This is a genomic window from Polaromonas sp. DSP2-3-2b2 (assembly GCF_049895905.1).
Lineage (GTDB): Bacteria > Pseudomonadota > Gammaproteobacteria > Burkholderiales > Burkholderiaceae_C > Polaromonas.
Genome location: NZ_JAFCTH010000004.1, coordinates 1 through 115,343, shown reverse-complemented (window position 1 = coordinate 115,343; position 115,343 = coordinate 1). Strand labels below are relative to the sequence as shown.

The window sequence follows — 115,343 nt, the reverse complement described above, 5'->3', positions numbered from 1 at the left end:
GAGCGGCGCGACACGCGCAGGCCGTGCTGCGCGGCGAGCGCGGCCACTTCGTCAAAGCGCTGCGGGTGGCGCGGAACGATCAGGGCCTTGAAACCAGCGGAGAGCTTATTTGCTACTGAATTCATAGCTGCTTGCGCAGGTGGGACGTGCGCAAAAGCCTTTATTTGCTTAAAAAGCTGGTCTTCCTCGCCTTCACGCGAGCTGGCGAACATCAACACCGGCTGCGCCAGCGACTGGCCCCAAGCCTGCCCTTTGGCCAGTTGGACGGCGTCCGGCGTGGCGTCGAACTTCAGATTGCCAAACACGCCGGCGACCGGCGCGCCCAGCTGGCGAAAATGCTCGGCGTCGCCTTCGGTTTGCGCGAACACCGCCGACAGCGCGCCATAAGCGGGCAGCGACAAGGGCGCCAGGCCCTGCGCCTGCTTGAGCGACTTTTCAGACAGCCGGCCATTGACCAGCACCAGCGGCATGCCACGCGCCCGGGCTTGGGCAACGAGGTTGGGCCAGATTTCAGTTTCCATCAGCAGGCCCAGGCGCGGCTTGAAGTGGCTGAAAAAGCGCTTCACCGCCGCCGGGCTGTCCCACGGCTGCCAGACCTGAATGTCCCCGGGCCGGCCCATGGACTTGAGCAGCACCCGCCCCTCTTCGCGGCCGGTGGCAGTGCCGTGGGTGAGCAGCAGCCGCAGCGCCGGATGCTGCGCGCGCAGCGCCTTGAGCAGCATGGCGGCGGTGCGGGTTTCGCCCAGCGACACGGCATGCACCCAGACCAGTTCCGCTTGCGTTTCAGGCGGCTGGCTGTAGTGGCCGAAGCGTTCGCCCACGGCTTCGAGGTAGCCGGGTTCCTGCCGCCCGCGCCGCGCCAGCTTGCGCCGCAGCAGCGGCTGGCCGAGCGTCATGAGCGCCGAATACAGCGCGCGCGCCCAGCCGCTCATTCGCCATCAGCCCCGGACGCCGACCATTCCAGGGCTTTGGAAGTCCGCTTCGGCGGCTCCTGCACGGTTTCCAGGCAACCGAGCCAAGCCTGCCAGACATCATCCACGCCAGGCTCGGGCGCGCCGTACACGCTGACCTGCCGCCCGCTGGCCGCGTCGGGGCCGGTGCGCCAGGCGGTATCGAAGTTGTAGAGCTGCACATGCGGCAGGTCCAGCGCCACGGCAATGTGGCTGACGCCGCTGTCCACGCCGATGACGCCGGCGCACTGGGCCAGCTCGTGCGTCAGCGCATCGAGCGGCAGCAGCGGCCAGACGATGGCATGGCCGGGCGCGCTTTCATTCAGCGCGCTGGCAATCGCCTGGCTTTTGCGCTGTTCTTTTTCATTGCCGTGGGGCAGCACGACCTGGTAGCCGGCGGCATTCAGGCGATGGCCCAGGGCCGTCCAGTGCGCGAGCGGCCATTCCTTGTCGGAGCGCGACGTACCATGCACGAAAGCCACCCTGTTTGCTATTATTTCAGGAGCATATACCTCCCGTCCTGCCTGGACAAAATGCCTTTTCAGCCCAAAGTCCGGGCTGGGCGCGAGGGAATAGCCCAGCGCCCGGGCCGCCAGTTCGCGCGAGCGCTGCACGGCGTGGATGTGCGGTGTGATGCGTATCGCCACGTCGGCCACCCAGCGCGTGGGGGCTTCGTAGCCGGAGCCGTCGGTCTGGTTGCCCAGCGCGTAACGCTTGCCGCCGGGCGCCAGCCGCGCCAGCCGCGCCACCACGGCGGATTTGGTCAGGCCCTGCAGATCGATGACCGCGTCGTAGTCGGTTTGTCGAAGGTCAGCCTTGAAGGCGTTCCACTGCTGGCGCGTGACCGCCGACAGCGGCGACTTGCTCCAGCGCCGGATTTCGCACGGAATGACACGGTGCAGCCCATGGTTCAGCGCCAGCACGGGGGCAAACGATTTCTCAACCACCCAGTCGATGCGCGCGCCAGGCAAGGCCGCGAGGATGTCCTGCACCACCGGCAGGGCATGCACCACATCGCCCAGGGACGAGAGCTTGACCAAAAGAATGTTCACGCGGGTTTGCTGACTTCCTCCTTCCCGCCTTTGGGGGAAGGTTGGGATGGGGGCTCCTGGCCGCGCTCGCCCAGGCACGTAGCCCAGCGACTCTTCTCAGAGCCAGCCATGGCACCAGGCAGCGATTTTCGTGCGGCCTCCGCGAACCCCCATCCCGGCCTTCCCCCAGCGGGGGAAGGAGCAAAACCAGGCACCATCAATGCGCAGGCGCGGCGAACACCGCATCGGGCTTCACGCTGCGCAGCAGCACCAGCATGGCGGCCTGGATGCGGTCCAGCGCCGCCTGCGTCTGGCCTTCAAAGCGCAGCACCAGCACCGGCGTGGTGTTCGACGCGCGGATCAGGCCAAAGCCGTCGGGCCAGTCCACGCGCACGCCGTCGATGGTCGAAATCTTGGCGGGCGCGTCGAAATGCGCGGCCTTGATCAGCGCGGCCACCGCCGTGTGCTGCTCGCCTTCGGCGCAGGGCACGTTGATCTCGGGCGTGCTGAAGCTGGTCGGCAGGCTGTTGAGCAGCACGCCGGCATCGGGCGCCTTGCTGACGATTTCGAGCAGCCGGCAGCCGGCATAGGTGCCGTCATCAAAACCGAACCAGCGTTCCTTGAAGAAGATGTGGCCGCTCATCTCGCCGCCCAGCGGGGAGTTGACTTCCTTCATCTTGGCCTTGATCAGCGAATGGCCGGTCTTGAACATCAGCGGCACGCCGCCGGCGGCTTCGATGTCGGGCGCCAGGCGCTGCGAGCATTTCACGTCATAGACGATGGTGCCGCCCGGCACGCGGCTCAGCACGTCGCGCGCGAACAGCATCATCTGGCGGTCGGGGTAGATGTTCTGGCCGTCCTTGGTGACGATGCCCAGGCGGTCGCCGTCGCCGTCGAAGGCCAGACCGAGTTCGGCGTCGCCGGCCTGCAGGGCCTTGATCAGGTCCTGCAGGTTCTCGGGCTTGCTTGGGTCGGGATGGTGGTTGGGAAAGTTGCCGTCGACCTCGCTGAACAGCTCGGTGACTTCGCAGCCGATGGCCCGGAAAATGTCGGGCGCGGTTGCGCCGGCCACGCCGTTGCCGCAATCGACGACGATCTTCATGGGCCGGGACAGCTTGATGTCGGACACGATGCGTGCCTGGTAGGCGGCCGTCACATCCTCCTGGCGCACCGAGCCGCCGGCCTTCAGGCGCCAGGTTTCTTCTTCCATCATGGCGCGAATGGCCTGGATGTCGTCGCCATAGATGGCACGCCCGGCCATGACCATCTTGAAGCCGTTGTAGTCCTTGGGGTTGTGGCTGCCGGTGACCTGGATGCCGCTGTTGCACAGGGTGTTGGCCGCGAAATACAGCATCGGCGTGGTGACCATGCCGACATCGATCACCTCGATGCCAACCGCCACCAGGCCGCGCACCAGCGCGGCGCTGAGCGCCGGGCCGCTGAGCCGGCCGTCGCGGCCGACCGCCACTGCCGTTTCGCCCTGCGCCAGCGCAATGGAGCCAAAGGCCTTGCCGATGGCCTCGGCAACCGCTTCGGTCACCGTGCTGGGGACAACGCCCCGGATGTCATAGGCCTTGAAGATCGAAGCGGCTACTTGCATGGTGAGGCTCTTTTCAAAGGGGTGATGGCGCTACAGGGCCGGAGTACAGGAAAGAAAAAAACAACGACCGGGAATTCTATACAGCGCCTGTAACCGCGAGGAAACATGAGGCGACCCGGCTAAACGGGCCTTGTTCATACACGCGCCTCAAGCTGCTGCCCTGGCGCTCTGGTACAGCGTCATGTACTGCGCGGCGGCCGCTTCCCATGAGAAATTCTGCGCCATGCCGCGCAGCATCATCTGGCGCCAGAGCGCGGGCTGGTCGTGGGCAGCAACCGCCTGGCGCAGCGCCTGCGCCAGCGCGGCGGGCGTGGCCGGGCCGAAACTGAAACCGGTGGCCGAGTCGTTCAGCACGGCGGCCTGCGTGGCGCCGACCACTGTGTCGGCCAGGCCGCCAACATGCCGCACCACCGGCACCGTGCCGTAGCGCAGGGCGTAAAGCTGGGTCAGGCCGCAGGGTTCGAAGCGCGACGGCACGAGCATTGCGTCGGCACCAGCGATCATGCGGTGCGCCAGCGCCTCGTCATACACCAGCCGCACCGCGACACGGCCCGGATGCACGGCCGCCGCCTGGGAAAAGGCGGCTTCGAGCGCCGGGTCGCCATTGCCCTGAACGGCCAGCTGGGGGCCGCCCGCCGCCGGAAAATCGAGCAGCGCGGGCAAGGCGTCAAGCAACAGGTCCAGTCCCTTTTGCGACGTCAGCCGGCTGACGACGCAAAACAGCGGCGCGCCGGCATCGACGTTCAAGCCCAATTCGCGCTGCAGGGCCGCCTTGCACAGCGCCTTGCCGTCCAGCCTGTCGGCCGAATACGGCGCGGCGATCAAGATGTCGGTGGCCGGGTTCCAGACGGCGCCGTCCACCCCGTTCAGGATGCCGGACACGTCCGCGCCCCGGGCACGAATCACGCCGTCCAGGCCGCAGCCAAACGCGTCGGTGGCAATTTCATGCGCATAGGTCGGGCTCACCGTGGTGATGCGCTGGGCATATTTCAAGCCGGCTTTCATGAAGGACAGCTGGCCATGGAATTCGAGCCCGACCGGCACCATCAGGCGCGACGGCAGGCCGAGCAGGTGAAAGTCGCCCTCGTCGAACAGGCCCTGGTAGGCCAGGTTGTGGATCGTGAACACCGTGGCCGCGCGGGTGCCGGGATGGCAGGCGGCATAGGCGCAGGCCATGGCCGCGTGCCAGTCGTGGGCATGCAGCACGTCGGGCGTCCAGTCGGGGTCCAACTCGCCGGCGGCCAGGTGCGCAGCCACCCAGCCGAGCAGTCCAAAGCGCTGCAGGTTATCCAGCCACTCGCTGCCGTCGGGCGCCAGGTAAGGGTTACCCGGTCGCTGGTAAAGATAAGGCGCGTCGATCACATAGGCGGCGACGCCGTTGTGTGCCAGCCGGCCCAGGCGCAGGGTGACGCGGCCGGCGCCAAACATGGCGCCCAGTTCGCAGATCGCCTGCTGGTCGGGCACGCCCGCCAGAATGGCCGGCAGGCCGGGCAGCACCAGCCGGACATCGGCGCCTTGCGCCATCAGTGCCTCGGGCAGCGCGCCAACCACGTCGGCCAGCCCGCCGGTCTTGATGAGCGGAAACACCTCGGCGGCAGCATGCAGGATTTTCATATTGCAATCTTCTCCAGCATGCTCCGGGTGACCAGCGTGATGCCGTTCGGGCTGCGGTGAAACCGCTGGCTGTCAAGTTCAGCGTTTTCGCCAATCACCATGCCGTCGGGAATGGTGCAGCCCCGGTCCACCACCACGCGGTTCAGGCTGGCGCCTTGCCCCACCTGAACGCCGGGCAGCAGCACCGACCACTGGACCCTGGCGTGGGAGTGAACCCGCACGCTGGAGAACAGCACCGAGCGAAACACATAGCCCGACACGATGCAGCCGCCCGACACGGTCGATTCGATCGCCATGCCGCGCCTGTCCTCCTGGTTATGCACGAACTTGGCCGGCGGCAGCTGTGCCTGGTAGGTCCAGATCGGCCAGTGCTGGTCGTACAGGTTGAGTTCGGGGTCGGTGGCGGTCAGGTCGATGTTCGCCTCCCAGTAGGCGTCTATGGTTCCGACATCGCGCCAGTAGGGCTCTGCCACGTCGCTGGACGGCACGCAGCTCAGCGCGAACGGATGCGCCGCCACCTCGCCGTTCTTCACCGCGCGGGGAATGATGTCCTTGCCAAAGTCATGGCTCGAATCCGCATCAGCCATGTCGCGCGCCAGTTCCTTGTAGAGGTACCCGGCGTTGAAGATGTAGATGCCCATGCTGGCCAGCGCCATGTCAGGGCGGCCCGGCATGCCCGGCGGGTCGGCGGGTTTTTCGAGGAATTCAGTGACCATGCTGTGCTCGTCGACCGCCATTACGCCAAAGGCGCTGGCTTCCATGCGCGGCACGGCGATGCAGCCGACAGTGCAGTCACGGCCCTTGGCTACATGGTCGGCGAGCATCAGCGCGTAGTTCATCTTGTAGATGTGGTCGCCGGCCAGCACCACGATGTAGTCGGCGCCGTAGCTTTCCAGGATGTCGTGGTTCTGCTGCACCGCGTCGGCCGTTCCCCGGTACCAGTGTTCGTTGTCGTTGCGCTGCTGGGCCGGCAGCAGATCGACGAACTCGTTCATCTCGGTCTTCAGGAAGGCCCAGCCGCGCTGCAGGTGCCGCAGCAGGCTGTGGCTCTTGTACTGGGTGATGACGCCAATGCGCCGTATGCCCGAATTGAGGCAGTTCGACAGCGCGAAATCAACGATCCGGAACTTGCCGCCGAAATAGACTGCCGGCTTGGCCCGGCTGTCGGTCAGGTTCATCAGGCGGCTGCCGCGTCCGCCGGCCAGCACCAGGGCAATGGCGCGTTTAGGCAAGTCAAGGCTTTGTGCAAGTTCGTTGGGTTTCATTTTGTCCTTGACACAGAGGTGGTTTGGAAAGGGCTTCGCCATCTTAATACCGGGCCTTCAAAGGAACGCCGGTCAGCGTTTGCCGCATGCGAGAATCAGCGGAATTTGACGGCTGGCCCACTCCTTGCAGGTAGCCTGCCTGTCTGCCGCACCTCAAAGGATACCGCCGTGAACTCACTCCCACCGATCGCCAAACATGCCCTGGCGGCGCAAATCGAAGATCATTTGCTGTGCACTGTCGGCGTGGCCTCCGAAGACGCCAGCCGCACCGACCTGATGCAGGCCGTGGCCCAAGTGGCGCGCCAGCAACTGTCCCGGCGCTGGGTCGAAACCCAGTCGCACCAGCACGCGGCCAAGGCGCGCCGGGTGGTCTACCTGTCGATGGAATTCCTGATGGGCCGCACGCTGTCGAACGCGCTGGCCGCGCTTAACCTGACCAGCGGCGCGGCTCAGGGCTTGATCCAGCATGCCCAGACCCTGGAAGACGTGGCCGACCGCGAGGCCGACGCAGCCCTGGGCAACGGCGGCCTGGGCCGGCTGGCGGCATGCTTTCTCGACTCGATGGCGACGCTCGGCCTGCCCTCGTTCGGCTACGGCATCCGCTATGAATACGGCATGTTCGCGCAGGAAATCCAGGATGGTTCGCAGGTCGAATACCCCGACCCGTGGCTGCAGGACGGCACGCCGTGGGAATTTCCGCGCGCCGGCATCAGCTACCCGGTGCGTTTTGGCGGCTGGGTCGAGCACCTGAACGGTACGCCCGTCTGGCGCCACGCCGGCGAAGTCGCCGCCAAGGCCTACGACATGGTCGTGCCCGGCCACGGCACGCCGCTGGTCAGCACATTGCGCCTGTGGAAGGCCGTGGCGCCGGCGCACATCGACCTGAACGCCTTCAACACCGGCGACTATGCCCGGGCGGCGACGGCCAAGAACGAGTTCGAGAACATCTCCTGGGTGCTTTACCCCAACGACAGCACGCCGGCCGGACGCGAGCTTCGCCTGAAGCAGGAATATTTTTTCGTCGCCGCGTCAATACAAGATTTGGTCAAGCGCCACCTGGACGAGCACCCGACCCTTGGCAACCTGGCCGAACAGGTCGCGATTCACCTGAACGACACGCATCCGGCCATCGGTGTGGCCGAACTCATGCGGCTGCTGTGCGACGAACACAAGATGCCGTGGGCTGACGCCTGGGCGCTGTGCGGCAAGACCTTCTCGTACACCAACCACACCCTGATGCCCGAGGCGCTGGAAACCTGGCCGGTCGCCTTGATACAGCATGTGCTGCCGCGCCACCTGGAAATCATTTTCCGCATCAACAAGGAATTCCTGGAAATGGCCGCGCGCCACCGCCCGGGCGACAACGCATTTTTGGCGCGGCTGTCGCTGATCGACGAGCACGGCGAGCGCCGCGTGCGCATGGCGCATCTGTCGGTGGTCGGCAGCCACAAGGTCAACGGCGTGTCGGCGCTGCATTCGGATTTGCTGGTGCAGACCATCTTTGCCGACTTTGCCGACCTCTGGCCCGAGCGCTTCACCAACATGACCAACGGCGTCACGCCCCGGCGCTGGCTGGCGCAGGCCAACCCGGGCCTGTCTGCATTGCTGGACAGCACGCTGGGCAGGCAATGGCGGCTGGACCTGGACCAGCTCAAGCGGCTGGGCGAACACCGCAGCGATACCGAATTCCAGGGCAAGTTCATGGCCATCAAGCGTGCCAACAAGGCCCGGCTGGCGGCCTACATCGAAAAAACGACAGGCATCGCCGTCAGCCCCGACACTTTGTTCGACGTGCAGGTCAAGCGCATCCACGAATACAAGCGCCAGCTGCTCAACCTGCTGCATGTGGTGACGCGCTACCAGGCCATCCTGGCCAACCCGAATGCCGACTGGGTGCCGCGCACGGTGATTTTTGCCGGCAAGGCGGCATCGAGCTACCACACGGCCAAGTCCATCATCCGGCTGATCCACGATGTCGGCAGCGTCATCAACCAGGACAAGCGCATCGGCGGCAAGCTCAAGCTGGTGTTCGTGCCGAATTACGGTGTGTCGGTCGCCGAGGTCATCATGCCGGGCGCTGATTTGTCCGAGCAGATTTCCACCGCCGGCACCGAAGCCTCGGGCACCGGCAACATGAAGCTGGCCCTGAACGGCGCGCTGACCATAGGCACCGACGACGGCGCCAACATCGAAATCCGGCAGAACGTGGGAGATGACAACATCTTCATCTTTGGCTTGACCACGCCCGAGGTGCATGCGCTGCGGCAAAACGGCTACCAGCCGATGCGCTATTACGAAAGCCTGCCTGCGCTTAAAAGCGTGCTGGACGCGATTGCCGGCGGCCAGTTCTCGCCTGGCGAGCCGGGGCGCTACCGCGCGCTCGTCGATTCGCTGCTGTGGGGCGGCGACCATTACCTGCTGCTGGCCGATTACGAGGCGTATGTGGCTACCCAGCTGCGCGTGGACGCGCTCTACCGCCAGCCCGCGCAGTGGTGCGAGCGGGCGATTGCCAACGTGGCGGGCATGGGCGTGTTTTCATCGGACCGGACGATCCGCGACTACGCCCGCCAGATCTGGAACATCGAACCCGCTGCGCACTGAGCGCGCTTTTTTGACCGCACCCGAGGACAGTTCCATGCTGAACCCGCAAGAGATAGAACTGATTTGCAATGCCCGCCACGGCGACCCGTTCTCGGTGCTGGGGCCGCATGCGGACGATGGCGGCGTGTCGATCCGCGCTTTTTTGCCCAGCGCCCGGCGGGTCGAGGTGCTCGATGCCGATTCAGGCCACCCGATCGGCACGCTGGAACAGCAGCATCCCGACGGATTTTTCGAAAGCCTGCTGGCGCTGCCGACCCTAGGCGCCTACTGCCTGCAGGTGCAGTGGGACAACTACCAGACCGCCGTGATCGAAGACCCCTACCGCTTCGGGCCGGTGCTGGGCGAAATGGATGTCTGGCTGCTCGGCGAAGGCACGCATTTGCGGCCCTATGAGATCCTGGGCGCCAACCAGCGGGTGATGGATGGCGTGGATGGCACCAGCTTTGCCGTGTGGGCGCCGAATGCCGCGCGCGTCAGCGTGGTCGGCGACTTCAATGCCTGGGACGGCCGGCGCCACCCGATGCGCCTGCGGCGCGAGTGCGGCGTGTGGGAAATCTTCCTGCCCGGCGTCGAATTGGGCGCCCGGTACAAGTTCGAAATCCTCGCGGCCGACGGCCAGCTGCTGCCGGCCCGCGCCGACCCGTATGCGCGCCAAGCCGAACTGCGCCCCGCCACGGCCAGCATCGTCTCAAGCATGCCGGCGCGCCAGCCCGCGTCAAGCGCGCGCCAGCAGGCCAACGCGCTGGACGCGCCGCTGAGCATCTACGAAGTCCACCTCGGTTCCTGGCGGCGCATCGACGATCCGGCCAGCGGCCTGCAACGCTGGCTGACCTGGGACGAGCTGGCCGCGCAACTGGTGCCCTACGCCCTGGACATGGGCTTTACCCACCTGGAGCTGCTGCCGATCAGCGAGCATCCGTTCGACGGCTCCTGGGGTTATCAGCCCGTTGGCCTGTACGCGCCGACGTCGCGTTTCGGCGATGCCGAGGGCTTGACGCGCTTTGTTGCAAGCTGCCATGCGGCGGGCATCGGCGTGATGCTCGACTGGGTGCCGGCGCACTTTCCGACCGACGCCCACGGGCTGGGCAATTTTGACGGCACGCCGCTGTATGAATACGCCGATCCGCGCGAAGGCTTCCACAACGACTGGAACACGCTGATCTACAACCTGGGCCGCACCGAGGTGCGCAACTTCCTGATCGGCAATGCGCTGTACTGGCTGGAGCGCTTCGGCGTCGATGGCCTGCGCGTCGATGCGGTGGCGTCGATGCTCTACCGCGACTACAGCCGCAAGCCCGGCGAATGGATTCCCAACCGGCTAGGCGGGCGCGAAAACCTGGAAACCATTGATTTCCTCAAGCGCATGAACGAGGTGATTGGCCATGAGCGGCCGCAAGCCGTCACCATGGCCGAGGAATCCACCTCGTTTCCCGGCGTGTCGCGCCCGACCTTTTCAGGCGGCCTGGGCTTTCATTACAAATGGAACATGGGCTGGATGCACGACACGCTGCAGTACATGGCGCGCGATCCGGTATACCGCCGGCATCACCAGAACGAAATGACTTTCGGCCTGGCCTATGCCTTCAGCGAAAACTTCGTGCTGCCCATCTCGCATGACGAGGTAGTGCACGGCAAGGGCTCGCTGCTGGGCAAGATGCCCGGCGACCCCTGGCAGCAATTCGCCAACCTGCGCGCCTACCTGGGCTTCATGTTCGGCCACCCCGGCAAGAAGCTGCTGTTCATGGGCTGCGAATTTGCGCAGATGCGCGAATGGAGCCACGACCGCAGCCTGGACTGGCACCTGCTGGACGATGAACGGCATGTGGGCGTGCACCGGCTGGTGCGCGACCTGAACCAGTTCTACCGCACCACCCCGGCCCTTTTCGAGCTCGACTTCGTGCCCGCCGGTTTTGAATGGATGAACCACCAGGATGCGGCGCATTCGGTGCTCGGCTTCGTGCGCCGTGGCCTGGAGGCGCGGCGCTTGATTCTGGTGGCCTGCAACTTCACCCCCACGGTGCAGACGGCCTACCGCATCGGCGTGCCGCAGCCCGGCGAATACCGCGAGCGGCTCAACACCGACTCGGCGCATTACGGCGGCAGCAACCAGGGAACGCCGCTGGGCGCCGCGACGACAGAGCCGGTGCCCTGGCACGGCCAGCCGCACTCCGTCCTGCTGACGCTGCCGCCGCTGGCGACGGTCTTCCTCGAATGGACCGCATGAAGCCGGCCTTGCTTGCCGGCCGGCCCTGGCCGCTGGGCGCCAGCTGGGACGGCCACGGCGTGAACTTCGCTGTCTTTTCAGCCCATGCGCAGGCCATGGCGCTGTGCCTTTTCGACGAGGCCGGCAGTCTCGAAACCAGCCGCCTGATGCTGCCCGCCCACACCAACGATGTCTGGCACGGCTACCTGCCCGGCGCCGCGCCCGGCCTGGTCTACGGCCTGCGCGCCCACGGCCTGTGGCGGCCCGACCGGGGCCACCTGTTCAACCCGCATAAATTGCTGCTCGACCCCTATGCCCGCGAGGTCGTCGGTGATTTCGAATGGCGCGATGAATACTTCGGCGCCGACCGCCAGCATCCGCTGCACATGGACACGCGTGACAACGCCGCCACCGCGCTCAAGACCCGGGTGGTGCATGACCGTTTTGACTGGGAAGGCGACCAGCCGCCGGGCGTGCCGCTGCAGGACACGGTGCTGTACGAGCTGCACGTCAAGGGTTTCTCGAAACTGAATCCGCAAGTGCCTGAAGCGCTACGCGGCAGCTACGCCGGGCTGGCGCATCCGGCATCGGTGGCGCACCTGCAGCGCCTGGGCGTGACCAGCGTCAGCCTGCTGCCGGTTCACTTTGCGCTCGATGAGGAACGGCTGGCCGGCATGGGCCTGCGCAACTACTGGGGCTACAACACGCTGGCCTTCTTTGCGGCCAGCTCCAGGCTGGCGTCCGGCCAGGACGGATTGACAGCCCGCGATGAATTCCGGGCCATGGTCAAGACCCTGCATGCGCAGGGCATCGAGGTGCTGCTGGACGTGGTGTTCAACCACACCGCCGAAACAGATGGCAGCGGCCCGACCCTGAGCTTTCGCGGCCTGGACAACGCCAGCTATTACCGCCATCCGCCCGGCGCGCCCGCCGCGTTCGAGAACCACAGCGGCTGCGGCAACACGCTGGACATCCGCCAGCCCCGGGTGCTGCAACTGGTCATGGACAGCCTGCGCTACTGGGTCGGCGCCATGCATGTCGATGGCTTTCGCTTCGACCTGGCGCCGGTGCTGGGCCGGGGCGACCATGGCTTTGAGCCGGGCGGCGCTTTTTTCACCGCCGTGGCGCAGGACCCGGTGCTCTCAACGGTCAAGATGATTGCCGAGCCCTGGGACATCGGCCCGGGCGGCTACCAGGTCGGCAACTTTGCGCGCGGCTGGTTGGAGTGGAACGACCATTTCCGCGATGTGATGCGCGGCTTCTGGCTGCAGGACGACGACGGCGCGCGCTCGCGCGGCGACTTTGCGCTGCGCCTGTGCGCCTCGTCCGACCTCTATCAGCTGCGCAACCGGGCGCCAGCCGTGTCGGTCAACTACGTGGTGTCGCACGACGGCTTCACGCTGCGCGACCTGGTCAGCTACAACGAGCGCCACAACCAGGACAACGGCGAGAACAACCGCGACGGCCACGGCCACAACCTGAGCCACAACAGCGGCGCCGAAGGGCCGAGCGACGACCCGCTGGTCAACGACCTGCGCGGCCGGCTGCAGCGCGCCCTGCTGGCGACCACGCTGCTGGCGCAGGGAACGCCGATGCTGTGCGCCGGCGACGAACTCGGCCACAGCCAGCAAGGCAACAACAACCCATATTGCCAGGACAACGAGATCACCTGGATCGACTGGACCCGGCTTGACGACGACCTGATCGACTTCACCGCCTGGGTGCTTTCATTGCGCCGCCAGTTCCTGCCCTTTGGCAACCACTGGTACAGCGGGCTGACTGACACGCTGGGCCTGCATGACCTGTCGTGGCTGCACAGCAGCGGCGAGGCCCTGCAGGGCCAGGCCTGGAACGACAACAGCGAGCGTGTGCTGGGCTGCCTGATCGGCCAGCCGGGCCGGGCCCGGACGCCGCTGCTGCTCTTGGTCAACCCCGGTGCCGACGCGCATGACTTCATGCTGCCCGCCGGCGTCTGGCAGGCGGTGCTGGACACGGCGCACCCGCGCGGCCTGACCCGCTGGGAGGGACAGGGCGAATCACCCTTGCGGCTGGGCGCTCGCAGCCTGATGCTGCTGGTGGCCGCCGGAACCCAATTGCGCTTTTAGGAAAACATCATGCGGACCTTTCACCACGACATTCAAGGCAGGCAGCTGAATTGCTACTGAATTCATAGCTGCTTGTGCATACCCATAGTGCGCTAGAAGCCTTTTTGGCATATAAGTTGTAACTACTTACCTCGCCGCAGGTCAACGGCTTTGCCGGTCCTTGGTGTTGGCCTTGCTTGAAGATGTGTAGGGTTGCGTTCGCTTGGCGAAGCGCGGGGCTGCGGTCTCTTTTTCCTGCTTTTCCTGGGTTTTTGGGTGTGGAGCACCTGCCAGGCGGGGGTAACTTTCTTTTTTGCCAGAAAAGAAGGTTACCCCCGCCGGGAAGGCGCTCCAAACTTAAAATCACAGAAGAACCCGCCAAGCCAAAGCCAAAGCCAAAGGCAATCAACAAACGACACAGCGATCAAATCGAAAGCGTTGGCAGCTACATTTTTCAAGCAAAATATGGCTTCAGCGCAAGCAGCACGGGCATAAGCAGCTATTTAATTCATAGCAACCAAAGTTTCCCGACCGGCTTCGCAGCAGCTTGGCGGCCAAAGGCTGGCCGCTAATCCGACTTGGCAAGCAAGCCGCGCAGGCGGCTGATCACCTGGCTGTGCAGCTGGCACACCCGCGACTCGCTGACTTCCATCACAGCGCCAATCTCGCGCAGGTTCAGTTCTTCGTCGTAGTACAGGCTCAGCAGCAGGCGCTCACGCTCCGGCACGGCGTCGATCGCGTCGATCAGGCGCTGGCGCAGGCCGTTTTCCAGCAGCCTGGCCAGCGGGTCGCCGGTTTGCGCGCCGCCGTCGTGCTTGCTGCCGCAGTGCTGGTCGATGAAGGTGTTTTCCTGCTCGTTGCGGTCAAAGTCCTCGTAATAGACCAGCTGGCAGCCCTGGATTTCCTGCAGCAGGCTTTGGTAGGCCGGCAAGGGCAATTGCAGCTCGGCGGCAATCTCGCCCTCGGTGGGATGGCGTCCGCGCTTTTGCTCCTGCGACTGGATGGCCTTGGCCACGCCGCGCGAAGACTGCCGCAGGCCGCGCGACACCCAGTCGTTGGCGCGCAGTTCATCGAGCATGGCGCCCCGGATGCGCTGGCCGGCGTAGGTTTCGAACTTGGCGCCCTGGTCGTCCTGGTAGCGGCCCATGGCATCGAGCAGGCCGATCATGCCGGCCTGGATCAGGTCGTCCAGGTCCACGCTGGCCGGCAGCTTGGCAATCAGCTGCAGCGCCAAGCGCCGCACCAGGGGGGCATATTGCGTCAGCAGGCCAGCGGTGCCGGCGGTATCGATTTTTCCCTGGCATGTGTACATCGAGGAGGAATCCTGCATTTCTGACAATCTGATAGGGGTTTCGGGCCGCTGCTTCAGTGCAGACCGGCCGATGGCTGAATTTCATGGCCCGCTTTCTGGCTGGAAAACTGAAGGGGCGTGCGGTCCGCTGCCGCCGGACACGGCCAGGTCACCAGGTCCGAGGCAATCTGCAAGAAGTCCCGGGCGGCGGCGCTGGCGCTGAAGGCCTGGACGACGCTCAGGTTGAGCCGCCGGGCCTGCGCCAAAAAAGGATCGGCCCTGACAAATCCGGCAGGCTCCAGCGCCATGCCAAGGTAGCGGCTGCCGGTGGAAGCCAGGTTGGCCAGCAGGCGCTGGGCCTGGGCCGGGTCGGCGGACTCGTTGACCAGCACCCGCAGGTGCGCCAGCGCATGCGCATAGTGCAGCTTCTTGATGCACAGATAGGTTTGCGTGATGGCTTCGCTGCTGGCCGCGCAGACCACCACGATGTGGTCGGCACTGGCGGCCAGCGGCGACAGCGCGCCGTCGCTGTTCACGACGGCATCGACCAGCACCAGCCGGCCGCCGCGCGCCGGCGGCGCCCGCTGCGGGCCGCTGCGCTCGTCCAGCAGCAGCACGTCCCGGCCCTGCTGCGCCAGGGCTGCCGCCAGGTTAAGCGCGACGCTGCAGGCGCCGGTGTCAGTCGCGGCATCGACCAGCGTGACACGCCGTGCGGTATTGCCGGCCATCAGCCGCCGCAGCCCGTCGGCCTGGTCCATTACTGGGTTTTCCACAACCCGCTCCTTGTCTCGCTGTCGGCCGCCGGCTCCACGGCGGGCGCTGAAGCCACCTCGCCGGTTTCCATTGCATCCAGAAGCACAAACAGCTTGCCCAGTCCTTCAAGCAAGGCGCGGCCCGGAACCGGCCGGTCTGCCCGGAGCGCCTGGCCGGCCAGTTGGGCCATGACCCTGCGCGCCGTTTCGGCCCAGCCCTGCTTCGCCTGCTGCAGGCCAAACACCGTGATGGCGGCTTGTGCGGCAATCAGCAGCTTCCTGAGCACTGTTGTCTCAAGCGGCAACTGGCTGGCTTCGAGTTGCTGGACGGCCTGCTTGAGCAGGCTGAAATACGGCACGCAGGCCCCCCGCCAGCCAGACCATTGCGCGATTTTCCGGGGTTCGGCCAGGATGTCCGGGCTCGCCAGCAGGTAACCCTGCTCGAGCTGCTGACCGCTGGCATCGGCTATGCGCCTGACCACGCAGCGCACCGTGGGCGCTTCTGGCGCACCGGCGGTCCTGGAATCGGCCCGCAGCCGAACGCGCATTTCAGCAACTGACAGGAATGCCTTGCGGCCCTTGAACACCACGGGTTCGGCTGGACTGAATGCCAGCGCAGCAGCCAGGGCCGCCAGCGTTGCCAAAGGACTGTCGGAGGCGAATTCCACCTGCAGACTGGCCGGCGCGGACGCCACCCAGCGCAACCCGACGGATTGCCATTCCTGAATCTGTTCCGATGTGGTCTGGCTATCGAACAGGTAGATGAAGGGCTTGCTGTCGAATTCATCCGGCCAGGTGCCGCCAGACTGCTTTTTGCCTGCTTTCGCGCTTCCTGCCGGCGTCAAGGGCATCGCTGCAAAAGGCAGGCCGGTGCGGTCGGACAGCAAGGCGGTGATGCGCCTGCGTTGGCTTGGCCTTTGCGGCAGGTCCGGCCCGGCCAGGCCAGTGACTGCCAGTATGTAATCTTTGCATGCGGCCTGGCTGTCAGCCTTGGCGCGGCTCAACATCGTCTGCAGGAATTGTTCTTCGCCCACGGCATCACCGGACAGTTGTCGCCAGAGCGCGCGGGTCTGGTCAAAGCCGATATCGGCGCCTGACAGGGCTGCAGCGCTGGCAGTCAATTCATGGGCGTTGTGCGCCAGCGTCTTGATCAGCTGCTGGCACTGCGCACGCAGGCGCTCGCTGACGGCTTCGGCCGCCGCCACCTTGGCATGGTCCCGCAAGGCCGAGGATTGCTCTTCAAGATCGGCTTCACCCGGAATAAACAGTGAACTCTGGCTCTTGGCTTCAAAAGCACTGTTGATCAGGCGTTTGCGGTCGCCGAGCATCAGGTGCTCGGGAACCTTCTGCCCGCTGGAGACATAGTGGACCGGCAACTGGTGGCGGATCACGATGTCGATCAGCGCGCCAGGATGCGTTGCTTCGTCCACCTTGGTCAGGATGCAGCCTGCCAGGCCGCTGCCGCCTGGCGCCTGGGCATCGCGGCGATAGGCCTTGACCACTTCGTTGAGCGTGTCGCCATGGCTGGCCGCATTGAGCAGCAGCAGGCGCTTGACCGGGCGGCTGGCGCCGCACAGCATGGCGATCTGCTCGGACACGGCGCGGTCGCGCTGGCTCATGCCGACCGTGTCGATCAGCACCATGTGCTTGTCGTGCAGGCTGGCAAGCACCGCGTCCAGGTCGCTCGCATCCTTGACCGCATGCACCGCCACGCCCAGGATTTGTCCATAGATGCGCAACTGCTCATACGCGCCAATGCGGTAGCTGTCGGTGGTGATCAGCGCAAGTTTTTCAGCCCCGAAACGCATCACGCAGCGCGCCGCCAGCTTGGCCGTGGTGGTGGTCTTGCCCACGCCGGTCGGCCCCATCAGGGCATACACGCCGCCTTCGTTCATCAGCGCATCTTCGTCTTCCAGCATGGGCATCTGGCTGGCCATGGCTGACTTGAGGTAGTCCAGCCCGCCGGCATGGTTCAGGCCGGCCGGAAGGTCGGCCAGCAGGTCTCTGGCCAGGCGGGCGCTGAAGCCGGCGCCCAGCAAGGTGCGCAGCAGCTGGCCGCGCAGCGGGTCGCGCCGCTGGGTCTTGTTCCATGCCAGGCCGGCGAGCTGCTCTTCGATCATGCCGCGCATGGAATGAATTTCGCGCAGCACGCTGGCGTCGCCTCTTGCGGTATCGGCCGCATCGGCCGGAGCCAGGGGCGCGGGTGAAACGGCAGGCACCGGCAGATGTGCGCGTAAAGGCGGCGCTGCAAGCACCAGCGGAACGGCGACCGCCGCAAGGCGGGCAGCGGCGGGCTCCTCCAGCGAAGCGACGATTTCCACCCCGTCGGCGGTCACGGTGCTCGACAAAATGAACGCATCGGGTCCCAGTTGCTCGCGCATCAGCCGCAGCGCTTTCAGGATGGAAGGCGCGACGATGGCAAGGGTTTGCGCCGCTGCTGGCTGGTTGCTGGTCATGACTTGCCTCCAATCGTGGCGGTGACGCGGATGGTGCGGGTGTCAGGAATCTCGGCATGCGACAGCACCCTGAGCTCAGGCAGGCTGCGGCGCAGAAAGCGCGCCAGCAACACCCGCAGCGGATGCTGCACCACCAGCACGGCGGGCAGGCCCAGCTGCGCCTGGCGCGCCATCGCCTCCTGGGTTTGCCGCAGCAGGTTGTCGGCCAGGCCGGGCTCCAGGCCATTGCTGTTGGACAGGGCCTGCAGCAGCATGCGGTCGAGCGAGCTGTCCAGGCCGATGACCTGCAACTGCTCGTTGCCGGGGTAAAGGTCCTGGATGATCGCCCGCCCCAGCGCCAGCCGGATCAGCGAGGTCAACTCGGTGGTGTCGGCCACCGCTGGCGCATGCTCGGCGAGCACATCGAGGATGGTGCGCATGTCGCGGATCGGCACGCTCTCGTCGAGCAGGTTCTGCAGCACCTTCTGCACACTGGTGAGCGACAGCGCCTTGGGCACCAGGTCCTGCACCAGCATGGGCGACTCCTTGCCAATGCGATCTAACAGCTGCTGCACTTCCTGACGCCCGAGCAGTTCGGCCGAATGCGTGTGGATCAGGTGGTTCAGGTGCGTGGCCACGACGGTGCTGGCATCGACCACGGTGTAGCCATAAATCTGCGCCTGCTCGCGCAGGCTGGCGTCGATCCAGATGGCCGGCAGGCCGAAGGCCGGGTCCTGGGTCGGGGTACCGGGCAGCGAGGCGCTGACCTGGCCCGGATTGATCGCCATCCACTGGCCGGGCGTCGCTTCGCCGCGCCCGATTTCGACGCCCTTGAGCTTGACGACATAGGCGTTGGGCTTGATTTCCAGGTTGTCGCGGATGTGCACCACCGGCACCAGAAAACCGATGTCCTGCGCGAACTTCTTGCGGATGCTCTTGATGCGGCCGAGCAGTTCGCCGTTTTGCGCCATGTCCACCAGCGAAATCAGCCGGTAGCCGACTTCCAGCCCGAGCGGATCGACCAGCGCCACATCGTCCCAGCTGGCTTCCTGCGATTCGGCCGGCGCAGGTGCGGGCGCGGGCGCTGCCGCGATTGCCAAGGTACTGACGGCGGCTTTTTGCATCACGCGCCGCCCCAGCCAGACCAGGCCGCCGGCAATCAACAGGAAGGCGATGTTCGGCATGCCCGGAATCATGCCCATCATGCCGATGACGCCGGCCGTCAGGAACAGCACCTGCGGATTGGCGAACAGCTGGCCGGTGAGCTGGCCGCCGACGTCCTCGTCGGTGGTCACGCGCGAGACGATCACGCCGGCGGCGGTGGAAATGACCAGCGCCGGAATCTGCGCGACCAGGCCGTCGCCGATGGCCAGCAGCGTGTAGGTGGTGCCCGCCTCGGCGAAACTCATGTCGTGCTGGGCCACGCCGACGATCAGGCCGCCAATGATGTTGATCACCAGGATCAACAGGCCGGCCACGGCATCGCCTCGAACGAACTTGCTGGCGCCGTCCATCGAGCCGTAGAAATCGGCCTCCTGCGAGACTTCGGCGCGGCGCTTGCGTGCCACGTCCTCGCCGATCAGGCCGGCGTTCAGGTCGGCATCAATCGCCATCTGCTTGCCCGGCATGGCATCGAGCGTGAAGCGCGCGCCCACCTCGGCAATGCGGCCCGCGCCCTTGGTGATGACCATGAAGTTGATCACCACCAAAATGATGAACACCATCACGCCGACGGCGAAATTGCCGCCGACCAGGAAGTGGCCGAAGGCTTCGATGACCTTGCCGGCCGCGTCCGGGCCGGTGTGGCCGTGCATCAGCACGACGCGGGTTGACGCGACATTGAGCGACAGGCGCAGCAGCGTGGTGAACAGCAGCACCGCCGGAAAAGCGGCAAAGTCCAGCGCCTTCATGGTGTACATGCTGACCAGCAGCACCATGATCGACAGCGCGATGTTGAAGGTGAACAGCAGGTCCAGCAGGAACGGCGGCAGCGGCAGCACCATCATGCTCAGGATCAGGATGATCAGCACCGGGCCGACCAGGCCCTTGCCCTTGTCGGCGCCCATCAGCATCGTTGGCAGCCGCCTCAGTGAATCCATCGCGCTCATGCCGGGCTTCCTTCGGTATCGAGTGTTTCAGGCACCGGCAGGTTCTTTGGCCTTGGCGGCAAGGCGCCGCCTTCGCTGGCCTGGCGGTGCAGCTGGTAGGCCCAGGCCAGCACTTCGGCCACGGCGGCATACAGGGCGACCGGAATCTCGGCATCCAGCCGGGTGTGGCGGAACAGCGCGCGCGTCAGCGGCGGCGCCTCCAACACCGGAATGTTGTGCTCCTGCGCCAGCGCGCGGATGCGCAAGGCCACCAGGTCGGCGCCCTTGGCAATCACGCGCGGCGCGCGCATGTCCTTGTCGCTGTATTTGAGGGCGACGGCAAAATGCGTCGGGTTGGTGACGATGATGTCGGCCTTGGGCACCTCGGCCATCATGCGGCGCTTGGCCATCTGCTGCTGCTGGCGCCGGATCTGCGCCTTGACCTGCGGGTCGCCGTCGCTTTCCTTTTGCTCTTGGCGCAAGTCCTCGCGCGACATGCGCAGCTTTTTGTGGTGGCTCCAGAGCTGGTAGGGCACGTCGATGCCCGCCACCAGCAGCAGCGAGCCGATGATCAGCGCGCAGGTCTTGGCCACCAGCTCCAGGGTATGCGCCAGCGCCTCGTGCACCGGCTCGCTCATCAGCCCCATGATGACCGGCAGGTTGCCCGAAATCACCCACCAGGCGAGGTAGCCGACCAGCAGCGACTTGACCAGGGTCTTGATCAGTTCGGCCAGCGTCTCGGTCGAGAACATGCGGCCGATGCCGGCGATCGGGTTCAGCTTGGAAAACTTCGGCATCAGCGACTTGCCAGAGAGCAGCCAGCCGCCCAGCAGCATCGGCGCGACCAGCGCGGCCACCATCATGGCGGCCAGCAGCGGCGCCAGCGCCTGCAGCGCATGGACGATGGTGCTGCCGGCCTGCACCATCATGTGCGACGCGTCGAAGGCCGAGGCGCGCTCGAACTGCAGGCCGTTGCGCAGCGCGCTGCCCAGGTGGTCAGCCATCAGGCCGCCGCTGGCCCACAGGCAGGCCAGCCCGGTGGACAGCATCACAAAGGTTCCGAGTTCCCGCGAGCGCGCAACCTGCCCTTCCTCATGGGCTTTTTCCAGCCGCCGGGGCGAGGCCGGTTCGGTTTTTTCGAGATCACTTTCTTCCGCCATCAATGCTCCGAAGCTTCAGACGCAAAGCCGTCCGACTTACAGAATTATTGAGGCGACAGGCCTGGACTGATAGGCCAAACAAGCCGGCGAAAAACCTGTTCCTTGGCCAATCAGACAGGCCGGCTGGCCAGAACGCATGCGTTCTAGCCAAAAAACATTTTTTAAGTATCAAATAGGCCTCTTGCGCACGGCGGGCGTACGCAAGCAGCTATAAATTCAGTAGCAAAACTGCCAGGCACCCTGCGCGCCGTGCCTGTCAGTCTTGGTGATTGCGCGCTAAAAGCCGAGGCTGGCCAGCAGGTCGTCCACCTGGTCCTGGCCATCGACAGCGTCGGGCAGGCCAGCGACAGTCTGCGGCCCGTGCAGCATTCCATGGCCGGGGTCGTGGCGTTTTTCAGGCGACGCATTGTCCATCAGCAGTTGCAGCAGCTGCGTGTCCATGTCCTGGATCACATGCATCATCTTCTTGATGACCTGGCCCGTCAGGTCCTGAAAATCCTGCGCCATCATGATTTCCATCAGCTGGGCATTGGTGGCGCTGACCTGCTTCGGCACGGCCGCCAGGTAGGCGCGGTTGTCGAGCACCAGTTCGCGTGCCGCGTCAAGTTCGACCGGATGCTCGAACCAGGCATCCCAGCGCTTGGTCAATGCCTTGGCCTGGCTGGCCAGGCCGTCCTGGATGGGCTGGGCCACGTCGATGGCGTTCAGCGCCCTTTCGGCGGCGCGCTCGGTCATCTGGGCGATGTAGCCCAGCCGGTCGCGCGCGTCGGGAATGGCTTCGGCCACCTTGGCGATGCCCTTGTCCAAACCCAGTTCGCGGATGCTTTCGCGCATCTGGCGCGTCAGCTGCCCAATGCGGTTGATGAGTTGCTCGGCTGAATCGGGAACGGTTTCGCTACAAACGTTTTCCTGCGCCATGTCACGCACTCTCTTTCGCGATTTTTTCAAAAATCTTGGTGATCTTTTCTTCCAGCGTGATGGCGGTGAAAGGTTTCACCACATAGCCGTTGGCGCCCGACTGGGCCGCTGCAATGATGTTTTCCTTTTTCGCCTCGGCCGTCACCATCAGCACCGGGAGTTTGGCCATGGTCGGATCGGCGCGGATGGCCTGCAGCATGGCCAGGCCATCCATGTTCGGCATGTTCCAGTCAGACACGACAAAACCGTAGTTGCCGCCCTTGAGCTTTTCAAGGCCGATGGCGCCGTCCTCGGCCTCGTCGACATTGACAAACTCCAGCTCCTTGAGCAGGTTGCGAATGATCCGGCGCATGGTCGGAAAATCGTCCACCACCAGGATTTTTATGTTTTTATCTACCACTTTCACTCCAAAAATTGAGGGGGAAAACTGTTCGGCATCTCACTACACCCGGTTGGCCTGCAGGCCCAATGAACGCAGGTGCGCCATCACACGCTGGCTCATGTCCTGAAGCGGCACAACCTCATGCGCGGCGCCCAGCGCAATCGCCTCGCGCGGCATGCCAAAGACCACGCAACTCGCTTCATCCTGCGCCAGGGTGTAGCTGCCCGCCTGGCGCATGCGCAACAGGCCGTCGGCGCCGTCGCGGCCCATGCCGGTCAAAATCACGCCGATGGCATTTTTTCCGGCATGCCGTGCCGCCGAATCGAACAGCACATCGACCGACGGCCGGTGCCGGTTGACCGGCGGCGCCAGGTCCACCTGGGCGACATAGTTGGCGCCGCTGCGAACCAGCGACAAATGAAACCCGCCCGGCGCGATGTAGGCATGGCCGGGCAATATGCGCTCGCCCTGCACCGCTTCGGACACATTGATGCGGCACAGGCCGTTCAGGCGCTCGGCAAAGGAATGGGTGAAACCAGCCGGCATGTGCTGCGCGATCATGATGCCCGGGCAGTCTGGCGGCAGAGGCTGGAGCACCTCCCGGATGGCTTCGGTACCGCCGGTGGAAGCGCCAATGATGATCAGCTTTTCGGTGCTCAGCAAAGGGCTGCGCAGCAGCGGCGCGTCGGCGGCGGCAACCGCATGGCCGCCCGGCGCCAAACGCCTTGCAGGCAGCAGCCTGGCCGCAGCCGCGATGCGGATCTTGCCGGTGATCAGTTCGGTGTAGGAAAGCAGTCCATCGCGAATGCCCAGGCGCGGCTTGGTCACAAAATCGATGGCGCCCAGTTCCAGGGCGCGCAGCGCCGCCTCGGAGCCGTGCTCCGTCAGCGACGACACCATGACCACCGGCATGGGGCGCAGGCGCATCAGCCTTTCGAGAAATTCAAGCCCGTCCATGCGCGGCATTTCCACATCCAGCGTCATCACGTCCGGGTTGTGCTGCTTGACCAGGTCGCGCGCAATCAGCGGGTCGGACGCCGTGGCCACCACCACCATGTCGCTCTGGCTGTTGATGATCTCGGTCATCAGGCTGCGGATCAAGGCCGAATCGTCCACGCACAGCACCCTGATTTTTTTATCCGTCATACCGTCCAGCCTATTTTGTTTTCAGGCGCGCGTACCGCTCTGGCCGCCAGCCCGCCGCTCGTGCCGCTCCCTTGCTGCCTGAACATCGCGCTGGCCAGCGCCTGCTCCTCGCGCTTCACCAGCAGGGCATCGTCCTGCTGGCGCAGTTTTCGTACCGTGACCCGGCCGGTGAAAGGGAAAAAGTTGATGCGGCGCGGCAGCTTTCCGCGCAAGTCCTGCGCGGCGATGCGAATGCGCTCGGCCAGCAGGTAGCGCAGCACGAAGTCGGCATTGCGCTCGCCAATGTTGAGCAGCGTCATGCTGGACAGCACGGCGCCGCCGCCAAAAACCTTGGCTTCCAGGCGCTCGCGCCGCGCGCCAGCCCGGACCACTTCGCTGAGCAGCACCTGCATCGCATGCGCGCCATAGCGCATGGCGGCGGCCGCGTCGAAATACACCGGGTCGGCCACATCGGGCAGCATGAAGTGGTTCATGCCGCCAATGCCCGAAACGCTGTCGCGCAGGCAGGCCGACACGCACGAACCGAGCACCGTCGTCAGCACCATGTCCTCGGCCGTGACGTAATACTCCCCGGGCAGCAGCTTGACCGCCGCCAGGCCGAATTCACGGTCAAAATAATGGCGCGTGGCCAGCGGCTCTGCCTGCGCCGCGATCATGCCGCGCCTCTTGGCAGGCTGTCGGCCAGACCGTAGACCGTCTGGCCGCGCAGCCGCAAGGTCTGCTGGGCAAATGTGAAGTTTTCCGAATGCCCGGCAAACAGCAAAGCATTGGGTTTCATCAAGGGGACAAAGCGTTGCAGGATTTTTTCCTGCGTCGGCTTGTCAAAATAGATCATCACGTTGCGGCAGAAGATGACATCGAACAGGCCTTTGAGCGGCCACTTTGGATCGAGCAGGTTGAGTTGCGAAAACTTCACCATGGCCGCCACTTCCGGCCGTATGCGCACCTTGCCGGCATGCGCGCCGGAGCCCTTGAGGAAAAACCGCTTGAGGCGTTCGGGCGACAGCTTGCCGGCCTGCTCCAGCGTGAAAATGCCGTCCACCGCCTTGGCCAGCACTTGCGTGTCGATGTCCGTGGCCACCACGCTGCAAGCGCTGGCGCGGCTTCCCAGCGTCTCGATCAGCGTCATTGCGATCGAGTACGGCTCTTCGCCGGTCGAAGCGGCAGAGCACCAGACGGTGACCGGCTGCTGGCTCTGGCGGACATGCTCGGCGAGCAAGGGAAAATGGTGCGCCTCGCGAAAAAACGCCGTCAGGTTGGTGGTCAGCGCATTGGTGAACAGCTCCCACTCGTGGCTGCGCGGGTCGGCCTCCAGAAAACCAAGATAGGCGGAAAACTCGCGCATCCCCAGCTCGCGCAGGCGCCGCGACAGGCGGCTGTAGACCATCTGGCGCTTTTGCCCGCTCAGGGAAATGCCAGCGCGCTGGTGGATCAGCAGGCGAATCCGGGCAAAGTCCGTGTCGGTCAACAAAAAGTCGGGGCCTGCCGGCGAAAGCGCAGCGACGCGGGGGGGTGGATTCATGGCAGGCTAGTGTGGTCAGGGGGTCGATCACCATGGCCGCCTGAAGGCAAGCAATGGATTGGGACCAATGTACCCATCAGTCGTCTTTCTCGATGCCCCGAAAAGCATGCCAAACAGCGCCTTCCTTTGCGCATGGACCGGCTCTCCAGCGTTCACCAACCCGGTTCAAGCCGTTATTGCATTGCTGATTCAATGCGAGATTAGGCGCCCCGCCGCAGACAGTACTGCGGCACGGCAAGGCGGGAGTAACGGCATATCGCTTTGAATTGGAAATGGAATTAAAGGTCGAGGCCCTGCGCCCAGACCATGGCCGCGCCGTGTGCCTTGTTCACTTGCGAAGCCGCCATGAACAAAGCGTCGGCAAGGGCAGGCGCGCACCCGGTCTCGTCCTCGCACGCCTCTGCCAGCGCCAGCAAGGGGCCGTAGATATCCCCCCGGTGAAGCAAGGCCTGAACGATGGCATCGGGCAGGGACACCTGGCGCATCAGCTGGGGCATCGGAATCCCCAGCAGCTGGTCGAGCAATGAGAAAAGTCCCACGACAAACAGGTTTCCCGCTTCGCTCGCGGGCAGCAGGCCCATGCCCAGCAGCTCGACAAATCGCCCCCGCACAATCGCCGCCTGAAGCAACGCCCGCGAAGAGCCTGCCGTGCTGGTCGTTGCCAGCAACAGCGCCAGCCAGCGGTACAGCGGCAGATAGCCCAGCATCGTGATGGCGTGGCGCAGCGATTCGATTTCGATCCGAAGCCCGAAGCCCGCGCTGTTGGTGTAGCGCAGCAGCTGATAGGAAAGCATCGCATCGCGCTGGAGAACCTTTTCCAGTTCGCGGATATCGGCGTGTTCCTGGACCATCTTCATCAGCTGCAGGATCAGCACCGTCTGCGAACCCATTTCGGCGATTCGCGGCAGGCTGCGCGGCGATGCGCACATATTTCCAAAAAAACCCGCCAAGCCAAGCGCCGCGCAGGCGTCGAACCCGTTCCAGTCCGACACCTGGCTGACCATCAGTTCCAGCGCCGGCTCGGCGAGCGCCGCCAGGCTGGCAATGCGCGCCAGGTCGGGATGCGCCAGATCGGCCGTGACATGGGTCATCAGCGAAAGCAGGCCGTCGTTTGAGTCAAACAGCGCCACGTCCGGATGGCACAGCGCCAGTCCAAAGCCCTGCGCATTCAGCGACATCGCCAGCTCGATGCCTTCGGCGCAGGCCAGTTCAGCCTGGTCGAACATCAGGACCGTCGTGGCGGGATTGAGGTGCCGCAGGCTGTCGGCAGACAGGGCAGCCGCCTGGATTTCAATGAAAAACAGGCTGGAGCCGGCCTGAGGGGGAAACTGCGCCGTCAGTGCCAGCAGCTGCCTTGTTTGTTCTGCCGGCGCATGGCTCGCTCTAGCGTTTTGCCATGAAAGGCGGTAGCCCCGCACGCGCTGGGTGGCGTCGATCAGGGGCGTTCGTGAAAGATAGTTGTCAGGGTTCATGGGCAGAGATTCAGGAAAATCCGGCGTCGAATGATCCATTGTTCAGCGGCGGCGGCCGGGTGGTGTTTCAGCCCGTGGCCTGTTTGGACAAAGAATGGAAAAAGACCGGCGGTTGCGAAAAGTTTCACCTTCAAAAGACAGCAGCGCCACAGGACAGGCGTGTTGTACTGAAACCATTTTCAGGTGGGCCCGTCGGGCTGCAGGCGGTGAACAGGCACTTGATCCGCCCTTTGTTTCAAGGATTCAAACCGGCAGCGCGCAAGCAGGCCGTGCGCGCCCTGCCCTTGCCCGGGAGTTTCAGGACCCCAGGAATTCACCAATGGGCTTGAGGTCTTCGATCCGGTCACAGACCGACTTGACGATCATCAGGATCGGTATGCCGAGCAGCAGGCCCCACACCCCCCAAAGCCAGCCCCAGGCCAGCAGGCCCATGAACACGGCGACCGGGCTGAGACGGCTGGCGCGGCTGGTCAGCCAGGGCGTGAGCAGATTGCCCACCAGCGTGTGGATCACGATCGAAGTCCCGCCCACGGCCATCGCCATGTTGATCGAGCCGAACTGCAGGAAAGCGACCAGTGCCGAAGCCGCCGCCGTGATCAGCGAACCGATGTAAGGCACCAGGTTGAGCACGCCGGCCACCACGCCCCAGACGGCGGCATTCTCCAGCCTGAGGAACATCAGCGCCAGCCACGTCAGCAGGCCGACCAGCACGCTGGTCAGCAGTTGCACCTGCAAGTAGCGCTGGATCTGCCCGGCAATCTCGTGCAGCGCCTGCAGCGTGATTTTTTTCTGGCTCAGGCTCGGCCCCGCCAGTTTGAGCAGCTTGCGGCGAAAAGTGTCGCCCGAGAGCATCAGGAAATAGGTCAAAAACACCACCACCGTCACCTGTCCTATCAGCGCGAGCAGGCCGATGGTGCCGGTCCATAAATAATCCTTGATGTTGAAGCGCTGCGCCTCGATGACGACGCGCGTGGCGCCCCGGTTGGGGCCGGTCACGGCGGCGCTCTCCCGGGTCGCCTGCTCGATCTGGGAGGCGGCCCGTTGCACCGTTTCAAGCGCGCTTTCGGACTTGCCGCTGCTCGACTTGAGCGCCTGCCCGAGCTTTTGCGCCGCCGCCGGCAAGGCCTCGATCAGCTGCGCGGCTTCAAGCCGCAGCAGGTAGGCGCCCGAACCTATCGCGCCCAGGATGGTCAGCAGCAGCACGGCCGAGCTCAGCCAGCGCGGCACGCGCCGGTTCTCCAGCCAGTTGACGAGTGGCGAAAAGGCATAGCTGAACAGCACGCTGAGCATGATCGGGATGAGCACGACCCGCGCCCACTGCAGCACGAAGACGCTGGCAAAGATGGCCAGAACCACCAGCGACATATTGCGCACATCCACTGGCATGTGCAATAAAAACCGTTCCGGCTCGGGAAAGACCGTGACATCGGGTTCGGCGGCGACCGGCTCGTCTGCCCTGGTTTCTTCGGCCATTTGTCATCCTCTTTAGGGTTAGGGGGTGCCCGGCCATCGGTCAGCTACGGCGGGCGGTTTGAGGTATTGCACCCGAAAATCTGGCCAAGTGTCATAGGACGCCTCCCCGGGAACATGACAGTGGCGGGAGGGACCGGCTGCAAACACCCGGCACACCTCCGGCACGGCACCGGCAAAATCAGCCGGCAATGGCGTCCCGGACGGCGCCCAGCTGGCGGCGCGACACCGCCAGCAACTCCTCCAGGCCATTGAGCCGCACGGCCCAGCCCTCGCCTTCGTCGGGATCGAAATGCTTTTCCAGCGCGCGCACCGCGCCCCTGGCAATCAGCGCGTTGCGGTGAATCCGCATGAACCGGCTGGCAAAACGCTCTTCCAGTTCGCTGAGCGAGCCGTCCAGGATGTAGCTGCGCCCGGCGGTGCGCACGGTGATGTACTTCAGTTCGGCCTTGAAGTACAGCACCTCGCCAATCGGCACCCGCTCAGTGCGGCCACGATCCTGAATTAGCAGTTTTTCTTCAGCCTTTTCGGGCTCCTGCGCAATACTGGCTTGCATAGCACGCTCTACTTTTTGTAGCGCCTGGCGCAAGCGCTCCAGCCGCACCGGCTTGGTCAGGTAGTCCACCGCGTCCAGCTCGAACGCCTGCACCGCATGGCCGGCATGCGCGGTGACAAACACCACGGCCGGCGGCCGGGGCAGGCGCGCGATCAGCCCGGCCAGCGCCAGGCCGTCGGCGCCGGGCATGTGGATGTCAAGCAGCACCGCATCAAACGACTGGTGCTGCAGCGCGCGCATGGCCTGCACCGCGTCGCCCGCCTCGGCAGCCACCACCGAAGCCGGCGCCGTGCAGTCGCCCAGCAAGGCGCGCAGGCGCGACCTGGCCAATGCTTCGTCATCGACCAGCAATATTTTCAGCGCTCTCATAGGGGAATCTCCAGCCTGACCTGAAACAGGCCGTCCTTGCAGGTCGTCTTGAACTGTGACTGCACATCATGCAGCAGGAACAGGCGCTCGCGCACATTGGTCAGCGCCAGCCCGTGGCCCGGCGGGCCGCTTCCGGCAGGCGCCGAATTGGTCACCTTGATGACCACGGTGCTACCGCGCCGGGTCGTCGCGATGCGGATTTTCGCGCCGCTGGCGCTGGGCTCCACGCCATGGCGCACGGCGTTTTCAACCAGCGGCTGCAGCAGCAGCGGCGGCAGCCGGGCCGCGTCGGCGGTGCTGTCCAGGCTCCACTGCACCCGCAGCCTGTCACCAAACCGGATCTGCTCGATCTCCAGGTAACGCTGCGCCAGCACGATTTCCTGCCCCAGCGTGACCGACTCGGCCGGATCGGCCAGCGCGCTGCGAAACAGCTCGCTCAGGTCTTCGAGCACCGCCTCGGCCTTGGCCGGCTCGGCGCGCACCAGCGCAATCGCGCTGTTCAGCGTGTTGAACAGAAAATGCGGCCGGATGCGCGACTGCAGTTCGGCCAGCCGGGCGGCCGTGGCCGCGGGCGTTCTGGCCTTGGCGCGCCAGAAAAGGCCTGCAAGCACCATGGCTGACAGCAGCATGCCGGCGGCCCCACTGGCCCACCATGGCGGCGCCGGCAGCATGCCCATCAACGCCAGCAGGCCGCAGGCATAAACCCCTGCGGCAGCGCCAAAGACGGTGCCGGCCAGCCACTGCCCCGGAACTTGCAGCCGGTTCAAGCGGACCTTGAAAGCGCACACCGCAATCAGCCAGGCCAGCGTGGCAGGCAGCACGCCGCCGGTCAGCAGCGAAAACCGCAGCAGCCAGTCCAGCGGGTTCGAGGTGCCGAACATCGCGCCCACGCCGGCGACCGCCTGCACCAACAGGACGACCCGCAGCACGACGCCCACGTGACAGGCGTCAAACAGGCTGGCGCGCGGCACGAAAGGAGAAGAAACCACCAGTGCATCGGACGGCGTCAATCCGCCATGCAGGGTGGAATCATCGAAGTTCTGTGAGACGGTAGCGGGCTTCATCAAAAAAATGCAGGGGTTGTTGTTCTTCAGTCCGGGGCTGATTTTGAGGCAGTGAGGCGCACAGATAAAATTGACGGGACGAGTATTGCACCGGTCAAGGCCTTCAGGCCCTGGCGCTGAAGACTATTTCCGCCACCGGCTCAGCCCCCACCCAGCGCTCGCGCCAACCCGCGCCGAGCCTGCCCAACCCGAAAGCCCGCCATGAATCAATTCGACAAAAAATCCCAAGCCTGGTCCGCCCTGTTTTCCGAACCCATGAGCGACCTGGTCAAGCGCTACACCTCCAGCGTGTTCTTTGACAAGCGCCTGTGGCAGGCCGACATCACCGGCTCGCTGGCGCACGCCGACATGCTGGCCGCCCAGGGCATCATCGCCCATGCCGACCACGCTGCCATCAAAGAAGGCATGGCCACCATCAGCGCCGAAATCGAATCCGGCGCCTTTGAATGGAAGCTCGACCTCGAAGACGTTCACCTCAACATCGAGGCGCGCCTGACGCAGCTGGTCGGCGACCCCGGCAAGCGCCTGCACACCGGCCGCTCGCGCAACGACCAGGTCGCCACCGACGTGCGTCTGTGGCTGCGCGGCGAGATCGACCTGATCGGCGGGCTGCTGATTGATCTGCAGAAAGCATTAGTCGAGATTGCCGAGAAAAACGTCGAGGTGATTTTGCCCGGATTCACGCATCTGCAGGTCGCCCAGCCGGTGAGCTTTGGCCACCACATGCTGGCCTATGTCGAGATGTTCAGCCGCGACGCCGAGCGCATGCTCGAAGTGCGCCGCCGCGTGAACCGCCTGCCGCTGGGCGCCGCCGCGCTGGCCGGCACCAGCTACCCGCTGGACCGCGAACGCGTCGCCACGACGCTGGGCATGGTGGACGAGCAAGGCCGGCCGCAGGTCTGCCAGAACAGCCTGGACGCCGTCAGCGACCGCGACTTTGCGATTGAATTCACCGCTAGCGCCTCGCTGGCGATGGTGCACATCAGCCGTTTCAGCGAAGAGCTGATTCTCTGGATGAGCCAGAACTTCGGCTTCATCAACATCGCCGACCGCTTCACCACCGGCTCATCGATCATGCCGCAGAAGAAAAACCCCGACGTGCCCGAACTGGCGCGCGGCAAGACCGGCCGCGTCGTCGGCCACCTGATGGGCCTGATCACCTTGATGAAAGGCCAGCCGCTGGCCTACAACAAGGACAACCAGGAAGACAAGGAGCCGCTGTTCGACACGGTGGACACGCTGAAAGACACGCTGCGCATCTTTGCCGAAATGGTCGGCGGCATCACCGTCAAGCCCGAAGCCATGGAGCGCGCCGCCCTGCGCGGCTACGCCACCGCCACCGACCTGGCCGACTACCTGACGAAAAAAGGCCTGCCCTTCCGCGACGCGCACGAAACCGTTGCCCACGCCGTCAAGGCCGCCACCACGCACCAGGTGGATTTGTCAGAACTGCCGCTGGCGGTACTGCAGGAGTTCAACCCGTCGATTGAAAAAGATGTGTATGACGTGCTGAGCCTGCGCGGCTCGCTCAATGCGCGCAATATTCTGGGCGGCACGGCGCCCGCGCAGGTGCGGATGCAGATTGCGCGGCATCGGGCGCGGCTCTCCAGCTAGGGCAACACCTCTAATGATTGCTGCAGTGCAGCAAAAATTTCCTGAATCTTCTGGTTTTCCCTATAATTCAAACCATGTTGCACTGCAACATAAACAATCCAACACGGCATTGGCTGTGCAGGAACCCGATTTGCCCAGTTAACCCAGAAAGCCGATATGAACAACGCCGCCGAACAATTCATCGCCACCAACAAAGCCAACCTGCAAGCGCTGACAGACCTGACCACCCAGGCTTTTGCCGGCGTCGAAAAGCTGGTCGAGCTGAACATTGCCGCCTCCAAGGCTGCCTTGAGCGAGTCCTTCAGCCATGTCCAAACCGTCATGGCGATCAAGGACCCCAAAGAGCTGCTGGCTCTGCCATCCGGCCTGCTCAAGCCCATGGCCGACAAGACTGCAGCCTATGCCCAGCACCTGCAAACCATCGTGACTGACAGCGGCGCGGAATTCACCAAAGCCGTGGAAGCCAAGACGGCCGAAGCACAAAAAGCATTCGGCGGCGCGCTGGAAAACCTGACCAAGAACGCACCGGCCGGCAGCGAAACCGCTATGGCCGCTTTCAAGAATGCACTGAGCGCCGGTCAAAATGCCTTTGAGTCGGTTCAGACGCAAACCAAAAAAGCGGTTGAGACGGCTCAGTCGAACTTCACGGCTGCTGCCACCCAGGCATCCGACGCGGTCAAGAAAGCCACCAAGTCAGCTTGAAGACCCACTGCCTTCGGGCAGTCACCCGCCAACGGCGCCCTCGGGCGCCGTTGGCGTTTCAGGGCCTGAACCAGGACACGCGGCCCGTACACTTTGCGCACCTTGTGATGGAAAGTGCCCGGCATGCCTATTGAATCCCAACCAGCCTGCGTGCGACAGTTTCGCCAGATCCTGCTGTGGCCCTTGCGCCTGATGCCGGTTCGGGGTTCAGAGGGTCGGCACGCCAAGCCATGGGAACTGCTGGCGGACATGGGCGAGGCCTCGCCCTGGCTTGAAGTGGTGGATGAATACACCGGCGGCAGCGGTCGTTTCAAGGAACGCCACTACAAAGAATTCGTGAGTTTTTTGCCCTTTGTGCAGCGCTTCCTCTACGGTGAAGGGCGCCCAAAAGGCACAGAGGCGACGGCAGGCTCGCCAATGCGGGTGTTTCGCCGCAGCGACGTCAGCGCCATGCGCGCGGAGCCGTACCCGGGGGCGCCACCGGTCACGCTCGACATCGCCCATGTGGACCTTTACTTTTTCCTCGACGTGGACCTGGTGCTGCTCAATGTCGAGGTCAGCGCCCACGACCTGACGCTGGCCCAGGCGCAGGACTTGATGTACCGCTTTGGCCGCGGCTATCCGGCCAGCTGGGACGCCGACGGCAATGCGCAGCACTGCCTGTTCAACGCCGAGTGGCTGGGCCACGAAGGCCAGGTGCTGGCCCGGTCGGATGCCAGTCAGCGCGACCTCTTCATGGCCCATGTCAGCAGCCACCGCGCACCCCGAGTCGCCGCCCACTGGGACTGGCTGCTGCAGCCCCTGGTGGGCGACCATTCCGGCCAGGCCGGGAACTTGCGCTATCGGCAAATTGAGTACTACCGGATGCCGCAGCTGGCCTTTCTGGCCTTGGACAACCCGCAGGCACTGAGCCGCAGCGACTTGATCCGCCTCGGGCTGGTGACCGGACCGGCAGCGTCGAGCCATGACACCCGCCTGCCTTATGAAGAAGAGCACCTGGCCGACTTCGAAAAGCGCTATTGCTACGACCGTTACTGGACCCCCAGCGGCGCCGCGCCCAACACCCGTTACGTATGCACCGGGCATACGCTGCTGGTGCTGGGCGATGCGCGGAGCCCGTTTTTCGTCTGCCCGGAACGGGGCGTGCTGGCGCAGTTCCGGCACCAGCATTTCCTGTTGTTCCTGATTGCCCATTTCCAGAAAGCGGCCTTGCTGATGTTCTCGGACCGGCTGGCCGAAGCCCTGAAAAACCTGGACATTGCCGACGCCGGCAGCGTGCGCCGCTTCAAGCGCACGATACGCGACAGCTTTGCCGGTTTTTTGCGCTTCACGCACCGCTACTGGTTTCACGAGGTGTCCGAACAGACCCAGGTGCGCGCCCTGTTCCGCATGTGCGCCGGCCATCTTGAGCTGGACCCGCTGTACAAGGAGGTCAAGGAGCGGATTGCAGAAATGACCCAGTACCTGGACGCCGACAGCCTGCGCCGCCAGGCCAACACCGTGGTGCGGCTGACGGTCGTGACCATCTTTGGCCTGATCGGCACGGTGACCACCGGCTTTCTGGGCATGAATTTGCTGGCCGAAGCCGAAGCCCCGATGAGCCGCAAACTGTCGATTTTTGCCATCGTCTTTTTGCTGGCCATGGCTTTGACCATCTACACCATGGTCAAGTCAAAACGCTTGTCGGACTTTCTGGACGTGCTGTCGGACGAACGCGCCAGCGCCTGGCAGAAAGTCAAGGCGCTGGCGCTGGTGTGGCGGCGCCCCGGGGAGTGAGGAAGGCATGAGGGCCTGAAACCTGGCTACGCTAGCCTCCCCCGCTGATGCCGTGTAGTTGACTTATATTGCTATTAATACAATAGCTGCTTATGCTTACAGATATTGCGCAAAAGGCCTGTTCGGCATAAAAATTGGCTCCGGCCTGGGTACTGCGGCCGGTTTTTTTAAGCCCCGCCTAAGCTGCGCACTCCAGACTCTGCGACTTCAAGGAACTCCTCATGCGCCTTTTGTTGGTAGAAGACGACGCCATGATTGGCGAAGCGGTGCTGCAGGTGCTGCGCGACGAGCATTACGCTGTGGACTGGGTGCGCGATGGCGTCATGGCCGACACGGCGCTGCGCAGTGAACAGTACGACCTGGTGCTGCTCGACCTGGGTCTGCCCAAGCGCGACGGCCTCGACGTGCTACGCGCGCTGCGGGCCAGGCACATCAGCGTGCCGGTGCTGGTCGCCACGGCGCGCGACGCGGTCAGCAACCGCATTGCCGGGCTCGATGCCGGCGCCGACGACTATGTGGTCAAACCCTATGACATTGACGAGTTGCTGGCGCGCATTCGTGCCCTGCTGCGGCGCAGCGCCGGCCGGGGCGAACCGGTTTTTGAACACAAGGGCGTAAGCCTGAACCCGGCCACCCGCGAAGCCACGGTGCACGGTCAGCCGGTGCTGCTGTCGGCGCGCGAATGGGCGGTGCTGGAGCCGCTGCTGGCCCGGCCCGGCGCGGTGCTGTCACGCGCCCAGCTGGAAGAAAAGCTCTACAGCTGGAAAGACGACATCAGCAGCAACGCGGTCGAGGTCTATATCCACGGCGTGCGCAAAAAACTCGGCAACGAGTTGATCCAGACCGTGCGCGGACTGGGCTACGTGGTGCCCAAGGAATGAACAAACTGGATCCAATGGCCGAAACCGACGGTGGCAGTAAAGGGCGCGAAGCGACCAGCCTGGGAGCCAGTTCCGCCGACAGGCCGCCCTTAGGCGGAACAGCCCCCTCGGGGGGCAGCGCAGTACGCGAAGCGACAAGCGTGGGGGCACATTCCTTGCGCAAGAGGCTGCTGTGGTTCGTGCTGGTGGCGATCTTGCTGGCGGCTATGCTGCAGGCCGTGACGGCTTACCGGGGTGCGCTGCGGCAGGCTGATGCCATGTTTGACGACCATCTGCAGCAGATGGCGCGCTCCCTGCGCGGCGGCATTCCGCTCGGACTCCCGCCGGGCGGGAATGAAGACGATCCGGGCTATGACCTGTATGTGCAGATCTGGGGGCAGGACGGCACGCAGATTTTCCGCTCCACCCGCTCGGCCCTGCCGCCGCGCGCGGTGCTGGGGTTTTCAGATGTCGAGGCGCACGGCAACCGCTACCGCGTGTACACGCTGCAAACACCGCTGCAAACCGTGCAGATAGCGCAGGACCTGAGCGCCCGAACGGCCCGGGCGCGTGCGCTGGCGCTGCGGGCCGTGCTGCCGTTTGCCTGGCTCACGCCGCTCTTGATGCTGGCGGTCTGGTGGATCATCAAGCGCTCGCTGGCGCCTGTCGAGCGCACCCGGCGTGCGGTGGCCAGCCGCGCCGCCGATGATTTTTCGCCGCTGGAGGGCGCTGGCCTGCCCGACGAAGTACGCCCGCTGGTCGATGAACTCAATTTGCTGTTCGGCCGGGTGCGCCACGCCTTTGAAGCGCAAAAGAACTTTGTCGCCGATGCCGCGCATGAGCTGCGCTCGCCGCTGACCGCGCTGAAGCTCCAGGCCCAGGCGCTGCGCCGCGTCGATGCCGATCCGGCCGCGCGCGAAGCCGCTGTGGCGCGGCTCAACCAGGGCATTGACCGGGCCATCCGGGGCGTCGAGCAGCTGCTGCTGCTGGCGCGCGAAGAAGCCGGTCCCGCGCAGCCGGCCAGCGCCGGGCCGGTCGATCTGCAGCAGGTGGTGCGGCTGGCCGTGGCCGACACTTTGGCGCAGGCCCGGCTCGGACAGATCGACCTGGGGCTGGCCGGCAGCCCGCCGGCGCAGGCCGTGCCGCCCGTCAGCGGCCAGCTTGAGGCGCTGCGCATCCTGCTGCGCAACCTGCTGGAAAACGCCGTCAAGTACACGCCGCCGGGCGGCCAGGTCGATGTGTCGCTGGCGCTGGTGAACGGCCAGCCCGTGCTGCTAGTGGAAGACAGCGGACCGGGCATTGCGCCAGAATTCCGCCCGCGCGTATTCGACCGCTTCTTTCGCGCCAGCGACGCGGCGTCGCAAACCGGCAGCGGCCTGGGGCTGGCCATCGTCAAGGCGATTGCCGACCGGCACGGCGCGGTGCTGGCGCTGGGCACATCTGCGCGCCTGGGCGGGCTGAAGGTCGAGGTGCGGTTTGCGCCGGCCGCGCCGGGTCGCGCTGAACTTTAAGTTTCGCCTAAGCCTGCGTCCCCATAGTTGTCTGCATCGGCACCGACGCGTGCCTTTCCCGACAGGAGCTTTTCCATGACATCAGCCGTTTCAAGCAATTCCCGTCTGGTCGCCGCACTGCTGGCAGCAGGCGTCATCGGCGGCGCCGGGGTCGGCGCCTATAGCGCGCTGCATTCGCCCGCCAACGCTGCCATCTCGCCGCCAGCATTCGTGGCTGCTGGTCCGGTCGCCACGCCGATGGCCTTGCCCGACTTTTCGCAGATCACCGAGCGCTACGGCCCGTCGGTCGTCAACATCAGCGTGACCGGCACCACCAACATGTCCAGCGACTCGCCGCTGGCGCAGGACGGCGGCGATGAAGCGCAGGGCGACCCCCTGCTCAGCGGCCCGCTGGGCGAATTGTTCCGCCGCTTCCAGCAGGGTCAGGGGCACCCGGGCGCAGGCCGGGGCGGACCCAGCGCGCAGCAGGAAATGCCTACGCGCGGCCAGGGATCAGGCTTCATCGTCAGCGGCGATGGCATCATCTTGACCAATGCCCATGTGGTTCGCGGCGCGAAGGAAGTCACCGTCAAGCTGACCGACCGGCGCGAGTTCCGCGCCAAGGTGCTGGGCGCCGACGCCAAGACCGACATTGCCGTGCTGAAAATCGCGGCCAGCAACCTGCCGGTCGCCACGCTGGGCAAGACCAGCGACTTGAAAGTCGGCGAATGGGTGCTGGCCATCGGCTCACCTTTCGGTTTTGAAAACACCGTGACCGCCGGCGTCGTCAGCGCCAAGGGCCGTTCCTTGCCCGACGACAGCGCCGTGCCCTTCATCCAGACCGACGTCGCCATCAACCCCGGCAATTCCGGCGGCCCGCTGTTCAACGCGCGCGGCGAGGTGGTCGGCATCAACTCGCAAATCTACACGCGCAGCGGCGGTTACCAGGGCGTGTCGTTCGCCATCCCGATCGACGTGGCGAACAAGATCAAGAACCAGATCGTCGCCACCGGCAAGGTCGAGCATGCGCGGCTGGGCGTGGCGGTGCAGGAGGTCAACCAGGCGTTTGCCGATTCCTTCAAGCTCGACAAGCCCGAAGGCGCGCTGGTGTCCATGGTTGAAAAAGGCAGCCCGGCCGACAAGGCGGGCCTGCAGCCGGGCGACGTGATTCGCCAGGTCAACGGCCAGCCGGTCGTGTCGTCGGGCGACCTGCCAGCAGTGATCGGCCTGGCCAAGCCGGGCGACAGCGTCAAACTCGATGTCTGGCGCCAGGGCGCGGCCCGGGAACTGACGGCGCGGCTGGCCAATGCCGACGACAAGGCCGCGCAGGTCGCCAGCAAGAAAGAGGCGCCCGGCCAGGGCAAGCTCGGCTTGGCGCTGCGTCCGCTGCTGCCCGACGAGCAGCAGGAGGCCGGCACCGACAGCGGCCTGCTGGTCCAGCAGGCCGGCGGACCGGCTGCCTTGGCCGGCGTGCAAGCGGGCGACGTGCTGCTGTCGATCAACGGCGTTCCGGTGAAAAATATCGACCAAGTGCGCGCCACCGTGGCGAAATCGCAAAAATCGGTGGCGCTCCTGATTTTGCGCGGCGACAGCCGGATTTTTGTGCCCGTGGACCTGGGCTGACCAAGCCGCTCACGCGTGAACAGAGAAAAGGCAGGCTGCGATCCGCCTTTTTTTGGCAAGCCAATCGGCTACGCTTCTCTCCTGACAAGGAGAAAACGTGGCCCGGATCCTTACAAAAACAATCACCGTGCTGATGGCAGCCGCCGCGCTGCAGGCGCAAGCCCTGCAAATCACCAGCCTGTCGCCGCAAGGGGAAGTTGCCCAGATCCGGCAGGTCGTCGCCAAATTTGACGTAGCGGCGGTCAACTTCGGCGACCCGAAAGCGCCCGCGCCGCTGAGCCTGAACTGCAGCGATGCGCAAGCGAGCAAAGGCTCGGGCCGCTGGATCAACGACCGCGAATGGGTGTTTGAGTTTGCCAATGACCTGCCGCCGGGTGTGCGCTGCACCGTGACAGCTGTTTCAGGCTTCAAATCGACCTCTGGCGCACTACTGGCGGGCGCTACCAGCTATAAATTCAATAGCGGCGGGCCGTTTATCCAGAACCTGCTCCCCGGAACCTACCAGCCCATCGACGAAGAACAGTATTTCGTGCTGCAGCTCAACGGGCCGGCGGCGCAGGCCAGCATGTTGCAAAACGTCTGGTGTTCCGTCGAAGGACTGGGCGAGCGCGTTCCGGTGCGGCTGATCGGCGGTGCCGAACGCGAGGCGCTGCTGAAATCGCAAAACCTGGACAAGGCCGCCGCCAAAGACCCGCTGCGCTGGCCTGCAACCGGCGCCTGACGCCGGCCTCCAAAATCCAGTTGGTGTACGGCAAGGGCGTCAGCACTCCCAGCGGCGTTCCCAACAGCGTCGAGAAACGCTACGACTTCACGGTGCGCGAGCCGTTCACCGCCAGCTTCAGCTGCGAGCGCGAAAACGCCCAGTCGGCCTGCCTGCCGGTTCGCGCCATGCGGCTGAACTTCAATGCGCCGGTCGCGCGCAAGCTGGCCGAGGCGATTCGCCTGAAGTCCGGCGGCAGCGAATTCAAGCCGGCTGTTGAATCAGACGCCGGCGATGGCGACAGCCTGGTCACGGGCATAAGTTTCAAGCCGCTGTTTCCCGAGCTGGGCCAGTTCACGCTGGAACTGCCTACGGACTTCAAGGACGCCTCGGGCCGCCTGCTTGCCAACGCCGGCAGTTTCCCCGATGAAGGTCGCGACCGGCGCCATGCCGCCGCTGGCCAAGTTCGCGGCGTCGCCCTTCGGCATCCTGGAGCGCTTTGCCGAACTGGGCGCCAAGCCCGGCGACCCGGCGCTGCTGCCGGTCATGCTGCGCCATGTCGAGGCGGCCCTGCAGGTCAAGGCGCTGGCGGCCGGCCAGGTCAGCGACCTGCAACCGCAAAGCGATGCCGACATCATTGCCTGGTTCCGCAAGGTGCAGCGCTATGACCGCTACCAGGTGGAACGCAAGGCCGCCGCAGCCGACAGCAAGGCGCCCTTGCCCAAGCCGCTGGAGGCCAGCGACCGAGACTATGTGCAGTCGCGCATGGTGTCGCTGCTAGGCGGCCAGCCGGGCGTGAAGACGCTGGACCTGCCCCGGCCGGCCGGCAACGATCCAAGGCCGTTTGAAGTCATAGGCATTCCGCTGTCGCCCGGCTTTCATGTGGTCGAGATCGCCTCGCAAAAACTCGGCACCTCGCTGCTCGACGAGCGCCACGGCGCCAGCCGCACGATGTACGTGCGCACCTCGGCGCTGGTCACCAACCTGGGGGTTCACTTCAAGCTCGGGCGCGACAACGCTCTAGCCTGGGTCACCTCGCTCGACAAGGGCGCACCCAGGGCCGGCGCCGTGGTGCGGGTGTCCAGCTGCCAGGGCGTGGAACTGGCCACGGCCACGACCGACGCGCAGGGCATTGCGCGCTTCACCGGCCTGTCGTCCGAACCGCCGCGCTGTTCCGGCGACGGCGACTACAGCAACGCCTACTTCGTCAGCGCCCGCGCCACGGCCGGCAGCGTGGAGGACATGAGCTTCACCTGGAGCGACTGGCACAAGGGCATCGAGCCCTGGCGCTTCAACGTGCCGACCAGCAGCGACCCGGTGCCTGACACCCGCGTCCACACGATTTTTGACCGCACCTTGTTTCGAGCCGGGGAAACGGTGTCGATGAAACACCTGCTGCGCACGCAAACCCGCCAGGGTTTCGACCTGCCCGACCTGCAGCCGACCATGCTGGTCATCACGCATAGCGGCAGCGGCCAGCAGACCACGCAAGCGGTGGCGTGGCGCAAGACCGCCACCGGGGGGCTAAGTGCGGAAAACAGCGTTGCCATTGCACCTGCCGCCAAGCTTGGCCTGTACGACGTGCAACTCAAGGGCCTGCGCAAGACCCCCGACGGCAACCAGGAAGAACTGTGGAGCAGCGGCCAGTTCCGCGTCGAGGAATTCCGCCTGCCGGTGCTGGCCGGGCGCATCACGCTGGCCGACCAACAGCCGCTGGTTAACGTCAAGGCCGTGCCTGCCGCTGTGCAGGTCAGCTACGTGGCCGGCGGCGCGGCCGCCAACCTGCCGGTGCGCGTGTCGGCGCTGGTGCGCGGCAAGACGCTGCGCTACAGCGACTACAAGGAATTCAGCTTCGCGCCGCCACGCGCTACTCGCCTTGACAACATGCAAGGCGAGGAAGAAGCCAGCGCTTCGCAGGACCAGCGCGTGATTGCCGACAAGCTGCCTTTGGTACTGGACCGCAACGGCGCGGGCAAAGTCATTATTTCCGACGTGCCGGCCAGCCAGCAGCCGCAGGAGTTGCTTCTGGAGGCGACGTATGCCGACCCGAACGGCGAGGTGCAGACGCTGCGCAGCGTCTCGAAACTCTGGCCCGCCAGCGTGGTGGCCGGCCTCAAGACCGAAGGCTGGGGATCGAGCAGCCAGAAGATCAGGTTCCAGGCGCTGGCCCTGGACCTGGCCGGCAAGCCCGCCGCCGGTGTGGCGCTCGACGTGAAGGCCGTGTCGCGCATCGTCACCACCAGCCGCAAGCGCGTGGTCGGCGGCTTCTACACCTACGACAACCAGACCAGCCTCAAGGAGCTGGGCAGCGTCTGCAGCGGCAAGAGCGACGCGCGCGGACTGCTGCTGTGCGAAGCCATGCTGGGCGAGCCGGGCGAAATCGAACTGGTCGTAACGGCGAAAGACAAGGACGGCCACAGCATCCAGGCGGCCAGCTCGGTGTATGTCACGCGGCAGGGTGAACTGTGGTTCCGGCGGCGAGAACCATGACCGCATGGACGTGCTGCCCGAAAAGAAAAGCTACCAGCCCGGCGAGACCGCCGTGTTCCAGGTGGGCATGCCGTTTCGCTTCGCCACCGCGCTGGTGTCGATTGAACGCGAAGGCATCATTGAAACGCAGGTCGTGCAGCTCAATGGCCAGGACCCGACGGTGCGGCTGCAGGTCAAGGAAGGCTGGGGGCCGAACGTGTATGTCAGCGTGCTGGCGCTGCGCGGGCGGCTGCGGGAAGTGCCGTGGTACAGCTTTTTCACCTGGGGCTTCAAGGCGCCGCGCGAGTGGTGGACCTCGTTCTGGTACGAAGGCCGCGAATACGTCGCGCCGACGGCATTGGTCGATTTGAGCAAGCCGGCTTTTCGCTTTGGGCTGGCCGAAATCCGCGTGGGCACCAAGGCACACCAGCTCGATGTGAGCGTGAAAGCCGACAAGGACCGCTACCCGGTGGGCGGCCAGGCGCGGGTCACGATTCAAGTCAAGCTGCCCAGCGGCCAGCCCGCCGCGAATGCCGAAGTGGCGCTGGCCGCCGTCGATGAGGCGCTGCTCGAACTGATGCCCAACACCTCGTGGAACCTGCTGGACGCGATGCTGCAGCGCCGCCCCTGGGGCGTTGAAACTGCTACCGCGCAGATGGAAATCATCGGCCGCCGGCATTACGGCCGCAAAGCCGTGGCGGCGGGCGGCGGCGGCGGGCGCAGCAACACCCGCGAACTGCTCGACACGCTGCTGCTGTGGAACCCGAAGGTGCAACTCGACGCCCAAGGCCAGGCGGTGGTGACCGTGCCGCTCAACGATGCGCTGACCACCTTTCGCATCGTCGCGGTGGCCGATGCGTCCACCGGTCTGTTCGGCACCGGCCAGACGACGATCCAGGCGACGCAGGACTTGCAGGTCATCAGCGGACTGCCGCCGCTGGTGCGCGAGGGCGACAACTTCCGCGCGCAGGTCACGCTGCGCAACACGACCAAGGCGGCGATGAAGGTCGAAATCAGCCCGCGCGCGACGCTGCTTGAACTCCAGCCGCAAACGGTCGATATTCCCGCCGGCGAAGCGCGTGAGGTTGCCTGGGACGTCACCGCCCCGGCGCAACCCGGCTTGAGCCGCGCCGAAGCCATCGTGTGGGAAATTCAGGCCAAAGACACGCTCAGCGGCGCGTGCGACGGCCTCAAGGCTAGACTGACCTTGCCCCTGGATTGCGTATCCCATAACCGAGCTCATGAGTTGGCTTTCCTGGCAAGCCATTCGCTTTCGAATTGCATCGGGCTGACATAAGCCAGCGTCGAATGCAGCCGGGCTTTGTTGTACCAGAGCAGCCACGCGATGGTTTCATCCTTGGCCTGGCGTCGGGTCACGAAGCGTTGGCCGTGCAAGCGCTCGACCTTCAGTGAGCCGAACAGTGTCTCGCTGCAGGCATTGTCCCAGCAGTTGCCACGCCGGCTCATGGAGCTCGTGATGCCATACTCCTTGAGCACATCCCTGAAGGCGCCGCTGGCGTACTGGCTGCCCCGGTCACTGTGAAACAGCACCCCGGCCTGCTTGTCCGGGTGGCGCTTGAACCAGGCCATGCGCAGCGCGTCGATGACGATGTTTGACGTCATGTCGCCCCGCAGCGACCAACCCACCACCTGGCGGCTGAACAGGTCAATCACCACGGCCAGAAACAGCCAGCCCTCATCAGTGGCGATGTATGTGATGTCGCCGACCCAGACCTTGTCGGGCTCGGCCACGGTGAACTCGCGGTTGAGCAGGTTTGGCGAGATTGGCAATTTGTGATGGCTGTCGGTGGTGACCTTGAAGCGTCGCTTGCCCTTGGCGCGAATGCCGTGCAACTGCATGAGCTTTTGCACCCGCTGCTTGCCCACCGCAATACCGCGCGCCACCAACTCGCGCCAAATGCGCGGCCAGCCGTAGGCGCCACGGCTTTCGCAGTGCAGGGCTTTGATGTATACCAGCAGCGCCTCGTCGCTCAGGTGGCGCCGCTGGGCATCGCTGGCACGGCGCACGAGGTGCGCGTGGTAGCCGGTCGCGCTGACGTGCAACACCCGGCATTGCACCGAGACAGGCCAGGCATGCCGGTGGCGCTCGATGAAGGCGTACTTCAAATCGACCCTCTTGCGAAGTACGCCGTCGCTTTTCCCAGAATGTCGCGCTCCATCTTCACGCGCGCCAACTCAGCGCGCAGCCGACTGATTTCCATCTGCTCAGCGCTCACGGGCTTGCTGTCGGCTCCTTTGAGTTTGCCTTGCTTATGCGCCTTGACCCAGTTGAACAGTGTCTGGTCGACCACGCCCAGCGTGCGCGCCGCCGCCGCGATGCTTTGGCCGTTGTCCACCAGGCGCACTGCCTCTTGCTTGAATTCGAGCGTGTAGCGCGCCCTTGATGTTTTCGTCATTTCCGTTTTCCTTGTCTGAATTGAACCACTCAGCAAGGGATACGTTTTTCAGGGGCAAGGTCACTTTTGGTTCAGCTTGTCCCCCTCTACCTTGTCTGAATTCCCCCGTTTTGACACGAATGGCAGCTGTTTCGCTGAAATGCTGGCTGCGTTGCAATTCACCATGGCAAGGCTGATACGCCGACAAAGTTTTTGTTTCTATTTGTTTTTTTATGTTTTAATTTGTCAATAGTTTTATCAATTTACATTTAATGTTACTTAAAACAAGTGTAACTACAGAAATCTTATGAATCAACGACTTACGAGCAATTTGTCTACAAAAGTGCTCATAAATTAAGCAAACCTTTACCTAAATAAGTTGATTTTTGTATTTTCTGGTGAAAACTATTTCGTAAGTTATTGATTTATATAGGTTTTATTAATCTAAACAGACCTGAGTCATTACGAATAAATAGCCGTTTAGGCTTACCTTGCGTGAGTTGTAACAAGCACCGGCCATTGTCGATATTCCAAGAATCCATTCCTGCCTCAAACAGCAAAACGCCACGCCAGTACTCGACCAAAGCCGTATCAGACCGATTCTGTAGTCGCCATTAGGCAATTCGCATTCAAGCAATGGAGCCGCCGCACGCGTCCTAACACAGCATCGCGCATGGGCACACACATCTTCTTACTGTCGAGGTTGGTGTAACAAGTTAACCTAAAAACATACCCAATAAGGGGTACCTATTTGACTAATCCAGTCGTTTTCTTGTTCTCATCAACATGCAAAAAGCTCCCTCGTTTGCCATTCAGACCCCATTGACCCAATCGCCAGCCCACCCTTTTTCAAGTTTGCGAATTTCACGCACTTTGGGCAATGCCGCAATTCTCATGGCGGCGACAAGTACACTGACCGCTTTTGGCCAAACCAGTGAATTAAGCTATCAATGGCAACAGTCTGCTACAGCCCCAGCGCCTAACTGCTCATCCTCAAGCTGGGTTCAAGGCAAACAGTATGCTGCGGGAAGTGTCGTGACCTATTCAAATGGCAAGATGTACATTGCCAAGTTCGCCAATCCAGGCTACAACCCTGTAATCAGCACGTATTACTGGACGCTATACATCTGCTCCGTAGCCGGACCAACTCCAGTTCCAGCCCCAGCGCCGAACTGCCCATCCTCAAGCTGGGTTCAAGGCAAACAGTATGCTGCGGGAAGCGTCGTGACCTATTCAAATGGCAAGATGTACATTGCCAAGTTCGCCAATCCAGGCTACACCCCTGTAATCAGCACGTATTACTGGATGCAATACATCTGCCCCGTAGCCGGACCAACCCCAGTCCCAGCTCCGGCCCCGGTTGCAGCCCCAGCCCCGGTTGCGGCCCCGGCCCCGGTTGCGGCCCCGGCCCCGGTTGCGGCCCCGGCCCCGGTTGCAGCCCCGGCCCCGGTTGCAGCCCCGGCCCCGGTTGCAGCCCCGGCCCCGGTTGCAGCCCCACGTCCAGCCCCAGTTCCGGCTCCAGCCCCAGCGCCAGCTCTGGCCCCAACGCCAACGACGTATAACTATTACGTTGCGCCCACAGGTTCGGACGCCAACCCGGGTACGCAGGCGGCGCCGTTTCGCACCATCAAAAAGGCGGCGAGTGTTGTCAAACCCAGTACCACGGTCCATGTCGCGCCTGGCACCTACGCCGAAACCATCACCTCAACGGTGAGCGGCACGGCATCCGGCAGAATCCGTTATGTCTCCGACACAAAATGGGGTGCAAAACTTGTGCCCGCTGCAGGCGCGAACTCGATGTGGAAGGTCGATGGCGGCTATACCGACATTGACGGATTCCAGATCGACGGGACAGGCAGCACCAGCGTCAGACAGGGAATATACATGACAGGTGGAAATTCATCCGTACGCAATAGCTGGATTCATAACGTCGCTGAAAGCTCAGGGTGCGATGGCGGTGGCGGTGGCGGTGTAACTGTAGATCAGCATGCGGGAGCACAGTTCGATAACTATGACATAACAGGCAATCTTATTCACCACATTGGCGGTACATGCCACTGGATTCATGGAATCTACCATGCCTCCTCCGGAACCATCAAGAACAATATAGTCCATAACACCAATTATGGGATTCTTGCAGGCCATGACCCACATGATCTGGAGATTTCAAACAATACCGTATTTGCTGATAACTATACCGGCATAGAATATGATGGCGGATGTACAGAACGCTACACGGGTACGTGTCCCGGCAACAACATCAAGATCTTCAACAATATAATCTATGACAGTGCTGGTGGGATAGGTGGCCCAAACCTTATAGAAGACATAGGCATCAATTCCATTAAAAACAATCTTATATATCGTAGCGGTATTTATGGAAATTTTCAAATGGGGCCGAATGCTCTAAGTCAAGTGTCAGGAACAATGAGTGCTGATCCTCAGTTCGTCAACTATATCCGTGAAGGCGGCGGAGACTATCGCCTCAAGAGTAGCTCGCCAGCAATTGGCAAGGGAGCCATTAATTGAAAAGGGATTTTCTACCTTAGTCCACGCTGAAAAATTCGCAAGCCCTTGATTTGTCTGGGGAACTTACGGATTTGTGAGGGCTGGATTTGCAAGAAAATAAATGCTCTACATTTGGTTTCTTGCAAATTTGGACGAGGTTTTGATGAGACCCAGACCGTGTATAGCACAGACGGGCGAGCTGCCCCGCCCCCGCCTGGACGAGCAGCTCAAGATGAGCCATCCCCTGATTCGCCTGGCCAGCCTGATGAACTGGGAGGAGATCGAACGCAGTTTTGGCGCCCACTTCACGTCAAGCCGGGGGCGCCCTGCGTTGAGTCCTCGCCTGGTCGCGGGTCTGCTTTACCTGCAGCATGCCAACGACGCCTCGGATGAGGCGGTGGTGGCGACATGGCTTGAAAACCCCTACTGGCAATACTTCTGCGGCGAAACCTGGCTACAAACAGAGCTAGCTGCCCATTGATCCCTCCAGCCTGACGCGCTGGCGAAAGCGCATCGGTGAAGAGGGTGTCGAGGTCTTGCTCGCCGTCACCATTGAAGCGGCTCGTGCGGCCGGCCTGATCAAAAAAAGCAGCCTGGACAAAGTCATCGTCGATACCACCGTCATGCCCAAGGCCATCGCCCATCCCACCGACAGCCGGCTGCTGGAGAAAAGCCGCCAGCACCTGGTCAGGCTGGCTGATGAGAACAATCTGGAATTGCGCCAGAACTACAACCGTCAGGCGCCGTGCATGGCCGCGCAGATTGGCCGCTACGCCCACGCCAGGCAGTTCAAGCGCATGCGCAAAGCCATCAAGGCGCTGAGAGTCCGGGTGGGCCGCGTATACCGTGAAGTCACTCGCAAGCTCGCTCAGCTGCCAGAGCAAGCGCGGCACAAAGCCCGGGACCTGCTGCACCGCGTGGGGCGCATCCTGACGCAAAAGACCAGGGACAAGAACAAGCTGTATGCGCTGCACGCACCGGAGGCAGAGTGCATCTCGAAGGGTATGGCCAGAACGCCCTACGAGTTTGGGGTGAAGGTCAGCATTGCCATCACCTTCAGGGAAGGCCTGGTGGTGGACTGCCGGAGCATGCCGGGCAATCCGTACGACGGGCACACGCTCGAAGAAACCCTTGAGCAGGTCGAAATCCTTGCTGACAAAAAGCCCGGCATGGCCATCGTGGACAAGGGCTACCGGGGCGTGCAGGTCCAAGGGGTACAGATACTGCGCTCAGGCCAGCGCCGGGGCGTCACCCGAGCCATGAAGGCGATGATCAGGCGAAGGAGCCCGATCGAGCCGACCATTGGGCACATGAAGATGGACGGACGGCTGGCCCGAAATCCGCTAAAAGGTACGCTGGGTGACGCCTTGCATGCGGCGCTATGCGGTGCGGGCCACAACATTCGACTGATGCTGAAGAAGCTGCATGTTTGTGCCCTCGCACCGTAAAACGGAATTATTCAGCGTCTACTATCCACCACCACAATGTCCCCTGGCTGCAGCTCGGGCGCAAGAAACTGCTCCACCCATGCCATAGATGAAAAGCCGTTGATGGGCCCGTCCAGCACCAGCGGCGCCAGCAGGCCTTGGCTGCTGAGCGCGCAGACAAACATCGTGGTGTGCCAGTGGCCGCAAGGCGCATATTCCAGGCAGCGCGCGCCTGGGCGGGTCGCTTCGCTTTTGTTTGCTGGCACGCCCAGTCTTTTTTCGCGTCAGCCCCAGCCGGGCCAGCGTCTTGCCCATGGTCGTGGGCCCGACCTCCATGCCATGCTCGGCCTTGGCTCACTAGCACAACTGCGCCAGCGTCGGCTCGGGGGCCAGGGTGACTCGCGCCAGCAGTAGCTCCTTCAGTCGCACCGGGCGTAGCGGCACATGGTTGTGCTGCGTCCCTGCGCCGGCCTGACCCAGCCGCCAATGGCGCGAACGCACCTGTGACACATGGGCTTCAGGGACGCCCAAGCGCTCGATCAGTGTACGCGCCCGAGATGTTTGGCGAGGCGCCGAATGCACGGGTGAAGGTGGAGGCGGCGAAGTGAAATTCACCTTTCTCAGGTGAATTCACTTATGTCACACTTTTTACTTAAAATTTTATGGCTTATAGGTCTTTTGCGCAGGTGGATCATGCCTGTCAAGCTATTAAAAAATAGCAAAAAAGTTACCTGCGCATTCCGACTCCTGGCCGAGACACTTGCAAAGCCTATTTGTATATATTTGTTTTGATTTGTCAATTTTTTATCTACTTAGAGTTTTTGTTGCCGTGAATAAATAGCCGTTTGGGCTTGCCTTGCGTTACATGCAAGAAGCTCATCCATCGTCGATGTTCCAGAAATCCGTTCCTGCGTCAAACCGCGCAACACCGCGCCAGCACTCGAAACAAGCCTTAGCGGACTGATTCTCCGGCCGCTATCAGGGCAATGCGATTTGGCATTGCAGCCGCCGCGCACGCACCGCCACGGCATGGCAGGCGCACGCACATCTTCTTACTGTCGAGATATCGGAACAAGTTAACATAAAAACGGAACCCAGTACGGGGTACCCATTTTGACTAATCCAGTCGTTTTCTTGTTCTCATCAACATGCAAAAACCTACCGCGCTCGCCATTCAGACTCCATTGATTAAATCGCCTGGCCACTCTTTTTCAAATTTGCAAATTTCACGCACCTTGCGCAACGCCGCCATCCTGGTTGCGGCGACAAGTACCCTGACCGCTTTTGGTGCCACACGTGAATTGGGCAACGTAAGCGATCCCAACCGTTACAACCAACCCGCCCCGGCCCAGGCCCTAGCTTCAACCCCATCGTCAACCCCAACAGGCACCTATGCCTATTACGTTGCAACGACAGGTTCCGACGCCAACCCGGGCACGCAGGCAGCGCCGTTTCGCACCATCAAGAAGGCGGCGAGTGTGGTTATACCGGATACCACGGTCCATGTCGCGCCTGGCACCTACGCCGAAACCATCACCTCAACGGTGAGCGGCACGGCATCCGGCAGAATCCGTTATGTCTCCGACACAAAATGGGGTGCAAAACTTGTGCCCGCTGCAGGCACAGACACGATGTGGAGGGTGGATGGCGGCTATACCGATATCGACGGATTCCAGATCGACGGGACAGGCGGCACCAGCGTCAGACAGGGAATATACATGACAGGTGGAAATTCATCCGTACGCAATAGCTGGATTCATAACGTCGCTGAAAGCTCAGGGTGCGATAGCAATGGCGGTGGCGGTGTAACTGTAGATCAGCATGCGGGAGCACAGTTCGATAACTATGACATAACAGGTAATCTTATTCACCACATTGGCGGTACATGCCACTGGATTCATGGAATCTACCATGCCTCCTCCGGAACCATCAAGAACAATATAGTCCATAACACCAATTATGGGATTCTTGCAGGCCATGACCCACATGACCTGGAGATTTCAAACAATACCGTATTTGCTGATAACTATACCGGCATAGAATATGATGGCGGATGTACAGAACGCGACACGGGTACGTGTCCCGGCAACAATATCAATATCTTCAACAATATAATCTATGACAGTGCTGGTGGGATAGGTGGCCCAAGCGCTATAGAAGACATAGGTAACAATTCCATTAAAAACAATCTTATATATCGTAGCGGTATTTATGGAAATTTTCAAATGGGGCCGAATGCTCTAAGTCAAGTGTCAGGAACAATGAGTGCTGATCCTCAGTTCGTCAACTATATCCGTGAAGGCGGCGGAGACTATCGCCTCAAGAGTAGCTCGCCAGCAATTGGCAAGGGAGCCATTAATTGAAAAGGGATTTTCCACCTACGCACCTTCCACTAATATTAATGGCACTGTCACGAGGTAGGGGGATTGATGCTGGTGCTTATGAGAATTATTAATAAGCGAAGAGTGCGGGGCTGTTGACGCGAAAGTTAGTCGCTTTTCGCACCCAACTCGCTTAGTCTTAGCAGCGGCTACTTTGTCGGCAGAAGTCCGCCACGTAGCTGCTTTCTGACGTGCCATGCGATCGCTTCTGCTGTCGTTGATCTTGTCACGCCGAGCTTACTCCTCGGCAGCACGTCCACCCGGATTATGCAAGGAACGAAGCCAAGTCACTGATCTATACAGGGCACGTGAAGTCACTAGATGCACATAATCTGCAAGAAGTTAAATAATTGTCATATATTTTCTATGACATAGAACTCATTTAATATGATACTTCGCCCGGTAAGCCTCAAAACCAATTATTGTTTTGAATTTTTTAAGACCGGGATTCGCACCAAAATAAGTATCATACATGATGTATTTTATTGTGCTGTCGCCAATATACTGGCAAACTGCCTCCGTCGTCAGTAAATGCATAATTCCGTTATTACCTCTACAACCCAATAGCTGGTTAAATATTGCAAAATTACCATAAATCCCAAGATTGCAATAGGCCATTAATCTACCATCACGATCCAGTACTCCATAATACTTGAAGTTTTTAGCCGACTCATAATAGCTACTTTTCTCCAGATAAGATGTATCCATAGGCCTGCCTTGCCTGACCTCAATAGAGGTATTTATTTCATGTATATCATTTATGTAATTATTCCTATCTATCTCGCAAAATATATAACCTCGTGACTTCGCCTTTCTAGCATCGCGCGCGCCCTGGCTAAGGGTATTTATATAATCTTTCCGGGTATCGAATCGCCTTAAATCTATCAATGCAGCACCCAGGGATTTATTTTTAAATATTATATATTTTGCATGTGGCTTGGTGAAGTACTTGTATGTCGACCTGACATCATCAGGATTAAGATCAAGATCAAAATGCAAATGGGCCACTGGAAGTTTTGCAATTTGCACCAATAGATCAAGAAAAGTTCGCAACTTGCTCAACATATTAAATTCCAAAAAATAGTTATTGAACTTATTGGTGCTGCCGCCCTCTTTATCATCACTTAACAGTGATGATTTCACGATTCACTTCTAGATAAGAATTGGCAGGCTAACTCCCATCGCCTCAAGTTCACATGTAAGGTTTTTCGGGATGACTACATAAAACCGATTTGTAGATGTTGCCGCTGAATTTTCATTTCTCGAAGAATTCTCGATCTGTCCCTTTCTGCTAAAATGATAGTATCTGATCAAGGGGCAAGAGTCGAAATTTCTCCCCCGCCCCAACAATATTTTCTCTGTCGCTTGTTGTCGTAAATAACTTTGTACCTTTGGCAATCCGCTTGGAGTCCATTGATAAATTGGGAAAAGTTGTTTAAACAACAGGTGCACCTTCTAAGCTTCATTGGTCGATGCGTAACATCAGTTAATACTTCTGAAACGCACCAATATCAATCCCCTTACCCCGTGGTCGTGCCGTGTCATTAATATTAGTGGAAGGTATGCAGGCAGAAAGTCCCTTTCCAATAGCTGGCGAGCTGCTCTTGAGGCGATAGTCTCCGCCGCCTTCACGGATATAGTTGACAAACTGAGGATCGGCACTAATTGTTCCTGACACTTGACTTAGAGCATTCGGTCCCATCATAAAATTTCCATAAATACCGCTACGATATATAATATTGTTTTTAATGCAATTGATACCTATGTCTTCTATAAGGTTTGGGCCACCTATCCCACCAGCACTGTCATAGATTATATTGTTATATATCTTGATGTTGTTGCCGGGACACTTGCCCGTGTAGCGTTCTGTACATCCGCCATCATATTCTATGCCGGTATAGTTATCAGCAAATACGGTATTGTTTGAAATCTCCAGATCATGTGGGTCATGGCCTGCAAGAATCCCATAATTGGTGTTATGGACTATATTGTTCTTGATGGTTCCGGAGGAGGCATGGTAGATTCCATGAATCCAGTGGCATGTACCGCCAATGTGGTGAATAAGATTACCTGTTATGTCATAGTTATCGAACTGTGCTCCCGCATGCTGATCTACAGTTACACCGCCACCGCCATTGCTATCGCACCCTGAGCTTTCAGCGACGTTATGAATCCAGCTATTGCGTACAGATGAATTTCCACCTGTCATGTATATTCCCTGTCTGACGCTGGTGCCGCCTGTCCCGTCGATCTGGAATCCGTCGATATCGGTATAGCCGCCAACTACCCGCCACATAGTGATTGCGTTCTTAATTGGCACGATTTTTGCTCGCCATTTCGTATCGGAGACATAACGGATTCTGGCGGATACCGTGCCGCTCATTGTTGAGGTGATGGATTCGGCGTAGGTACCGGGCGCAACATGAACCGTGGTACCAGGGTTAACAACACTTGCGGCCTTCTTGATAGTGCGAAAGGGTGCTGACTGCGTACCGGGGTTGGCGTCGGAACCCGTAGTTGCAACGTAATAGTTGGTGCTTGTGGCGCCAAAGACGGTTAGGGCGCATGTCACCGCAACGAAGAAGGTGGCACTGCGTAGCGTGCGGGAAACCCGGAATCCCTTCGGAGGGGTGAGAGGGAACTTTAATAACGGTGTCTGAACAGCTATCACTCGATAGCTTTCATGTTGAGGAAAAAAGAACAAAAACATGCATCGGTCCAGTTCGGTATCTTTACGGCGCGCTTATACAAACGCTCGAGCCAACTCTGGCCCCGGCTTCGGCAAGGTCCCAAAAATCTGCCACACCGCTGAGGACTTCGGAAAAAGCACTACCCACAAGGTCAATCCGATCAGCATGAAATAAGTCCACAAACCCTGGTTCTCAACATACCACTCTTCCAGCGCACCCTTGTAAGGTGCTATGACATGGTCATAAAAATGCCGAGCGTCAGCATGACCATTCAGCAGATTTTCTTCGTCCCGAAACATGATGGATCCGATGCCCGACAAGCCCGGTAGCACCTGTTTTATAGCCGTCTGCGCAGTTAGGGTAAAGGCATCAAAGCAGCGTTGGGTTTGCGGGCGCGGGCCAATGATGCTCATATCGCCCTTCAGAATATTAAGCAGCTGTGGCAACTCATTGATCTTGGCCTTGCGCAGGAAACCACCCATAGCCAGAATGCGCGGATCGTTCTTGACCGTGACTGTGCCCGTGCCCATGGCCGGGCTGTTCTTGAGCATGGTGGCAAACTTGTAAAGCTTGAATACCTTGCCCCCTTTACCCACACGGTCTTGCAGAAAAAACACCTCACCCTCGCCCGTCAGGCGCAGCAGGATGGCAACGGGCACAAGCAGCGGCGACAACATCAGCAAGGCCAGGCTTGAGAAAAGAATGTCTAAAAGTCGCTGCATGGCTACATCCTTGCGTCTAGGTATTTGCCCGTTTCCTTGTGATCAAAGTCCGGAATCATGATGTTGAACAGGTCAACAATCCCGGCCTTTTCCCACGTTGGCTGCGCCTTGATTGCATCGAGCGTTTGCACAAAATAATCAAGTCGCGCCCGATCAAAATCCGCCGCGCTCTTAATAAGGCCGATACTGTCAAAGCGCGCCATGTCCAGCGTCTCTTTATCAGTAAAGAACTCTTCAAAGTCCTTCTCGCCCGTGGTGTCGCTGCTGAAAAAGTAGCACGGCCATTTGCGTTGGGCAATCAGTTCCTCGGCACGGTCGCGTGCTTCGTCTTCGCTGACGCACTGAAAAACCTCGTAACCCAGCGCGTTCAGGTAACGAACCGCAATGCTTGAGAACGTGGTCAGGTGAAGGTGTTCGCTGAGCTTGGGGAAGAATATGTCGCGGTTGTCGCCCAGCAGGCACGACATCAGGCACAGTTCGCCCGACTCCTGCGGAGTCACAAAATAACGCCGCACATCGTCAGGTGCAGAAATTGGCTGGCGCTTGGCAAAGCGCTGGTTAAAGCCATGCAACAGCGACCCATCAGAAAACGCCACGTTGGCAAACCGCGCCGTCGAGATGGGCAGTACCTGGCTAGCACGCATCAAAAACATTTCCATGATGCGTTTGCTGGCCCCCATCATGTTGACCGGATTGGTCGCCTTGTCGGTGGAAACGCAAAAATACTTTCGTGCGCCCCGCTCACGGGCCAGGTCAATAGTCTTGAGAGTGTTGAGCACGTTCACCTCAATCAGGCGCATCAGGGTGAATGGGTCTTTCTCAGAACGCACATGCTTGAGGGCCGACAAGTTAAGCACATAGTCATAACCGCCCGAACCATTCATCAACGCCTCAAACTCCCGACCGCCGCAGTCGATGGCAAAGGTGCGGAAATCGCCCCCTATATAGCCTAGCGTGCTGCGAATATCGCGCACAAGTTCCACCATGTTGTTTTCGCTGATGTCCACCACATGTAGCACCTGCGGGCTACGCTTGAAAATCTCGCGCGTGACAGCTTGGCCAATCGAGCCAGCACCGCCAATCACCAAGAAGCGACTGTCCGCCACCAAAGCAGAGATTTGCTGTTCGTGCCGGGAAACGTCTCCGTCAAAAAGCGGACGATCACGGCCAATCAATTGAAGGATGTTCATAAAGCACTGGAATTGAATGAAGACAGGGCAAGATCAGGCACGCTGGACGGAATGTTGACCAAACGCTCTTCCAGCCAGAGCGAGTTGGCAAGACCGTCGTGTTGACAATGGCTGAACATGGAAAGATGCGTCATCAAGCGCCAGATGGGCCGCGTCATGATGCCACGCGTGTTGGTGTATTCCAGAAAGTCATCCCGTTCCTGCCGCGAGCCAAGCACGATGGCATTGAGCCAATAGTTGGATGTGGCGCCCAGAGGAGAGCAGACGAACGTGACGCCCAGTGAATCAAAAAATTCGGCATATCGCCGTGCCACGTCTGCTTTGACAGCTAAAAACTCTGGCAAACGCTCCATCTGCGCGCAGCCCAGGGCGGCGTTCAGGTTGGGCAAGCGGTAGTTGTAACCGATCTCGTCATGCACAAACTCATACGGATGCGGCACCTTGGAGGTGGTGGTAATGTGCTTGGCGCGCGCCGCAATAGCAGCATCGCTTGTAATGATCATGCCGCCGCCGCCAGTGGTAATGACCTTGTTGCCATTGAAGCTGAGCGTGGCCATTTTGCCGAAGGTTCCTGTATGACGAGTTCCCACATAGCTGCCCAGTGATTCGGCCGCATCTTCTATCACCGGGATGTCATATTCATCACAAATGGCCATAATCTGCTGAATGCGGCACGGATGGCCAAAGGTATGCATGGGTACGCAGGCCGCCAGCCGGCGACCCGTCGTCTTGTTGAACGTCTGGCCATTGCGCAACTGGGCGTGCTGAGCCAGGAACTGCCGCAGCGCCTCAGGACTCATGCCCAAAGTATCCCGGTCTACATCCACAAACACCGGATGCGCCCCCACGTAGCTAAGCGCATTGCAGGTGGCAATGAAGGTCACCGCCTGCGTAATGACTTCATCATCCCGCTGCACGTTCGTCAGCTTCAGCGCCACATGCAGCGCCGCCGTGCCGTTGACGGTAGCAATGGCAAAGGGAGCGCCGGTAAAGGCGGCCACCTGCTGCTCGAATTCTGTGACCTTGGCACCCACTGACGAAACGAAGGCTGAGTCGATGCAATCGATCAGGTATTGCTTTTCATTGCCTTCGAAGACGGGGCGATGCAGAGGGACAAAATCAGATCCATAGATATCTCGAACATGCGTCACCATTAGCGCATACCAATTAATTATGGTTATCATAATATTTTTTAATTATTTAGTATTCATTTTTTTGTAATCGAGCGTCTAATTTCTTCTTGTTGCAAAACCGAAGCCATCTTTGCAAGCACTGGCAAATGACTATTTTTAAAATTTTTTCTAAAAAAGAATAGGAAATTAACCGCAATCCAAATTACGGGGTGATAAACTACATTCAATCGACAGTAAGCCTTGCGAAAACCATGCTTACGAATGAGGTGCTCTTGAATGTCTGTATCATGTGCTATATTTCTTGCCCCATCACTTACATACCTACACCCCATTTCAACAAGGTACACTTTGTTCATTGTATAAAATAATGCATAACTAGGATAATTTCCAAGAAATTCTGGATCAAACTTCGCCGTGGAATAATCAACTACTTCACCATTAATAACAGTTGAACTATACCCAATTAACTTTCCGCTTGATCGATCAAAAACACCCCAAAACTCAACTTTTTTATCCAAAGATGCATTAGCAATTGAACGCTCAAAACAACTCCAAGTTAATGGTGCTAAGTGAGAGTTATATCTATCGAATGCTTTTTTATAAACCAAATACATTGGCTCTGTCATACATCTAGCATCTACACGTTTTACTTCGCAATTTGCTAAACCACGATTTATTTCGCTCCGATTTTTAGAGGTTAATTTTTCCAAAGGAGTAAAACTATCTTTTATTACATACCAAAACTCAGTCACCTCCGACATATCCCAATCACTTGTCCAGCGAACAAACAGCGCAGATCGTTTTAACACCAACAGGAACATGGGCCAACGATTAAATTTAATATTTAAATGTGGTGCAGAAAGTGGCAGCAATGCACCTCGATATTTTTGCCACTGAACCATCTCTTCCGTCTGAAAAATCATTGGAGAGACCTTTCATCTGAATTCAGAAACCGTTTCGCCAGAACTTTGTAAGTTTGATTCTGCAAAATCGCCGTTTTACCAGCTTGCCCCATGCAATTTCGCGCTGATTGAGACATAGCAGCGAGCTCCAATACCGCATCGACCACTGCAACGATATCACCCGGCGGCACTGTGATGCCACAACCAGCTTCCGTAACAGGATCATTGCCTGCACTTACTGAATGAACAACTGGCTTGCCAGCCATCATGTAATCCATGAGCTTGTTTGGCGATATGCCGAAGCGATAAAGCGGATTGGGATGCCAGCCGATATAGGCGATATCTACGTCATCAAGGAATCTTGGTATTGATTGCTTTGGAATAGCAGGCAGCATCGTGACGTTCGTCAACCCCTCACTCGCTACCCGCGCCAGCAGTGCTTCCCGATCCGGGCCCATGCCCACCATCACCACTTCAGCCTTGCCTTTCAAACGGCTCGCCGCATCCAGAAGCACATCCAAGGCATTGCTTAAACCATGAGTTCCGGCATAGCCGACCAAAGGCAGTCCTTTGGCGCGCAGTGCATCAAGGCTCTCTTTCACCTCTTGCGGCAGATCCGCTGACTGCGCCCATTCTTCTTCATCCACGCCGTTTGGCACATAGACAAATTTTTGCGGCGCCATGCCACGCGAACACATGTATTCTTTAGCCTTTGGAAGGATGGAAACCACTTTATCCGCATGACGGTAGGCATAGTCTTCCGCCATCTGCACCCACATGATGAAAGGGTGCCACTTGGACATCCGGCCCAATTCCATGGGCGAGAGCGGCCACAGGTCATGCACCTCATACACCAGCTTGGCATTGGCCAGTTTGGCAATGCGCCGGGCCGGCCAGATGTCCATGGGGTAGGTACTAGAAGCAATGACCACATCAGGTTTGAAGACGCGCGCCAGGCGCGGGCCGTCACGCCACAGCGCACGCATGAATGCCAACATATTTTTGACTCGCCCCGCACCATTGCCTTGGTAGCTTGGGGTGGCATACCAACGGTAATCTATGCCTTCGATCTGTTCATTTAGAACAAACTCATTCAACTCAGGTTGTATGGCGCGGATGTGTGAAAACGAGGCAGCAACGATCTGCACGCAGTGCCCCGCACGCACCCATTCGCGCGCCAAATAAAACGGCCGAAACTCCATACCGTGTCGGGTGGAACCCGCATAGTGGTTAATCAGCAATATGTTCATGTTGCCAAGTCCTTGGCAAGCTCCACCACGATTTTTTGGGCGGCCCTGCCATCGCCATACGGCATGATGGTCTTGCCCGTGCTGCCAACCGCACCTTGAATAGTGGCTGCCAGTTCACCCGCACTATTGGGCGGTGCCAATCTGTTCCAGTCAGCCTCAACTAACTCCACCCATTCGGTTTCGTCGCGGACAGTAACGCAGGGCACTTGGTAGAAAAAAGCCTCCTTCTGCACACCGCCGGAATCCGTAGCAATCACGGCAGCGTATTTTTCAAGCTGCACCATGTCCAGATAGCCCACCGGCTCGATCAGATGAATCTGGCGGGACAATTTTTCAAGCAGCCCCATCTGCTGAAGGATCGCGCGTGTCCGGGGGTGCAGAGGCCACACCACCGGCAAAGACCGGGCCGTAAGCTCCAGCGCATGCACCACGTTGGTCAGGCGTTGAAGATGCTCTGTGTTCTCGGCACGGTGAATGGTGACCAACACATACGCTCCGGGTTTAAGTCCCACACTGGCCAACAGACCGCCTTCAGGCTTCACACGGGCACCATGGTGCAGGGCCACGTCAAACATCACATCACCAACAGGGAGAATCTGATCTTCGTGAAAGCCCTCATGCCTCAGGTGTTGGACCGCGGCTTCGGTCGGAGTGAACAGCCAGCGAGAGATGCGGTCCGTGAGGATGCGATTGACTTCTTCTGGCATTCGCATATTGAACGAGCGCAGACCAGCCTCAACATGCGCAACCGGAATATGCAGTTTGGCGGCAGCCAATGCCCCAGCCAGCGTGGAATTGGTGTCGCCATAAACTAAAACCACATCCGGGTGCTCTTCCAGCAATACCTTTTCAATCCCCATCAACATACGACCGGTCATTTCACCGTGCCCACCACCGTGAATGTCCAACTGATAACGAGGCGTGGACATTGCCAGTTCGGCAAAAAACACATCCGACATGTTGGCATCGAAGTGCTGGCCGGTATGCACCACGACTTCCTCCATGCCAAGTGTGCGGGAAAAAGCAGCAGTGACGACACTGGCTTTGATGAACTGTGGGCGTGCACCCAAGACGGTAACAATTTTCATAATTGTTTTTTGGATTTATTGAACAAGCGATGGCCAAAACATTAGCTGGTTAAGCATGCGGGTGTCGGCACCGGCACGCGGAGACATGCCGGAATAATGTTTTCGGTGTAGCTCAGGCGCTCTATTAGTTGGTGAACAATTGCGCTTTCTTATCGCCATTCCATACACGGCCCACAAGTTGTGCAGCAAATTTTTTAGTGGTATCAAGCGCAGGCAACTCGCTGGAGCTCAAGTCATATACCGGCTGCATTACCGCCCGGTTTTTTGGAGCGAGTACATGCGCAACGGCTGCGGGCATCGTTATGTCACATCCAATGTTTTTGACTATAAGCACGCCTTGCACGTCAGCTACCAGCTTCGCTTTGAGGCTGCCAGACTCCACAAAACAAATGTAGGGCTCCAGCTTGGTGTAGGCTTCTATCAGGTTATCGGCCAACTGGATCAATCGCCCGGTTCTGCCACAACGCTGCGCTATCGCTTCCAGGTTGTATAGATATTCCTGAATGTCGTACAAACGTAGCTGTCACTCTGTTTGATCAGTTGCGAAGCCAAAAGCTCGTTGCGCAAAAAGACTCGGTCTTGCGTGTCCCATAGTTTCCAAACTGCTGCCTTCAACGTGCCGCCGCATCCAAACGTACTTGCAGCCAAGCCAATACCCTGCGCACGTGCGGCTGCGACGACCAGTGCGAGTAATGTAAACAGCACGTCGACAGATAGCAGGTGGAGCAATATCCGGCGAGCCAACTCATTGCGAAACACCTTCAACGCGCTAGAACCTGATCGTAGAAACTGAGCAGTTTGACCTCTTCAATCGACCAGTTGTACGTTTCAAGTACGGCGCGGTGCCCGTTTTCACCCTTGCGGCGCGCTTCTCCAGGATGTGTCACCAAGAAGTCGATAGCCTGCGCAATGGCCGTCGGGTCCAGCGGATCGACACACAACCCGCAATCGTTGCCCTCAATAATTTCTCGCCAAAGTGGAAAATTCGATGCAATAACTGGCACACCAGCGGACATATATTCAAACATCTTGTTAGGCTGCGCATCAACATGATTGGGCAAAGGAAGAAATGTCACCAACCCAGCAACTGAACGCCCCAGCACATCGCGAACGCCCAGCCGATCAACAAAGCCCAACTGATTGACTCCTTGCCAACCCGGCATTTTCTTGGCCGCAAGCTCGACAGTAGGCTCCGAGAACACTCCAACCAGATTCAAACGCACGGGAGATAAAAGCTGGCCCATGGCGGCAATAACTTCCGTTATTCCACGAATAGAAGCAATGCCGCCTACATAGCAAACTTCGGCCTGCTTGTTATGCCAAGGGATAGCAGCATCCAATTCTCCAAGGACGGGAAAATTGTTGATATCCACCGTATGTGGGTTGATCGACAGAAACTTGTCGCGAATGCAAGGAGTAGCAGCTACGAGGCCATCAAACTTGCTGCAAGCGTAACGCTCATACAACGAGAAAGCACCTGCCAATGCACGCAAGCGCACCGGGCCTAAATAAGGTTTACCCAGTAACTGTTTGGGCACATCTTCGTGAGCATCAAAAATAACATGCTTACCTATGCGCTTGAGTTTTAATCCCACGGGAATCAACTCAGGATCGTGAAGATGATAAATGTCTGCATCGAGCTGAACCGCTTGGCGGAACACACGTTTCGTCGTCGTCAACATGCGTTCCAGGCGTCCCGGTAAATGCCCAACATCAAATATCTGAATCCCGTCCAGAATTTCATGGCCATTACCGTCCGCCACGACCATGGAAACCGAAAAACCTGCTTTAGCAAGACTGCGGCACTGTTTAATGAATATACGTGTGTCACCGCGAGAGTGAGCTGACGTGAGATGAGAAACTTTCATTAAATGTTTTATCAATAATTAATTGCAAACAACTCGTCCGCTAAAACACTAATTTCTATGAAAATAAAGTATTGTGAAATGATGTATTTTTTCTACCCGGAAACGGTCATTAATTTTCTTGATGCCCGACGTTCACTCCTCATTAGCCACACTATAAAAGTAAGCACCGCGACACCGGATGAAACCATTGCTGTTGTATATGCCTGCTCCGTGATTAAAAGCGCATAAACTGCCGCAACAAAAAAAACATCCTGTCTTTTAAAATAATAAAAAAAGTTGTCTAATATTGAAAAAAATAAGCCAACAAACAAAATCGCTCCTACGTACGCAAAAATACCGCTGTTTGCGAATGAGTATAAAAATGCATTCGTATTAGCATTCGTCTCAGAATTTCCCAAATACTTTGATCCAACATAAAACGTTACAGAACCATAGGACTTATCAAGTCCAAAAAGAAAAGAACTCAAATCATAATTTGTAATTAAATCATAAAAATATGATTGCAAGACACCTTGCACAACAAAAGCTCTTCTGACAAAGATCTCAGCAATATCAGAAAATCCAAAAATAGCATATTCGCCCAGTGCCAATAAGCAAATAAAAATAATTCCACAAGAAATAACTATCGGTAGCGTCTGTAGCTTGTTTCGTCTCGTCATAGCTCCCATGAGTATAAAGATCAAAGTCATCAGAAAAGGGGCCTTCGAACCTTCCAGCCAAAATGAAAAAACTGCAAAAAGAATGCTACATATCAAAAGTAATATTTTATGCCTCAGTGCCCCAACATAACCAAGAAAAGGGGCAAAACCATTAACTGCCATCGATAATAAATAGGCGATAAAATTTTCCTGCCCGATTTTTGCACGTCCTTCGAGACGTCGCTCATACATTGAGCTCCAATCAAAACCAGCATTGATACCACGAGTAGCAGCCACCAAACCAGCCAGCGCAATGACCGCAGCCAAACCATAATACAAAACGTTGGCATTAAAACAACCAATTATCTTCAACTTGAACTTAAGAATATGGAATTTTTTTACCACCAGAGCGGGAATCAACAACATGACAAACAAAATTATTGCACTGGATTGATTAACTGTAGCTGCCACCCTCGAAAAAACCGCACACGATAAAAGAACAATCATTCCATAAAATAAAAGAAAAAAATCGGACGGTTTTTCAACCTTTGCAGGCACGATAAACGCAACGCCGCCTATCATAAGCGCAGAAAATATTAGACTAATTCCATCCAACTTCAATGGTAAATATCCCAGATAAGCATTGGATTCTGAAATTTGCACAAAATATACCAAATGCAAAAAGACAGCCGTGACAGCAATAATCAATGTATTTTTTAATTTGCTTTTTTTCATTTCCAATTTCTCCAGCTCTATTGAATTAAGAGCAGAGTGAGTTCTTCATCTAAGCAATAGCAATAGCAATAGCAATAGCAATAGCAATAGCAATAGCAATAGCAATAGCAATAGCAATAGCAATAGCAATGCTCAAGAGTAAATAGTGATTTTTTTTCCTGTCATACGAAAGCTCAGCCTTTGCATTTTCTTGATAAAATTCTGGAGACTGATCCAATTAGGATATTCAAGATAGCTGTGCTGAGGTGCTAGAATTAATTCCTCAAAATCATTGCGCCCGATTCCCAACTTCTTACACAGATAAGAGATATCGGCTTCAAGCTCGTTCGGAGAATACAAGGGTTCTGACAGTTTTTCCATAGCCTCGTCGCGAGACATTTGCCCTGAAACTATCAAACTCGAAAAATGAGGCCGCCGCTTGTCATACCCAAACCTGGCTGGTAAATAGTAATTCTGGAAAAATTTCGTGAAGATTGATTCACCGTGCTTTCGTCCATACGCTCGCCATCCGATTTTCTGCTCCAATTCGGTAACGGCCATTTTTTTATCATAGGGCATATAGTTCAACGGACGGACAGTGCGGAGCTGTTTGACGAAGGGATACCAGAGGTAGTAATCGAAAAAACTGACAGTCTTGTAATCCTTTAACCGGCGCTGCCCAAACTTGCGATGGATTGCATGAAGATTGATGGCATCCATGGCACTCCCAGTCCATGATTTTGGGTAAATACCCTCGGTTGCCAAATTACCACCGCTAAGCACATACTTGATGCCATGTTTAGTCGCATAGTGATAAATGCTCGCGAAAAAGATATGGTCCTGTGGTACATCCTGGTTTGAAATTCCTGAACGCAGAAATGCTAGTTGCAAGTCCCGCATTTCTTCCCAATCCACCACATGGGTGTGTAGATCAAAATTGCAAAACTTCACTATTTTTTCAATGTTGGCAACAGCCAGCTCACTGTTCCAACCAGCATCAACATGCACAACCAAGGGCCTCAAACCTTGTTCATACACTTTAAGTGCGAGGTAAGAGCTATCTACGCCACCGCTTAGGCCAAGAATACAATCGTAAGGTTTTCCTTTACCCGCTGCCTTCATTTGATCAACCATCACAGCAAGACGCCTGGCACCTTCTTCATTGGGGAACCATCCTTTGGAGCTTACTTCGTCAAACTCACGGCAGTGGTTACATATGCCCTGAGTATTGAAGCTGATCGCTGGGTCGCTGCTGTCCATCACGCAACGGGTGCAAAGCTGATATTCGGTATTCATTTACTTATCCAGTAAAGACACAAGGTCGTTGTATTGAGGGTAGGTAATAAGCACAGCACGGTGAGGACCGTGAAAAATGAACATCGCGCCTGCTGCTATAGCACTGGCGCCGGCGTCCACGGCAGCACGCAGATCAGATAATGTGGCCGCCCCGCCTGCAGCGATGACGGGAATTGGACATGATTGTGTGGCAGCGCGGATCAGTGCCAGGTCCATGCCTGTCAAGGTGCCGTCACGGTCAACAGCAGTAAGCATGACTTCACCTGCGCCGGCGGCAACCGCCTTATTTAGAAAGTCTTGCCAAGGTACTTCCAGCATTTTTACAGTGGAAGAGGAGTAGAGACGATAACTAGCGAAAAGGTTCTTTTTGATATCGACTGAAACAACGACGCTCTGGCTGCCGTAGCGATCTGCAATGTCACGAACTAGCTGCAAATCAGCCAAAGCCGAAGTCTGAAGGCATACTTTCTCCACTCCCAAAGTAAAAAGACGTTTGGCCTGCTCAACCGTGCTGATACCTCCACCGTAGCAAAGGGGCATGAAACATTCACCGGCAAACTGTTCGATCAGTTCGTAGTTAGGCTCTCGCTTCGCCTTGCTCGCCTCGATATCGAGAACGATTAGTTCATCTACTTCTTTATCGTTGAAGATACGAATGACGTTGATAGGGTCGCCCACATATTTGGGATCCTGAAACTTTTTAGTTTTTACCAGGCCGCCATTCTTCAGCAACAGGCAGGGAATCACGCGATGCTTCAACATCTCAGATATCCAAAAATCGCTTGATTAATGACAGGCCAAACCGATGGCTTTTTTCAGGGTGGAATTGAACACCATAGACACTCGCCCTGGAATAGGCAGAGGGAAAACGATGCCCGTATTCCGTGGTCGCCAAAACATCATTCTCTTCCGCGCACACAGCGTAGTAGGAATGATCAAAGTAATAACGTTTTTCTTCCTTATCGCTGGGAATAAGGCGGTTAGTCTTTTGGGCGTGAACAGTATTCCAACCCACATGCGGTATGCGCATTGCCGAATCGGTACCCAAAACGAATCTTTTAAACTTTGCTGCTATGAGCCCAAGTCCCGGTAGCTTGCCTTCCTCGCTACCCAAGCCTAATAACTGCATACCCAGGCAAATTCCAAGCAAGGGGACGCCAGCAGCGGCACGGGTTTGCAGAATAGCTGGTAATTTCTTGGCGTGTAAATGACTCATGCCTTGATCGTAAGCACCAACACCAGGCAGTATCAGCTTACTGGCCTGCTCAATCACTTCATGCGATGCGGATACGGTGGCGTCGCCGCCCGCCTTGCGAATCATATTCAGCACAGAGGCTATGTTGCCGCACTCATAGTCTACGATAACAATCATGAGAGAACTCCATGAGCGGCGCGGTATGAAATAAACAAATAGATGATGTACAACGCGCTGTAACCGAGTGAATACATCTGAACAGCGCTCATTAAGCTACCGGTTAAATAAAACGCGGCCCAAGTCATGACAAGTAAAGCAATCTGCCATCCTAAATCTTGTAGTTGCTTGTTGGCAATGTACAGTGTGTAACTCAAAGGATTGGCAATAAATTCCATGAAATACATAGGGGCCAGCACCTCTGCAAAGCGACCGGCCATAGAGAAGTCTTTACCGAATACGAGCACAAATGCCGGCTCTCCAAAAAAAAACAAAAGAGTGAACGGAATAATGGCCATCAATAGCAGTGCCCGAAAAGTGTAGCGATAGGCATCAAGGCAGTTGCCTTTCTCGCGGAAATCCCTGCCAGCCTGTTCCTTAAAAACAACCAGTATAGAATTGGCAAGCAAACCTATCGGCCCGGAGAGGACGCGCAGAGTCAGCGCATACAGAGCAACAGATCCCGCACCAAAGCGTATTGCAATGAGAAAAATAGGTATCTGAGTGGCAAAGGTATTGATAAAATCGGATGGCATGGCAATTACCGGGAAACGATAGTACCGTTTCAGTGTTTGTGTCAGCCCAGCAACATTCACGCTAGCCAGAAGTGATTGCGGATGAAGTCCTGCGCGGTACATCAAAGCCATCGTGATGATGAAGGAGATCGCAAGTTGCCCATAGACAAGTCCATCAAGTCCTGCGCCTGCCAGGCTGAGTGCCAATTGAGTGAGTGCAACTGATCCTGCCAATACCACCTTCCCGTAGGCCATACGCTTGAACTGAGACCTGTACACATAGACGGCCAGCAAGGTCAGGCAGTTGGCCATGACGACCGCATACACGGCCCATGCCACTGAATATCTACCCGCGACTCCATCCATAAGAGACGTGCCGGGGAATTGCTGAAAGGCAATTGCTGTTAGTAGTCCGGCGACACCAACACCCACGCTAATCACAAACACCGCTTGAAATATCCCTTTCACCTGCTCTTCGCTCTGTGCCATAAATACTGCCATGTCCAACCGGGCGGAGGCAATAACAATCAAAACGGATGTGGCACCAAGCCAAACAAAATAAGCTCCGAGTTGGTCAGTCGGAACAATACGCGTCAGCAGTGGCAGGATGGCGATGGGAATGATTTGGGCTATCGCCGTACCGCCAAGCACCGTCGTTACGTTTTTCCAGAACGTCGGTAGCTTCATTACTGAATAGTTCATGCGGGAATCTCGCATGCCAGGGCAACCCGCAGTTGATCAGCGATTGTGGCTTGATCGGCTTGCGTCAAATACGGATGCATCGGCAAACTCAGCACTTGCTGCGCCACTTCGTCCCCCACCGGCAAACGGGCCTGCTTATCGGCCACGGCAGGCTGCTTGTTCAGCGGAACAGGGTAATGCACGGCGGTCGGAATCCCGGCTGCTTTTAGTTTTCCCTGCAGCGCTGAACGGCTTTCCACCCGTATGGTGTATTGCGCATAGACGCTGGTATTGTGCGGCTCGATGTACGGCGTGGTGACAATCCCTACTTGGTTAAGCAGCCGGTCATAGTTGCTGGCCACCTGCTGACGCAACGCAATTTCTTCTTCAAAAATCGCCAGCTTAGGCAGCAGGATGGCTGCTTGCAAGGTGTCCAGGCGGCTATTGACACCCACACGAATGTGGTGGTAGCGCCGGTCTTGACCGTGTCGGGCGATCTGGCGCATAACTTTAGCCAGTTCGTCGTCGTTGGTGAAAAGAGCGCCGCCATCGCCATAGCAGCCCAAGGGCTTGCTGGGAAAGAAACTGGCGCAGGCAATGGTGCTGAGGTTGCAGCTTTTCCGTCCTTTGTAGCTGGCGCCAAAACTCTGCGCGGCGTCTTCAATCACAGGAATTCCGTGTTCGGCGGCAATGGCGTTGATGGCATTAAAGTCGGCGCACTGACCGTACAGGCTGACGGGGATGATGGCTTTTGTGCGTGGCGTAATCGCTGCTTCGAGCAGATTCGGGTCCAGGTTGTAAGTGCGGGGGTCAATGTCCACGTACACCGGCTTGGCACCGAGCAAAGCCACGGTTTCAGCGGTAGCGATGTAAGTGAAGCCCGGGGTGATGACTTCGTCACCCGGGCCGATGCCCAGTGCCATTTGGGCAATTTGCAGCGCGTCGGTGCCGTTGGCACAGGTGATGCAGTGTGTGGAGCCGGTGTAGGCGGCCAGCCTTTCTTCCAGCTCGGCTACTTCCGGGCCGAGGATGTACTCGCCGTGGTCCAGTACACGCTGAATGGCGGTGTATAGCTCGCTTTTGATGCGGACTTGCTGGGTTTTAAGGTCAATGAAATCAATCATGAGTTGGTACTTTAGTAGGCCGCATGCTGGCCTTGTTGTTATCTAAAATAATCACGAATGTTGCGCAACAGGGTCAGTCTTCAGCCATCTTTTGCAACCTTGGTCTGGCCGCCCAATAACGAAGCCCTTCATATATCCGGACTGCGTTATCTTTTGCATTTACCAACGAGTTGCTCTGCCACTGTCGTGGATGAATTAGCAACTTGACAACCTGATCACCGCGTTTTATCGCTGCTATTGGATCAGCCGGTTTCCAAAATTTTGGATACATAACATCCGAAAAACGTGATGACAAACGATCCACTAACTCAGCATCGTAAGCTTCGTAGTCAATATTCATTAACTGGCGAATCTCTGGAGTCAGCAGCTCAAAATTAACTATTCCTAAACGGCGATTTACAAAATCACCATGTGCCGCAATGCCGCGCAGGGGCAAGCCGCTATTCCTCCTCAATGCCGCCAGATTTTTGCAGAACAGTTCGCCAGCATGCTTCCTTAAATGGTCGAGATTGGAGGTAACTTTCAATCCTTTACGCTTTGCGACTGTCGCTATTTCCTCAAAGTGATATCCGACTTCGCCACCACCTGTATGGATTTCGTTCATCAGAGCGATGTCAGCAGTTTGGAGTCTAAAAAAAAAGGTCGCGCATATGTCATGCCGGCGTTCAAGTTGCCAGATTGCCTTCGCCGTCGCCACATCGGTATCTATGTCGTGTCGCAAAATAAGGTAACGGGAACGCCCCTCCAGCGAACCTTCTCTCGCCAGGGTAAGAAAGTGACGAATGGACAGGACTTGATAACCTTCAAAAAGAGCTACAAGCAGCACACGCTCCAACTCATCCAGGCGAGACGGCATCAAGAAATCATTGAAAAATCGGTAAGCAATTTTTTTCATGACAAGGCTATTTCTTTTTAAATAGCATTGTGTTTAATGAGTTGGCTGCCATCCAGAACATAAAGCGCCCCGGTGTGCTGGCACACGGCCTCTCCCTGCCCTTGGCATGGCAGGGGCAGTCGCTCGCCAAACTCGCTCATCCAGCCAATCTGCTGAGCGGGCACGCCCACAACGAGCGCGTAGGCGGCTACGTCTTTGTTAACCAGCGCCCCGGCACCGGCCAAGGCGTATTCGCCAATGGTCACGCCGCAAACAATGGTGCAGTTGGCGCCCAGGGTGGCACCTTTCCTGACCAGGGTGTTTCTGTATTCTTTCTTGCGTTCGACGAGGGCGCGCGGGTTGTACACGTTGGTAAACACCATGCTGGGGCCGCAAAAAACACCCTCCTCCAGCATGACGTTGTCATAGACGCTGACGTTGTTCTGGATTTTGCAGTGGTCGCCTATAACGACCTTGTTGCCGACAAAGACGTTTTGACCGAGGGACACACCTTTACCGATACGGGCACCACCGCAGACATGAACGAAGTGCCAGACGCGGGAGCCTTCACCGATTTGGGCGCCGTCGTCAATGATGGCGCTGGGGTGCTGGGTATAGGGATGGCTCATGCCAGCAGCCGCTTAACATAGGGGTGAGCATCGTCGCCGGCGACGGCCAGCGTTGCCGTGCGGATGACGTTGACAGTTTCAATGCAGTGGCGCGCATCTTCCAGGCCGTAGCCGCGACCGGCCAGGATTTCCTGGTAGCTGGTGGTGTGCAGGTCGGTAAAGCCGTCAGAAAACTCCAGTTGTTCGCCGCTGATGTCGATGTTGCGATAGGTTGAATTTTTACCCTTGACCTTGTCAGGCAGGTCATTCGCATCGATGGATAAAAACCAACGTACACGGGCGCGTTCGTATTCAAGATAGCCCGCGGCCTTGGCGTCAGCCCTGTAATGCGTGACATTTTTCTGCAGGCGGCCAAAGATGAAGTGCAGCATGTCGTAGAAATGCACACCGATGTTGGTGGCAATGCCGAAGGACTTGCGTGGATCGCCCTTCCAGCTTTCGGCAAACCACTTGCCGCGCGAGGTGATGTAGGTCAGTTCTACGTCAAACTTGGTGTCGTCAGGGGCAGCAGCCACTTTGTCGCGCAGCTTGCGGATGGCTGCGTGGTGGCGCAGCTGCAAGATGTTGAAGACGTGCTTGCCGGTTTCCTTTTCCACCCGTGCCAACTCGTCGAGCAGTTCTGGATTGGGCACCAAGGGTTTTTCGCAGACCACGTCACAGCCCAGGCGCAGGCCAGCGGCAATGTGGGGGTGATGTAGGTAATTGGGGGAACAGATGGCGACGTAATCGAGCGCGGTTTGAGGCTTGCGCTTGAGAAAGTGGGCAAATTCATGGAAACGTTCGAACTCGGTGAAAAATTCACTTTCAGGCGAGATGCTGTCAATAATGCCGACGGAGTCATTGATGTCGTAGGCCACTGACAGGCGGTTGCCGGTATCTTTGATGGCGCGCATGTGACGCGGGGCGATGTAGCCGGCGGCGCCGATCAGGGCAAAGTTTTTCATTTTTTTATTGAAGGGGATTACAGGCGGAAAACGGTAAAACCGGCTGCTGCTGCGTGTTGGCGGTCAAGCAGACTTTTCACGTCGGCCAATACGGGTTTGGAACCACGGCAGAAAGTGCGCAGTTCTTTTGGCGTGGCATTGCGGTATTGGTTGTGACCGACGGCCACGACCAGCGCGTCGACCTGATTTTCAGCATCCACGATGCCCAATTCCAAGCCGTGTTCGAGCATCACTTCCTGGGCGCTGGCCCAAGGGTCAGCCACTACGACGCAGGCTCCCCAAGCTTCAAACTCGCGCACCATGTCCACCACTTTGCTGTTGCGAATGTCGGGGCAGTTTTCTTTGAAGGTGATACCCAGCACGCCGATGCGGCAGCGCGGAACGTCCATGCCATTTTTGAGCATGCGCTTGATGGTGCTACGCGCAACGTAGCGGGCCATGTTGTCATTGATACGGCGCCCAGCCAGAATCACCTGCGGGCGGTAGCCCACTTCCTCGGCTTTATGGGTGAGGTAAAACGGATCCACGCCGATGCAGTGACCGCCGACGAGCCCTGGGCGAAAGGGCAAAAAGTTCCATTTGCTGCCGGCTGCCTCCAATACGTCGAGGGTGTCGATGCCCAGCCGTTCGAAAATAACCGCAAGTTCGTTGACCAGCGCGATGTTGAGGTCGCGCTGGGTGTTTTCAATCACCTTGGCGGCTTCAGCCACCTTGAGGCTTGTCGCTCTGTGGGTACCGGCGGTGATGATGCTGTTGTACAGGGCATCAACCGTGTCGGCGGTTTGGGGCGTACTGCCGCTGGTTATTTTTTTGATGGTGGTCAGGGTGTTGACCTTGTCGCCGGGGTTGATGCGCTCAGGGCTGTAGCCGCAGAAAAAATCAACATTGAATTTCTTGCCGCTAAACTTTTCAAGTACAGGCACGCACACCTCTTCAGTCGCTCCCGGGTACACAGTGGACTCGTAAATGACAATGTCGCCTTGCTTCAGTACTTTGCCAACCGTCTCGCTCGCCTTGATCAGCGGCGTTAAATCCGGGCGGTTGACTTTGTCTACAGGCGTGGGTACGGTAACAATAAACACATTGCACTCTGCCAGCGCGGCGAGGTCCGTGGTAAATACGAGCTGCGTGGACTGGCGCAGTTCCTCAGGTGAGACTTCCAAGGTATTGTCTACACCTGTCTGCAATTCGGCCACGCGTCTGGCATTGATATCAAAGCCGACGACGTGGTATTTTTTGCCAAATTCGACCGCCAGTGGCAGACCGACATAACCAAGGCCAATCACGGCGACGAAAAGATTGCCTGCAGGGTTTTGCATGTTTTTCCTATGATTTTTGATTAGAAAAGCAGGGATGCGAAAAAGGGCAGTGATTTCAAATCGCTTTGGAAGCAGTGGCTGCAGCAATGGTTGCGGGGCTAAAGCACCACCTGAATTGCGTGAGCCGCACGTAAAAGGCTGAGTACAGTAATACACAAACCGCAAACCCAAGAATTAGCATGAGCGTGTTGTTACGCCACTGAAGGGCGATCGCGACAGGCAGCAAGTTGGCAAGCCACATGAGAGCGCCAGTAGCTGAATTGCGAACCAGCGTGGATGACCGTGGAAGAAGTCGCGGCACCAAGCGGCACTTAACCAAACTGTGCAAATGCAGGCGGTCAGGAGCACCTAAGCTGACCTTGCGGCGATGGCGGCGCACGATGCTAAGCAATACTTCGATTATTGGAAAGCCGCATATCAGCAACGGCGCCCATGCTGACACTTCGTTATGGCGCTGAAGCAGCAGCACAGCCAACCAGGCTATGACAAAGCCGAGAAAGTAAGCACCGCCATCGCCCAAAAATATCTTTCCCATCGGCCAGTTAACCATGAAGAATCCAACGACGGCACTGGCCAAAATCAGAATAGTTGTGGCTAGGAGCTCGTCGCCCAGGATGGTGGACAGGAAAGCCAAAGCGACAAGAATAATGAGAGCAGTTCCACCAGAAAGGCCATTAAAGCCGTCAATGATGTTGAGGGCGTTAGCAATGCCGCCTACGGCAAAGGCAGTAAAGGCAACTGAAACAACGGTGAAACCGAGCAGCCAGTCAAGACCCCACACATTGGCGTAGGTGATCGAATAACCGGTGATAGCCCAACCCAGCACGCCAGAGCTCATGGTAGCCAGCAAGCGGGTGCGTACGCTGACGCGCTTAGTAATGTCTTCGAGCAGACCAAATGCAAAAGCCGGAATGCTGGCAACGATCAGCGGCCCAAGCAGAGAATTTTTGTCGAAATCAACCATCAGATGGGCTGCAACGACACCCGTCACAATGCCAATGCCACCAACACGGCAGGTTGGATGAACATGAAACTTTTGAACGCCTTGGGTCGAGTCCATGCTGTAGTGGCCATGCCAGCCTTGGGAAACAACCAGCAACAGAGTCACTAGCAACGCCACACTTCCTGCGAACCAGGCTGCCAGTGAAATGAGACTAAAAAAATTTGGCATCGTTGGACTTTCTAACGAGAATTTTGTCGTTAGCCAGTGCGCTACAGGCGTCAAGGCGGTAGCACGCAAGGGCTGCTCTGCACAGTTTTTTTACTGACCGGCGGTTGTTGTGCCGTACTGGTAGTGGGTGTAGCGGTCGCGGCTAAATCTATAGCCGCCGTAGCGCTGGCGGCTGGTGTCCAGGTCGTTGAACACCACGCCTTTGACCAACACGCCGCTGTGTGCGAGGCGTTTGGTGGTTTCCTTCAGTTCGTCAAGCTCGGTGACTTCGGCCTTGGCCACCAGAAACACCATACCCACATGGAGCGCCAACGCCTGCGTGTCAGACACAGCAAGAACGGGTGGTGTGTTGATCAACACCAAGTCGTATTGGGAAGACAGGGTTTTTAGCAGTTGTTCAATAATGGGCGACATCAGCAATTCGCCGGGATTAAGCGGTATGCTGCCAGTAGTAATCAAGTCCAGATTAGGCGCAACCGCGCGTTGCAAAACATCTTCCAGCGTGTGCCTGTTGCTAATCAGTTCACTCAAGCCATGGCCGCGTTTCATACCAAAGAACTGGTGGATGTTGCCTTTGCGCAGGTCGGCGTCAATCAGCAGCACGCGCTTGCCGCCTGCGCCCAGCAACGCTGCAAAGTTGGCACAGGTAAAGGATTTGCCAATGCCCGAGGTGGGACCGGTAAATAGCACCACGTTGTTGCGCGCATCGAACATGGCAAATTGCAGCGCAGTGCGCAGGCTGCGCAGGCTTTCAACGCACGGATCATTGGGATGCGCAATGGCCAGCAGGTGGTTGCCTGGGGCCTGGTCCTCGATCAACTTTGTCAGCTTGTCCTGTTCAACAGAATGCGAGACGGTGGCAAATACATGCAAGCCAGTGGCAGCCTCTATATCAGCCGGATCCATCATGCCAGGACGCAGCCAGTGGCGTAAAAAGGCGAGACCCATGCCGAGCAGCAGACCTAGTACGCCGCTAATGACCAAAATTTGCTCCCGTTGGGGCATGATGGGGCGTTCGGGTACGGCAGGCGCATCAACTACTCGCACATTGCCGACCCTGCCTTCTTTGACCAGACGCAATTGCTGCGAACTGGTCAGCAGGTTCAGGTAAAGCTCGCCGTTGACCTTGACGTCGCGCGTGAGGCGCAGCAGGTCTTGCTCGGTGTTGGGCAGGTTTTTTACCTTTCTGGCCAAGCCCGCAATTTCCCTGTTGATAGCGGCAATCTGCACGTCGAGCGCCTGGATGACGGGGTGAACATCGCCGAATTGCACGCTTTGCTCGCGGCGCTTTTGCTGTAGCTCCACCAGGCTGGCCTGCAGCTTGACCGACGTATCAAGGTAGTTTTTTCCTTCCGTGCCCAGGTCAAACGTGCCGTTTTGGTTGCGGAACAGATTGAATCGGGCCTCTGAATCTTCCAGCTGCTTTTTAAGTTGCGGTAAAAAATTATCTAAAAAAACCAGTGATTTTTCTGCTTCAGCGGATTTTCGCTCGACATTCTGGCGAACGTAGTAGGTACCTACGGCATTTAGGGTACGGGCAATTTGTTGCGGGTCGGTGCCTTGCAGTTGCAAGGCAATCAGTCCCGACTGCTTACCTTGCTCCGAAATCGCCAGATTCATTTGCAATTTCTCAATCGTGCCCAAGCGGGAATACGCCACGTTGAAATACGCTCCGGGTTTGGCATTGAGTTCGGTCACCAGGATGCGGCCCTTATCCTGGCCGCTGCCAAACTCTGAAAGCATACCGACTTTCCCCTGCGCCAGTGCTAGGCCGCCAGGATCGCGCAAGACAAAACCGCCTTCAGTAGCCACCAGCAGCAGCGACTTGCCTTCGAGTTCGACAGGCACTTCGAGCAGCCCCAGACGAATTGATTCATTGCCCGAGACGTAGCCGTCCAGCCCCATGAAACCGGGATTGGACAGACCGGTGGCGCGGCGCGCTAACCAGCGGCCTACCAGTGGCAGGTATTTGGGGGCAGCTGATATATAAAGCTGCAGCTCGTCCACGGCCTTGCCAAGCACCAGGCGTGAGCGCAGGATTTCCATCTCAGCCGTCGCCGGTGAATTGATGTCGAACTGGCTGGACGCTTCTCTTAAAGCGCTAGCAGCGCCGGAGATTCCCGGCTTGCTGTCTTCGACCTGTATAAGGGAAGTCACTTTATAAACAGGGCGGCTGAGTAAGGCATAAGCGCCGCCTAGCAGCAGCGCCAGCGCCGTAATGCCGGCAATAAGCCAGCGCGCGTCAAGCAACACATTGATCAGGCCAAGCAGGTCGATGGGCTCCTCCTGCTGATCAGCACTATAGGATGTGGACATGGGAGATTGAAGAGCGTTCATTTGGTCTCAGACATCACAAAATAAGAGTGATACGGTGCACCCATCCGTCAGCATCCAGGGTGATGTCGGCATGGGTGCGAGGAGCTTATTCATCTGCTGCGCTGGGTCAATTGATGTTAGGGGGGCGAGACAGGTTGACCACCTGCGCGCTGGGCAAGAGCAAGCTGATCACGCGGGTAAGCACCAGCGGCACCGGGTCGACAAACACCATGTCGCGCGATTTCAGCTCGCAGTCTTCCGCCAATGCATAGGTCGCTGGCGGACTGGCGACAAGGTGGCAAATCTCGGCTATGACGGGTGTGGCAGTGGCATCGGCATGAGTAGCGCTGTCGCCGCTGCGGCTGCGGCTGCGCACCACATAAATTTGGCGCAGGTCGCTAAAAACTGGATTCACGCCGCCCGACTCGCCCAGCGCTTCATTGAGCGTCAGGCTGCCATTGCGCAGCGCCAGCGCCCTGGGAATCGTGACTTCACCCAGCACATACACCTTGGTGTCGTCGCGGCTGGACACGCGCATCAGGTCGCTGGCGGCCAGCATGATGCGCGACGGGTTCACGCCCAGCGTGGTGAGCTGTGGCAGGTTGATCTCGCTGGTCACACCTTTGCGGGTGACGCTGACTGTGGCCCGATCGGCCGCAGGCGTCAGTCCTCCCGCGCGGTTAAGGGCTTCGGGCAGCGTCATCGGAATGTCATTGATGGCTTGCAGGCCGGGGGTTCGCACTTCGCCATCGACGTAAATCCGGCCTGCACGGTAAGCCTGGATGCGCAGGGTAATTTGCGGGTTCTTGATAAACCTGGACAGGCGGCGGGTCAGTTCTTCACGGGCTGCACTTTCCGTCAGGCCGGCAATTTTGAAGGTGCCCAGAAGCGGGAACTGGATCAGGCCTTCCGGGCTGACGTTGAAGCCGTTGCCGACAGACGCAAGGCCAGAGGCGTCTGTCGTCAACGTGGCGCCTGCCGGGGCCAGCACCAGTTCAGGGTGATTCCAGACGACGATGTTGATCATGTCGCCAGGGCCAATCCCATATGGTTGGGGTTGGGCTTGCGCAAGCAGACGTTTTACGCCGGTACTCAATTCAGCTTTTCGCAAGGCGCGTTGCTGGGTGATGAGTTCGGGCGTGATGGCGAGCAAGATACCGGACGGCGGCGTCTGGTTTTCGCTGATTCCACCCGTCCGGGAAGTGCCGGCGTCCAGATTGGCCTGCTGGCTGGTCTTTTGCAAACTCCTGCCAACCGATAATCCTGGAGCCATGACGCAGCCGCCCAGCCAGAAGGCCGCCAGGACCATAACAGGCAAGCGCGCATGCGCGAGCTTGGGAGTGAAGTCTGTTTTTTGGAGCATGCGCATTGGAAGTGACGAAGGCAAAGAACGATTGCAAGCGTGATCCGGCCAAGGTTGCGCAAGCGAATTCCTGAAGCGATTGATCTTTAGATCCCGTGCCGGCTGACGCATCAGCTGCATGAAAAAAACAGCCGCGCAGGCTACCGCAATGTTTGGCACCCTTTAAGGATGAAACGCTGCGAAATCGAAAATCAGAAAGGTCTGGCTAACGCTTGAATGGGAAAAACTCAGACCCAGGCTTTAAAAATTCAGGTGACTTTGAATTGGTGACGATCAGCACTGAGCAGCTGCTCGCGGCCCATGAATTCCAGCAGCACCATTGCTCGCAAACTCGAAACGCTTTTAACCACCCTTTCAGCCCCGTTGCAAGTTCTGAAGTGCGACAGTTTTCAGGCGGGGCCGTGTGCAGGCAAAAGACCATGATGCATGGGCAAACGCTCTGGCCGAAGCGCCGATACCGTTGTTTATTTCAGCATTCATAGACTGCCCCCCCAGTGCTACGACCATTTTTGTTTTCACAACTCGCGCAGCCGGGAATTTTTAACTCCTCAAATCCTGCAAGTGGGGCAAATCTTACTGACGAGTTCTGTCGGTTTTATGCGATTTAACGGTTTCCTTATTCGTCGTTACGCTGCTTACGTTTTTTGAATCACTATTCACTTGAGCCCTGACCTCGCCCTATTGGAGGTTGATGGCGCGTTCAACGAAACCGGCAAAAGACAGCGGATTCATGCCAGCCATTCAAGCGAACTTCAGGGCGTATCCAATTTTTTTGCTATACTTTTAATAGCTACTTATGTTTGCTCAATATGCCTAAACAGCTTATTTGATGCATGACATTCAACTTCCGCCAGCCCAGCGCTTCGGCACCGGTTTTCGTACTCTTTCGCCGCCTGGATTGGCATTCGATTTACCCAATCAAAGGAATGAGGACTGCATGTTGTCGCCTTCCGAATGGCCCTGCGATGAACTGCCGTCCATTGGCTGGCAGGGTCCATCCACAACCATCTGGAAAGCAGGCGATGAAAGGAATACGGAGCTTTCTGCAAAAGGCCGACGGGTCAAAACGAACCTGTAGGTGGTTCAGCCGCCGCCAACCGTTGATTTCCGGTTGTCTCGCATGCCGGTCGCCTCATGCGGTGCGTTCGGCAGAGGCTGACTCCCCTGATGCGGAGCGGGATTAAAACTCTTCCCAATCATCCGCACCTGTCGCGCTGGCAGCGGCCAGCCGGTTCGATGGCAGCGGCGAATTACTCTGCTTTTCCTTGGACGCCGCAATGCCATGCCTGGCCGCTGGCGGCTGCTTGGGCTCAGTGTTCTGATGGCTGGTTGCCGCGTGCTTGGACAAGCCACCCCGAGGCATTTGCCGCTCTTGCTCCAGCCTGAACACACTCACCACCTGCGACAAGCCGCTGGCCTGCTCCTGCAGCGACGCCGCAGCTGCAGCCGCCTCTTCGACCAGCGCTGCGTTTTGCTGGGTCACTTGGTCCATCTGCGTGATGGCCTGGTTGACCTGCTCGATGCCCTGGGTCTGCTCTTGGCTGGCGGCCGTGATCTCAGCCATGATGTTGGTCACGCGTTTAACGCTGTCCACGATCTCTTCCATGGTCTTGCCGGCCTGCGCGACTTGGCTGCTGCCTTCACCGACCTTGCTGACCGAGTCGTCGATCAAGAGCTTGATCTCCTTGGCCGCTGCCGCACTGCGCTGAGCGAGGTTACGAACTTCAGCGGCCACCACGGCAAAGCCCCTGCCCTGCTCGCCGGCCCTTGCCGCTTCGACCGCGGCATTCAAGGCCAGGATGTTGGTCTGAAAGGCGATGCCGTCGATGACACCGATGATGTCGACGATTTTTCTGGAAGATGCATTAATGGCGCCCATGGTGTCCACAACTTGTGCCACGATGGTGCCGCCCTTGACGGCGATGCCAGAAGCGCTCAGGGCCAGCTGGTTGGCCTGGCGGGCGTTGTCGGCGTTTTGCTTGACGGTGGAGGTGAGCTCCTCCATCGAGGCGGCCGTTTCTTCGAGCGAGCTGGCCTGCTGCTCGGTGCGGCTAGACAGGTCCAGGTTACCGGCAGCAATCTGGCTGGAGGCGGTGGCGATGGTGTCAGTGCCTGTGCGGATGTCTCCTACCACTCTGGCCAGGCTGTCGCGCATGCTCCGCAGTGCGCCGAGCAACTGCGCTGCCTCGTCGTGTCCCTCGACGACGATTGCCGCAGCAAGATCGCCTTGGGCCACGCGCTCGGTCGCTGCCACTGCGGTCTGCAAGGGCCGGGTGATGCTGATGGTCAGACGCCACGCCATCAGCGCGACCAAAACCAGAACGAGAGCGCCCGCCACGGCGATGATCTTTTGGATTAGCGCGTTGTCAGCATTGGCCTGCAAGGTCGCTTCCAGCGCATGTTTTTTCTGCAGCGCTATGTAGCCGGCCAGTTCGGTGACTGCGCTGTTCAGCAGTGGGTCAATTTTGCTGGTGATGACCGCTGCGGCGAGTTCGGTGTTGAGTTGCGAGCCCAGTTCCACAGCTTCTTTGAAATACACATCCATGTCATGGTCGATCCGGGTCAGACGCTCGAAGACCGCAAGCTCATCGGCCCCGGTGCTGAGCGCCTGCAGGCGGGTTTTGGCCGCCAGGTAGCTTGCGCGTGACGTACGTGACAAAGCCTCGTCTTTCTGCACATTCTCGACGGTGTTTTGAAGGCCCATGTTGCGCATCGCCACAGCACTGACCAGCAAGGCATGGCGCATATTGACAGCTTCGCTCACCTGTTGCTCGGCTTGCTGCAGCGTCTGCAGCAGGGCGTTGCGAGTGAGTGCATTGCTCAACATTGCGCCAATCAGCATGGCACTGGCCGACAACAGAATCACGCCAAAGCCTAGGCCAAGGCGGGTGCCAATGTTCAGATTGCGGAAGTTCATAAAAATGCCAAAAAAATGTCACAAAAAAAGGCACGCCTGCCCCGGTTAGCCGGAGCAGGCGCTGCGCTCAAGAAATAAAAAGAAATGCAGCGCTGAGGCGCTGCGGCACGCGTCAGTTCTTGTAGACGCCGCTTCCAATGACGGTCTCACCCAGGCGCTCGATGTAGACAATCTTGCGCTCAATTTTCTGCGTGGTCGGGTTCAAGAACTTGAACTCCTCCGTCCAGCCTTTACCTTTTTCCTTAGCCAGGTCGAGGACCAACTTCAGGACAAGCTTGCCGTCAGTGTCCTTCAAGCCACTGAGGTCCTTGCCGACCAGCCTGGGGTTTGCACCGTGGGCGAGGGTCTTGCCGGTCATGTCATAAACAAAGATATACAGATCCCGGTCCTTAAGCGACTTGCCATTGGAAATTTCATCGTAAGCTTTCTCCGGACCGGCGGATTTGACCAGCATGACGGCTTTTTTCACCAACAATTCGGCTTCTGCCGGGGTGCCAGCTTCTGCTGCGTGGGCGCCGCCCATGATGCCGATGCTCAGCATGGCGGTTAAAACGATGGTTTTGAGAATGGAGAGACGCTTCATTGAAAACATTTCAGGTAATGGACCGATGGCAAAGCGTCGCACCATGCGCCACTTTCCCCGATGTGTCTACCTATCGGCAGAATCTTGAAATGCTTTAGGGTTTTCCACAAGAAATATGGAGAGGCGCCTGGATTCGGCAGTATTCGACAGTCGAGGTGGGTTCCGTCCAGCGCATTGCCCAAGTCAGGCACAAGCCGGTGCCTTAAAACTCTGTCCAATCATCCGCACCTGTCGAGCTGGCAGCGGCCAGCCGTGTCGGTGGCAAGGGCGCCTGACTGCGTGCTGGCGCTGGCCTGGTGGCAGCAATGCCGCGCTTGGCCGCTGGCGGCTGGCGGGGTTCTGCTGCCCGGTGCTGGCTTGCCGCTTGGCCTTGGCCGCTTGGGCTTTTGTGCGTCATCGGCTGACCTTCCCCCAACTGGAACACGCTGACCACTTGGCTTAGACCGCCGGCCTGTTCCTGCAGCGACTGCGCTGCCGCCGCCGCTTCCTCAACCAGCGCCGCGTTTTGCTGCGTCACCTGGTCCATCTGCGTGATCGCCTGGTTGATCTGTTCGATCCCTTGCGTCTGCTCCTGACTGGCTGCCGTGATCTCGGCCATGATGTCGGTCACGCGCCGCACGCTGTCGACGATCTCGTCCATGGTTTTTCCGGCCTCGGCCACTTGCCGGCTGCCCTCGCCGACCTTGTCCACCGAGTCGCCGATCAGGGTCTTGATCTCCTTGGCCGCCGCCGCGCTGCGCTGGGCCAGGCTTCTGACTTCGGCAGCCACCACCGCAAAGCCCCGGCCCTGCTCGCCGGCCCGGGCCGCTTCGACTGCGGCGTTCAAGGCCAGGATGTTGGTCTGAAAGGCGATGCCGTCGATCACGCCGATGATGTCAACGATCTTTTTCGACGAGGTGTTGATCGCCTCCATCGTCTGCACCACCTGCGAGACCACCGCGCCGCCTTTGACAGCGACGCTCGACGCCGAAACGGCCAGCTGGTTGGCCTGGCGGGCGTTGTCGGCGTTTTGCTTGACAGTGGAAGTCAACTCTTCCATCGAGGCGGCGGTTTCTTCCAGCGCGCTGGCCTGCTCTTCGGTGCGGCTGGACAAATCCTGGTTGCCGGCGGCAATCTGGCCTGACGCGGTGGCGATGGTGTCGGTGCTGGTGCGGACCTGGCCGACGATGTGGCCCAGGCTTGAATTCATGTCCTTCAGGGCCTGCAAAAGCTGGCCGGTCTCGTCTTTCGTCGTCACTTCCAGATGGCTGCTCAAGTCACCGGCGGCAACGGTCTGCGCCACTTTCACGGCCTTGTGAATGGGGCGCGTGATCGAGCGCGTGGTCCACCAGGCGAAGGCGCTGCCCATCAGGACGGCGAGCAGGCCCAGGCCGATCATCAGGTTACGCGTCGAGACGATGCGTTGCTCCACGTCGGCACCGCTGGCCTGGACCATCTTTCTTTGCAACTCGACAATACTGCGGAGGTTGTCTTGCACCGAATCGAGCGTTGGCAGCGTTTCGCCAGTCAAAACCTTGGTGGCCTCGGCCTTGTTTTCTTCCGCCAGCAGCTTGCTGACCTTGCCAAAGGACTGGACGTACCGGGCGCGTTTTTCCTTGAAGTCGGCGAGCAAGGCCCTGCCCTCGGCGGTGTACATCAACGCTTCAAGCACCTGCACGGCGTCGTTGATGCTTTTTTTGTTGGTTTCAATTCTTTGATTGATCATGCTGGCCTGAGCGGCATCCTGCACAAAGAACAGCTCCATGGTGCGGCGCGCGTTGGCGCGCATGGTGGCGTTGATGATGTGGGCCGAATCCGCCTTGACCCATTCCTTCTCGATAATTTGACGGGTGCTGCCGCCAATGCTGGACAGGCTTGCCAGCACGACCATGATCAGTGCGACCATCATGACCAGCACCAGTGCGAAGCCTGCGCCCAGCCGAGTTCCGATTTTCATATTTGCGATATTCATTGCCGTGCTTATTGATTCGATTGAAGATGTCTACCTCCGGCTTATCGGCCGCCGGCGTTAAAACTTTAGGAAAAACATCAAAATTGATTAATAAAAATCATTTTTATGCTTTTAAAAAGTCGTTCCACTTGATGCCCGCAAACCTGCAAGCCATGCAGAGACCATTCATCATTGCTATTTTTTTAATAGCTGCTTACGCACATCCAGCTTGCGCAAGCAGCACATTTGATCAAATAAAGCATGATTTCCGGCCGTCCGACACGCTGGTACTGGACCGCGACGGTGAAGTGATCCAGCGCCTGCGCACCGACGCCAGCGTGCGGCGCGGCCAGTGGGTGGCGCTGGCCGACATCTCGCCAGCCTTGCGCACGGCGCTGGTGCTCAGCGAGGACAAGCGCTTTTACGAACACAGCGGTGTGGACTGGCGGGCGGTGTCCAGCGCGACCTGGGCCAACCTATGGAACAGCAAAACGCGCGGCGCGTCCACGCTGAGCATGCAGCTGGCCGGGCTGCTGGAGCCGGATTTGCGCGCCGGCACGGGGGGCCGCAACCTGACGCAAAAAATCGGTCAGACCTTTTCAGCCCAGCTGCTGGAGCAGCGCTGGCGCAAGGACCAGATCCTGGAGGCTTACCTGAACCTGGTGCCGTTTCGCGGCGAGCTGGTTGGCATCGATGCGCTGAGCCGCACGCTGTTTGGCAAGGCGGCGCACGGGCTGGACGAGCGCGAGTCCGCCGTGGCGGCCGCGCTGGTGCGGGCGCCCAATGCCCGCGCGGCGCAGGTGGCGCAACGGGCCTGCGGTGTGTTGAAGCTGATGCAGCCGGGCGCCAAGATCGACTGCGACGCACTGGACCTGTTCGCCACGGGAGCACTGCAGCGCCGGGATTTTCAGGCCAGCGAAGGCATGGCGCCGCACGCTGCGCGCCAGCTGGTGCGCGCAGGCCAGGCGCGTTCCACCCTGCGCGTTCCACCCTGCGCGTTCCACCCTGCGCGCGCCGCTGCAGCGCTTCGCCGTGCAAACGCTGCGCCAGCAGCTGCGCGAGCTGCGCGGCCGCCATGTCGAGGACGGCGCCATCGTCGTGCTCGACAACGCCAGCGGCGAGGTGCTGGCCTGGGTGGGTTCGTCGGGTGACCTGAGCACCGCCTCGGAAGTGGACGGCGTGCTGGCGCTGCGCCAGCCGGGCTCGACGCTCAAGCCCTTTTTGTATGCGCAGGCCATCGCCGAGCGGCGCATCACGGCGGCGTCGCTGCTGGAGGATTCATCGGCGCAAATCCCCACGGCGGGCGGCCTGTACATTCCGCAAAACTACGACCGCCAGTTCAAGGGCCTGGTCTCCAGCCGCACGGCGCTGGCCGCGTCGCTCAATGTGCCGGCCGTGCGCGCGCTGGTGATGGTGTCGCCCGACGCCTTTCACCGGCAGCTGCGCGCGGTCGGCCTGCCGCTGGCGGAGTCGGGCGACTACTACGGCTACAGCCTGGCGCTGGGCAGCGCCGAGGTGTCGCTGCTGTCGTTGGCCAACGCCTACCGCACGCTGGCCAATGGCGGGCGCTTCAGCGCGACGTCGCTGGTGCGCCAGCCCCAGCCCGCGTTCAGGCCCGCGCTGGATGCGCGCGCCGCCTTCATCGTCACCGACATCCTGGCCGACCCGCTGGCGCGCGCCCGCACCTTCGGCACCGACAGCATGTTGGCCACGCGCTTCTGGACGGCGGTCAAAACCGGCACCAGCAAGGACATGCGCGACAACTGGGCGCTCGGGTTTTCGCAGCGCTACACCGTCGGCGTGTGGGTCGGCAACGCCAGCGGCGCGCCGATGTGGGACGTGAGCGGCACCAGCGGCGCGGCGCCCGTGTGGGCCGCGCTGATGAACCGCCTGCACCACAGCGAACCCAGCCGCGCGCTCGCGCCGCCGCCGGGTCTGGTGCAGATGCGAACGGATTTTGGCCAGCAGCTTGAAGCGTCTCGCAGCGAGTGGTTCATCGAGGGCACCGAGCAATCGCTCTTTGCTATTGATTCAGGAGCTTCCAGCGCATACAGGACAAGCGCTAAAGGCCAAAAAGTCTTGAATAATTCATCGATGCCGCGCATCACCGCGCCCGCACCTGGAACCATCATCGCGCTGGACCCGGACATTGCGCCGGCGCACCAGCGCCTGTCGTTCAGCGCCCAGGGGAACGGCCTGCGCTGGCGCATGGACGGCAAGGAGTTTGCGCGCGGCGCCGAGGTCCGCTGGCTGCCCTGGCCGGGCCGGCATGTGGTCCAGCTGCTCGATTCAGGCAGCCGTGTGGTCGACGAAATCCAAATCGAAGTGCGCGGCGCCGGCGTGCGGGCCGCTATTGAAAAACCAGATCACAAGTAAGCCATGCGCGCCTGGCGCAGGTCGATCAGGCCCTGGACGTATTTTTCAAGTGCGTCATGGCGCAGGCTGCGCATGCCGGCACCGATGGCCGCGTCGTAGAGTTCGGTGGGCCGGGCATTGCGCTGGATCAGCAGCCGCATCGCCGGGCTGTTTTCCAGGATTTCGTAGATGCCCATCCGCCCTTTGTAGCCCTTGCTAGCGCAGCGGTCGCAGCCCTGCGCCGTTTTAACCGAAACCCCGTCAGGCGCCTGTACACCGGCAGCGGCCAGCAGGCGGCGCTCGCCTTCTGCCTCGCTCAAAGGCGAGGCATGCACATATTCCCGTACCAGTTCGGTGAACTGTCCAGCGGGCATGGCGGCCTGTTGCGCGCAATGCAGGCACAGAGAGCGCACCAGCCGCTGCGCCACGATGCCGACCAGCGAATCGGCAAAGTTCATCGCATCCATGCCCAGGTCGAGCAGGCGAACGACGCTTTCGCAGGCGCTGTTGGTGTGCAGCGTGGACAGCACCAGGTGGCCGGTCAGCGACGCTTCAATCACGATCTTGGCGGTTTCGGTGTCGCGGATTTCGCCAATCATGATGACGTCCGGGTCGGCGCGCAAAAACCCGCGCATGGCGCTGGCGAACGTCAGCCCGATCTTCGGGTTGACCTGCACCTGGCGCAGGCCGGGCTGGGTGATCTCGATCGGGTCCTCGGCGGTCCAGATCTTGCGCTCGTCGGTGTTGATCTCGGCCAGCATCGAATGCAGCGTGGTGGTCTTGCCCGAGCCAGTCGGGCCGGCGGCCAGGATCAGGCCGAAGGAGCGCGCCGACATGCGCGCCACCGCCTCGGCATCGCGCGGCTGCAGGCCCAGCTTGCCCAGCGGCACCGGCTTGGACGAGGCCAGCAGCCGCATCACCACGTCTTCCATGCCGTCGTGCGTGGGCATGATGGACACCCGTAATTCCAGCGCTTCGCCGCCGAACTCGCTGAAGTTGATCTTGCCGTCCTGCGGCCTGCGGTGCTCGGAAATATCGAGCCAGGCCATGATCTTGATGCGCGAGACCATCGCTAAACGCAGCGCGGGCGAAAGCTTCTGGTACAGCTCCAGGTCACCGTCGCGGCGCAGGCGGATGCGGGTGAATTCCTCGCCGGGATTGGTCTCGATGTGAATGTCCGACGCATGCAGCGCCTGCGCGTCCATGATCATGCGCGTGACCATGCGCACCATGCTGGGCGATTCGCTGGATTCCTCAGCATCGTCCTGATCGTTTTTCGCCTGGCCCGAAGCCAGCGCCCGCACGGTTTCGCTCATCAGGTGCGCCATGTCCTCGTCGTGGACGGTCACCGCATTGGTGGCTGCGGGCGGCGTGCTCGATGCTTTTCGGAGGAAAGCCTGGTGCGCCTGGAGCATGTCGTGTTCGGGCGCCTTCATTGGCGCCTGGGGGTCCATGCGTTCGAGGCGCATGGCAATCGCATCGCGGTCGGCCCAGACCAGGCGCACGCTGCGGCTGGTCAGGCTGCGCAGCCGGTTGCGCATTTTTTCGTCGGTGGGGTACCAGGTGGCCATATAGATGGTGTCGTCCGCTTCGCCCAGGAACAGCAGGTCATGGGCGCGCATTTTTCGCAGCAGCTGCACATCGAACGCGCGGGCAGGCAGCATGAAGTGGGCGGCATCGACCTCAACAATGCCGGCGGTACGCGCCAGCGCATGGTGCAGGTCTTCGTTTGTCATCAGCAGGCGATCGACCAGTTCGGCCGACCGGCTGCGCAGCAACTGCGGGTCTTCATCGGCCAGCATCTGAATCTCGCGGGGATGGAGTATGCCCAGCTGCTCCAGGGCCGTCGCCAGCGTGATGACGGGTTCCGACTTCAAGGTCTGCGTCGCCTTGAGTAACTGCGCAAGGGTGGTAGGCTGCGGTTTTTCAGGCATCAGGGAGTCAGGACGGGTCGGTAAAAATCCGGAGTTTGTCAGCAAGATGGGCCTTTGAAATGGGGGGACAATTTCATTGTGAGAGCTTCTGCAAGCCAAACACTGATGCGCATCAACAAGGTTGCCTGCACCCGCCCTTGTCAAGCCGCTGCCCAGCCCGCCAGAAGCCGCGCCACCTGCGGACCAGTTGAAATAAATTTCCAGCCCGAAAAAATTATTCACACCCCCAACAAAGCCCAAACCGCTAGCATCAAGCGCTTCAGGAGACAAGCCCAATGACCGTGATCACCACCATCGAAGACCTGCGCGTCATGGCGCAAAAACGCGTTCCGCGCATGTTCTACGACTACGCCGACTCCGGCTCGTGGACCGAAAGCACCTACCGCGCCAACGAGGCTGATTTCCAGAAGATCAAGCTGCGCCAGCGCGTGGCGGTGAACATGGAAAACCGCACGACGGCCACCAAGATGGTCGGCATCGACGTGAAGATGCCGGTGGCGATCGCGCCCGTGGGCCTGACCGGCATGCAGCATGCCGACGGCGAGATCAAGGCGGCACGGGCGGCCGAGAAGTTCGGCATTCCCTTCATGCTCTCGACCATGAGCATCTGCTCGATCGAAGACATCGCCGCCAACACCCAGCGCCCTTTCTGGTTCCAGCTTTACATGATGCGCGACCGCGAGGCCATGGCCGCGATGATCGAGCGCACCCGCAAGGCCGGCTGCAATGCGCTGGTGCTGACGCTGGACCTTCAGGTCATCGGCCAGCGCCATAAGGACCTGAAGAACGGCCTGACCGCGCCGCCCCGGCCGACGTTGGCCAACATCATCAACCTGATGACCAAGCCGCGCTGGTGCCTGGGCATGGCCGGCACGCGCCGCCACACCTTCGGCAACCTGGTCGGCCACGTCAAGGGCGTGAGCGACATGAATTCGCTGGCCTCCTGGACCAACGAGCAGTTCGACCCGCGCCTGTCTTGGGCCGACGTGGCCTGGGTGAAAGAAAAATGGGGCGGCAAGCTGATCCTCAAGGGCATCCAGGACGTCGAAGACGCCCGGCTGGCGGTGCAGAGCGGCGCCGACGCCATCGTGGTGAGCAACCACGGCGGGCGCCAGCTCGACGGCGCGCCGTCGAGCATCTCGGCGCTGCCGGAAATCGTCGAAGCCGTGGGCTCGGAGATTGAAGTGTGGATGGACGGCGGCATCCGCTCCGGCCAGGACGTGCTCAAGGCCTGGGCGCTGGGCGCGCGCGGCACGCTGATTGGCCGCGCCATGGTGTACGGCCTGGGCGCGATGGGCGAAGCCGGCGTGACCAAGGCGCTGCAGATCATCCACAAGGAACTCGACATCACCATGGCGTTTTGCGGCCGCACCGACATCAACACGGTGGACAAAAGCATCCTGCTGCCAGGCAGCTTCGACTTCAAGAACCCTTGACCGAAGCCCTGTAAGGCGACAGCTATTCGCCCTGGCCGGCTCTAGCGCTTGAGGAAATCGAGCAGGTCGCGCGTCACGCGCTCTTTCTCGGTCACCAGCAGGCCATGCGCCGCGCCTTCGTATTCCAGCAGCGTTGACCCGGCAATACCCTTGGCCGCTGCCCGGCCGGCGGCGTCGATGGGCACAATCTTGTCGCCGGTACCGTGGATGATCAGCGTTGGCACCTTGAACGCGGCCAGGTCCGGCCGGAAATCGGTGGTGGCAAAGGACGCGGCGCAGGCCAGCGTGGCCTTCAGGCTGGCCTGCATCGCCACCTGGCGCGACCAGTCAATGACTTCGTCGCTGACCGGACTGGAAAGCATGCCGACGCCGTAGAAATCCTCGAAGAACTTGGCGAAGAACTCGGCGCGGTCTTCCTTCATGCCCTTGGTCATCTTGTCGAACACCGCCTTGGCCGTGCCCTTGGGGTTGTCGTCGGTCTTGAGCATGAAGGGCACGACCGACGACACCAGCACCGCCTTGGCCACCGACTTGCCGCCATGGCGCGACAGGTAGCGGGCCACCTCGCCGCCGCCCATCGAGAAGCCGGCCAGCACCGCATCCTGCGCGCCGGTCTGCTCGATCACGGAGGCCAGGTCGTCGGCCAGCGTGTTGTAGTCGTACCCGCTCCACGGCTGCGAGGAACGGCCGAAACCCCGGCGGTCGTAGGCAATCGTGCGGTAGCCGGCGTCGGCCAGCGCCATGGCCTGGTCGTCCCAGCTGTCGGCCGACAGCGGCCAGCCGTGCAGCAGGATGACTGGCTGGCCGCTGCCCCAGTCCTTGACGTACAACTCGGTCTTGTCGGCGGTGGTGACGGTGTTCATGACTGGGTGTTCCTTGAAAGGGTTGAACCGACCATTCTTCAGGCACGCGGCTGCCGTCGGTGTCGGTGAAAGCGGCCGCTGGCTGTCAGACCCCGCCGTCGCCAGGCCAGCCGCCGTTCAGCGCTGACCGAAGGGCCGGGCGGGAACGGTCTTGAGGTAGGCGTACACCGCTTTCGCATCGACATCGTCGAGTTCGCGCAGCGACTCGAAAGGCATCACCGTGACGACCGTGCCGTCGGGCCGCTTGCCGCTGCGCAGCATGGCAACGAATGCATCGGCGCTTGGGTAGCGCGCCAGCGCGCTGCCCTCGCCCGGCGTCAGGTTGGCGGCCGGCGCCCAGTCGGGCGGCGTGCCCGGAATCTTGCCGCCGGACAGGCCGGGGCCGTGGCAGCCGATGCACATGTTGGCGACATAGGCGCCGTGCCCGGCATTCACGCCGGCGGCAATCGGCTCGGGCGGCGGCAGCGAATGGTCGATCTTTTGCGCCGCGTCTTCAATCGCGCCATAGCCATACATCACCTTCACGGGCAAGGGCAGCTCCACCACTGCGGCGCTTCCGCTGACCGGCGGCAGGCTGCGGACATAGGCCACCAGGGCGCCGAGATCGTCCTGCGTGAACTGGTTGTAGTCTTCGCTGGGCATGATGAACACCGGCCGGCCGTCGGGCTTGACGCCATGGCGCACCGTGCGCTCCCAGTCCTCGGGCGTGTAGCGCGCCACCACGCTGCCCGGGCCCGGCGAGATGTTCGGGCCTTTCAGGCGCAGCCCCTTGCCGTCGTTGATGAACTCGCGCCCGGCGCCGTCAAGGCCATGGCATTCGGCGCAGCCGCGCGAATTGAACAGATACTTGCCGCGCGCCAGCGTTCCCGCATCGGGCGTGGCCACCGTGGTGGCCCAGGTGACCGGCTGAAGCTTGACCGTGACCTGGCGGTGGCTCTTGCGCTCGGCCAGTTGCGTGCCCACCACGGCGGCGGCCGCTGCCGCCACCACCAGCGCGCCCAATGACCACTTGACCCATCGTTTCATGATGCGCTCCCCTTGGCTTATGGCTTTTCCATCGTCAGGCGCCCCGCCGGCAGGCGGGCTGCCGGGGAAACAGGGACAATATTCTGGACCCGGAGCGGGTGAATGTCAGCAGCGGTTTACAAACCGACACCATCGTTGACAAGCGTCACAGCTTGAGCGCACTGGCGGCTTTCGCCTCAATCGGGCGACAGGTGGCGCTCGCGGATCAGCTTGTGCCAGAACTTCGTTTCACGCGCGATGAAGCTGGCCAGCTGCGGTCCGGTGGACGGCGCGACTTCCAGGCCAAATTCTTCCAGCCGGGCCTTGACTTCAGGCACCAGGATGGCCTTTTGCATCTCGGCCGCTAGCTGCGCCGCAATGTCGGGCGGCGTGCCTTTCGGAACAAACAGCCCCTGCCAGGCGACCGCCTCGAAATTGGGCACGCCGGACTCGGCCAGCGTCGGCACGTTGGGCAAGGCGGCAATGCGCCGGGGCGACAGCACCGCCAGCGCGCGCACCTTGCCGGCGCGAATCTGCGCCAGGCCGCCGGCGGTATCGACGATCATCATTGGCAGCTGGCCGCCCATCACGTCCTGGATCGCCATGGCCGTGCCCCGGTAGGGAACATGCACGATGAAACTGCCGGTGCGCTCCTTGATCAGCTCCATCGCCAAGTGGTGCGGGCTGCCGGCCCCGGGCGAGGCATAGCTGTAGGTGCCCGGCGAGCGCTTGACCGCCGCCAGCCACTGGCGCGCGCTGGTGAACGGGCTGTCGGGGTTGACCACCAGGATCAAGGGAAAGCCGGCCATGTAGCCCAGCGGCGTGAAGTCGTCGGGGCTGTAGGGCAGCTTCCTGTACAGCGCGGGATTCAGCACCATGGCGCCGTTGTCGCCCGTCACCAGGGTGTAGCCGTCGGCCGGCGCCTTCGACGCCGCGTCGGTGCCGATGATGCCGGCCGCGCCGGGGCGGTTGTCGATGATGATGGACTGGCCGAGTTGCCTGCCCATCTGCACCGACAGGTGCCGCGCCAGGAAATCCTGGCCGCCGCCGGCCGGGTAGGCGACGATCCAGCGGATCGGCTTGGCCGGATATGCTTTTTGCGCCTGCGCCTGCGCCTGCGCCTGCGGGCTGGCCAGGGCCAGCGCGGTGGCGGCGCCGAGCGCGGTGTGAAGCACGGAACGGCGGGACAGGGCAACAGGAACGGACACTGGGAAAATCTCCTTGAAATTCAAAAACGGGGGACAGACAGCCTGGACAGGCCGCCATTCACATGCAGTTATTGTGCCCGCTGCATCGGCCCGCAGGCCTTATGCCAGGGAGTACAAATTGTCGGCAAGAACTGGCGGCACAATCCCGGATGTGACTTCCGAGCCAGCCCCACCCGCCCTGCCCCGACGCATCGCGCACCTCGACATGGATGCGTTCTTTGCGTCGGTCGAGCTGCTGCGCTATCCGCAGCTCAAGGGCTTGCCGGTGGTGATTGGCGGCGGGCGGCGCACTGTCGATGAGGCGCTGATGGCCAGCCATGGCGAGCGGGAACTGCGCTTCATCCCCGTGGATGATTTTCCACTGCTGAAAGATTACGTCGGCCGGGGCGTCATCACCACCGCGACCTACGCGGCGCGGCAGTTTGGCGTCGGCTCGGCCATGGGCATGATGAAGGCGGCCAGGCTGTGCCCGCAGGCCATCGTGCTGCCGGTCGATTTCGACGAGATTCGCCGCTTCTCGCGCCTGTTCAAGAACACGATTGCCGAGGTGGCGCCGCTAATGCAGGACCGGGGCATCGACGAGGTCTACATCGACTTCACCGACGTGCCCGGCGGCCAGCGCGAAGGCGGGCGGGCGCTGGCGCGCTTGATCCAGCGGGCGATTTTCGAGAAGACCGGCCTGACCTGCTCGATCGGCGTCGCGCCCAACAAGCTTCTGGCGAAAATGGCCAGCGAGTTCGACAAGCCCAACGGCATTTCCATCGTGCATGAAGCCGACCTGCAAGGCCGCATCTGGCCGCTTAACGTGCGCAAGATCAACGGCATCGGCCCCAAGGCGGGCGAAAAGCTGGCGCGCCTGGGCATCCAGACCATCGGCGAACTGGCCGCGCAGGACCGGCAGTTTTTGGTCAAGCAGTTCGGCAAGGCCAGCGGCGCCTGGATGCACGAGGTGGCCTGGGGCCGCGACGACAGCCCGGTCGTGCTTGAGAGCGAGCCGGTCAGCATGAGCCGCGAAACGACGTTCGAGCGCGATTTGCATGCGGTGCGCGACAAGGCCGAGCTCGGCGCGATCTTCACCCGGCTGTGCGAACAGGTGGCTAGCGATTTGCAACGCAAGGGCTATGTCGCCAGGACCATCGGCATCAAGCTGCGCTACGACGACTTCAAGATTGCCACGCGGGACCAGACAGCGCCGGCCCATACCGACGATGCCGTCACCATCCGGAAAATCGCCGGCCAGTGCCTCAAGCGCGTGCCGCTGGAGCAAAGACTGCGACTGCTGGGCGTTCGCGCCGGCGCGCTGGTCAAATCCGGGGAAGCGCCGGTTCATGAACAAAACAGGCCGTCTGCGCAGGCAGGACGGGCACAAGCAGCTACTGAAACCCTAGCAAGCTACCCGCTTTTCCCGTCGTAGACGTGCCGCCGCGCCTTTCTCTGTACAGGCGTTCACTGGCGCCCGCGGCACGGCGTCCCAGGAGCGACTGGCCGGACCGGGAGCGCTGGCGTAAAGTGCAGCCATGAACCCACTCACCTGCTTCACCCTGGACACGACCGACCACATTGCCCACCTGGTACTCAGTCGCCCCGAGGCGATGAACACCATGAACCCGGCCTTCTGGCGGGAACTCGACGCGGTGCTGGCGCAGCTTCACGCATCGGGCGACGCCCGGGTGCTGGTGATCTCCAGCACCGGCAAGCACTTCAGCGCGGGCATGGCGCTCGAAACCTTTGCCGGCGGCGTCGCGATGGACGACCAGAGCCCGGAAGGCCGCGCCGCCATGTTCGACCTGCTGGCCGGCATGCAGGCGACCTTCACCCGGCTGGAGGCGCTGCGCATTCCGGTGATCGCCGCGATCCAGGGCGGCTGCATTGGCGGCGCGGTGGACATGGTGAGCGCGTGCTGTCTGCGCTATGCCAGCGCCGACGCGTTTTTCTGCATCCAGGAAATCAACATCGGCATGGTGGCCGACGTGGGCACGCTGCAGCGCCTGCCCAAGCTGATTCCGCTGGCGGTGGTCAAAGAGCTGGCCTATACCGGCCGCAAGCTGGGCGCGGCCAAGGCGCTGGCCTGCGGTTTGGTCAATGAGGTGTTCGACACGCCTGAAGCCCTGCTGGCCGCCGCGCTGCAATGCGCGAAAGAAATCGCCGCCAAGCCGCCCGTCGCCATCTGGGGCACCAAGCAGGCGATTCACTATGCGCGCGACCATTCGGTGGACGATGCGCTCAAGCAGATGGGCTGGCTGCAAGCGGCCATCTGGAGCAACCAGCATGTACGCGAATCGATGCAGGCGATGAAGGAAAAGCGCACCGGCCGCTTCCCCGATCTCGCCACCCTCCAGTATTTCAATGAAAAAGGCCTTTAGCGCATATGGAGCGGTCACAATCAGCTATTGATTAAATAGCATTGATGCCACCCATCACCCGACCCGCTGCCAGAACCACCAGGCAGCCAACAAGATGAGCAGCACCGAGCCGCCGCGCACCACCACGCGGTCATACCAGGGCCTGCCGACCAGGGCCTGCGACACCAGAACCCAGCCCAGCACGGCCACAAGCTGGCCAGCCTCGACGCCCAGGTTGAAACCGGCCAGTGCCCAGGGCAGCAGCCCGCCGGGCGCGGCGGCCTCCAGCAGCAAGCCGGCAAAGCCGAAGCCGTGGACCAGGCCGAACAGCAGCGCCAGCACGTCCATGCGAATCCATTTCACCGGGCGCAGGTTCAGCAGCGCCGTGACGGCAATCGACAGCGCAATCACCGGCTCGACCCATATGGGCGATGCCTGCGTCCAGCCGAAGGTTGCCAGCATCAGCGTGATTGAATGGCCGATGGTGAACGCGGTCACGGTGCGCAGCAGCGCCAGCCAGGCGTCGCCTCTAGCATAGGCTGGCGTGGGGCCGGGCGGGACGGCGGCCGCACCGACTGGCCGAGCTTGGCGGGTTTGGGCAAACGCCGTCCGTGGCCGGCGGCGCAGGCTCAGCTGCAAGGGCAGCACCAGCGCCAGCAGGAAGGCCAGGTGGTCGTAGCCTTGGAGCAGGTGGTGCATGCCCAGGCTGAAATAGTCGCGCAGCGCCGACAGGCGATTCGACGATGCCGCCTGCGTGATGGCCCCAGCGCCGGCCTGGCGGTCCGCGCCAGGGCTGAGCGGCAGGCGTCCCTGCTGGGGCGAAACCGTGCTGAGAAAGTCCTTGCCGCCCAGCTGGCCCGCCACCAGAAGCCGGTGCGTCGAATCCTCGTTTTTCAGGAGGCGGTAATCCAGGTTCAATGCGTCACCGGCCGGGCAGCGGGCTTGCGCCACAGCCCGAAAATAGACACCGTCGCTGCGGCGTTCCAGGCCATCGGCCTGCCAGTCGAGCCGGCAGGCAGGCGGCGGACCGGATGCAGCCCCCGGCGGTGCGCCGCCCGGCACCTCCAGATTGGCCAGGGTGTTGAGCGCAGCCAGCACCTGCGGCGTGGCCGCCCTGACCTCGCCCCAGCTCACGCGCGCATCGGCATTGGCATCCACCGGCACGATCAGGTCCAGGTCCCGAAGCGCTACCGCCAGCGCAAACCTGAAATCGCTGACGCTGCCTGCGCCTGCCAGGGGTTGTGTCTGCCGCACATCGAGGTAGGCATCGCTGCCCTTGTGCGCCAGCGCCGGGCCGCAAGCCAGCGCCAACGCCAGCAGCCAGCCGGCTTGGCCCCATGCGCGATGCGGGCGCATCAACTGGCCACCTTGGCGGCGACCTTGCCGGCGGGCGCCAGCCGCGCGTCATGCAGGCCGGAGGCGCGGATGGCTTTTTCAATCTCCGCCAGCGCCGCGCCGTCATTGGCCAGCCGGGCGCTTTGCAGCGCTGCCCACCAGTCCAGCGGCTCGCGCTGGAGCTGAAGGTTGGCACGGGCCAGTTGCAGCGCGCGCGGCGCGTCGGCGTCTAACCACAGCGCGGCCAGCGCCAGTTCGCGGCCATGCAGTGCCGGATCGTCGCCGCGCCGCTTCAATTCATCGACGCGGGTCTGCAACAACTGGCGCGCGCCGGTCCAGCGCGCATCGCCCTGGCGCTTCCAGGCCGCCGCACGGCGCAGCAACACGGCATCGGTCTCAGGCAGCGGCGCCAGCAATTGCAGCGCCTGCGCAGTCTTTCCGGTGCGCAGCAACAGGTCGCTGAAGGCAATCGCGGTGTACAGGTCGTGTTGCGCCGCCAGGCTTCGCGCATAGGCGCTGGCTGCGTCCGCATCGCGGCCCGCGCGCTCGTGGTTTTCGGCCAACAGCGACAGCAGCCAGCTGCGCTGGCCGGGGTCGGTGGCCTGGCTGACCAGCGCCTGCAGGCCTTGCCCGGCTTTTGGGTTCTGGCCCTGCAGCGACTCGGTTTCAAGCCGGCAGGCGCTGGCGTAGAGCAAGGGGCCAGCGCGGGAAACCGCTTCGCAGGCCGCCAGCGCTTCGGCATAGCGTGCCGACAACCGCTCCAGCGACGCCAGGTTCAGCCAGCCCTGCGCATGGCCGGGGGCTCTGGCCAGCGCCGCCGTGAGCACCGCCCGCGATGCTGCGAATTCATGCCGGCCCTGCTGCACCGTGGCCTGCAGGACGGCCAGGTCCGCCGGCGCATCGGGCCGGTCCCACCAGGGCGCCAGCGCCGCTTGGGCGCGCCCCCAGTAGCGCGTGTCGCCGGTCTGGCGAGCCACCGAAATATCATCCCGGGCCTGCCTGGCGGCGGCTTGCGCATCGGCGGCCGTCGGCGTGCCTGCCGAAGACTGGACAGGGCGGCTTCGCGTCACCGCAGGCAGCACTTCAAGGATGTCTTCGTCGCGCAGGGGCTGGAGCGGGGCAGCGGCCATCACAGGCATCTGAAGCGCCGCCAGCACGCCGGCCAGCGCGATGGCCGTGAAGGAAGCAGGCAGTTTGAAATCAGGCATGGCGATGTCTTCCAGGTGTGCAGCCGGCGGGTGTCTGTATGGATTTTCACCGGGCAATCAGACAAGGCGTCGCCCAGCAAAAAAAAATTATAAAAAAGCCCGGCCATTGAAAGCAATCAATGGCCGGGCAATGCCATGGCTAGCGTTATGGCAGGGGCGCTGGTTCCGCGTTGTCGTTGGCCACCAGTGTCAGCGGGTTGGTGTCAACCGGCTCCGCGCTGTCGCTGCCGCCGGCGATGAGGCCGTTGATGTAGGCGACCACATCGGTGATCGTCTGCGCGACAGGCCCCGGTGGGGGACCGCCTGTCCCGTTGGCGCCGTGGTCGTCGCTGCTGCCGCCGCAGCCGGCTAGCAGCGCGGCCGACAGTGCGGCGCCAGCCATCAGTCTTGGGTTGAAGGTGAACATGGTGTTTCCTTGTCTAGCGGCCAATTACTTGGCGCCCGCAAGCGGGGTGTTGAGGTAGGGGAAGACCTGCTTGAAGTCGGTGGCGCTGGCGCGTACGCCATCCACGAAGGCCACGCCGCCGGCCGGCGCATCGGCGGGCTTGCAGCCCACCTTCAGCGCGTCCGTGTCGCCGGTCAGCACGCACAGCGCGCCCATGGCCACGCGCAGCGACACGTCCACCACGTCGTCGCCCAGGCGGCGGCCGTTCGGGAAGCCGGCGGCATCGCCCGCCGCCACGCCCAGCGCGTTTTGCGCGGCCGCTGGCTTGGCGGCAATCGACGTGTTCAGGCGCAGCATCTCGGTCAGCGGACCGCCCATGCCCAAGCCGGTGATGTTGGCCGGCCGGTTGACCGTGGGCAGGCCGGTCAGGAAGGCGGTCATCAGGTCGGTGCGCGGGAAGTTGGTCGGCGCCTTGACACCAAACAGCGATTCAAGCAGCGCCGGCAGCGTTGGGTTCGTCACATAGTCGGCAAAGTTGGCTGCGTCGTTGACCGGCTTGTTGGCGTTGAACTTGTCCTTGTCCTTCAGACCAATCACCACCTCGTTGACCAGCGGCATGCCCAGGCGCGAAACTTGCGTCCAGGCGCCGCCGGCTTTTTCGCTGGCCTGCAAGCCCGAGCCTGGCGCGCCATTGAGCAGCCGGCCCTGGCGCAAACTGGCCGTGGTCCAGCCGCCGATGACCTTTTCGCTGCCCTGCGTCAGGCAGTTGGCCGGCACTTCAAGCGCCAGCGAGGTCACGTTCTTGTTTTCCAGTTCGCCGAACTTGCCGGCGGCCGCTGCGTTGGCTTCGTTGGTGATGAAGGCGGCGGGCGCATTCACCAGATCAAAGATGGCGCCGAGGTTGACCGAAAAGGCTTCCTTGCGCTGGCCGACGAACACCTTGCCGGGCGTTGCGCAGCCGGGAATGTTGATGGCCTGGATGTAGGAATTGGCATAGCCTTCATAGCTGTTGCCGGGGAAGGTCTTGGTGCCGATGTAGTCGATCGGCTTGCCAAAGGTCGTACCGCCGCCGGCCGTGGTGACGGCCGCGCGGCTGCCGCTGCGGCGGTCGCCGCGCACCACGTTGAGCGTGAAGCTTTCGGTGTAGCTCAGCGGCGCGCCGGGCGCATTCGTGACCGCGCCGGCCTGGCGCAGGGGAATCGAGACATTCTTGCCGCCGATAGGCAGCGTGATGCCGGCGCCGTTGTTGGCGAGTTCGTTCTTGAACTGGAACTGGAAGGTCAGGTCTTCCTTGCCGTCGCCATTGTTGTCCAGGTGGATTTCATACAGCGCGTTCGGGTCAAGCGAGAAGTAATTCGGGCCGCCATAGGCGTCCTGCAGCGGCAGGTAGTTGGCGATCAGCGTGACGTTGCCGGCCTTGCCCGCCTCGTAGCTGTTGAACATGTAAAAGTCGGTGCCATCGACCTTGGGGGCGGTGGTGATAAACGGCGCTTCGCGGTGGCTCGAAGCCATCACGCCACCGGCGGCGGCGAGCAGCAGGCACGCGCTGGCGATATGCCCAAGTTTCATTTTCATGGTCGGTCTCCTGGTTGAGGGGTTTACAGCGGTTGCTGTACCGGGAGATACGCAAACCGGCTGCGGGCCGGATTCAGGGAAGGTTCAGAATTCGGGCAGAGGCGAAGTTGTCCTACAAAACGCTGTTGCACGAAGCGCCGCCTTAAAGCGTCGTTCCTGCGCAAGCGGGAAGTTGCCAATATTCTTAACTGCTTACCTTGCCGCAGGTCGACGGCTTTGTCGGTTTTTGGTGTTGGCCTTGCTTTGCATAGCGCAGGGTTGCTGTGTCTTTTGCTTGATGTTTTTGGGTTTTCAGGTGTGGGGCGCCTTCCCGGCGGGGGGTAACTTTCTTTTCTGGCAAAAAAGAAAGTCACCCCCCGCCGGGAAGGCGCTCACCCTTCAAACCACAGAAGAAACCACCCAAAGCCCAAGAACACAAACAAAACAGCCATCCTCACACGATGGGCTTGCACAAGCCGCTATTTATTCAATAGCACTTACTGCCGCGCTGTGCGCACATTCGGCGGAATCGCCTGTGGGTGGCTGGTGCGAAACGGGTTGATGTCCAGCCCGCCACGTCGCGTGTAGCGCGCATACACCGTGAGCTTGACCGGCCGGCAGCGCGTCCAGATGTCCATGAAGATGCGCTCGACGCACTGCTCGTGAAATTCGTTGTGGTTGCGGTAGCTGACGAGGTATTGCAGCAGGCCTTCCTGGTTAATTTGCGGGCCGCTGTAGCTGATGCGCACGCTGCCCCAGTCGGGCTGGCCGGTCACCAGGCAGTTGCTCTTGAGCAGGTTGCTGACCAGCACTTCGGTCACCGGCGGCTCGTCGAACACGGCGTTCAGCAGGTCGGGCGCCGGGGTGTAGCGGCTGCATTCCACATCGAGCCGGTCCAGGCTCAGGCCGTCGAGTTCGGCCACGTCCTCGCGGTCGAACAGCTCGGGCAGCAGCAGTTTGACGCCGACGCTGGACGCATTGGGCGCGCCGCGCCAGGCGGCTTCGCCGATGTCGGCGCGCAGCCGCGCCTGCACCGCGGCGGCGTCTGGAAACGGGGTGTTGTTGAAGCTGTTCAGGTAGAGCTTGAAGGACTTGCTTTCAACGATGTTGGGTGTCTCGCAGGGCACGATGAACTGTGCCAGCGCCACCTGCGGCTTGCCGCGCAGGTTGAGCCAGCTCAGCTCGAACGCGGTCCACAGGTCGGCGCCGAAAAACGGCGGCGCGGCGCCCACGCCAATTTCTTCGCGCTTGGCCAGGCGCGCAATCGGAAACAGCAGCGACGCGTCGTACTTAGCCACATAGGCGGACGATTTGCCGAGTTCGGAATGTTCAGGAAGGTTGTTCATGGTTGGGTAGAGAGGTTGTCGGGTTGGCCGCATCCAGGTGCGGAATCAAGAGGGCCAGCAGGCGCTCGACCACGCCGGGCGGCAAGTCGTGGCCCATGCCGTCGATGCCGGCCAGCCGGGCGCCGGGAATGCGGCGGGCGGTGTCTTCGCCGCAGGCAAACGGCACCAGCGGGTCGGCCCGGCCATGCACCACCAGCGTCGGCACCTTGATGCTGGCGAGTTCATCGGCGCGCGTGCGGTCGGCCAGCACGGCGACCATCTGCCGCAAGATGCCCACCGGGTAAAAGCTGCGGCGGGCCGCCGTTCTCACGAGATCCCGCCACTCGGCATCGCTCAGCGCAAAACCGGGGCTGCCAATGGTCTTGAATACCCGCACCAAATGGTCGATGGCCGCGTCCAGGCCTTTGCCGGCAGGCCGGCGCATCAGCACGCGGCTGACCTCGGGGCTAGGTCCGGGCAGGCCGCGCGCGCCGCTCGAACTCATGAGACTGGTCAGGCTCGGCACCCGCCCGGGCGCCAGCAGCGACAGGCGCTGGGCAATCATGCCGCCCATGCTGGCGCCGACCACATGCGCTTGGTCGATGTTCAGCGCGTCGAGCACACCCAGCGCGTCCCGCGCCATGTCGCGCAGGCTGTAGGGCGGCCGGATGCGCCAGCCGAGCCGGTATTTCAGCCCCGCCCACAGCACCCTGGGCTTGCCCAGCACATCGAAATTCTGGCTCAGGCCGGCATCGCGGTTGTCAAAGCGCACCACCCGGTAGCCGGCATCGACCAAAGCCTGCACCAAGGCTGGCGGCCAGGCGATCAGCTGCATGCCCAGGCCCATGATCAGCAGCACGACCGGGCGCGGCCGGCCCTGCGCATCAAAGGCCGCGCCGCTGTCCTCGACTTCGATATCGATTCCGTTTGCTCTTGTTTTCATAGCTGCTTGCGCACGCCTTGCGTGCGCCAAATGCTTATTTGATTAAAATTTATCGCCAATGGACGTTGCTGCCGGCTCAAACGCCCTGCCCGCGCCTGAACACCAGCCGGTCCACGGACGACGCACCGGCATCGAAGCCATAGCCTTCCGTCCCAAAACCCTCCAGCTGCGTAACCGTTGCCAGCCCATGTTCAATAGCGTAGCGCGCCATCAGCCCGCGCGCGCGCTTGGCCGCGAAGCTGATAACTTTGTAGCGGTCGCCGCGCCACTCCTCGAACACGCAGGTCACCACGCGCGCCTTGAGCGCCTTGCGGTCCACGGCCTTGAAATACTCCTCGCTGGCCAGGTTGACGATGACCGGCGACACCTCGGCGGCCGCGCGCGCATTCAGGTAGTCGGCAATCTGCGCGCCCCAGAACTGGTAGAGATTCTTGCCGCGCGTGGTCGCCAGCGCCGTGCCCATTTCCAGCCGGTAGGGCTGCATCCAGTCGAGCGGGCGCAGCACGCCATACAGGCCGCTCAAAATGCACAGGTGCTGCTGCGCCCAGGCCAGTTGCGCCGCGTCCAGGGTTTTGGCGTCCAGTCCCTGATAGGCATCGCCATTGAAGGCCAGCGCGGCCTGCTTTGAATTGTTGGCGTTAAAGGTCGGCGACCAGGCTTTATAGCGCGCCGCGTTCAGGCCGGCCAGTGCATCTGACAGCTTCATCAGGCTGGCAACCTGCTGCGGCGACTTCTCGCACAGCACCGCGACCAGTTCGGCGGCCTGCGCGATGAACAGCGGCTGGCTGTGCGGCACATGGCCAGAAGGCGTGTCGTAGTCGAGGGCTTTGGCAGGTGACAGAAGAAACAGCATGGTCGGGGAATCCTTTGCGCCGGATTATCGGATACGCTAAACATCCATTTTTTGACCGACCGCTTGCGACAACTGCAGCCTGACTCATGCGGGCTCTGGAAAGAGCGGTTGGGCCATTAGCCTGAATGCCCCCTGCAAAAGCCCCCATCCCAACCTTCCCCCAAAGGCGGGAAGGGGCCATGCGGGGAAATGCGGCCGACGCGGCGCCGTCGAATAAAATCGGCGCAACGCTGCCTCCCCCAACTCAAACCTCAACTCCAACCCAGGCGGCATCCCCGAGATGCCGTTTCTCATTGCCCCATGACTGAAGCTGCCACCCCCACCCCGACCGCCCCTGCCCTTGATGCCGTCAAGGTGTTTCCCCCGACGCCGGGACTCGACAGCCTGGCCAAGTCGTTCGAGCCTTCAGAAATCGAAAAGCACTGGGGTCCGCTGTGGGAGCAAAGCGGCCAGTACGAGCCGACGCTGGATGCATCGAAGCCCTCGTTTTCTATCCAGCTGCCGCCGCCCAACGTCACCGGCACCCTGCACATGGGCCATGCGTTCAACCAGACCATCATGGATTCGCTGACGCGCTACCACCGCATGCGCGGGGACAACACGCTGTGGGTTCCCGGCACCGACCATGCGGGCATCGCCACGCAGATCGTCGTCGAGCGCAAGCTGCAGGGCGAAGAAGGCAAGACCCGTCACGACATGGGGCCGACCCCCGCCGAAGCGCGCAAGAATTTCGTTGCCAAGGTCTGGGAATGGAAGGAAGAATCCGGCTCGACCATCACGCGCCAGATGCGCCGCATGGGCGATTCGGTGTCGTGGAAGCATGAATACTTCACCATGGACCCGAAAATGTCCAAGGTCGTCACCTCGACCTTTGTGCAGTTGTATGAGCAGGGCCTGATCTACCGGGGCAAGCGGCTGGTGAACTGGGACCCGGTGCTGAAATCCGCCGTGTCCGACCTGGAAGTCGAGAGCGAGGAGGAAGACGGCTTCATGTGGCACATCCGCTACCCGCTGGCCGATGGCTCGGGCGACATCACCGTCGCCACGACGCGCCCCGAAACCATGCTGGGCGACGTGGCGGTCATGGTGCATCCGGAAGACGAACGCTACCAGCACCTGATCGGCCAGCAAGTCACCCTGCCGCTGTGCGACCGCACGATTCCGGTGATTGCCGACGACTATGTGGACAAGGACTTCGGCACCGGCGTGGTCAAGGTCACGCCCGCGCACGACACCAACGACTATGCGGTCGGCCAGCGCCACCAGTTGCCGATCATTTGCGTGCTCACGCTCGACGCCGCGATCAACGACAACGCGCCCGAGAAATACCGGGGCATGGACCGCTTCGTCGCCCGCAAGGCCGTCGTCGCCGACCTGGAAGCCGCCGGTTTCCTGGTCGAGGTGAAAAAGCACAAGCTGATGGTGCCGCGCTGCACCCGCACCGGCCAGGTCATCGAGCCGATGCTGACCGACCAGTGGTTTGTCGCCGTGAACAAGGTGAGCGAGCAAGACCCGACCGGCAAGTCCATCGCCCAGAAAGCGATTGACGCGGTCGACAGCGGCGCGGTGAAGTTCGTTCCCGAGCAGTGGGTCAACACCTACAACCAGTGGATGGGCAACATCCAGGACTGGTGCATCTCGCGCCAGCTCTGGTGGGGCCACCAGATTCCGGCCTGGTACGACGAGGACGGCAAGGTCTATGTCGCCACCAACGAAGAGGAAGCGCAGAAACAGGCGCCCGGCAAAACATTGCGCCGGGATGAGGATGTGCTCGACACCTGGTATTCGTCGGCGCTGGTGCCCTTCTCTTCACTCGGCTGGCCTGAAAAGACCAAGGAGCTGGACCTGTTTTTGCCGTCGAGCGTGCTGGTCACCGGCTACGACATCATCTTTTTCTGGGTCGCCCGGATGATCATGATGACCACGCATTTCACCGGCCAGGTGCCGTTCAAACACGTCTACATCCACGGCCTGGTGAAGGACGCGCAGGGCAAGAAGATGAGCAAGTCCGAGGGCAATGTGCTGGACCCGGTCGATCTGATCGACGGCATCGAACTGGCCCCGCTGCTCGACAAGCGCTCGCAAGGCCTGCGCAAGCCCGAAACGGCGCCGCAGGTGCGCAAGAACACCGAAAAAGAATTTCCCGCCGGCATTCCCGGCTACGGCGCCGACGCGCTGCGCTTCACCTTTGCGTCGCTGGCCAGCCTGGGCCGAAGCATCAACTTTGACAGCAAGCGCTGCGAAGGCTACCGCAACTTCTGCAACAAGCTCTGGAATGCCACGCGCTTCACGCTGATGAACTGCGAAGGCCAGGATTGCGGCCTGAACGAACACACCAAAGCGCAGTGCGCGCCTGGCGGCGAGTTTGAAAATTACCTTGATTTCTCCCAGGCCGACCGCTGGATTGCCTCCACGATGCAGCGCGTTGAGCTGGACGTGGCCAAGGGCTTTCTAGAGTACCGCTTCGACAACGTGGCCGGCCACATCTACCAGTTCATCTGGGACGAGTTCTGCGACTGGTACCTGGAAATCGCCAAGGTGCAGATCCAGCAAGGCAACGACGCGCAAAAACGTGCCACCCGCCGCACCTTGATCCGCACGCTGGAGGGCATCCTGCGGCTGGCGCACCCCTTGATCCCGTTCATCACCGAGGAACTCTGGCAAAAGGTGGCACCGGTCGCCGGCCGCGCCGGCCCGTTCATCGGCATGGCGGCCTATCCGCAAAGCCAGCCCGAAAAAATCGACCCGCGAGCCGAAGCGCATGTCGCCAAGCTCAAGACGCTGGTCGATGCCTGCCGCAACCTGCGCGGCGAGATGAAGGTCTCGCCGGCCACGCGCCTGCCGCTGCTGGTGGTGGGCGACAGCGACTTCATCACGGCTGTCTCGCCGGTGCTCAAGTCGCTGGCCAAGCTCAGCGAAGTCAAGCTGTTTGCCACCGAGGCCGAATGGGTGCTAGCAGCCGAAGCCGCGCCCGTGGCCGTGGTCGGCGATGCGCGCGTGTGCCTCTACATGGAAGTCGATGTGGCGGCCGAAAAAGCGCGCCTGGGCAAGGAAGCCACGCGGCTTGAAGGCGAGCTGATCAAGGTGCAGGCCAAGCTCGCCAACGAGACTTTCGTCGCCAAGGTGCCGCCCGCCGTGCTGGAAACGGAACGCAGGCGGCTGACGGAATTCACCAGCACGCTGGAAAAGATACGCGAGCAGCTGGCGCGGCATAAATAATGCAAAACAACTGCGCCATCCGCTGTTTTGGGGGGATTGACGTAGGCCCGACCGGGACGTAGTCTGACGCCGGCGAGGCCTTCAAAGTCCGACAATATTTCCTTATTTTTCAAGAAACGCCAATGCAAAAATCCATCCTGAAAAAAGCAGTATTTCCCGTCGCCGGCCTCGGAACCCGCTTTCTGCCTGCCACCAAGGCGAGCCCCAAGGAAATGCTGCCCATCGTGGACAAGCCGCTGATCCAGTATGCGGTGGAAGAAGCCTATGCAGCCGGCATCCGGGACATGATTTTCGTGACCGGCCGCAACAAGCGCGCCATCGAGGACCATTTCGACACGGCTTACGAGCTGGAAAACGAGTTGGAAAAGGCCGAAAAACATGCGTTGCTGGCGCTGGTGCGTTCGGTCCAGCCCGACGACATGACCGTTGCCTTTGTCCGCCAGCCGCGCTCGCTGGGCTTGGGTCATGCCGTGCTGTGCGCCGAGCACCTGGTCGGGAACGAACCGTTTGCCGTCTTGCTGGCGGACGACCTGATGGTCGGCCCGCCAGGCGGGTTGTCGGTGATGGCGCAGATGGCCGAGCAGTTCGCGGCGCTTGGGCAATCGGTGCTGGCGGTGCAGGAAGTGCCGGCCGAGCAGACGCGGCGCTACGGCATCGTGGCTGGCGAAATGGTCGGCGAGCGCCTGATGAAGGTCAGCCACATGGTCGAAAAACCAGCGCCCGAGGCAGCGCCTTCACGCATGGCCGTGGCCGGACGGTACATCCTGACGCCAGCCGTTTTCGAGCAGATCCGCAACCAGCCCAAAGGCGCAGGCGGCGAAATCCAGCTCACCGACGGCATTGCCGCGCTAATGCAGCACGAAAGTGTCTACGCGTTCCAGTACCACGGCAAGCGCTACGACTGCGGCAGCAAGGAAGGTTTCCTGGAAGCGACGGTGGAGCTTGCACTGCAGCACCCCGAAGTCGGCGTGTATTTCAGGAACTACCTCGACAACCTGCAGATCGGCTGGTCGGGCAAGGAACGCCGGGCCGCCAACCTGTCCTGACAAAGGCATGCGGCCTGATCGTCAGCGCCGCTTCAGCACATGAACGAACTCGTTTCCGACGGTTTGCTGCTCCATCAGGTCGTTTCCGGTCTGTTTGGCAAACGCCTGGAAATCGCGGGTCGATCCGGCATCGGTTGAAACCACGCGCAAAAGCTGCCCACTTTCCATGGCCGCCAGCGCCTTTTTGGCCTTCAGGATAGGCAGCGGGCAGTTTAGGCCGCGCGTGTCGAGTTCTTTGTCGATGTTCATGGGTGTCTTCAAGGCGAAATGTTGATGTTCATGCAGGAAACACGCCGGTGGACAGATAGCGGTCGCCCCGGTCGCAAACGATGAACACAATCACCGCATCTTTCACCGTTTTGGCGATTTCCTGCGCCACCCAGCAAGCGCCGGCGGCCGAGATACCGGCAAAGATGCCTTCCTCGCGCGCCATGCGCCGGCACATGTCTTCGGCATCCAGCTGGCTGACCAGGACCAGTTCATCGACATTGCGCGGATCGTAGATCTTGGGCATGTAGGCTTCGGGCCACTTGCGGATACCCGGAATGCGCGAACCTTCGCTTGGCTGCGCGCCGATGATCCGTATCTCAGGGTTTCTTTCCTTCAGATAGCGCGACACGCCGGTGATGGTGCCGGTGGTGCCCATGGCGCTGACAAAATGCGTCACCGTGCCGGCCGTGTCGTTCCAGATTTCGGGGCCAGTGGTCTCAAAATGGACGCGCGGGTTGTCAAGGCTGGAGAACTGGTCCAGCACCCGGCCCTTGCCTTCTTGCTGCATCCGCTCGGCCAGATCCCGCGAGTATTCAATGCCGGCGCTTTTCGGCGTCAGGATCAGTTCGGCGCCAAAAGCCTTCATGGTCTGCGCGCGCTCAATGCTCAGGTCCTCCGGCATGATCAGGATCATGCGGTAGCCCTTGATCGCGGCGGCCATGGCCAGCGCAATGCCGGTGTTGCCCGACGTCGCCTCGATCAGCGTGTCTCCTGGCTTGATCTCGCCGCGCTCCTCGGCGCCCCGGATCATGGCCAGCGCCGGCCGGTCCTTGACCGAGCCGGCCGGATTGTTGCCTTCAAGCTTGCCCAAAATAATGTTGCCGCGCACGGCGTTTTCGGCAGCGGCAATTCGCTGCAGTGCGACCAGCGGTGTTTTCCCGATGGCGTCTTCAATCGTTGAAAATTTCATAGGCCACACTGTGCCATAATTTAAGGCTTCGCTTCTGCTAGCCCGGGTGGTGAAATTGGTAGACGCAGGGGACTCAAAATCCCCCGCCGAAAGGCGTGCCGGTTCGATTCCGGCCCCGGGCACCATTCAGTAGAATCACAGCGACTCATAACCCCTCAGAACCCGCATGTCTCATAGGCATAGCGGGTTTTTTGTTGTCTCACGCAGTATCACTGGCTAACATGACATACCGCCAAAAAGGCGGCATTTATGGCGGTATCTCCAAATACCGTCAGCCGACATACCGCCAAAGGGGAATCCATGCCGTTGACTGACACTTTCGCCAAGAACATCAAGCACACCGGGGCAGCGGCAGGCGACAAGCACACGGACGGTGGCGGCATGTACATGCTGGTGAATGCAGGCGGTAAATACTGGCGCATGAACTACCGCTTTGACGACAAACGCAAAACCTTGGCGCTTGGCGTGTACCCGGCGGTATCCCTGGCCAAAGCCCGCCAGCGGCGCGACAAGGCACGCGAACTGCTTGCGGAAGGTATCGACCCCAGCACGGCCAAAAAAGAGGACAAGCAGGCCAAAGCCGACGCGGCGGCCAATACTTTCGAGATGGTGGCGCGGGACTGGCTGGCAAAAACGGCGGCGGACCGAATGCCCACCACGCAGGACAAACTGACTTCCTGGCTGGAAAAGGACGTGATCCCTTTCATCGGCAAGATGCCCATATCCACCATCGGGCCGCGTGACGTGCTGGCGGCGCTGCGCAAAATGGAAGCCCGGGGCGCGCTGGACAGCGTGCAGCGCGTCAAGCAGGTATGCGGGCAGGTGTTCCGGTACGCGGTGGCCACGGGCAGTGCAGAGCGGGACGTGACGCAAGACCTGAAAGGCGCACTCGCCAAACCAACGGCGGGCCACTTTGCAGCCATTACCGAACCCAAGCAGGCAGGCGACCTGATGCGCTCGATATTCGATTACGTGGGACACCCCACCACCATTACGGCGCTCAAGCTGTCCCCGCTGGTGTTTGTGCGCCCTGGCGAACTGCGCACGATGGAATGGGCAGAAGTTGACCTGGACGCGGCAGAGTGGCGCATTCCCGGCAGCAAAATGAAAATGAAGGTTGACCACCTGGTTCCGCTGTCAAAGCAGGCGGCGGAACTGCTGCGCGGCGTGCAGCCGATGACAGGCCACGGGCGCTATGTGTTCCCCAGCCTGCGCACGGGTGAACGGCCAATGTCAGAAAACACCATCAATGCAGCCTTGCGCGGCATGGGCTACAGCGCAGAGGTTCACAGTGCCCACGGATTCCGCGCAATGGCTAGAACCATCATGGATGAAGTGATGGGCGAACGGGTGGACTTGATCGAGCATCAATTAGCCCATGCGGTGAAGGACGTGAACGGACGGGCCTACAACCGCACGGCGCATCTGCCAGCCCGGCGCGTGATGATGCAGACTTGGGCGGACTACCTGGACAAGCTGCGCATTGGCGCGGACGTGATCCCGCTTCGCACGGTGGCAAAGTAAAAAAACAGTTTTGAGCCATGCCTAGCCATCGGCTGATCCCCGATGGTGAAAACCGGGACACCCTGGCCCGGCGGCGCTGGTTTTATTTCAGGCGTGACAGGGGACGGCATGAGCAAACTATTTAAGCTGAAAAAGTGGCTGACAGTGCCAGATGCAGCAAAGCATCTAGCTATCGTTTTTGGTGAAGAAGTTACTGAAGCTGATGTACTGAGATTTGGAATTGATGGGCACCTGAAATTGTCGGTTCACCTTGTCAATGGCGCATACGCCCGCCCATGCTTTCCCGTCAAGATTGAAGAAATCGAATGGGACGAAATGTCACTCTTGGACGGCAAGCAAATCATAAAAATTCCTAGGGGCGGGCGAATTTGGCAAGACCACCAAGGATGTTTTCAAGTCAAGCGTCATGTCTCAGCATTGGATGGCGATGTATGGGATTTGCCGATGAATGGAGGGGAACGAATTGATGTTGAGTACAGGTATCAGCAGTTGACCAATGGTCCAGAGGTAACAACCGTTTCTTTAGAGGGTGTTCTTGTTGCTTCGATAAATGGCGAGCTACATGAAATTCAATCCCACTTTGGGAACAACGAAAATTTCAAGAAGGACGATCTTAAAAAACCGTTCTTACATCCTGATAATTTTCATCCGGCAGGCGCACTACCTGATGACAGCGTATTTGTTGTGAGAATCTCTGCATTGACAGAATTTATTCAGTCGGTGAATGAAGAACCAACCAATACAGCAAAGCCACTTGGAACCACTGAGCGCAACAACCTACTGAAACTGGTTATCGGAATGGCGGTGAAGGGTTACAGCCATGATCCGGCGGCAAAAAAGAGCGCGACGCCAAAAGAGATAGCAGACGACTTGGCAGCCCTTGGAATCAGTATTGATCCCGACACTGTGCGCAAGTATTTGAAAGAATCTGCAAACACTGTATTGCCTGCAAAGGCACGCCAGCCATAGAGCAAAGCCGAATTCGGTTTAAGTGAAGCCGAATTCAGTCACGTAGAGTCGCTAACCCGACATTCTCGGGCCTTACTTCAAAGGGCCTCAAGCAATGTCACAGAAACCCAGCACACCTAAAACGCCCATTGCCCTAAGCATCCCGGCGCAAAAGGCAACCATCCATCCATCGGTTTTCGACGCCCTGCCCGACAGTGCCTACATTCGAGAATCGCAACTGGTGCAAAGCCCAAAAAGGCCAGACACCCCAGCCCCCCTGCCCTTTTCCGCGCCGACGTTGTGGCGCAAGGTAAAGGCGGGCACGTTCCCCAAACCCAGCAAACTTTCTGAGCGCGTGACGGCCTGGAATGTTGGGGCTGTGCGGGCCTGGATGACGGCACAGGCCACGGTGTAAAGGACTGTCCATGACCCACACCACCACCCATGAAAAAAGCCCCGGAACTTGCGATTCCAAAGGGCTTGCGGCTGACACCACCGGTACTGATTTTCCCACGACGGCGAACGACGGTAAAGCCTTTGCCAACCTGGCTGCACGCTTTGCGCTGGCAGGCCACACCCTGAGCCGCAGCAACCCGGCGGACGGCGCGGGCCTGTATTTCGCGGCGCGCTGGGGCATGTCCCGTGCCTTGCCTGACTTGCAGGCGGCGGCGCATTTCCTCGTGCAGATCGGCGGTGGCGCATGACCGACCCGACCAAAATCGAAGCGCTGCACCTGGTGCGTGATCTTCACCCTGGCGTCAGCAGCGAAGTGCAATGCGCCCGGATTCGTTCGGCACTGAGCCGGTTCAGCATCACCACGTTTGAAGCCATGCGTTACCTGGACGTGTACGACCCCCGGGCGCGAGTGATGCAACTGCGCAACCGGGGCGAAACCATTGATACCCACTGGCAAACCGTCATCACCGAAGCTGGTGCGCGCCATCGTGTCGGGCGCTACACCCTGCGCACCGGGGGCAGCGCATGACCGCAGAACCTGCCCAGCAATTCAGCGCGGCCATGGCAGCGGCGGGCATGGAAGCCCCGGCCAGCATCAACCCCGACGGCGCAATCCACCGATTCAGCACAAACGGCAGGCGCGGCGATGATTCGGGCTGGTACATGCTGCACCTTGACGGCACGGCGGCGGGCGCGTTTGGCTGCTGGCGCACCGGCTTGCAGTCCACCTGGTGTGCCAAGTCAGACCACGCCATGACGGCCGCCGAACTGAGCGCCCACCGCCACCGCATCAAGGCCATGCAGGCACAGCGCGAAGCCGACACGCTGGCAACCCAGCATCAAGCCAGCGAAACGGCGGCGACACTGTGGAGCCAAGCCGACGCGGCAGCGAACCATCCCTACCTGAGCCGCAAGGACGTTCAGCCCCACGGCCTGAAGGTGTTTGCCGACAAGCTGCTGATCCCGCTACGCGACACGGCGGGCAAGCTGCACAGCCTGCAAACCATCACGCCGGCCGGTGACAAGCGCTTTCACCCTGGCGGGCGAATCAAGGGCTGCTATCACGCCATTGGCAAACCGGCGGGCCGCATCATCGTCTGCGAGGGCTACGCGACCGGCGCAAGCATCCATGAAGCCACGGGTGACGCGGTGGCCGTCAGCTTCAATGCGGGCGGACTCATGCCGGTGGCGCTGGCCTTGCGCGCCAAGTATGCGGACTTGAAGATCATCGTGGCGGCGGACGATGACCACCTGACGGACGGCAACCCTGGCATGGCCAAAGCCACGGCGGCGGCGCTGGCCGTGGGCGGGCTGGTGGCTGTGCCATCGTTCCCGGCAGACAGGCCGGACAAGGCAACCGACTTCAACGACCTGCACCAACTCGCCGGGCTTGACGCGGTGAAGGCGTGCATGGATGGCGCTATCGAATCAGTAGCTACTCATGCTGGTGGCAATTGCGCTACAGGCCATTTTGATGACTGGCCAGAGCCTACACCCTTGCCAGACGCCCTGCCCCCGGTTCAAGCCTTTGATGCCGACCTGTTGCCCCTGGCCTTGCGCGGCTGGGTGATGGACATTGCCCACCGGATGCAATGCCCGCCGGACTTCCCGGCGGTGGCAGCGCTGGTGGCCCTGAGCAGCCTCATTGGTGCGCGGGCCGTGATTCAGCCCAAGGCCAAGGACGATTGGCAGGTGGTGCCGAACCTTTGGGGCAACCTGGTAGGCCGTGCAGGCGTGAAGAAGTCCCCGGCGCTGGGTGAAGCCCTGCGACCGCTGAACCGCTTGCAGGCCACGGAGTTTGAGCGCTGGCAGCTTGAACACGACGCCTGGGCGCTCGACTGCAAGGTGATGGCCATGCAGGACGATGCGAACGAGAAAAAGGCCAAGGGGCTGGCAGGCAAAGACCCGGCGGCGGCACGGGCGCTGCTTGAGCCGGTTGACATACCGGCAGAACCCACGGCGCGGCGTTATATCGTCAACGATGCGACGGTGGAAAAGCTGGGCGAACTGATGCAGCAAAACCCGTGGGGCACCCTGAGCTACCGGGACGAGATTTACGGGCTGCTGACCGGCCTGGACAAGCCGGGGCAGGAAGGGGCGCGGGCCTTCATGCTGCAAAGCTATGACGGCAATCAAGGCTACACCTTTGACCGCATCGGGCGCGGGACGGTGCATATTCCGCGTGTCTGCCAAGCGGTGATCGGCGGCATTCAACCGGGACGCATTCAGGAATACGTGCGCGGGGCGGTGGCGGGCGGCAGCGCCGATGATGGGCTGCTGCAGCGCTTCGCCTTGACCGTGTGGCCAGACGTGGCGGGCGAATTTATCCACGTTGACCAATGGCCAGACACCCCAGCCAAGCAGACCGCCTGGGCGGTGTTTGAGCGCCTGGCAGAGCTGGAACCGGCCAGCGACACGGAGCCGGTTGTCTGGCGCTTTGACGACGCGGCGCAAGCCCTGTTTGTGGAGTGGCTGGTTCCCTTTGAAACGGAAATACGCGGGGACGATCTGCACCCGGCGATGGTGTCGCACCTGTCCAAGTACCGCAAGCTGATCCCGGCGCTGGCGCTGGTGTTTGCCCTGGTGGACACGCCGGACACGGGCGGCGTGATCCATGAGCGCGAACTGATCCGGGCGCTTTCCTTTGCCGACTACCTGCGCACCCATGCCCACCGGCTGTACGCGGCGGCGGTGACGCCTGAAACCACCGATGCCGTCACGCTGCTGTCCCGCATCAAGGCAGGCAAGCTGGTGGACAGGGACGGCTTGATCCTGGACAGCTTCACCCCCCGGCAGGTGGCCCTGAAGCACTGGGCCGGTCTGGGCACGCCGGACGCAGTGCGCAAGGCGGCAAACGTGCTGGCCGATTACGACTGGTTGCGGCGCGAGGTGGTGCCCGGCGGCGCGACAGGCGGCAGGCCAAGCGACCGCTACACCATCAACCCACTGGCAAGGGGCGCGGCATGAACTGGCTGGCACGACTGAAGAAAATCGACACGACCCCCACGGCAGAGGCTACAGAACCTACAAAACCCGGTTTCGTAGGTTTTGTAGCCCCCGGTATGGCCCCCCTGCAAAAAACAGGGGCTGATTCACCGGCAGCGAACGACCCGGCGCAAATCCTGGCGCTGGTTTCAACCGGCAAGGTTTCCACGCTGGTTTCCAGCCCAGCGCCTGTTTTGCAAGACCCCGACCGCTGGTGCTGGCCACACAGCCAAGCGATGACAGGCCGGGAGATTGACACCTTTGCGGCGCGGCTGCACCACTTCACCCGGCGCGGGGTGCTGGCGCTCGATGCCGAACGGCTGGCCGACAAGCTGGTGACGCGGGACCGGGAAGCGGACGCTAGGCGGCTGTGCCTGGAATGCGCGCACCTGGCAGGCCATGCGGGCGCATGGGGATGCAGGAACTGGCAGCAGGCCGCAATTGCCAGCAAAGCACGCGATGCGCAGCTACCGGCAGTGTTGGTGATCCAGCTCCAGCGGTGCGACGGCTTCAAGGCCGCCACTTGAAAACAATCAAACTAAATCAAACGAACAACCCCATGAACAACAAACCCCTTTTCACGCCCACAGCGGACGGCATTCAACCGGCGGGCGTGCTGATCCTGCTGGCGTCAGAGATTCATGAAAACCCCGGCGTGCACCAGAACGGACGCCTTCAAAGCCACATCGACGCCATGCTGACGGCGGCGCGGGCGGGCGGCTTCACGCAAGGCGACATTCTGGCCACGCTGCTATCGAAGAATGAAGTCTCGCACCGGGTCAAGGCCATGGCAGTGCAGGCGAGCGCGGCGGCGGGCAATGAAGCACTGGGCAGAATATTTGAAGCCTTGCGGAACAGGTGCTGATGATGGCAAGCACTCACAAAGGCGGCACCATGGACAAGACCCCAAGCAAACCAAAAAGTAAGGCGCTGGCAGCGCCGCCAGCCCCGGCGCTCACACCGGCAGACAAGGCCAGAATGGCCCTAATGCCTTCAGTCAACAGCGCGACGGTAATCGACGCCTATCAGGGTAACGTCATGGGCAAGGACGCTGATATCAACACCATGATCGAAGGACTGCGCGAAACATCCAAGGAAGTAAGAGGCGGCGACCTGCGCATTATGGAATCGATGCTGATCGGGCAGGCGACGGCGCTGCAAACCATCTTCGCCAGCCTGGCGCGGCGGGCAGCGACGCAGGAACACTTGCGCCAGTACGAAACCTTCATGGGGCTGGCCTTGAAGGCCCAAGCACAGAGCCGGGCAACCATATCGGCGCTGGTGGACTTGAAATACCCCCGGCAGGCGACGTTCGTGAAGCAGGCCAACATTGCCCACGGGCCGCAACAGGTGAACAACGGCGCGGAATCAAGCGAATTAATGCAGCAGCACGCGCAGGCGCGCACGTACGCAAGGCAAACCCAGCCCCAGCAAAACGAACTATTAGAGGAAGGACAGCATGGCAGCACGCATCTGGACACCAGAGCAACGGCAAAAACAAAGCGAAGCCATCCGGCGGTGGAAGCCATGGCAACAGTCCAGCGGGCCAAAAAGCGCAGAGGGTAAGGCGGCAGCGGCCGGCAACGCCTGGACGGGGGGCGACTGGCGCAAGCTGCGGCAGGCCATCAAGGCGCTCAATGAAGCCATGCGCAAGCAGCGGGACTGGCTAAAAAGTTGAAAGGCAGCTTTAAATAGGCCAGAAAGGTTGTACGGCTTGCCAGTTTTGCGGGCGCGGGCTTTGACTGAGAACCCATTCATAACAGTCAAATTGACACAAAATTACACTGTATGATTCCATTTGATACAAAAAATTAATCAAAGGGAAACGCATGAATGAGCTGAAATTAACAATTGCGGGAATGGTTGTCATTCTTTGCACCGGTTGCGCATCAATCACTGGTAGTGAAATGCAGCAACTTTCACTCACTACCAAGGGTGAAGATACTCAAGTAGTCGAAGGCGTGAAATGTAAGTTGCAGAACGACAAAGGAACCTGGGAGTCAACTTCGCCTGGATTTGTCAATATTCGTCGTTCCTCTGAAGATTTGACCGTTGAGTGCAAAAAGGAAGGCCAAAAAGACGGTTTGCTTAAGGCAATCTCCCGGGCAGCCGGAAGTATGTACGGCAACATTATTTTTGGCGGCGGTATTGGCGCAATCATTGACCACAACAAAGGCACAGGCTACAACTATCCCGACCGGTTGCCCGTTGAAATGGGCAAATCCGTGATCGCTGATCGAAAAAATCAGGACACGACAGCAACACCGACTGTTGCGACGAAATAACTCAATTTTGGAACTAGGCATCCAAACTGGAAACAGTACGCTCCTTTCCGAGGGGGTGGGCTTGCAAAGTCTGGAGCTAGTCCAAAAGGGAAACCACACGGTTTCTCACGCGCAGAAAATATCCCCCATTTGAATTAATTCAAAATCAGCAAATCCCCGACCGGCAGGCAGGGGCGGGCAAAAAGTCTGGCTGATCGAGCCGTGGAAACCGGTAGTTCCGTTTGATTCAACGCTAACCCACTAAATGCCACCGTGCGCGTGCGCGAGAACAACGGCAGCACACCGCATCAATACGTGTCAAAAACGCCACAAGGGGGACACTTTGAAAAATGACGGTACTTTTGACGGTACTTTTTAAAATCGTTTTTCAAGAACCTAGCATCCATGCGGTCTGCAGCCTGTTTTGTGATTCCGGCCCCGGCACCATTCAGTAGAATCAGACCGTCTCAAAATACCTCAGAACCCGCATGTCTCCTAGGCATAGCGGGTTTTTTGTTGTCTCACGCAGTATCACTGGCTAACGTTGATTGGGCTCGCTACCAAAAAAATTACTACTGGCCTGCAACCATCGGCCAACGTCACAGCCTGACGGGTAGCAGCTTGAAGCACAGGACGAAGGTTGCAGCACCAGCAATCACCCAGGCGAGGTTCTCCGGATCGGCGCGTCTGCGGGTGAAATGGCAATACATCTCTTTGGAAAAACTGAGCAGGACCGGTGCAAGTGCTGCAGTAATGATGCCAAAAGGCGATGCGATGGCCGCGCAGGCCAAGCCGGCAAAAAAGTGGATTATTTTTGTTTTTTTGAACACGGTGAATTTATTCCCATGCCCGCATCATAGGTTCTCAGCCAGCCTGACAAAAATCGCTTATAGCTTTCCTGGACGGCCGGCGCCGGTCCATATTTTTCGCAACGCCATGATCACCACGGCCAGCGAGGTGCCCGCCATGTCGATCCCAATATCGAGCAAGCGCGGGTGCCGGTCGATGGCAAAAAACTGCAGCGCTTCGGTCAGCAGCGCCAGGGTCAGCGCCAGCAGGATCACCCAGCGCGCACGACAGGCCAGCGGCCGCATCATGAGCAGCAGCGACATGCCGCAGAAGACCACAAAGTGCGCCCACGACGACAGCGAAAAAGGGACGTGAAGGCTTTGCTCCACACCGCTGCGCCACGCGTTGGGCATTTGCGTGCCGACAAACAGCGCAAGAATATGCAAGCTAAGCAGGCTCCAGGCGAGACGAGGCGACATCAGGGTACTTTTTCAGGTCAGGGCCTGTCGCCAGGCCGGAGGTTGAAACCACCGCACCCTCATGAGGTTTGGGGTGAGTCAGCTATCTTATTCAATAAGTTGAGCCATGCAGCGCCATGTGGAAATCAGGAAGCAGAAGAGTGGGCTCGCAACTGGCGCATGGCCTGCGCCAGTCGCCCGGCACCCCATCCCAATGCCAGACCCACGGCATCAGCCACGAGGTCGCGCCAATCCGCAGAACGGTTGGGGGTAAAGGACTGCAACACTTCAATCAACGCGCCATAGGCCAGCAGACCGGCAAGCAGGTAGTGCAACATTCGTTCTGTAATTTCCCCGACCATTGAAACTGAGCCTGTTTGAAGGTTTTTGGTTTTGGGATTTTTCAATCAGGCCCCTGCCAGGCCGCCGGAGGCACCCTCCCATGACAGTCTGGCAAGCCTGGATCAATACAGAAAGAACCTATTTGCATGGCCCAACGAACCCAACTCGATGACGGCAATCACCCGTTGCATGAAGCTTAT

90 protein-coding genes, 1 tRNA gene and 3 pseudogenes (1 of these 94 running past the window's edge) are annotated in these 115,343 nt (G+C 60.3%); 30 read left to right on the top strand and 64 right to left on the bottom strand.

Features of this window, described 5'->3' with window-relative positions; genetic code table 11:
- The 5 genes from ACP7AD_RS05625 to glgC all read right to left on the bottom strand — a co-directional run.
- A protein-coding gene (locus tag ACP7AD_RS05625; RefSeq protein WP_426145403.1) for a 3-deoxy-D-manno-octulosonic acid transferase crosses the window boundary here: on the bottom strand, positions 1-932 show its 5' portion. 415 nt of this gene lie to the left of the window's left edge; only the first 932 of its 1,347 coding nucleotides appear in the window; the start codon lies at positions 930-932; the stop codon falls past the left edge of the window.
- Positions 929-2,002: a lipopolysaccharide heptosyltransferase I gene (gene waaC / locus ACP7AD_RS05620; RefSeq protein ID WP_426145402.1), complete on the bottom strand. Its 1,074-nt coding sequence runs from the start codon at positions 2,000-2,002 to the stop codon at positions 929-931. The genes ACP7AD_RS05625 and waaC overlap by 4 nt, the downstream gene beginning before the upstream one ends.
- Positions 2,003-2,198: 196 nt before the next feature.
- Positions 2,199-3,581: a phosphomannomutase/phosphoglucomutase gene (locus ACP7AD_RS05615; RefSeq protein WP_426145400.1), complete on the bottom strand. Its 1,383-nt coding sequence runs from the start codon at positions 3,579-3,581 to the stop codon at positions 2,199-2,201.
- A 147-nt stretch (positions 3,582-3,728) separates the two neighbouring features.
- Complete coding sequence (gene glgA, locus ACP7AD_RS05610; protein WP_426145399.1) at positions 3,729-5,195, bottom strand: glycogen synthase GlgA; 1,467 nt, start codon at positions 5,193-5,195, stop codon at positions 3,729-3,731.
- A complete protein-coding gene (gene glgC / locus ACP7AD_RS05605; protein ID WP_426145397.1) occupies positions 5,192-6,460 on the bottom strand; it encodes a glucose-1-phosphate adenylyltransferase in 1,269 nt (422 codons plus the stop codon). Before glgC ends, glgA begins: the two co-directional genes overlap by 4 nt.
- 168 nt (positions 6,461-6,628) lie before the next feature.
- Here glgC and ACP7AD_RS05600 point away from each other — a divergent pair, with 168 nt between their 5' ends.
- From ACP7AD_RS05600 to glgX, 3 genes are read left to right on the top strand one after another with little or no spacing between them, the layout of a single operon-like run.
- Positions 6,629-9,061 (top strand): glycogen/starch/alpha-glucan phosphorylase, encoded by a 2,433-nt coding sequence (locus ACP7AD_RS05600; protein ID WP_426145395.1) that lies wholly within the window; start codon positions 6,629-6,631, stop codon positions 9,059-9,061.
- Positions 9,062-9,095: 34 nt separating this feature from the next.
- A complete protein-coding gene (gene glgB, locus ACP7AD_RS05595) occupies positions 9,096-11,285 on the top strand; it encodes a 1,4-alpha-glucan branching protein GlgB (protein ID WP_426145394.1) in 2,190 nt (729 codons plus the stop codon).
- Positions 11,282-13,369, top strand: coding sequence for a glycogen debranching protein GlgX (gene glgX, locus ACP7AD_RS05590; protein WP_426145393.1), 2,088 nt, complete (start codon positions 11,282-11,284; stop codon positions 13,367-13,369). The genes glgB and glgX overlap by 4 nt, the downstream gene beginning before the upstream one ends.
- A gap of 547 nt (positions 13,370-13,916) precedes the next feature.
- Here the strand turns inward: glgX and ACP7AD_RS05585 are convergent.
- The 14 genes from ACP7AD_RS05585 to ACP7AD_RS05520 form a co-directional block, all read right to left on the bottom strand.
- Positions 13,917-14,660: an RNA polymerase sigma factor FliA gene (locus ACP7AD_RS05585; RefSeq protein WP_426145515.1), complete on the bottom strand. Its 744-nt coding sequence runs from the start codon at positions 14,658-14,660 to the stop codon at positions 13,917-13,919.
- A gap of 53 nt (positions 14,661-14,713) precedes the next feature.
- On the bottom strand, positions 14,714-15,412 hold the full coding sequence (locus tag ACP7AD_RS05580; RefSeq protein ID WP_426145392.1) for a MinD/ParA family ATP-binding protein: 699 nt from the start codon (positions 15,410-15,412) through the stop codon (positions 14,714-14,716).
- Complete coding sequence (gene flhF, locus ACP7AD_RS05575; protein WP_426145391.1) at positions 15,397-17,847, bottom strand: flagellar biosynthesis protein FlhF; 2,451 nt, start codon at positions 17,845-17,847, stop codon at positions 15,397-15,399. The genes ACP7AD_RS05580 and flhF overlap by 16 nt, the downstream gene beginning before the upstream one ends.
- On the bottom strand, positions 17,844-19,934 hold the full coding sequence (gene flhA, locus ACP7AD_RS05570; RefSeq protein WP_426145389.1) for a flagellar biosynthesis protein FlhA: 2,091 nt from the start codon (positions 19,932-19,934) through the stop codon (positions 17,844-17,846). Before flhA ends, flhF begins: the two co-directional genes overlap by 4 nt.
- Positions 19,931-21,073 (bottom strand): flagellar biosynthesis protein FlhB, encoded by a 1,143-nt coding sequence (flhB, locus tag ACP7AD_RS05565; RefSeq protein WP_426145388.1) that lies wholly within the window; start codon positions 21,071-21,073, stop codon positions 19,931-19,933. The genes flhA and flhB overlap by 4 nt, the downstream gene beginning before the upstream one ends.
- 276 nt (positions 21,074-21,349) lie before the next feature.
- The gene (gene cheZ, locus ACP7AD_RS05560) at positions 21,350-21,991 is read right to left on the bottom strand and encodes a protein phosphatase CheZ (RefSeq protein WP_426145386.1); all 642 of its coding nucleotides are present in this window, start codon (positions 21,989-21,991) and stop codon (positions 21,350-21,352) included.
- A gap of 1 nt (position 21,992) precedes the next feature.
- Entirely contained in the window at positions 21,993-22,391 is a 399-nt protein-coding gene (gene cheY / locus ACP7AD_RS05555) for a chemotaxis response regulator CheY (protein WP_426145385.1), read from the bottom strand.
- A gap of 42 nt (positions 22,392-22,433) precedes the next feature.
- Complete coding sequence (locus ACP7AD_RS05550) at positions 22,434-23,519, bottom strand: protein-glutamate methylesterase/protein-glutamine glutaminase (RefSeq protein ID WP_426145384.1); 1,086 nt, start codon at positions 23,517-23,519, stop codon at positions 22,434-22,436.
- Entirely contained in the window at positions 23,516-24,175 is a 660-nt protein-coding gene (cheD, locus tag ACP7AD_RS05545) for a chemoreceptor glutamine deamidase CheD (protein ID WP_426145382.1), read from the bottom strand. Before cheD ends, ACP7AD_RS05550 begins: the two co-directional genes overlap by 4 nt.
- On the bottom strand, positions 24,172-25,041 hold the full coding sequence (locus ACP7AD_RS05540; protein WP_426145381.1) for a CheR family methyltransferase: 870 nt from the start codon (positions 25,039-25,041) through the stop codon (positions 24,172-24,174). Before ACP7AD_RS05540 ends, cheD begins: the two co-directional genes overlap by 4 nt.
- 278 nt (positions 25,042-25,319) lie before the next feature.
- The gene (locus ACP7AD_RS05535; RefSeq protein ID WP_426145379.1) at positions 25,320-26,513 is read right to left on the bottom strand and encodes an EAL and HDOD domain-containing protein; all 1,194 of its coding nucleotides are present in this window, start codon (positions 26,511-26,513) and stop codon (positions 25,320-25,322) included.
- Positions 26,514-26,810: 297 nt separating this feature from the next.
- Positions 26,811-27,986 carry an AI-2E family transporter gene (locus tag ACP7AD_RS05530; protein WP_426145377.1) on the bottom strand — a complete coding sequence of 392 codons (1,176 nt, stop codon included), beginning with the start codon at positions 27,984-27,986 and terminating at the stop codon, positions 26,811-26,813.
- A 178-nt stretch (positions 27,987-28,164) separates the two neighbouring features.
- Positions 28,165-28,908, bottom strand: coding sequence for a LytR/AlgR family response regulator transcription factor (locus ACP7AD_RS05525; RefSeq protein WP_426145375.1), 744 nt, complete (start codon positions 28,906-28,908; stop codon positions 28,165-28,167).
- The gene (locus ACP7AD_RS05520) at positions 28,905-29,972 is read right to left on the bottom strand and encodes a sensor histidine kinase (RefSeq protein ID WP_426145373.1); all 1,068 of its coding nucleotides are present in this window, start codon (positions 29,970-29,972) and stop codon (positions 28,905-28,907) included. The genes ACP7AD_RS05525 and ACP7AD_RS05520 overlap by 4 nt, the downstream gene beginning before the upstream one ends.
- A 201-nt stretch (positions 29,973-30,173) precedes the next feature.
- On the opposite strand from ACP7AD_RS05520, the gene argH reads away from it, so the two are divergent.
- The 7 genes and pseudogenes from argH to ACP7AD_RS05485 form a co-directional block, all read left to right on the top strand.
- A complete protein-coding gene (gene argH / locus ACP7AD_RS05515) occupies positions 30,174-31,586 on the top strand; it encodes an argininosuccinate lyase (protein WP_426145372.1) in 1,413 nt (470 codons plus the stop codon).
- Between the two features lie 156 nt (positions 31,587-31,742).
- A complete protein-coding gene (locus ACP7AD_RS05510) occupies positions 31,743-32,288 on the top strand; it encodes a phasin family protein (protein ID WP_426145371.1) in 546 nt (181 codons plus the stop codon).
- Positions 32,289-32,411: 123 nt separating this feature from the next.
- Positions 32,412-34,064, top strand: coding sequence for a hypothetical protein (locus tag ACP7AD_RS05505; RefSeq protein WP_426145369.1), 1,653 nt, complete (start codon positions 32,412-32,414; stop codon positions 34,062-34,064).
- Positions 34,065-34,285: 221 nt separating this feature from the next.
- Positions 34,286-34,945 (top strand): response regulator, encoded by a 660-nt coding sequence (locus tag ACP7AD_RS05500; protein WP_426145368.1) that lies wholly within the window; start codon positions 34,286-34,288, stop codon positions 34,943-34,945.
- A 14-nt stretch (positions 34,946-34,959) separates the two neighbouring features.
- Entirely contained in the window at positions 34,960-36,435 is a 1,476-nt protein-coding gene (locus tag ACP7AD_RS05495) for an ATP-binding protein (RefSeq protein ID WP_426145366.1), read from the top strand.
- Positions 36,436-36,510: 75 nt separating this feature from the next.
- Positions 36,511-38,037: a DegQ family serine endoprotease gene (locus tag ACP7AD_RS05490; RefSeq protein WP_426145365.1), complete on the top strand. Its 1,527-nt coding sequence runs from the start codon at positions 36,511-36,513 to the stop codon at positions 38,035-38,037.
- Positions 38,038-38,170: 133 nt separating this feature from the next.
- A pseudogene (locus tag ACP7AD_RS05485) lies at positions 38,171-42,404 on the top strand (MG2 domain-containing protein); the annotation flags it as partial.
- A 41-nt stretch (positions 42,405-42,445) separates the two neighbouring features.
- Here the strand turns inward: ACP7AD_RS05485 and ACP7AD_RS05480 are convergent.
- Positions 42,446-43,623, bottom strand: a protein-coding gene (locus tag ACP7AD_RS05480) for an IS3 family transposase (RefSeq protein ID WP_426145363.1) whose coding sequence is annotated in 2 segments (ribosomal slippage) — positions 42,446-43,368 and positions 43,368-43,623 — 1,179 coding nt in all. Because the reading frame shifts where the segments join, the coding sequence is not laid out codon by codon here.
- Positions 43,624-44,388: 765 nt separating this feature from the next.
- On the opposite strand from ACP7AD_RS05480, the gene ACP7AD_RS05475 reads away from it, so the two are divergent.
- Together ACP7AD_RS05475 and ACP7AD_RS05470 are read left to right on the top strand one after the other, a co-directional pair.
- On the top strand, positions 44,389-46,131 hold the full coding sequence (locus tag ACP7AD_RS05475) for a DUF1565 domain-containing protein (RefSeq protein WP_426145361.1): 1,743 nt from the start codon (positions 44,389-44,391) through the stop codon (positions 46,129-46,131).
- Between the two features lie 142 nt (positions 46,132-46,273).
- Positions 46,274-47,558 (top strand): annotated as a pseudogene (locus ACP7AD_RS05470) (IS5 family transposase).
- An 11-nt stretch (positions 47,559-47,569) separates the two neighbouring features.
- Here the strand turns inward: ACP7AD_RS05470 and ACP7AD_RS05465 are convergent.
- Positions 47,570-47,803: a hypothetical protein gene (locus tag ACP7AD_RS05465; protein WP_426145360.1), complete on the bottom strand. Its 234-nt coding sequence runs from the start codon at positions 47,801-47,803 to the stop codon at positions 47,570-47,572.
- A gap of 91 nt (positions 47,804-47,894) precedes the next feature.
- Positions 47,895-48,068, bottom strand: a complete 174-nt coding sequence (locus tag ACP7AD_RS05460) for a hypothetical protein (RefSeq protein WP_426145358.1) — start codon at positions 48,066-48,068, stop codon at positions 47,895-47,897.
- 617 nt (positions 48,069-48,685) lie between these two features.
- Between ACP7AD_RS05460 and ACP7AD_RS05455 the strand changes: the two genes are divergently transcribed.
- Positions 48,686-49,900: a DUF1565 domain-containing protein gene (locus ACP7AD_RS05455; RefSeq protein ID WP_426145357.1), complete on the top strand. Its 1,215-nt coding sequence runs from the start codon at positions 48,686-48,688 to the stop codon at positions 49,898-49,900.
- Positions 49,901-50,296: 396 nt separating this feature from the next.
- On the opposite strand, the gene ACP7AD_RS05450 is transcribed toward ACP7AD_RS05455, so the two are convergent.
- From ACP7AD_RS05450 to ACP7AD_RS05325, 26 genes are all read right to left on the bottom strand, one after another.
- Positions 50,297-51,061 (bottom strand): hypothetical protein, encoded by a 765-nt coding sequence (locus ACP7AD_RS05450; protein WP_426145355.1) that lies wholly within the window; start codon positions 51,059-51,061, stop codon positions 50,297-50,299.
- 343 nt (positions 51,062-51,404) lie between these two features.
- Positions 51,405-52,628 carry a DUF1565 domain-containing protein gene (locus ACP7AD_RS05445; RefSeq protein WP_426145353.1) on the bottom strand — a complete coding sequence of 408 codons (1,224 nt, stop codon included), beginning with the start codon at positions 52,626-52,628 and terminating at the stop codon, positions 51,405-51,407.
- 33 nt (positions 52,629-52,661) lie between these two features.
- Positions 52,662-53,330, bottom strand: coding sequence for a sugar transferase (locus ACP7AD_RS05440; RefSeq protein WP_426145352.1), 669 nt, complete (start codon positions 53,328-53,330; stop codon positions 52,662-52,664).
- Positions 53,331-53,332: 2 nt separating this feature from the next.
- A complete protein-coding gene (locus ACP7AD_RS05435) occupies positions 53,333-54,520 on the bottom strand; it encodes a UDP-N-acetylglucosamine 4,6-dehydratase (RefSeq protein WP_426145351.1) in 1,188 nt (395 codons plus the stop codon).
- The gene (locus ACP7AD_RS05430) at positions 54,517-55,674 is read right to left on the bottom strand and encodes a LegC family aminotransferase (protein WP_426145350.1); all 1,158 of its coding nucleotides are present in this window, start codon (positions 55,672-55,674) and stop codon (positions 54,517-54,519) included. The genes ACP7AD_RS05435 and ACP7AD_RS05430 overlap by 4 nt, the downstream gene beginning before the upstream one ends.
- A 53-nt stretch (positions 55,675-55,727) precedes the next feature.
- Positions 55,728-56,576, bottom strand: coding sequence for a hypothetical protein (locus ACP7AD_RS05425; protein WP_426145348.1), 849 nt, complete (start codon positions 56,574-56,576; stop codon positions 55,728-55,730).
- On the bottom strand, positions 56,573-57,805 hold the full coding sequence (locus ACP7AD_RS05420) for a glycosyltransferase family 4 protein (RefSeq protein WP_426145346.1): 1,233 nt from the start codon (positions 57,803-57,805) through the stop codon (positions 56,573-56,575). Before ACP7AD_RS05420 ends, ACP7AD_RS05425 begins: the two co-directional genes overlap by 4 nt.
- A complete protein-coding gene (gene wecB, locus ACP7AD_RS05415; RefSeq protein ID WP_426145344.1) occupies positions 57,802-58,893 on the bottom strand; it encodes a non-hydrolyzing UDP-N-acetylglucosamine 2-epimerase in 1,092 nt (363 codons plus the stop codon). The genes ACP7AD_RS05420 and wecB overlap by 4 nt, the downstream gene beginning before the upstream one ends.
- A 124-nt stretch (positions 58,894-59,017) precedes the next feature.
- Positions 59,018-59,407, bottom strand: coding sequence for a hypothetical protein (locus ACP7AD_RS05410; RefSeq protein ID WP_426145343.1), 390 nt, complete (start codon positions 59,405-59,407; stop codon positions 59,018-59,020).
- A 247-nt stretch (positions 59,408-59,654) separates the two neighbouring features.
- Entirely contained in the window at positions 59,655-60,761 is a 1,107-nt protein-coding gene (locus ACP7AD_RS05405) for a glycosyltransferase family 4 protein (RefSeq protein WP_426145342.1), read from the bottom strand.
- 92 nt (positions 60,762-60,853) lie between these two features.
- Complete coding sequence (locus ACP7AD_RS05400; RefSeq protein ID WP_426145341.1) at positions 60,854-62,134, bottom strand: hypothetical protein; 1,281 nt, start codon at positions 62,132-62,134, stop codon at positions 60,854-60,856.
- Between the two features lie 132 nt (positions 62,135-62,266).
- The gene (locus ACP7AD_RS05395; protein WP_426145340.1) at positions 62,267-63,409 is read right to left on the bottom strand and encodes an N-acetyl sugar amidotransferase; all 1,143 of its coding nucleotides are present in this window, start codon (positions 63,407-63,409) and stop codon (positions 62,267-62,269) included.
- Positions 63,410-64,171: an AglZ/HisF2 family acetamidino modification protein gene (locus ACP7AD_RS05390; RefSeq protein WP_426145339.1), complete on the bottom strand. Its 762-nt coding sequence runs from the start codon at positions 64,169-64,171 to the stop codon at positions 63,410-63,412.
- Position 64,172: 1 nt separating this feature from the next.
- On the bottom strand, positions 64,173-64,781 hold the full coding sequence (gene hisH, locus ACP7AD_RS05385) for an imidazole glycerol phosphate synthase subunit HisH (protein ID WP_426145337.1): 609 nt from the start codon (positions 64,779-64,781) through the stop codon (positions 64,173-64,175).
- Positions 64,778-66,037, bottom strand: coding sequence for a lipopolysaccharide biosynthesis protein (locus ACP7AD_RS05380; RefSeq protein WP_426145335.1), 1,260 nt, complete (start codon positions 66,035-66,037; stop codon positions 64,778-64,780). Before ACP7AD_RS05380 ends, hisH begins: the two co-directional genes overlap by 4 nt.
- A complete protein-coding gene (locus tag ACP7AD_RS05375) occupies positions 66,034-67,140 on the bottom strand; it encodes a DegT/DnrJ/EryC1/StrS family aminotransferase (RefSeq protein ID WP_426145333.1) in 1,107 nt (368 codons plus the stop codon). The genes ACP7AD_RS05380 and ACP7AD_RS05375 overlap by 4 nt, the downstream gene beginning before the upstream one ends.
- Before the next feature lie 73 nt (positions 67,141-67,213).
- The gene (locus ACP7AD_RS05370; protein ID WP_426145331.1) at positions 67,214-68,035 is read right to left on the bottom strand and encodes a hypothetical protein; all 822 of its coding nucleotides are present in this window, start codon (positions 68,033-68,035) and stop codon (positions 67,214-67,216) included.
- Between the two features lie 17 nt (positions 68,036-68,052).
- Entirely contained in the window at positions 68,053-68,643 is a 591-nt protein-coding gene (gene wbpD, locus ACP7AD_RS05365) for a UDP-2-acetamido-3-amino-2,3-dideoxy-D-glucuronate N-acetyltransferase (RefSeq protein WP_426145329.1), read from the bottom strand.
- Positions 68,640-69,587 carry a Gfo/Idh/MocA family protein gene (locus tag ACP7AD_RS05360; RefSeq protein ID WP_426145328.1) on the bottom strand — a complete coding sequence of 316 codons (948 nt, stop codon included), beginning with the start codon at positions 69,585-69,587 and terminating at the stop codon, positions 68,640-68,642. Before ACP7AD_RS05360 ends, wbpD begins: the two co-directional genes overlap by 4 nt.
- Before the next feature lie 17 nt (positions 69,588-69,604).
- Entirely contained in the window at positions 69,605-70,906 is a 1,302-nt protein-coding gene (locus ACP7AD_RS05355; RefSeq protein ID WP_426145326.1) for a nucleotide sugar dehydrogenase, read from the bottom strand.
- 55 nt (positions 70,907-70,961) lie between these two features.
- Positions 70,962-72,146, bottom strand: a complete 1,185-nt coding sequence (locus ACP7AD_RS05350) for an MraY family glycosyltransferase (protein WP_426145324.1) — start codon at positions 72,144-72,146, stop codon at positions 70,962-70,964.
- Between the two features lie 21 nt (positions 72,147-72,167).
- Positions 72,168-74,414 (bottom strand): polysaccharide biosynthesis tyrosine autokinase, encoded by a 2,247-nt coding sequence (locus ACP7AD_RS05345; protein ID WP_426145322.1) that lies wholly within the window; start codon positions 74,412-74,414, stop codon positions 72,168-72,170.
- A gap of 106 nt (positions 74,415-74,520) precedes the next feature.
- Positions 74,521-75,756 (bottom strand): polysaccharide biosynthesis/export family protein, encoded by a 1,236-nt coding sequence (locus tag ACP7AD_RS05340; protein WP_426145320.1) that lies wholly within the window; start codon positions 75,754-75,756, stop codon positions 74,521-74,523.
- A 1,180-nt stretch (positions 75,757-76,936) separates the two neighbouring features.
- A complete protein-coding gene (locus ACP7AD_RS05335) occupies positions 76,937-78,673 on the bottom strand; it encodes a methyl-accepting chemotaxis protein (RefSeq protein WP_426145318.1) in 1,737 nt (578 codons plus the stop codon).
- Between the two features lie 112 nt (positions 78,674-78,785).
- Positions 78,786-79,301, bottom strand: coding sequence for a cache domain-containing protein (locus tag ACP7AD_RS05330; RefSeq protein ID WP_426166030.1), 516 nt, complete (start codon positions 79,299-79,301; stop codon positions 78,786-78,788).
- A 157-nt stretch (positions 79,302-79,458) separates the two neighbouring features.
- A complete protein-coding gene (locus tag ACP7AD_RS05325; protein WP_426145315.1) occupies positions 79,459-81,207 on the bottom strand; it encodes a methyl-accepting chemotaxis protein in 1,749 nt (582 codons plus the stop codon).
- Between the two features lie 152 nt (positions 81,208-81,359).
- On the opposite strand from ACP7AD_RS05325, the pseudogene pbpC reads away from it, so the two are divergent.
- Positions 81,360-83,562 (top strand): annotated as a pseudogene (gene pbpC, locus ACP7AD_RS05320) (penicillin-binding protein 1C).
- Here the strand turns inward: pbpC and ACP7AD_RS05315 are convergent.
- Positions 83,553-85,520, bottom strand: a complete 1,968-nt coding sequence (locus ACP7AD_RS05315) for a GspE/PulE family protein (RefSeq protein ID WP_426145313.1) — start codon at positions 85,518-85,520, stop codon at positions 83,553-83,555. The pseudogene pbpC and the gene ACP7AD_RS05315 overlap by 10 nt on opposite strands.
- A 230-nt stretch (positions 85,521-85,750) precedes the next feature.
- Here ACP7AD_RS05315 and ACP7AD_RS05310 point away from each other — a divergent pair, with 230 nt between their 5' ends.
- Positions 85,751-86,911 (top strand): alpha-hydroxy acid oxidase, encoded by a 1,161-nt coding sequence (locus ACP7AD_RS05310; RefSeq protein ID WP_426145311.1) that lies wholly within the window; start codon positions 85,751-85,753, stop codon positions 86,909-86,911.
- Between the two features lie 41 nt (positions 86,912-86,952).
- On the opposite strand, the gene ACP7AD_RS05305 is transcribed toward ACP7AD_RS05310, so the two are convergent.
- The 3 genes from ACP7AD_RS05305 to ACP7AD_RS05295 form a co-directional block, all read right to left on the bottom strand.
- Positions 86,953-87,774, bottom strand: a complete 822-nt coding sequence (locus ACP7AD_RS05305) for an alpha/beta fold hydrolase (protein ID WP_426145309.1) — start codon at positions 87,772-87,774, stop codon at positions 86,953-86,955.
- Between the two features lie 117 nt (positions 87,775-87,891).
- On the bottom strand, positions 87,892-88,800 hold the full coding sequence (locus ACP7AD_RS05300) for a c-type cytochrome (protein ID WP_426145307.1): 909 nt from the start codon (positions 88,798-88,800) through the stop codon (positions 87,892-87,894).
- A gap of 176 nt (positions 88,801-88,976) precedes the next feature.
- Positions 88,977-89,987 (bottom strand): Bug family tripartite tricarboxylate transporter substrate binding protein, encoded by a 1,011-nt coding sequence (locus ACP7AD_RS05295; RefSeq protein WP_426145306.1) that lies wholly within the window; start codon positions 89,985-89,987, stop codon positions 88,977-88,979.
- A 205-nt stretch (positions 89,988-90,192) separates the two neighbouring features.
- Here ACP7AD_RS05295 and ACP7AD_RS05290 point away from each other — a divergent pair, with 205 nt between their 5' ends.
- Complete coding sequence (locus ACP7AD_RS05290; RefSeq protein WP_426145514.1) at positions 90,193-91,401, top strand: Y-family DNA polymerase; 1,209 nt, start codon at positions 90,193-90,195, stop codon at positions 91,399-91,401.
- A gap of 103 nt (positions 91,402-91,504) precedes the next feature.
- Positions 91,505-92,350, top strand: a complete 846-nt coding sequence (locus tag ACP7AD_RS05285; protein ID WP_426145304.1) for an enoyl-CoA hydratase-related protein — start codon at positions 91,505-91,507, stop codon at positions 92,348-92,350.
- 54 nt (positions 92,351-92,404) lie between these two features.
- Here the strand turns inward: ACP7AD_RS05285 and ACP7AD_RS05280 are convergent, their stop codons facing one another.
- The 7 genes from ACP7AD_RS05280 to yaaA form a co-directional block, all read right to left on the bottom strand.
- On the bottom strand, positions 92,405-93,685 hold the full coding sequence (locus ACP7AD_RS05280; RefSeq protein WP_426145302.1) for a HupE/UreJ family protein: 1,281 nt from the start codon (positions 93,683-93,685) through the stop codon (positions 92,405-92,407).
- The gene (locus ACP7AD_RS05275; RefSeq protein WP_426145300.1) at positions 93,685-94,872 is read right to left on the bottom strand and encodes a hypothetical protein; all 1,188 of its coding nucleotides are present in this window, start codon (positions 94,870-94,872) and stop codon (positions 93,685-93,687) included. The genes ACP7AD_RS05280 and ACP7AD_RS05275 overlap by 1 nt, the downstream gene beginning before the upstream one ends.
- Positions 94,873-95,017: 145 nt before the next feature.
- The gene (locus ACP7AD_RS05270; protein ID WP_426145298.1) at positions 95,018-95,278 is read right to left on the bottom strand and encodes a hypothetical protein; all 261 of its coding nucleotides are present in this window, start codon (positions 95,276-95,278) and stop codon (positions 95,018-95,020) included.
- Positions 95,279-95,302: 24 nt separating this feature from the next.
- Positions 95,303-96,832, bottom strand: coding sequence for a DUF4331 domain-containing protein (locus ACP7AD_RS05265; protein ID WP_426145296.1), 1,530 nt, complete (start codon positions 96,830-96,832; stop codon positions 95,303-95,305).
- A 476-nt stretch (positions 96,833-97,308) separates the two neighbouring features.
- Entirely contained in the window at positions 97,309-98,157 is an 849-nt protein-coding gene (gene queF, locus ACP7AD_RS05260) for an NADPH-dependent 7-cyano-7-deazaguanine reductase QueF (protein WP_426145295.1), read from the bottom strand.
- Positions 98,141-99,079 carry an alpha/beta fold hydrolase gene (locus tag ACP7AD_RS05255; RefSeq protein ID WP_426145294.1) on the bottom strand — a complete coding sequence of 313 codons (939 nt, stop codon included), beginning with the start codon at positions 99,077-99,079 and terminating at the stop codon, positions 98,141-98,143. Before ACP7AD_RS05255 ends, queF begins: the two co-directional genes overlap by 17 nt.
- 76 nt (positions 99,080-99,155) lie before the next feature.
- Positions 99,156-99,932 carry a peroxide stress protein YaaA gene (yaaA, locus tag ACP7AD_RS05250; RefSeq protein ID WP_426145292.1) on the bottom strand — a complete coding sequence of 259 codons (777 nt, stop codon included), beginning with the start codon at positions 99,930-99,932 and terminating at the stop codon, positions 99,156-99,158.
- A gap of 300 nt (positions 99,933-100,232) precedes the next feature.
- Between yaaA and ACP7AD_RS05245 the strand changes: the two genes are divergently transcribed.
- The gene (locus ACP7AD_RS05245; RefSeq protein ID WP_426145290.1) at positions 100,233-103,151 is read left to right on the top strand and encodes a valine--tRNA ligase; all 2,919 of its coding nucleotides are present in this window, start codon (positions 100,233-100,235) and stop codon (positions 103,149-103,151) included.
- A 122-nt stretch (positions 103,152-103,273) separates the two neighbouring features.
- Positions 103,274-104,197 (top strand): UTP--glucose-1-phosphate uridylyltransferase GalU, encoded by a 924-nt coding sequence (galU, locus tag ACP7AD_RS05240; protein WP_426145289.1) that lies wholly within the window; start codon positions 103,274-103,276, stop codon positions 104,195-104,197.
- A 21-nt stretch (positions 104,198-104,218) separates the two neighbouring features.
- Here galU and ACP7AD_RS05235 read toward each other — a convergent pair whose 3' ends face one another.
- Positions 104,219-104,446, bottom strand: a complete 228-nt coding sequence (locus tag ACP7AD_RS05235; protein WP_426145288.1) for a sulfurtransferase TusA family protein — start codon at positions 104,444-104,446, stop codon at positions 104,219-104,221.
- A 28-nt stretch (positions 104,447-104,474) separates the two neighbouring features.
- Positions 104,475-105,377, bottom strand: a complete 903-nt coding sequence (gene cysM, locus ACP7AD_RS05230; protein ID WP_426145286.1) for a cysteine synthase CysM — start codon at positions 105,375-105,377, stop codon at positions 104,475-104,477.
- Between the two features lie 40 nt (positions 105,378-105,417).
- On the opposite strand from cysM, the gene ACP7AD_RS05225 reads away from it, so the two are divergent.
- The 11 genes from ACP7AD_RS05225 to ACP7AD_RS05175 all read left to right on the top strand — a co-directional run bounded on the left by ACP7AD_RS05225 (position 105,418) and on the right by ACP7AD_RS05175 (position 113,575).
- A tRNA-Leu gene (locus tag ACP7AD_RS05225) sits at positions 105,418-105,502 on the top strand.
- Positions 105,503-105,677: 175 nt separating this feature from the next.
- Positions 105,678-106,901 carry a tyrosine-type recombinase/integrase gene (locus tag ACP7AD_RS05220; protein WP_426145284.1) on the top strand — a complete coding sequence of 408 codons (1,224 nt, stop codon included), beginning with the start codon at positions 105,678-105,680 and terminating at the stop codon, positions 106,899-106,901.
- Positions 106,902-106,943: 42 nt separating this feature from the next.
- Entirely contained in the window at positions 106,944-107,870 is a 927-nt protein-coding gene (locus ACP7AD_RS05215) for a hypothetical protein (RefSeq protein WP_426166027.1), read from the top strand.
- Between the two features lie 94 nt (positions 107,871-107,964).
- Positions 107,965-108,264 (top strand): helix-turn-helix transcriptional regulator, encoded by a 300-nt coding sequence (locus ACP7AD_RS05210; protein ID WP_426145282.1) that lies wholly within the window; start codon positions 107,965-107,967, stop codon positions 108,262-108,264.
- A gap of 10 nt (positions 108,265-108,274) precedes the next feature.
- The gene (locus ACP7AD_RS05205) at positions 108,275-108,553 is read left to right on the top strand and encodes a hypothetical protein (protein WP_426145280.1); all 279 of its coding nucleotides are present in this window, start codon (positions 108,275-108,277) and stop codon (positions 108,551-108,553) included.
- On the top strand, positions 108,550-108,834 hold the full coding sequence (locus tag ACP7AD_RS05200) for a helix-turn-helix domain-containing protein (protein WP_426145279.1): 285 nt from the start codon (positions 108,550-108,552) through the stop codon (positions 108,832-108,834). Before ACP7AD_RS05205 ends, ACP7AD_RS05200 begins: the two co-directional genes overlap by 4 nt.
- On the top strand, positions 108,831-111,272 hold the full coding sequence (locus ACP7AD_RS05195; RefSeq protein ID WP_426145277.1) for a DUF3987 domain-containing protein: 2,442 nt from the start codon (positions 108,831-108,833) through the stop codon (positions 111,270-111,272). The genes ACP7AD_RS05200 and ACP7AD_RS05195 overlap by 4 nt, the downstream gene beginning before the upstream one ends.
- Complete coding sequence (locus ACP7AD_RS05190; RefSeq protein WP_426145276.1) at positions 111,269-111,817, top strand: hypothetical protein; 549 nt, start codon at positions 111,269-111,271, stop codon at positions 111,815-111,817. Before ACP7AD_RS05195 ends, ACP7AD_RS05190 begins: the two co-directional genes overlap by 4 nt.
- 32 nt (positions 111,818-111,849) lie before the next feature.
- Complete coding sequence (locus tag ACP7AD_RS05185) at positions 111,850-112,155, top strand: hypothetical protein (RefSeq protein WP_426145274.1); 306 nt, start codon at positions 111,850-111,852, stop codon at positions 112,153-112,155.
- Positions 112,149-112,856: a hypothetical protein gene (locus ACP7AD_RS05180; RefSeq protein WP_426145273.1), complete on the top strand. Its 708-nt coding sequence runs from the start codon at positions 112,149-112,151 to the stop codon at positions 112,854-112,856. The genes ACP7AD_RS05185 and ACP7AD_RS05180 overlap by 7 nt, the downstream gene beginning before the upstream one ends.
- A 263-nt stretch (positions 112,857-113,119) precedes the next feature.
- The gene (locus tag ACP7AD_RS05175; RefSeq protein WP_426145272.1) at positions 113,120-113,575 is read left to right on the top strand and encodes a hypothetical protein; all 456 of its coding nucleotides are present in this window, start codon (positions 113,120-113,122) and stop codon (positions 113,573-113,575) included.
- 578 nt (positions 113,576-114,153) lie between these two features.
- Here the strand turns inward: ACP7AD_RS05175 and ACP7AD_RS05170 are convergent.
- From ACP7AD_RS05170 to ACP7AD_RS05160, 3 genes are all read right to left on the bottom strand, one after another.
- Positions 114,154-114,384 carry a hypothetical protein gene (locus ACP7AD_RS05170; RefSeq protein WP_426145270.1) on the bottom strand — a complete coding sequence of 77 codons (231 nt, stop codon included), beginning with the start codon at positions 114,382-114,384 and terminating at the stop codon, positions 114,154-114,156.
- A 57-nt stretch (positions 114,385-114,441) separates the two neighbouring features.
- Entirely contained in the window at positions 114,442-114,822 is a 381-nt protein-coding gene (locus ACP7AD_RS05165) for a VanZ family protein (RefSeq protein WP_426145268.1), read from the bottom strand.
- Between the two features lie 125 nt (positions 114,823-114,947).
- Positions 114,948-115,208 (bottom strand): VanZ family protein, encoded by a 261-nt coding sequence (locus tag ACP7AD_RS05160; RefSeq protein WP_426145267.1) that lies wholly within the window; start codon positions 115,206-115,208, stop codon positions 114,948-114,950.
- Positions 115,209-115,343: the final 135 nt, after the last annotated feature.

Coding starts and splice junctions, on each gene's coding strand:
- ACP7AD_RS05280 (WP_426145302.1), bottom strand. CDS start 93,685: ATGCGCCCGCATCGCGCATGGGGCCAAGCCGGCTGGCTGCTGGCGTTG.
- galU (WP_426145289.1), top strand. CDS start 103,274: ATGCAAAAATCCATCCTGAAAAAAGCAGTATTTCCCGTCGCCGGCCTC.
- ACP7AD_RS05175 (WP_426145272.1), top strand. CDS start 113,120: ATGAATGAGCTGAAATTAACAATTGCGGGAATGGTTGTCATTCTTTGC.
- ACP7AD_RS05290 (WP_426145514.1), top strand. CDS start 90,193: ATGGATGCGTTCTTTGCGTCGGTCGAGCTGCTGCGCTATCCGCAGCTC.
- ACP7AD_RS05310 (WP_426145311.1), top strand. CDS start 85,751: ATGACCGTGATCACCACCATCGAAGACCTGCGCGTCATGGCGCAAAAA.
- cheD (WP_426145382.1), bottom strand. CDS start 24,175: ATGATCGCGGCGCAGGCAGAGCCGCTGGCCACGCGCCATTATTTTGAC.
- ACP7AD_RS05265 (WP_426145296.1), bottom strand. CDS start 96,832: ATGAAAATGAAACTTGGGCATATCGCCAGCGCGTGCCTGCTGCTCGCC.
- ACP7AD_RS05195 (WP_426145277.1), top strand. CDS start 108,831: ATGACCGCAGAACCTGCCCAGCAATTCAGCGCGGCCATGGCAGCGGCG.
- ACP7AD_RS05500 (WP_426145368.1), top strand. CDS start 34,286: ATGCGCCTTTTGTTGGTAGAAGACGACGCCATGATTGGCGAAGCGGTG.
- ACP7AD_RS05380 (WP_426145335.1), bottom strand. CDS start 66,037: ATGAACTATTCAGTAATGAAGCTACCGACGTTCTGGAAAAACGTAACG.
- ACP7AD_RS05300 (WP_426145307.1), bottom strand. CDS start 88,800: ATGAAACGATGGGTCAAGTGGTCATTGGGCGCGCTGGTGGTGGCGGCA.
- ACP7AD_RS05475 (WP_426145361.1), top strand. CDS start 44,389: ATGCAAAAAGCTCCCTCGTTTGCCATTCAGACCCCATTGACCCAATCG.
- ACP7AD_RS05445 (WP_426145353.1), bottom strand. CDS start 52,628: ATGTTTTTGTTCTTTTTTCCTCAACATGAAAGCTATCGAGTGATAGCT.
- ACP7AD_RS05270 (WP_426145298.1), bottom strand. CDS start 95,278: ATGTTCACCTTCAACCCAAGACTGATGGCTGGCGCCGCACTGTCGGCC.
- ACP7AD_RS05490 (WP_426145365.1), top strand. CDS start 36,511: ATGACATCAGCCGTTTCAAGCAATTCCCGTCTGGTCGCCGCACTGCTG.
- ACP7AD_RS05495 (WP_426145366.1), top strand. CDS start 34,960: ATGGCCGAAACCGACGGTGGCAGTAAAGGGCGCGAAGCGACCAGCCTG.
- ACP7AD_RS05550 (WP_426145384.1), bottom strand. CDS start 23,519: ATGACGGATAAAAAAATCAGGGTGCTGTGCGTGGACGATTCGGCCTTG.
- ACP7AD_RS05615 (WP_426145400.1), bottom strand. CDS start 3,581: ATGCAAGTAGCCGCTTCGATCTTCAAGGCCTATGACATCCGGGGCGTT.
- ACP7AD_RS05165 (WP_426145268.1), bottom strand. CDS start 114,822: ATGTCGCCTCGTCTCGCCTGGAGCCTGCTTAGCTTGCATATTCTTGCG.
- ACP7AD_RS05430 (WP_426145350.1), bottom strand. CDS start 55,674: ATGGTGACGCATGTTCGAGATATCTATGGATCTGATTTTGTCCCTCTG.
- flhB (WP_426145388.1), bottom strand. CDS start 21,073: ATGGCGGAAGAAAGTGATCTCGAAAAAACCGAACCGGCCTCGCCCCGG.
- ACP7AD_RS05400 (WP_426145341.1), bottom strand. CDS start 62,134: ATGAAAAAAAGCAAATTAAAAAATACATTGATTATTGCTGTCACGGCT.
- ACP7AD_RS05235 (WP_426145288.1), bottom strand. CDS start 104,446: ATGAACATCGACAAAGAACTCGACACGCGCGGCCTAAACTGCCCGCTG.
- ACP7AD_RS05435 (WP_426145351.1), bottom strand. CDS start 54,520: ATGAACATCCTTCAATTGATTGGCCGTGATCGTCCGCTTTTTGACGGA.
- ACP7AD_RS05585 (WP_426145515.1), bottom strand. CDS start 14,660: ATGTACACATGCCAGGGAAAAATCGATACCGCCGGCACCGCTGGCCTG.
- ACP7AD_RS05255 (WP_426145294.1), bottom strand. CDS start 99,079: ATGAAAACAAGAGCAAACGGAATCGATATCGAAGTCGAGGACAGCGGC.
- glgA (WP_426145399.1), bottom strand. CDS start 5,195: ATGAAAATCCTGCATGCTGCCGCCGAGGTGTTTCCGCTCATCAAGACC.
- ACP7AD_RS05520 (WP_426145373.1), bottom strand. CDS start 29,972: ATGAAGCCCGCTACCGTCTCACAGAACTTCGATGATTCCACCCTGCAT.
- ACP7AD_RS05440 (WP_426145352.1), bottom strand. CDS start 53,330: ATGCAGCGACTTTTAGACATTCTTTTCTCAAGCCTGGCCTTGCTGATG.
- ACP7AD_RS05505 (WP_426145369.1), top strand. CDS start 32,412: ATGCCTATTGAATCCCAACCAGCCTGCGTGCGACAGTTTCGCCAGATC.
- ACP7AD_RS05285 (WP_426145304.1), top strand. CDS start 91,505: ATGAACCCACTCACCTGCTTCACCCTGGACACGACCGACCACATTGCC.
- ACP7AD_RS05390 (WP_426145339.1), bottom strand. CDS start 64,171: ATGTTGAAGCATCGCGTGATTCCCTGCCTGTTGCTGAAGAATGGCGGC.
- cheZ (WP_426145386.1), bottom strand. CDS start 21,991: ATGGCGCAGGAAAACGTTTGTAGCGAAACCGTTCCCGATTCAGCCGAG.
- flhF (WP_426145391.1), bottom strand. CDS start 17,847: ATGACCAGCAACCAGCCAGCAGCGGCGCAAACCCTTGCCATCGTCGCG.
- ACP7AD_RS05345 (WP_426145322.1), bottom strand. CDS start 74,414: ATGAACGCTCTTCAATCTCCCATGTCCACATCCTATAGTGCTGATCAG.
- ACP7AD_RS05420 (WP_426145346.1), bottom strand. CDS start 57,805: ATGAACATATTGCTGATTAACCACTATGCGGGTTCCACCCGACACGGT.
- ACP7AD_RS05530 (WP_426145377.1), bottom strand. CDS start 27,986: ATGGCCGAAGAAACCAGGGCAGACGAGCCGGTCGCCGCCGAACCCGAT.
- ACP7AD_RS05355 (WP_426145326.1), bottom strand. CDS start 70,906: ATGCAAAACCCTGCAGGCAATCTTTTCGTCGCCGTGATTGGCCTTGGT.
- ACP7AD_RS05215 (WP_426166027.1), top strand. CDS start 106,944: ATGGTGAAAACCGGGACACCCTGGCCCGGCGGCGCTGGTTTTATTTCA.
- ACP7AD_RS05425 (WP_426145348.1), bottom strand. CDS start 56,576: ATGATTTTTCAGACGGAAGAGATGGTTCAGTGGCAAAAATATCGAGGT.
- flhA (WP_426145389.1), bottom strand. CDS start 19,934: ATGAGCGCGATGGATTCACTGAGGCGGCTGCCAACGATGCTGATGGGC.
- ACP7AD_RS05395 (WP_426145340.1), bottom strand. CDS start 63,409: ATGAATACCGAATATCAGCTTTGCACCCGTTGCGTGATGGACAGCAGC.
- ACP7AD_RS05205 (WP_426145280.1), top strand. CDS start 108,275: ATGACCCACACCACCACCCATGAAAAAAGCCCCGGAACTTGCGATTCC.
- ACP7AD_RS05525 (WP_426145375.1), bottom strand. CDS start 28,908: ATGAGAGCGCTGAAAATATTGCTGGTCGATGACGAAGCATTGGCCAGG.
- ACP7AD_RS05200 (WP_426145279.1), top strand. CDS start 108,550: ATGACCGACCCGACCAAAATCGAAGCGCTGCACCTGGTGCGTGATCTT.
- ACP7AD_RS05335 (WP_426145318.1), bottom strand. CDS start 78,673: ATGAACTTCCGCAATCTGAACATTGGCACCCGCCTTGGCCTAGGCTTT.
- ACP7AD_RS05330 (WP_426166030.1), bottom strand. CDS start 79,301: ATGGTGCGACGCTTTGCCATCGGTCCATTACCTGAAATGTTTTCAATG.
- wbpD (WP_426145329.1), bottom strand. CDS start 68,643: ATGAGCCATCCCTATACCCAGCACCCCAGCGCCATCATTGACGACGGC.
- ACP7AD_RS05305 (WP_426145309.1), bottom strand. CDS start 87,774: ATGAACACCGTCACCACCGCCGACAAGACCGAGTTGTACGTCAAGGAC.
- glgC (WP_426145397.1), bottom strand. CDS start 6,460: ATGAAACCCAACGAACTTGCACAAAGCCTTGACTTGCCTAAACGCGCC.
- hisH (WP_426145337.1), bottom strand. CDS start 64,781: ATGATTGTTATCGTAGACTATGAGTGCGGCAACATAGCCTCTGTGCTG.
- yaaA (WP_426145292.1), bottom strand. CDS start 99,932: ATGCTGTTTCTTCTGTCACCTGCCAAAGCCCTCGACTACGACACGCCT.
- ACP7AD_RS05405 (WP_426145342.1), bottom strand. CDS start 60,761: ATGAAAGTTTCTCATCTCACGTCAGCTCACTCTCGCGGTGACACACGT.
- ACP7AD_RS05325 (WP_426145315.1), bottom strand. CDS start 81,207: ATGAATATCGCAAATATGAAAATCGGAACTCGGCTGGGCGCAGGCTTC.
- glgX (WP_426145393.1), top strand. CDS start 11,282: ATGAAGCCGGCCTTGCTTGCCGGCCGGCCCTGGCCGCTGGGCGCCAGC.
- ACP7AD_RS05245 (WP_426145290.1), top strand. CDS start 100,233: ATGACTGAAGCTGCCACCCCCACCCCGACCGCCCCTGCCCTTGATGCC.
- argH (WP_426145372.1), top strand. CDS start 30,174: ATGAATCAATTCGACAAAAAATCCCAAGCCTGGTCCGCCCTGTTTTCC.
- ACP7AD_RS05510 (WP_426145371.1), top strand. CDS start 31,743: ATGAACAACGCCGCCGAACAATTCATCGCCACCAACAAAGCCAACCTG.
- wecB (WP_426145344.1), bottom strand. CDS start 58,893: ATGAAAATTGTTACCGTCTTGGGTGCACGCCCACAGTTCATCAAAGCC.
- queF (WP_426145295.1), bottom strand. CDS start 98,157: ATGAACAACCTTCCTGAACATTCCGAACTCGGCAAATCGTCCGCCTAT.
- ACP7AD_RS05275 (WP_426145300.1), bottom strand. CDS start 94,872: ATGCCTGATTTCAAACTGCCTGCTTCCTTCACGGCCATCGCGCTGGCC.
- ACP7AD_RS05210 (WP_426145282.1), top strand. CDS start 107,965: ATGTCACAGAAACCCAGCACACCTAAAACGCCCATTGCCCTAAGCATC.
- ACP7AD_RS05190 (WP_426145276.1), top strand. CDS start 111,269: ATGAACTGGCTGGCACGACTGAAGAAAATCGACACGACCCCCACGGCA.
- ACP7AD_RS05540 (WP_426145381.1), bottom strand. CDS start 25,041: ATGAATCCACCCCCCCGCGTCGCTGCGCTTTCGCCGGCAGGCCCCGAC.
- ACP7AD_RS05535 (WP_426145379.1), bottom strand. CDS start 26,513: ATGAACCCTGACAACTATCTTTCACGAACGCCCCTGATCGACGCCACC.
- ACP7AD_RS05220 (WP_426145284.1), top strand. CDS start 105,678: ATGCCGTTGACTGACACTTTCGCCAAGAACATCAAGCACACCGGGGCA.
- ACP7AD_RS05185 (WP_426145274.1), top strand. CDS start 111,850: ATGAACAACAAACCCCTTTTCACGCCCACAGCGGACGGCATTCAACCG.
- ACP7AD_RS05455 (WP_426145357.1), top strand. CDS start 48,686: ATGCAAAAACCTACCGCGCTCGCCATTCAGACTCCATTGATTAAATCG.
- ACP7AD_RS05360 (WP_426145328.1), bottom strand. CDS start 69,587: ATGAAAAACTTTGCCCTGATCGGCGCCGCCGGCTACATCGCCCCGCGT.
- ACP7AD_RS05375 (WP_426145333.1), bottom strand. CDS start 67,140: ATGATTGATTTCATTGACCTTAAAACCCAGCAAGTCCGCATCAAAAGC.
- ACP7AD_RS05370 (WP_426145331.1), bottom strand. CDS start 68,035: ATGAAAAAAATTGCTTACCGATTTTTCAATGATTTCTTGATGCCGTCT.
- cysM (WP_426145286.1), bottom strand. CDS start 105,377: ATGAAATTTTCAACGATTGAAGACGCCATCGGGAAAACACCGCTGGTC.
- ACP7AD_RS05340 (WP_426145320.1), bottom strand. CDS start 75,756: ATGCTCCAAAAAACAGACTTCACTCCCAAGCTCGCGCATGCGCGCTTG.
- glgB (WP_426145394.1), top strand. CDS start 9,096: ATGCTGAACCCGCAAGAGATAGAACTGATTTGCAATGCCCGCCACGGC.